58 protein-coding genes and 1 pseudogene (1 of these 59 running past the window's edge) are annotated in these 115,343 nt (G+C 38.5%); 41 read left to right on the top strand and 18 right to left on the bottom strand.

Annotation, left to right across the window (positions count from 1 at the left end; all coding sequences use genetic code 11):
• The 5 genes from F6K06_RS13865 to F6K06_RS13845 all read left to right on the top strand — a co-directional run.
• On the top strand, positions 1-439 hold the end of the coding sequence (locus F6K06_RS13865) for an MFS transporter (RefSeq protein WP_287241646.1). Its footprint begins 956 nt before the window's first position; 439 of the gene's 1,395 nt are visible here — the last part of the coding sequence; the start codon falls outside the window, past its left edge; its stop codon occupies positions 437-439.
• A 101-nt stretch (positions 440-540) separates the two neighbouring features.
• Positions 541-1,887, top strand: a complete 1,347-nt coding sequence (locus tag F6K06_RS13860; RefSeq protein ID WP_240038938.1) for an AAA family ATPase — start codon at positions 541-543, stop codon at positions 1,885-1,887.
• Between the two features lie 5 nt (positions 1,888-1,892).
• Positions 1,893-2,399 (top strand): hypothetical protein, encoded by a 507-nt coding sequence (locus F6K06_RS13855; RefSeq protein WP_287241643.1) that lies wholly within the window; start codon positions 1,893-1,895, stop codon positions 2,397-2,399.
• Between the two features lie 427 nt (positions 2,400-2,826).
• Positions 2,827-3,243 carry a XisH family protein gene (locus F6K06_RS13850; protein ID WP_287241640.1) on the top strand — a complete coding sequence of 139 codons (417 nt, stop codon included), beginning with the start codon at positions 2,827-2,829 and terminating at the stop codon, positions 3,241-3,243.
• A complete protein-coding gene (locus tag F6K06_RS13845) occupies positions 3,231-3,566 on the top strand; it encodes a XisI protein (protein ID WP_287241638.1) in 336 nt (111 codons plus the stop codon). The genes F6K06_RS13850 and F6K06_RS13845 overlap by 13 nt, the downstream gene beginning before the upstream one ends.
• 580 nt (positions 3,567-4,146) lie before the next feature.
• Here the strand turns inward: F6K06_RS13845 and F6K06_RS13840 are convergent.
• Positions 4,147-4,827, bottom strand: a complete 681-nt coding sequence (locus F6K06_RS13840; RefSeq protein WP_124144809.1) for an SH3 domain-containing protein — start codon at positions 4,825-4,827, stop codon at positions 4,147-4,149.
• A 634-nt stretch (positions 4,828-5,461) separates the two neighbouring features.
• Positions 5,462-6,463 carry a phenylalanine--tRNA ligase subunit alpha gene (pheS, locus tag F6K06_RS13835; RefSeq protein WP_124144808.1) on the bottom strand — a complete coding sequence of 334 codons (1,002 nt, stop codon included), beginning with the start codon at positions 6,461-6,463 and terminating at the stop codon, positions 5,462-5,464.
• A 696-nt stretch (positions 6,464-7,159) separates the two neighbouring features.
• Here pheS and surE point away from each other — a divergent pair.
• The 4 genes from surE to F6K06_RS13815 all read left to right on the top strand — a co-directional run bounded on the left by surE (position 7,160) and on the right by F6K06_RS13815 (position 9,412).
• Positions 7,160-7,963 (top strand): 5'/3'-nucleotidase SurE, encoded by an 804-nt coding sequence (gene surE / locus F6K06_RS13830; protein WP_124144807.1) that lies wholly within the window; start codon positions 7,160-7,162, stop codon positions 7,961-7,963.
• A gap of 126 nt (positions 7,964-8,089) precedes the next feature.
• Complete coding sequence (locus F6K06_RS13825; protein WP_124144806.1) at positions 8,090-8,488, top strand: hypothetical protein; 399 nt, start codon at positions 8,090-8,092, stop codon at positions 8,486-8,488.
• A 261-nt stretch (positions 8,489-8,749) separates the two neighbouring features.
• The gene (locus F6K06_RS13820) at positions 8,750-9,088 is read left to right on the top strand and encodes a hypothetical protein (protein WP_124144805.1); all 339 of its coding nucleotides are present in this window, start codon (positions 8,750-8,752) and stop codon (positions 9,086-9,088) included.
• Positions 9,089-9,412 carry a hypothetical protein gene (locus F6K06_RS13815; RefSeq protein WP_124144804.1) on the top strand — a complete coding sequence of 108 codons (324 nt, stop codon included), beginning with the start codon at positions 9,089-9,091 and terminating at the stop codon, positions 9,410-9,412.
• 408 nt (positions 9,413-9,820) lie between these two features.
• Here the strand turns inward: F6K06_RS13815 and F6K06_RS13810 are convergent, their stop codons facing one another.
• Positions 9,821-11,509 carry a glycosyltransferase family 39 protein gene (locus F6K06_RS13810; protein ID WP_287241629.1) on the bottom strand — a complete coding sequence of 563 codons (1,689 nt, stop codon included), beginning with the start codon at positions 11,507-11,509 and terminating at the stop codon, positions 9,821-9,823.
• 981 nt (positions 11,510-12,490) lie between these two features.
• Between F6K06_RS13810 and F6K06_RS13805 the strand changes: the two genes are divergently transcribed.
• Together F6K06_RS13805 and F6K06_RS13800 are read left to right on the top strand one after the other, a co-directional pair.
• Complete coding sequence (locus tag F6K06_RS13805) at positions 12,491-13,954, top strand: hypothetical protein (protein ID WP_124155945.1); 1,464 nt, start codon at positions 12,491-12,493, stop codon at positions 13,952-13,954.
• A 188-nt stretch (positions 13,955-14,142) separates the two neighbouring features.
• A complete protein-coding gene (locus tag F6K06_RS13800) occupies positions 14,143-14,301 on the top strand; it encodes a hypothetical protein (RefSeq protein ID WP_161565208.1) in 159 nt (52 codons plus the stop codon).
• Between the two features lie 163 nt (positions 14,302-14,464).
• Here F6K06_RS13800 and F6K06_RS13795 read toward each other — a convergent pair whose 3' ends face one another.
• The gene (locus F6K06_RS13795; RefSeq protein WP_124144801.1) at positions 14,465-15,775 is read right to left on the bottom strand and encodes a recombinase family protein; all 1,311 of its coding nucleotides are present in this window, start codon (positions 15,773-15,775) and stop codon (positions 14,465-14,467) included.
• Positions 15,776-15,783: 8 nt separating this feature from the next.
• The gene (locus F6K06_RS13790) at positions 15,784-16,143 is read right to left on the bottom strand and encodes a VOC family protein (RefSeq protein WP_124144800.1); all 360 of its coding nucleotides are present in this window, start codon (positions 16,141-16,143) and stop codon (positions 15,784-15,786) included.
• 658 nt (positions 16,144-16,801) lie between these two features.
• Here F6K06_RS13790 and F6K06_RS13785 point away from each other — a divergent pair.
• Both F6K06_RS13785 and F6K06_RS13780 read left to right on the top strand, forming a co-directional pair.
• Positions 16,802-18,274: an aldehyde dehydrogenase family protein gene (locus tag F6K06_RS13785; protein ID WP_287241623.1), complete on the top strand. Its 1,473-nt coding sequence runs from the start codon at positions 16,802-16,804 to the stop codon at positions 18,272-18,274.
• Between the two features lie 312 nt (positions 18,275-18,586).
• Positions 18,587-18,994, top strand: coding sequence for a hypothetical protein (locus tag F6K06_RS13780; protein WP_287241621.1), 408 nt, complete (start codon positions 18,587-18,589; stop codon positions 18,992-18,994).
• On the opposite strand, the gene F6K06_RS13775 is transcribed toward F6K06_RS13780, so the two are convergent.
• Positions 18,991-23,139 carry a CHAT domain-containing protein gene (locus F6K06_RS13775; RefSeq protein ID WP_287308931.1) on the bottom strand — a complete coding sequence of 1,383 codons (4,149 nt, stop codon included), beginning with the start codon at positions 23,137-23,139 and terminating at the stop codon, positions 18,991-18,993. The genes F6K06_RS13780 and F6K06_RS13775 overlap by 4 nt on opposite strands.
• 405 nt (positions 23,140-23,544) lie before the next feature.
• Entirely contained in the window at positions 23,545-23,727 is a 183-nt protein-coding gene (locus F6K06_RS13770) for a hypothetical protein (RefSeq protein ID WP_287241616.1), read from the bottom strand.
• A gap of 25 nt (positions 23,728-23,752) precedes the next feature.
• Here F6K06_RS13770 and F6K06_RS13765 point away from each other — a divergent pair, with 25 nt between their 5' ends.
• Positions 23,753-24,217 carry a Uma2 family endonuclease gene (locus F6K06_RS13765; protein WP_287309013.1) on the top strand — a complete coding sequence of 155 codons (465 nt, stop codon included), beginning with the start codon at positions 23,753-23,755 and terminating at the stop codon, positions 24,215-24,217.
• Between the two features lie 147 nt (positions 24,218-24,364).
• Here F6K06_RS13765 and ppsA read toward each other — a convergent pair whose 3' ends face one another.
• On the bottom strand, positions 24,365-26,902 hold the full coding sequence (gene ppsA / locus F6K06_RS13760) for a phosphoenolpyruvate synthase (protein WP_287241613.1): 2,538 nt from the start codon (positions 26,900-26,902) through the stop codon (positions 24,365-24,367).
• 358 nt (positions 26,903-27,260) lie between these two features.
• Here ppsA and F6K06_RS13755 point away from each other — a divergent pair, with 358 nt between their 5' ends.
• Together F6K06_RS13755 and F6K06_RS13750 are read left to right on the top strand one after the other, a co-directional pair.
• Entirely contained in the window at positions 27,261-27,650 is a 390-nt protein-coding gene (locus tag F6K06_RS13755) for a helix-turn-helix domain-containing protein (protein ID WP_124144794.1), read from the top strand.
• Between the two features lie 228 nt (positions 27,651-27,878).
• Positions 27,879-28,025: a hypothetical protein gene (locus F6K06_RS13750; protein ID WP_287241611.1), complete on the top strand. Its 147-nt coding sequence runs from the start codon at positions 27,879-27,881 to the stop codon at positions 28,023-28,025.
• A 42-nt stretch (positions 28,026-28,067) separates the two neighbouring features.
• Here F6K06_RS13750 and F6K06_RS13745 read toward each other — a convergent pair whose 3' ends face one another.
• Together F6K06_RS13745 and F6K06_RS13740 are read right to left on the bottom strand one after the other, a co-directional pair.
• Positions 28,068-36,968 (bottom strand): hypothetical protein, encoded by an 8,901-nt coding sequence (locus F6K06_RS13745; RefSeq protein WP_287323254.1) that lies wholly within the window; start codon positions 36,966-36,968, stop codon positions 28,068-28,070.
• Between the two features lie 1,425 nt (positions 36,969-38,393).
• Positions 38,394-38,564, bottom strand: a complete 171-nt coding sequence (locus tag F6K06_RS13740; protein ID WP_161564502.1) for a hypothetical protein — start codon at positions 38,562-38,564, stop codon at positions 38,394-38,396.
• Positions 38,565-38,624: 60 nt separating this feature from the next.
• Here F6K06_RS13740 and F6K06_RS13735 point away from each other — a divergent pair, with 60 nt between their 5' ends.
• Positions 38,625-40,997: a CHAT domain-containing protein gene (locus F6K06_RS13735; RefSeq protein ID WP_124144793.1), complete on the top strand. Its 2,373-nt coding sequence runs from the start codon at positions 38,625-38,627 to the stop codon at positions 40,995-40,997.
• A gap of 289 nt (positions 40,998-41,286) precedes the next feature.
• Complete coding sequence (locus F6K06_RS13730) at positions 41,287-42,204, top strand: hypothetical protein (RefSeq protein ID WP_287241607.1); 918 nt, start codon at positions 41,287-41,289, stop codon at positions 42,202-42,204.
• Positions 42,205-42,482: 278 nt separating this feature from the next.
• Here F6K06_RS13730 and F6K06_RS13725 read toward each other — a convergent pair whose 3' ends face one another.
• The 3 genes from F6K06_RS13725 to F6K06_RS13715 all read right to left on the bottom strand — a co-directional run bounded on the left by F6K06_RS13725 (position 42,483) and on the right by F6K06_RS13715 (position 45,053).
• A complete protein-coding gene (locus F6K06_RS13725) occupies positions 42,483-43,181 on the bottom strand; it encodes a lipoate--protein ligase family protein (protein WP_240038937.1) in 699 nt (232 codons plus the stop codon).
• Positions 43,182-43,637: 456 nt separating this feature from the next.
• Positions 43,638-44,531: a transposase gene (locus tag F6K06_RS13720; RefSeq protein ID WP_124155948.1), complete on the bottom strand. Its 894-nt coding sequence runs from the start codon at positions 44,529-44,531 to the stop codon at positions 43,638-43,640.
• Positions 44,532-45,053, bottom strand: coding sequence for a hypothetical protein (locus F6K06_RS13715; protein ID WP_124155949.1), 522 nt, complete (start codon positions 45,051-45,053; stop codon positions 44,532-44,534).
• Between the two features lie 192 nt (positions 45,054-45,245).
• Between F6K06_RS13715 and F6K06_RS13710 the strand changes: the two genes are divergently transcribed.
• The 18 genes from F6K06_RS13710 (at position 45,246) to F6K06_RS13625 (ending at position 101,186) form a co-directional block, all read left to right on the top strand.
• Positions 45,246-45,983 (top strand): 4'-phosphopantetheinyl transferase superfamily protein, encoded by a 738-nt coding sequence (locus tag F6K06_RS13710; RefSeq protein ID WP_124144789.1) that lies wholly within the window; start codon positions 45,246-45,248, stop codon positions 45,981-45,983.
• A gap of 381 nt (positions 45,984-46,364) precedes the next feature.
• Positions 46,365-46,973 (top strand): RNA-guided endonuclease TnpB family protein, encoded by a 609-nt coding sequence (locus F6K06_RS13705; RefSeq protein ID WP_124144788.1) that lies wholly within the window; start codon positions 46,365-46,367, stop codon positions 46,971-46,973.
• 934 nt (positions 46,974-47,907) lie between these two features.
• The gene (locus tag F6K06_RS13700) at positions 47,908-53,616 is read left to right on the top strand and encodes a type I polyketide synthase (RefSeq protein WP_124147872.1); all 5,709 of its coding nucleotides are present in this window, start codon (positions 47,908-47,910) and stop codon (positions 53,614-53,616) included.
• Positions 53,617-53,866: 250 nt separating this feature from the next.
• Positions 53,867-58,885 (top strand): type I polyketide synthase, encoded by a 5,019-nt coding sequence (locus tag F6K06_RS13695; protein WP_287241603.1) that lies wholly within the window; start codon positions 53,867-53,869, stop codon positions 58,883-58,885.
• A gap of 71 nt (positions 58,886-58,956) precedes the next feature.
• Entirely contained in the window at positions 58,957-65,607 is a 6,651-nt protein-coding gene (locus tag F6K06_RS13690) for a type I polyketide synthase (RefSeq protein WP_287241601.1), read from the top strand.
• Positions 65,604-70,349 carry a non-ribosomal peptide synthetase gene (locus F6K06_RS13685; RefSeq protein WP_124155953.1) on the top strand — a complete coding sequence of 1,582 codons (4,746 nt, stop codon included), beginning with the start codon at positions 65,604-65,606 and terminating at the stop codon, positions 70,347-70,349. The genes F6K06_RS13690 and F6K06_RS13685 overlap by 4 nt, the downstream gene beginning before the upstream one ends.
• Positions 70,350-70,433: 84 nt before the next feature.
• The gene (locus F6K06_RS13680) at positions 70,434-74,159 is read left to right on the top strand and encodes a type I polyketide synthase (protein ID WP_124155954.1); all 3,726 of its coding nucleotides are present in this window, start codon (positions 70,434-70,436) and stop codon (positions 74,157-74,159) included.
• Between the two features lie 110 nt (positions 74,160-74,269).
• On the top strand, positions 74,270-74,509 hold the full coding sequence (locus F6K06_RS13675) for an acyl carrier protein (protein ID WP_124155955.1): 240 nt from the start codon (positions 74,270-74,272) through the stop codon (positions 74,507-74,509).
• 41 nt (positions 74,510-74,550) lie between these two features.
• Positions 74,551-75,774, top strand: a complete 1,224-nt coding sequence (locus tag F6K06_RS13670) for a beta-ketoacyl synthase N-terminal-like domain-containing protein (RefSeq protein ID WP_124155956.1) — start codon at positions 74,551-74,553, stop codon at positions 75,772-75,774.
• A 4-nt stretch (positions 75,775-75,778) separates the two neighbouring features.
• A complete protein-coding gene (locus F6K06_RS13665; RefSeq protein WP_287241596.1) occupies positions 75,779-77,038 on the top strand; it encodes a hydroxymethylglutaryl-CoA synthase family protein in 1,260 nt (419 codons plus the stop codon).
• 164 nt (positions 77,039-77,202) lie between these two features.
• Complete coding sequence (locus tag F6K06_RS13660) at positions 77,203-78,645, top strand: phosphopantetheine-binding protein (protein WP_124155958.1); 1,443 nt, start codon at positions 77,203-77,205, stop codon at positions 78,643-78,645.
• 60 nt (positions 78,646-78,705) lie between these two features.
• Positions 78,706-79,473, top strand: a complete 768-nt coding sequence (locus F6K06_RS13655) for an enoyl-CoA hydratase/isomerase (protein WP_124155959.1) — start codon at positions 78,706-78,708, stop codon at positions 79,471-79,473.
• Positions 79,461-87,833 carry a type I polyketide synthase gene (locus F6K06_RS13650; RefSeq protein WP_124155960.1) on the top strand — a complete coding sequence of 2,791 codons (8,373 nt, stop codon included), beginning with the start codon at positions 79,461-79,463 and terminating at the stop codon, positions 87,831-87,833. Before F6K06_RS13655 ends, F6K06_RS13650 begins: the two co-directional genes overlap by 13 nt.
• A 47-nt stretch (positions 87,834-87,880) precedes the next feature.
• A complete protein-coding gene (locus F6K06_RS13645; RefSeq protein WP_287241592.1) occupies positions 87,881-95,614 on the top strand; it encodes a type I polyketide synthase in 7,734 nt (2,577 codons plus the stop codon).
• A gap of 258 nt (positions 95,615-95,872) precedes the next feature.
• Positions 95,873-96,382 (top strand): lipocalin-like domain-containing protein, encoded by a 510-nt coding sequence (locus F6K06_RS13640; RefSeq protein ID WP_287241590.1) that lies wholly within the window; start codon positions 95,873-95,875, stop codon positions 96,380-96,382.
• A gap of 105 nt (positions 96,383-96,487) precedes the next feature.
• Positions 96,488-97,843, top strand: coding sequence for a cytochrome P450 (locus F6K06_RS13635; protein WP_124155962.1), 1,356 nt, complete (start codon positions 96,488-96,490; stop codon positions 97,841-97,843).
• A gap of 191 nt (positions 97,844-98,034) precedes the next feature.
• The gene (locus F6K06_RS13630; RefSeq protein WP_124155963.1) at positions 98,035-99,435 is read left to right on the top strand and encodes a cytochrome P450; all 1,401 of its coding nucleotides are present in this window, start codon (positions 98,035-98,037) and stop codon (positions 99,433-99,435) included.
• Positions 99,436-99,917: 482 nt separating this feature from the next.
• The gene (locus tag F6K06_RS13625; protein ID WP_287308875.1) at positions 99,918-101,186 is read left to right on the top strand and encodes an alcohol acetyltransferase; all 1,269 of its coding nucleotides are present in this window, start codon (positions 99,918-99,920) and stop codon (positions 101,184-101,186) included.
• Between the two features lie 143 nt (positions 101,187-101,329).
• Here the strand turns inward: F6K06_RS13625 and F6K06_RS13620 are convergent, their stop codons facing one another.
• The 4 genes from F6K06_RS13620 to purM form a co-directional block, all read right to left on the bottom strand.
• Entirely contained in the window at positions 101,330-102,298 is a 969-nt protein-coding gene (locus tag F6K06_RS13620; RefSeq protein WP_287276181.1) for an SGNH/GDSL hydrolase family protein, read from the bottom strand.
• Between the two features lie 238 nt (positions 102,299-102,536).
• Positions 102,537-103,820: a linear amide C-N hydrolase gene (locus F6K06_RS13615; protein WP_287241584.1), complete on the bottom strand. Its 1,284-nt coding sequence runs from the start codon at positions 103,818-103,820 to the stop codon at positions 102,537-102,539.
• Between the two features lie 141 nt (positions 103,821-103,961).
• Positions 103,962-105,743, bottom strand: coding sequence for an AarF/ABC1/UbiB kinase family protein (locus F6K06_RS13610; protein WP_287241582.1), 1,782 nt, complete (start codon positions 105,741-105,743; stop codon positions 103,962-103,964).
• Positions 105,744-106,716: 973 nt separating this feature from the next.
• Positions 106,717-107,712, bottom strand: a complete 996-nt coding sequence (gene purM, locus F6K06_RS13605; RefSeq protein ID WP_287241659.1) for a phosphoribosylformylglycinamidine cyclo-ligase — start codon at positions 107,710-107,712, stop codon at positions 106,717-106,719.
• Between the two features lie 588 nt (positions 107,713-108,300).
• On the opposite strand from purM, the gene F6K06_RS13600 reads away from it, so the two are divergent.
• The 5 genes from F6K06_RS13600 to F6K06_RS13580 all read left to right on the top strand — a co-directional run bounded on the left by F6K06_RS13600 (position 108,301) and on the right by F6K06_RS13580 (position 114,938).
• Positions 108,301-108,681 (top strand): hypothetical protein, encoded by a 381-nt coding sequence (locus F6K06_RS13600; RefSeq protein WP_124155967.1) that lies wholly within the window; start codon positions 108,301-108,303, stop codon positions 108,679-108,681.
• A gap of 114 nt (positions 108,682-108,795) precedes the next feature.
• Complete coding sequence (locus tag F6K06_RS13595; protein ID WP_287241579.1) at positions 108,796-109,830, top strand: septal ring lytic transglycosylase RlpA family protein; 1,035 nt, start codon at positions 108,796-108,798, stop codon at positions 109,828-109,830.
• Positions 109,831-110,559: 729 nt separating this feature from the next.
• The gene (locus tag F6K06_RS13590) at positions 110,560-112,125 is read left to right on the top strand and encodes a bifunctional pantoate--beta-alanine ligase/(d)CMP kinase (protein WP_124144777.1); all 1,566 of its coding nucleotides are present in this window, start codon (positions 110,560-110,562) and stop codon (positions 112,123-112,125) included.
• A 226-nt stretch (positions 112,126-112,351) separates the two neighbouring features.
• Positions 112,352-113,386, top strand: coding sequence for a polysaccharide deacetylase family protein (locus F6K06_RS13585; RefSeq protein WP_124144776.1), 1,035 nt, complete (start codon positions 112,352-112,354; stop codon positions 113,384-113,386).
• Between the two features lie 304 nt (positions 113,387-113,690).
• Complete coding sequence (locus F6K06_RS13580) at positions 113,691-114,938, top strand: FtsX-like permease family protein (protein ID WP_124144775.1); 1,248 nt, start codon at positions 113,691-113,693, stop codon at positions 114,936-114,938.
• 279 nt (positions 114,939-115,217) lie between these two features.
• Here the strand turns inward: F6K06_RS13580 and F6K06_RS13575 are convergent.
• A pseudogene (locus F6K06_RS13575) lies at positions 115,218-115,343 on the bottom strand (IS701 family transposase); the annotation flags it as partial.

Below are 115,343 nucleotides of genomic sequence, written 5' to 3'. Positions count from 1 at the left end.
TCAGGGTGGGTTATTTTTTATTCAACCTGGACAGGTTGGTTTATTGTATTTTTTGGCAATAATGGCTGGTTTTGGAGTGTCAATTGCTTATTTAGTTCCTTGGTCAATGATTCCTGATGTTATTGATTTGGATGAGTTAAATACTGGGCAAAGAAGGGAGGGAATTTTTTATTCTTTTATGGTTTTTTTGCAGAAGGTAGGGTTAGCTATTGGATTGTTTTTGGTAGGGGTAGCTTTGGATATTGCTGGGTTTATTGAAAGTGTTCCTGGGGAGACTCGACCTATTCAACCGGAGTCTGCTCTTTTGGCAATTCGGGTGGCAATTGGTCCGTTGCCTACTGTGTTTTTAATTGTTGGATTATTATTGGCTTATTTATATCCTATTACGCGGGAAGTACATGATGAAATATTGTTGAAGTTGAGGGAAAGAGGGGAGTAGGGGAGTAGGGGAGTAGGGGAGTAAGGGAGTGGGGGAGTAGGGGAGTGGTAAAAATAAGAATAATTAATGCTAAATAGGATGCCAATTATCAAAAAAATGATTTGGCTGATGCTAATTACTTAATAATTGAAGTGCTACCTAAGTATAGCATCACTTTTAGTAATTGGTATAATAAGAAGGTGTTAGGTTTTATGTTAAAACAAGTAACTTTGGAAAATTGGAAAAGTTTCCGCCATGCTGAGTTATATATTGACCCTTTAACAGTTTTAATTGGTACTAATGCTAGTGGAAAATCTAATGTTGTTGATGCTTTGGATTTTTTGAATAGTATTATGCAAGGTACTTCAGTAGAAGCGGTATTAACAGGCGATCGCTTTACTTCAGGTATTAGAGGTGGGGTTGAATGGGCAGTTAGAAAACCTGAAACAAAATTTAGTTTTCAAGTATTAGTAGATGGCGAAAATGAAGCGGGTGATTATCTTTATAAAATTACTATAGAAACTCAACCTACTATACAGGTAATATATGAATCTTTAACTTTGATTGATAGTCAAAAACTCTCAGATAGTAATTCATTTCAGCAACTTTCTTTTATCCCCTCAACTGTGGTACCAGACGGGGTAAAGTATAAGCTTTTTGAAGCAGATAAAGAATATATTGAAAAAATTTATCCCACTCCTAATCCTTGGTTGGATCGTTTTACAACACAGATTCCTTTCTATGAATTTGATAATGTTCATCAAATTATGCTTGCCGAAAGTATAGTACCAAATCTTCTCAAAAAGATTTTTATTTTAAATCCCATACCTTCCCAAATGCGGGATTATTCACCCCTATCAAAAAAATTAGAAAGAGATGGTTCTAATATTGCCGGAGTTTTAGCAGCATTACCCAAAAAACAGAAAGCTGAAGTAGAAGAATATTTATTAAAATATCTGGCACAATTACCAGAAGGAGATATGCGAAAAATTTGGGCTGAAACTGTAGGAAGACTAGGTCGCGATGCCATGCTTTACTGTGAAGAAATCTGGCATCCTAATCAACAACCAATGATAGTTGATGCTTGTGGAATGTCAGATGGAACTTTACGATTTTTGGCAATTTTAACAGCTATGTTAACTCAGCCAGAAAAAAGTTTAATTGTTATAGAAGAAGTAGATAATGGTTTACATCCTTCTCGTGCTGGATTACTTTTACAAATGTTAAGAGAAATTGGTGAGGAGCGCCAAATTGATGTTTTAGTTACAACCCATAATTCTGCTTTATTAGATGAACTAACTCCAAAATTTATTCCTTTTGTAATGGTGGCTTATCGAGATAAACAAACTGGAGAAAGTCAGTTAATTCCTTTAGAGAATATTGAAGATTTACCGAAGTTAATGGCATCAGGAACTTTAGGGAAAATTGCCAGTAAGGGTTTAATTGAGAAGAGTCTCAAAGCAGATTAGAGAGTATGAAAAAAGTGCTAATTATTGATACTTCAATTCTCTGTGTTTATTTAGGTGTGCCTGGGAAAGAAACTTGTGGTTCTGAAGGTAATAAATGGGATAAGGTTAAAGTCTATGAAATTTTGGAAAAAGAGGAGAAAGCAAAGACTATTTTTGTTTTACCTTTAGCCACAATTATTGAAACAGGTAATCATATTGCTCAAGCAAATAGTAAGCGTTATGAAATAGCTAAAGAGTTAGGAAATTTGATGAAACTAACTGCAGATAATCAAACTCCTTGGGCAGCATTTATAGAACAGTCAAAGTTATGGGATGCAGAAAATTTGAAGGATTTAGCTGATGAATTTCCGAATTTTGCTAGTCGAGGATTTGCATTAGGAGATGCTACAATTAAACGGGTTGCTGATTATTATGCTAAGTCAGGATTTGATGTAGAAATTTTGACTGGTGATAAATGTTTAAAATCTTATGAACCTCCAAAACCTGAACTTACTCCTCGACGCAGAAAATAGAAAAAATAAAGCAGCAATATTTATATTTTTTGTAGATTAATTAGATTTAATTTTTAGCAATAAGCACTATGAAATTATCGTCGATCTAATATTATGTTCGGTTAAATATTTATAATAAAAAACTGGCACTTTGTAGGTTTGCTTGAAGCACGTTAGCGAAGCTTATCCGGAGGATAAACCCAACAATAATATTGGTATTGCTTAATCAAAGAATAAATTTTTTTTGGAATAGGTAAATCTCATATTTAATACTTCTAACTTGTTTTTTCTCCAAGCTTACAATTCATCCCACAAATATACAACTCCATCATATTGTATGTGTTGGGTTGCGCGTTGGCGGAGCCTAGCGGCAGCTATATCGCTTAATTTAACCTACTGTATTATAATAGTTGAAAAAGTTGGTTTAAAGATTCAGGAGTAAGGATGAATGCCAGCTAAAGACTTTTATCACGATATAGTAAAAAATGCCTTGATTAAGGATGGATGGACGATTACTAATGACCCCTATATTTTGAGTATTGGAAAAAGAGATTTGTTTGTTGATTTGGGAGTGGACAAATTACTTTCTGCTGAGAAGGGATTGAAAAAAATTGCTGTGGAGATTAAAAGCTTTACCAGTTTATCGCGAGTTAATGACTTAGAAAAAGCATTAGGTCAATATATTTTATACTACGATATTATACAAGATATTGAACCGGAGCGGTTACTATATTTAGCGATTACAGAAAGTATTTTTGAGGAGTTTTTTACTGAACCTATTGGTCAAATATTATTAAAAAATCAAAGGCTGAGTTTAATAACTTTTGATGCAAAACAGGAGGTTATTTGTCAATGGATATCATAAATAATTATCATCAAATTATTACTAAAATTTTGGGAGAATATTCTAGATTACCCTATGCTCACGGTAACTTAGAACGAAAGTTTATTGTTGGTGAAGACCACAAAAATTATTTATTATTAACAGTAGGATATTTAAAAGGAAAAAGAGTTCATGGTTGTGTAGTTCACTTGGAAATTATTAATGAGAAAATTTGGATTCACGAAGATGGATTAGAAGATGGAATTGCGTTAGATTTAGTTATGGCAGGTATTCCTAAAAATAAAATTGTATTAGGTTTTCATCCGCCAGAAGTTCGACATTTGACAGAATTTGCAGTGAATTAATGGTATAAGTAAGAAAGAAGGAAGGAGGAAGAAGGAAGAAGTGAAGAGGGAAGAAGGCTTTAGTTATCTAGAACAGAAGACTTAAAAGTCCAAAAAAACTTAAATTTTTTGTAGATATTCACTCTTGGGTTTACACAAACGATACTAGCGGACATGATATAAAATTAACTGGAACCGCTATTTTTCAGCATTCTTTTTTCACCCTTGGTACAACAGGCAATGAAGAAATAAACCTTTGAATATTTTTACTGAAGCAATGGATGCTTTTTGTACAGCTATTTCTCTCCATTTTTTTTTGATTAGTTGATATAACAATACTGATGTCTTTGCCTCTGAATAAAGATAATTTGGGTTATAGTCATTTAACTTTAGATTGAGACAAAGCTTTCTTGCTATGAGGGAGTTTCAGACGAAAAAACGTCTCATCTTTAAGTTAAACTACTATATATTGAAGCTCAAAAGTTGTGCAATGTAATGTCCCGATAATCAGCGATCAAAAAACCTTTTCCCTTTGAAGCTTTCTTTCCCTACTCCCCCACTCCCCTACTCCCCTACTCCCCTGCTCCCCCACTCCCTCCACCTAGTCACACTCAACTAAATTACCAGCAGAAACAAACCCAGACAAAGGAGAAGTAATTTCTACCCACTTACGTTTTTCTCCATTTCGGTCGGGAATTAAACGATAATTTTCCACAAGGGTAAGCTGACTATTAACAGGAACTTTTCCTTTATATTCGGATCGTCTAGTAGCATTTGTCCGTACTGCTAAACCGCGTGGTGCTTTTTTACTATCAATTTGACGACATAAATTTCGATCTACTTGTGATGTGGACTCATTAGGAGATGGTGTTTCTGTGGGCAAATTATCAACAGAAGTATTTTGATCGGAAGGTTCCGTTGGAGTTTCTGTAGCTACTTCAGAACATTCTATTAAATTATTTTCATTGCCTGGAAAACCTCTAGAAACAAACCCTGAAATAGGAGCAGTAATTTCTACCCAAGTACGACCTGCTGGACCTCTAATATTGCGATAACCTTCTATTAATTTCACTTGTTGATTTGCATCTACGGTGCCTACTGTGGGAGAATTTGGGGTCGGTCTTTTTTGAACGATTAAACCTTGTTCGTCATTAACTTGACGACATAAACTAGCAGTTTCTTGAGATGTTTGAGCTATTTTCATGGTTGTAGCGATCGCTCTTTTGGGAACACCGAGGGCGATCGTTAGTATTAATGTTAGCAATGCCACTGGTTGATGCATATTTATTTTTTAAGTCAAAAGTAATTTCAAACTTAGTAGGTTGGGTGGAGGAACGTTAGCGCTAGCTTATCCGTTAGGATAAACCCAACATATATAGGATATAGAAGCCATTTGGTATCTATTTAAGAAGTTACAAGTTCAATACCCATCTGGGTTTTATGATTCTGGCAGTCATTTTTCATAATTTTTCGGTTTCCTGAACCCTTATAGTTGTTAGGCCCCTTAAAACGGCTTTCCTGAAGCCTTTGTATTTCAATAAAAGATACGGTTAGGGGTTCTATAGAACTTACGCAGGTACGTTACTAACGCCTCATCCTACAGCACCTGGTGCATTAGGTGTAGAATCGACCATTATTTCAGTAGTGAACTGACACATATTCAATGGTGCGTTACACTGTCGCTAACACACCCTACTGGACTGACACGCCTAAAAATATAGGTTGGGTTTCACTGCCGTTCAACCCAACAAAACTTTACTACTGTTGGGTTTATCCATTAGGATAAGCTGGCGCTAACGTTACTCAACCCAACCTACACCTATTGCACTATTTTAGATGTGTCAGTCTACTAACCAATAGCTGAAAGCTGAGTGCTGTTTGCAGAGCATTCCGGTACGGAAAATGCTGATAGCTATTTAAAACTGCTGCAAAAAACGTAAGTCGCTGGCATAAACTCGCCGAATATCATCTATCTGATGCAACACCATGGCAAATCTTTCTACACCGAAACCAGCGGCAAAACCTGTATATTTCTCCGAATCATAACCTACTGCTTCCAATACGTTGGGGTCTACCATCCCACAACCTAATACTTCTAACCATTTACCATTCCACTGCAAATCTACTTCTGCTGAGGGTTCGGTGAATGGGAAATAGCTGGCACGGAAACGAATGGGTAGGTCTCCGAACATTTGTCTGAGGAATTCTTTGATGGTTCCTTTGAGGTCTGAAAATCTTAGTCCTTCGTCTACTGCTAATAGTTCGAGTTGATGGAATACTGCTGCGTGGGTAGCGTCTACTGTGTCACGTCGATAAACACGACCGGGTGCTATGACTCGGATGGGGGGTTCGTGGTTTTTCATGTAACGGATCTGGACTGAGGAGGTATGGGTCCGCATTAAGTTACCGTCTGGTAGGTAGAAGGTGTCTTGCATATCTCTGGCAGGGTGGTCTGGTGGTGTGTTTAAGGCTTCAAAGTTGTAGTAGTCGGTTTCCATTTCTGGACCTGTGGCCACTGTGTAGCCTAAGCCAATGAATATGTCTAGGGCACGGTCTATGAGGTTGTTGAGGGGATGGATTTTTCCTTGGGGACGATATACTCCTGGCATGGATACATCTAGGGTTTCGGCTTGGAGTTTGGCTGCTATTTCTGCTGTTTTGAGGTTTGTCCGCTTTTGGTCTAGGTTGCTCTGGATGGCTTGTTTGACTTGGTTGGCGATCGCTCCTACTTTTGGTCGTTCTTCTGGGCTGAGTTTACCCATGGCTCCGAGGATTTTGGATACTTGGCCTTTTTTGCCTAGATAGTTAATTCTTAGTTCTTCTAGTTTTTCTAGGTTTTCTGTTGTGGCGATCGCTTCTGTTGCTGTTTGGCGTAGTTCTGTTAGTTGGGTTTCTATTTCTGTTAGTTGGGTTGTCATAGTTTGTTATTTTTTTTGTGCTTTACTATTTTGTTATTTTTTTTGTGCTTTTCTATATAAAATCTTTTTTAGTTGAATAAAAAGTCATGCGTAGGGGCGAGTCAATCCTAATGTAACTATTCTATCTAATTTTTTGTTACAGTTCAACTCAATTTTTGAGTCGGCCGGGCTTTTTTTGGGTGCTCCTCGGGATGTAGTTGATCGAGTTGTTAGCGATAGTATGGTTTGTTATTTTTTTTGTGCTTTTAACTGTAGAGTCTTTTTTGGTTGAATAAATTGTCATGTGTATAGGCGAACTACTCCCAATACTATTATTCTATCTGATTTTTTGTCAAAGTTCAACCCGATTTTTCACTCCGCCGGGTTTTTATTGGAGTGCTGCTCAGGATGAAGTTTGTCAAGGCGTTAACCGTAGTTGTGCTGGAGTAGGTGGTGTATTTCAATCCCTAGGGATTTGGTTTGGGAAAGAGTTCCGATATAGAAGCCCCACACAGCAATGGTTTCAGACCCCCAATATACAAGCCTATTTTGATTAATTCGTCAATAAGGCAAAAGATAGAGAAGGAAAAATCTTGCGTTGTCTAAGTTTTAAGCTTTTTATCTGTCCACGCCCTTTGCCTCGACTGCTATAGAATTGTGTTTGGCGATTGAATAGTTCTTGCTTCAATCTTTTTTATTTTTCAAAAATCAATCCAAATGAAACTTTTAATTAGTAACGACGATGGCATTTTTGCAGAAGGTATCCGGAGTTTGGCTAATGCTTTAGCAGCGGTAGGCCATGAAGTTTTTGTAGTTTGTCCTGACAAAGAACGTTCAGCCACAGGTCATGGTTTAACATTACATCAACCTATTCGGGCAGAAATAGTCAAGTCAATTTTTGATGACACCGTCACAGCTTGGACTTGCTCTGGTACTCCTGCCGACTGTGTAAAACTAGCCTTATTTGCCTTACTAGAAACCCAGCCAGATTTAGTATTAGCAGGAATTAATCATGGTCCCAACTTAGGAACAGATATTTTATATTCCGGAACAGTTTCTGCTGCCATGGAAGGAGTTGTTCAAAACATTCCTAGTATTGCGTTTAGTCTTGGTAGTTATACTTCTAGAAATTTTGAAGTTGCTGTAAATTTTGCTCAAGATTTGGTGAAGAAAATTGAAAATGAACCTTTAGCTAATGTAATGTTGCTAAATGTAAATATTCCAGCAGTTAAAGAAACAGAAATAGCAGGAGTACAAATTACCCGTCAAGGAATTCGTCGCTATATAGATATATTTGAAAAACGGGTCGATCCACGAGGCAAAACTTATTATTGGTTAGCTGGAGAGGTACAGGAAGATGTGGAAGAAACCAACGACCGCTCCTCAGTAGAAAAGTTATCAACAGATGTCCAAGCAATGCGTGAAAAATATATTACGATTACCCCCTTGCAATACAATTTTACCTATGGTAAACAACTAGGCTATCTCCAAAAATGGAAGATTGATAATTTTCGTGAATAGTTAACTTTTATGCAGTAGAAATTAAGGCTAAACTATAAAAGAATAGGCAAGATAATCAAAATTGCAGATCAAAAAAACTCATCTAGGTGAGTAGTGAAAAATTTCGTTTATTGAATAAAAATAAGTATGAGCGCTCCCACATCTAAGAGTCATTCTGTTACCTGCCCAATTTGTAATCGCTCCAGTGCCACACGACCACTAGAAGTATTTAATGGGCTATTTACTTGTCCATATTGTCATTCTCATCTGGTAATTAGTTGGAGTGGCCATTATGTCAGAGACCCCCTCGCTCTCCAACAGCTAGATATTGGACAAATGCTGAGAAGGCAAAGTAGACCTTTGGCAAGATTACGTCGCGATTTGAGCAGGCAGTATTTACCTATAGTTGTGGCGATCGGGAGTGTCATATTGTTTGGAGGGGCGATCGCTTCTCTAAGTAAGTTTGATTTTAAATTGGGTATATTTGATGGAGTATTAGAGTGGGTGCAAGAAAAAGAACTGTTGAATAATCAAAACAGTCAGTAGTTATTGAAGAAGGAAGAAGAAAGAAGAAAGAAGGAAGAAGGAAGAAGGTTTAATTGCTTATGGATAGTCAACGACCTGAAACTTCGTGTCTTATAACCCAAAGACTTTTCAGCAGCCCAGTTGACCAATAAATAAGGTGAATAGTTTCCCCTTTTAAGCTATCCCTGATTAGGAACTCCTAAAATCATTTTCTGATAGGCAGTGGGGACTAACCCCATAATTAAGGACTAAATAAAGTTAATTTTAGAAATTAATATACTCATGTTAGAAGAAAATGAAATTGTATATGAAATTTTACAGGAAAAAGATTTAGAACAAACTATTAATTGTTTAGTTGATGTATTTCCTAGTTCAGAACCTATGTTCAGGTCGCTTAAAGTAACTTCTAGTGACTTTTATCCCTTTGCTGAGACAATTTGCGAAAAAGCTGTGGCAGAAGGATTATCTCATATTGCTAAAAATTCTGTTACTTCAGAAGTAGCAGGGTTTATTATTTCAGATAATTTATCAAGTGAGTTCTATGAAGAAATAAGCAAAAATATTCCTCAAAAATTTGAGATTTTTTCTCAAGTTTTAAAAGAACTACATCGGAAGTATTAGATGGAAAAAAAAGTCGTTAATGGCAAGATATTTCGTATCGGTTTATTGGGGTATAGAGAAAAGTATAGAGGCAAAAAGATTGGCAATAAATTAGTTGAAAATAATCTCAATATTACAACTCAAGCAGGATTTTCCACCGCAATAGTAGAAGCTAGTGGAAAGATATCGCAGCACATTTGTCGGAAATATGGATTTGAGGATAGAGCTTCTCTAGATTATCAGACTTTTGAATATAAAGGAGTTAAAGTATTTGAGGGAATAAAAGAGCATGAAAGTTGTATTTTAATGGAAAAAGTTTTCGGCGTTGGTGAAGCGCGTGTATGAAATTAATCTTAATTATTTAGGAGTAAACCCACCCCTAACCCCTGCCAGGAGGGGAAGTCAGGAGTCGTATGGGAATGGCTTCAATACCATTTTTCATGTCGGAAATCATCTTTTTTGTCAAAGGGAATATCCTGCACGTGTCTTTTTATTCCTCTTACTATTCGTAACATTCTTTTTTCACGGTTGGTATCATCCCTCTTTTTACCAACGTCAAGTTTTCTAATAGATACGGGGGGGGGGGGAATAAATAATAATTTTATCTTTTTATTTTGGGTTTAATTCCTCACTGTCAACGGGGGTGTTTACAATTGGTTTAAATTTGAGTCCCCATCCATTTATTCTTCCTTCTTCCTTCTTCCCTCTTCCTTATTCCCTATTCCCTCTTCCTTCTTCTAATTTTTTGAACTTTCAATTTTTGCTTTCTCTGGTGACTAATGCCCACCCTTTGACAGTATTCAAAACTTTCAGATTTTCTAGGGTAAGGTTATTCAAATTTGATGCTTGAACTAATAGATATGGTTGAGACTGACTTTGCCATTGTTGTTGAATTTTTTGTGGCCCGACACGTTTGATGAGGCGATCGCTATAAAAATTTAAAGAGGGACGGTCTTTTGTATCGAAGGAATAAACTATCTGACCGGGGGGTGTATATTTCTGAATCATTTCTCCGACTGGTTTGACTGGATAGTTTTCTTGTAGTTCCCAGATCCAATGAGGGGAATTAACAAACAGTAGGAGTGAAAGATATGTTCCCCAAATCAAGATTGACAAAAACTGACGGTCTTGTTGGTTTAATAATATGGTTGCTATTGTCATTGTCAGTGCAATAGTTGCTGAGATTAACCGTAAGTACAAATCTAGTTTTGTCTGATTTTCCTCTCCCAGATGAAAAATACCGCTGAAGTCAAGCCAAGCAACCCAAGCTAGTAAGGCGAGCAGTGCAAAAATGGCTACTACTAGACGGTGATAAATAGTAGGGATACCTTTAGGATGTTTTTTACTCTCACCTTGAGTATGAAGATATTGATAAGCTGGAAACCGAATGTATCCCAAATCTACTGGAAATTGATGCCAAATTTCTGTCAGATAAGTACCGACTGCTAGAGCAAAAGCGGGATAAATAGGTAGTACATACCAGGGAAGTTTGGTATTCATTAACGAAATAGCTAATAAATATATTCCGCTCCAGACCAAGACTAATTTTCCCCAACTGAGATTCCGATTTTTCCAACTCAGATATAATCCGGGAAACCAGAAAAGTTGCCAGGGGAAAGTATACTCTAAAATTTCCAATAAGTAATACCAAATAGGTCCATCGTGACTGCCTACAGGTTGCCAAATACGTTTGAGAGATTGATGGAAAAAGTTGGCATGGAAAAATTCTATTCCGTAATGGAAAAATTGAGCTGTGTACCACAGAAATACTGGGAGCATCCCTAGTAAGATACCGCCCCAAAAATATTTACAATGCAATAGTCGGGGAGTATCCCATAAGAGGAAGAAAAAAGCGATCGCTCCTAATAGTAATCCTAAAATTATTCCTTTTGTGAGGGAAAGTAGGGCAAAACTCAGACCAATAGCTAGAGAATAACGGAGGTTACGACGCGATCGTAAAACGCACCAAATCATTAGTAGAAAAAAACAAAGCACTGCCCCATCTAACATTGCTAAACGTCCATGTCGCACGACTGGCAATAAAGTTAAGTAGACCAAAGCAGAGAAAATGGCGGGAGTGCGGGGGCGAAATAATTCTCTAGCAATACTATACATTAAGGGTACAGAGAATGCTGTGAATAAAGCAGGGAATAAACGGGCAGTTAGTTCAGTTACTCCGGCGATATTGTAGACAAAAGCGATCGACCAATGTACTAATGGTGGTTTATTCAAATAGGGAGTATTATTGATAGTTGGATAAAGCCAATTCCAATTTTTTCTGGTTATTTCTCTAGCTACTTGAGCGACTATTCCTTCATCCCAATCTCGCAAAGGTAATGTGTGTAAATTAGTAGAAAATAGTAACAATGCTGCTAATAATAAGCTGGCAATTATAAGTAAATCTATATGGGTATTTTTGTTGGTGAAGATTTTGTTAAACATTTATTCAATTCAAAAGTCAATTTGTAAGTATGATTATTATTTTCAAAGCTTAACGCTGATTTTGTTAAACATTTATTCAATTCAAAAGTCAATTTGTAAGTATGACTATTATTTTCAAAGCTTAACGCTGATAATGATATAGCAATCTAATTTGAGTTGTGAGATATTGTAGATTTTAGGGGATAGGAAATAGGGAAAAGGGAATAAATGTCTAGGAAAAAAGTATTAAAAATGATTTTGTGAGGAAGTTATACAACTCTAACTTATGCTAAATAAAGGGCAAGTTTATTTTCTGGAGATATCTATTTTAGGGAATAGGGAGTAGGGACCTTGTATGTAACGTCTCTACAGAGTAGGGAGAAATTATCAATTCTTTACCCCTACTGCCTACTCCCTATGCGTGGAGTAGATGTCTAATTATCATTACATTTAAGCAACGCCATCTTTTTAGTCCAAGAGACATCTCCTATAAAGTATTTTAATTGCCCCTATTATCCGTAACATTATTTTTTCAAATTGGTATAATAGAAAATCTGTATTAGGATGAAATAATTTTCAATTACTGTATAATCGGATTTTATATAAATCCCCATCCATTTTTTCTTCCTTCTTCCTTCCTTTCTCATCCTTCCTTCTTACCGAAAAATTCAGGTATAAAGCCTCTCCATTCATAGAGAAAAAAGTGGTCGTTAGCGCAGCTTCTCGAAGGGTGGGATGGCGAGGAAACCTGCGCCATATCCAATCGACCAAGAGAAGAAAAAAAATCCTTTTAGCCAATCCTCTTCTTTATAAGAAGAGGTAATTATTAATTATCATTTTCTTTGTGGGTTTAATACCCCACCGTCTACACGGTGTTCAAAATTACTTGGGGTGAGAATCCCCATGTAATTTTCCTCCTGTCTCCTGTCTCCTGTCTCCTGTCTCCTTCTTCAATAATTGTTAATTATTGAATTCTTCCTTCTTAAAATCAATCAAATTAATATGAACTTACCTGTAATTTTAGATATTGCCATTGGTTTAATTTTTATTTATCTTATTTTTAGTTTACTAGCTAGTGAAATCCAGTCAATTTTGACAATAATTTTGCAATGGCGAGCCACTCATTTAAAAAAATCAATTGAAGAGTTAATTGCTGGTGAACCCTATATCAGTAAAAATAATTCTAAATCTAGTACAGAAATTGAAAAAGTGCAAAAACTAGCTAATTCTCTATATCAAAATCAATTAATTAAAAATCTTAACTATAGTGGTAGCAAAGGTCCATTAGAAAGAGGATTTCGGAGAATAATTCAGATGCTTGGTAATTTAAGTCGAGCTGTGACTGGAATTAATAATGTTTTTGATGCAGAAAAAACTGCTCCTTCTTATATTCCGTCAGATACATTTGCTGCTAGCTTAATTGATACTTTGAAACTTCAAGAATTAATGCAAATGATTAGTGAGGATAAATTAAGAGATTTTACCGATAATATTTTGGTAAATATCAAGAAAATATTAGAAAATTTGAAGATAGAAGATAGCAGTAAGCAGAAAAAGATTCAGGCTGAATTTGAGGATTTGCATCAAGATTTGAATCAAAACATTCAGGATTATCAAAATAATTTTGCTAATCTTGATTTAACATTAAATAGAACTTTAAATAAGCTAGATTTATACACAGAAAAATCTCTAGAATATTTACCAGATGTAGCTCATCAAGAATTTATTAGCCAAATAAATTTAGTCAAACAAGTATTAACAAATACCCATGAAAGAAAAGTTTTAGTAACTGAAATGGAACCAAGCGCCTCTAATTTATTGAAGTTTTTGAGAGAGGTAATGGAAATGGGAAAAGCTGTGCAAGCAGATTTGCAAAGTAATAAGGGGAAAATCAATCAAAAAGCTATTGAAATGATTGAATTATTGCCTGAATCTTTACAAAAAAGTTTATATATTTTAGCCAAACAAGCGACAACAAAAATTTCAGCAACAGGTAATGCTTTATATCAGTTTCAGAAAGAAATTGAGAGATGGTTTGATAGTGGAATGGAAAGAGCGACTGGTGTTTATCAGCGTAATGCTAGAGGAGTTGCTTTTTTGATTGGTATTACTATTGCTATAGTTGCTAATATTGATACATTAAATATGATTGATAATTTATCAAAAGATTCTTTGATGCGGGCGACAATTAATAGTTATTCCCAGGAATTAATCAATAATAATTCTAATCCAAGTGAGTTAGAAATAGGGGATATTCAAAATCAGGTAAATGCAGCATTAGATAATTTAGAATTACCTATTGGTTGGGGTCAAAAACAAACAAATAACACCTCAGTGAGTCAATCAATTACTTATTTAGAAGGATTAAAAAAAATATTGGGTTGGCTAATTAGTGGCATAGCTATTTCTATGGGGGGGAATTTCTGGTTTAATTTATTAAAAAAGATTTATAGTGTTAAAAAATGAATTATTGAGGAGACAGGAGACAGGAGACAGGAGTCAGGAGGGAAGAAAGAAGAAGAAAGGTAAGCATTCAGCCATCAGCTATTGCTTTTAATTTTAGATGAAAACTTTATTAATTGAGTCAGAATTTATACTTACTATACAAAACTGGCTAAAACAGTCTATAGAACCCATTTGGTATCTTCATAAATATGCGCGTTTTTTTAGCTAGGAGTCAGGAGAAAACCCACCCCCAACCCCTCCCAGGAGGGGAAGACAGGAGACAGGAGGTAAGAGGGAAGAGGGAAGATGTGGGGAGAAATAATACAAAAAATTCAACACTTCTTTTTCATATTTTTCCTCAAAATTGATGCGATAAAAGACTTGACTACCATAATTATATAGATCTCAAATGGGTCCTATATTCATTAAAACCCCCTTTATGGTATTACGACTCAGGCAACGCCAAATTTTTTTTCTTCCTTCTTCCTTCTTCTTTCTTCCTTCTTACTCCTTCCTTCTGCCATAACACAACTAAAAAATAAAAATAACTTGTAAGTGCCAATCTAAATCTTGACGAATAATTTCAATTCTACTAATAAATTCGCGTAAGTAAAATCTCCTTTCTGACTCTGACAAATCCCACCAAAATTGGGTTATGCAAACCGCTTTGGCAGTTTCTAATAAATTGACTGGCGGTAACTGGTTAAATTGACTTTGTAATTGAGAAATTTCTGTTCTAATTTTGTAAGTACGTAGTTCAGCAGTTTCTTGGTCAAGAATGCCATTCTCCGTGAGATTTGGTAGTTGAAAAAGAATATCTTGCTTATCAGAAATATCCTGTTTAATTTTACTTTTAATTCCATCCATATTTGGCATTTCTAAAGCAGCGATCGCCGATGCTAAATCTCGACAAATTATTTCTATAGTTTGTCCTAATACTTCTTGATAAGCTAAAGCTTTACATTTGGGTTTGCGGGAGCAACTTTTGGGACGCAAATATAGATATTCTTTCTCTTTGCGAAAAGTAGTAACTTTTGCCGTAATCATTGGAGACTGACATTCTGTGCAGACAACTAAACCTGCCAGAGAGTGGGGAGCGCTGGCAGTACGCGGTGGCATTCGGCGGTTGCGTCGGAGCAAACGTTCGACTTGAGCAGATTCTTCTCTAGAAATTATGGGAAGATGAGTATTAGAGATGACTTCATTATTTTGATATTGTAAGTCACCGCGATAAACGGGGTTAGTTAACCAACGTCGCCCAGTGGTAACAGAGATTTTCTTGCCGTATTTTTTCTGAATATGGCGCACAGCACCACGCAAGGAAGCAAACAGAAGGAAGTTTTCAAAGAAGTCTTTGACAACGGGGGCAGCACTTCTGTCCAGGGTGTAACGGTCTTTGCCTCGGCGATATCCGTAAGGTGCTTTACCTGGTGGGGGTATTGCTTTGATGCGGTTGCGAGCGTGGGCAGTGCGAATTTTGCGACTATGTTGATTTTGGCGAATTTGGTTGAGGAGTCTGAGTAGGTCTATTTTCCTTGGTGAGTTATTGCTTGGTGAGTTGGGGTTGATATTGATATCTGAGTCGAGGGGAATAATTTGGATATTGAGAGATTGGAGTTTTGTAAGGCGATCGCATACTTCTTCTACAGAGTCTCCTAATTCTTCAAGTTTACGAATTAAGAGATAATTAACTGCTTGAGTTTGGCAGTCGAGTAGGAGTTGTTGGAGTTGTTGGCGATCGCCTAAGTCGTGATAAATGCGGTCAACTTCCCACCCCCAAGTTATGGGGTCTGGGGCAGTTTCAAACAGGGGGTTTGTATATGAATAGGCAATAATTTTCACAGGTTATCTTATTGTTGACTTAATTCTATAATATTACCGTCGGGGTCTTGGGTAAATAGGGCAGGGCGACCAGAAGCACTCATTTTAATTGGGCAATTATTGGCTAATAGTTGTGATTTTGCAGCATCTATATCAACCACAGAAAATGCTAAATGTCGGTTTCTACCTAATTTTTCTGAGTTAACTAGATCGGGTATTATTTCCGATACTATCAGATGAATTTGGAAGTTGCCAACTTGATACCAAGTACCGGGAAAATTAAGGGAGCGGTCTACTTTTGGGAGTTTGAGAATTTGACCATAGAAATGTTCGGCTTTTTCGAGGTTTGAAACTAATAGAGCAGCATGGAGAGATTGAGTGATTTGCATAGTTTATATTATTAATAAATGGTTGGTTATTTATTAGACATCTCCAGAAAAGAGAGAGTAGGGAGTAGGGGAAAATAATTGATAGTTTCTGTGCGATAATTGATTTTATTTTTGATTATTGGAGATGTGTATTAATTGTTACATCTATATAATACACTTATTTAATTGAGAGAGCAAATCTATTTACTGATAGTGGAATAGATATGTTAGTCTAAGCAAAGGACGCGGATATATCAAAAGCTTAAAACTCAAACAACGCCTATTTTTTCCTTCTTCCTTCTTCCTTTGCATAAGTTCTAACAATGTTGATAACTTGCCGATCCCAATTACAGCACTTTTGAGGATAGTGAGGTACAGTTATAAAACTATTTATTTCTGTATTCCCTGTTCCCTGTTCCCTGTTCCCTGTTCCCTAGAGCAATAAACTTTGTACCTCATCAACTAGATAACTGCTGTAAGTAGAAATGAGATATTACTACTATTTTTTGAGGTTGTTGGTAGGACTTGCCGACGCACAAAAATGCTGTCTGTACGGACTCTAATCATCATTTAGTGCAAAAAAGCCTCCTAGTATTCTTAAAAATATCTAAAGTTTTTTAGACAAAAGACTACTAAGAGGTAAAAAGGTTATATTTACAACAAAGCGAGGGAGAAATTTATGGTAACAGCTACAAGACCAGAACAAAAAGCGAAAATTGGCCCCACTAAACTCCTAATTAATAACGAGTGGGTAGAAAGTGCCTCTGGCAAACGGTTTGAAACCATTAACCCTACAACAGGAGAAGTTATTTGTGACGTTGCGGAAGCAGATGCACCTGATGTAGACAAAGCCGTAATAGCAGCTCGCAAAGCGTTTACCAGTGGTGACTGGCCAAAAATGTCCGCTACCAAACGAGGGGAACTTCTATACAAGTTAGCAGATTTGATGGAAGAAAATATAGAAGAGCTGGCAAGACTGGAAACCCTAGATAATGGTAAACCACTCAGTGACTCCCTCAATACAGACTTACGTTTAGCGATCGCCTGTTATCGCTATTATGCTGGTTGGGCAGATAAAGTTCAAGGCAAAACTATCCCTATCAATGGTTCCTACTTTTGCTACACCCGCCACGAACCAGTGGGAGTAGTCGGTCAAATCATTCCTTGGAACTTCCCTCTATTGATGCAAGCCTGGAAACTTGCCCCAGCATTAGCAACAGGTAACACATTAGTAATGAAAACAGCCGAACAAACACCATTGTCAGCCTTCCGAGTCGGCGAGTTGGCGATCAAAGCGGGTTTTCCTCCTGGTGTAATAAATATTTTGTCTGGTTATGGCCCAACTGCTGGTGCTGCCATTTCCCACCATCACGATATTGATAAAGTTGCTTTCACTGGTTCCACAGAAGTAGGTCATTTAATCATGGAAGCAGCTGCTAAGAGTAACTTAAAACGGGTAACTTTGGAACTCGGTGGCAAGAGTCCGAATATTGTGTTTGCGGATGCAGATATGGATGCTGCCATTGAAGGCGCTCATCACGGTTTATTTTTTAACCAAGGTCAGTGTTGCAATGCGGGTTCTCGTTTATTTGTGGAAGAGAAATGTTATGACGAGTTTGTTGCTAAGAGTGTGGAACGGGCAAAACGTCGGATGGTGGGCGACCCATTTGCCACTAGAACTGAACAGGGACCCCAGGTAGATGAAGAACAGTTTAATAAGGTGATGAGCTATATTGAGTCTGGTCAACAGGATGGTGCCCAGATGTTATGTGGTGGAGCAAGAGTTGGCGATCGCGGTTATTTTATTGCACCCACTGTATTTGCTGATGTGCAAGATGGGATGAAAATTGCCCGAGAAGAGATTTTTGGTCCGGTGATGAGCATCATTAAGTTTAAGGATATTGATGAACTGGTGCAAAGGGCGAATGATACGATGTATGGTTTAGCTGCTGGAGTGTGGACGCGAGATGTAGGTAAGGCTCATGCTGTAGCTCATAGTGTTCGTGCGGGTACAGTTTGGATAAATTGTTATCATGTGTTTGATGCTGCTGCACCCTTTGGTGGTTTTAAGCAGTCTGGTATTGGTCGGGAGTTGGGAGAGTATGGTTTACAGCAGTATACAGAGACTAAGACTGTGACTGTGAAGATGTAGTTGGCGATTAATTACTTACTAGATTACTCCAAAAAAAAGTAGGGGCGTTCCATGGAACGTCCCTATAAGAATATTTGTTGTTCTATCCTGACGGAACAAAAAATTGATTAGATGCTTTGGCTAATCAGGTTTTTGAGGACTATTAACTTTGACTTGTTGATGAGATATATTTATTTATTGTCCATCATTTGTTAGTAAATGGATATTACATTTCTTTGTATTATTACATATTTCATCAATGCTTAGTTTAACCATTCTCAGCAACTTGATATAAATTGTTAATAGTTGACTAACTAACTAGAGGAATATTCTATGACTACTGTTACATCTGAAGAAATTACTCAGTCTCGTTCTGCATTGTCAGATGATCAAGCAAGTCATGCTCTTAAGGTCATTGAAGAATGTGAGGGCAACCTGGAGGATGCTTTTGAAGTTTTAATGATTGAATCTGAATCTGAGGAAGGAGTAAAAGGGCTAGAGTTTAGCCTCTCTCTAGAACAGTTAGCTTTGAAGTGTCGCGATGTTATTTGTGAACAAGAATTTCGAGAAGAAATTTTAGACGGATTTTCCCGTGAATTATTGAATGGACTTGTGCCAGTCGTCTCAGCAGAGCTAACATTGATGGGAAATTTACCAGCAGCATTAGCAATTCCGGTTGTTATGTTTGTAATTAAGCGAGGCATCAAAAGTTTTTGTAAATCCTATGAACCTAAATCCTAGAGTCCGATAGTTGTGAATGCAGCCCAGTATTTAGGGTCAGCAAAAGGATAAGGAGCGCGAGTGCGAAATTTTGAATAATAGTTGATGTATGCTTCTGCTTTTCTTTGTCTTCTTCCTTGATAAATGTAAGGTTTGAGTTTTTCAAGTTCTTCCTTTGCCTCTTCACAGCTCAATCCAGCCAGCCATTTTTGAGCTTGATTGAGAGCTTTAGCCACATCTGCTGGCTTCAAATAAGGAAAGTTTTTCAGGATTTGATAAAACTTAATCATCAAGAAAGCCGTGGATAAAGCCCGAATATTCCACAGGGATACAACTACACGAGAAACGCCAGCTACCATTAGGCTTCGTGATAAACCGTTTACCCCATCGCCAGTTATTCTACCTTTTCCAGTTTCACAGGCACTCAGAACTAAAAGTTCAGCCTGTAGAGCTGGTTTGTGTGGTTGCCCAAACATCTGTATAATTTCTTCATTCGTGAGGACTCCATTATCATCTTCACAGGGAGCTAAGGCGATTACACCTAACGGTCTGATAGGATCTACTTTTCCATGTGTTGAGAAATGAATCAGTCGTGCTTGAGGCATTTGCGCTATAATGTTAACCTTAGTGGCTTGAGTTCCAATGATAGCTTGAGTTTTGAGAAGAGAAGCAATTATCTTGGCTTCAGCTTTAGCTGCGGGTAGTTCCTTTAGTTTCTTAGGTTTTTCACCAAGTTTTTCCGCAAGTGAAGGCATTGTTGGATTTCCCACAACAAGTGCATTGATAGAAGTTTCTAATATTTCTTTCTTTGGTTGATGAGTTAAATCCAATACTTGGATAGAGGGAGCAGTTAGAATTGTGTGTTTTTGAATTAGGAAGTCTCCTTCTTCGTCTTGCAGTGCTGAAAATGGAATTAGAAATAGACAGTCTTGGGGAATAAAGATAAGTGGAGCATTAGGGTCATCTGGTAGAAATTGACCAATTGATTCAATGAGGATTTGATAGAGTTGGCGTAAGTGTGGATAGAAGCATTTATTGTCTACTATGAACGGTGGCTTAAAGTCAGTGATATTTTCATCCTTAATACCGATAGAGGCAAGAGCTTTAGAAACCAGTTGCTTCAAAGATATATTGTTTTTATCTTCCAAAAGTTCTATTGAATTAAATTCAATTTGCCCAGTAGGTTTAACAATCCAAATCAAAATTTTTGATTCTCGAAGTTGCGATTCTAAGTCATCAATAATTGCATATTCAACAAGTGTAGCTTTTTGTTCTTGAGCAATTTGTTTAATTTGTTTTAGTGTGGGTGAATTTGCAGCAATTGATTGAAGAATTGATTTAGAATTAGATGTTGAAGCAGACCGCGTGGCTAAAATATCGGCAAAGGCTCTGGTTCTAGACTTTTCATAAATGACTAATGCTTCTTCTTCATAACCCAATGAAATTAAAAATTTGAGTGCTTTTTTGAAAAAGGGCTGTCCTTGATCTAAGGCTTGAATCTTATCCAAATCTTCCACTAATCTAGTTCGCCAAGTTTCAAGTCTATCAGCAAACCCAGATGTCATCTCCAGCGAACGTTTTTTGTTGTCTTCAAAAGATTTTTGAGCATCAATTTTTTCGAGCAAGTTTTTTTCATCTTTAAGAGCAAAAATAGATGTTAATCGTTGGGTTATATCTGTGTAATATCCTTTAAATAATTTTTTTTCTATACTAGATAGGGTCTGATCATTTTCAATCAGTTCCATCATTCTTTTTTCTATAGCATCTAGATATTTAATCTCGATCTCAGAGTCATTATTATTCACATAAATTTTTAACTGAGAAAAAATAAGTTCTAATTCTTGTAAAGCTTCTTCCTGTTGACTAAAAACTTCCCTTCCTCTGTCAAAGAGAACATTTGTCTCTTGATTTAATTCAATTATCTGGCTGTCAAGTTCCTGAATAATGGATAGTAAGGCCGAAACAGGTTCTTGTATTCCCTGGCCAATTCTCCTAGCTGATGTATTTATCCTATGAAGATTATTCTCTAATCTGTCTCGCAAAGAATTTTGAGAATTGGCAAAAAATGTTATGGCTTCGATTAGTTCAGCTTGACGCTGTGCCGAACCTATCTCTATCTGAGTCCTGAGAAGTTGAAATTCTAGTTCTTGATTGCCTCTTCGTACATTTACAGTAACTGGAGTTTCAGGTGTACCTCGAAGTCGTTCAGTCACTTGCTGTTCATCCATGCCCTGAGTTATTTTTCTGTCAATTTTCACAATTACATCTTGGGGCATGATTCCAGTTAAATCGGTTGGTTGACCTTTTTCAACACTAGCAACAACAATCTCTTTAGTTGTCCCACTTTGTTCTACGGAGATGCCGATGACTCCTACACTACCATTGACTATTTGCTGGAAAAGGTTGTAACCATTTTCCATGATTCCATATATCTCTGTATCAGAGGTTAGTGACTTCGCAAGTTTAGCAGTTTGTTGTCTCAAAAGTCGGCTTGCAGATTCCTCTGGACCCAAAATGCGTAGGATTTCCAGTCCATACTCTAAATTGTTTAATAGCTTATCATAGTTCCCAAGGTTAAAGTTGCAAACAGTGAGATCAATAAGGGGTAACGCTGAATTTATCACAACAGGATCTTCTTCTGGTTTTTGTGTCTGCTGCTGTAGTTGATAGAAGGAAATTACTTGATCGAGCACTTGGACAGCCTGCTCCCATCTCGATTGCTCTACCAGTTCGTAACCCAAGTTTTTTAATTCCTGTATAGCAAACGGGCTAAAAGTTCCAGTAGTAATGAAAGAAGGAAGTTGCCATGAAGCTATCAAGCTCTCACCTTGGGTTTGAAATGCCCTATTTTCCCTCCACCAGATTCCTGCTAATGTTCCTCCACTAGAAACTGCTCTGAAAAATCCCCTGCCTTTTTCTCCTTTTTGGTGGGCTTGCCAAGTAAAATCTAACCGATTTCCTTGCACAGTTCCTACAATTGTTCCACCCTTGCCTCCAGTATAAGTTCCCCTAACCTGTTGCCCATTCTGCTGCAACTTGATCTCTCCAAAAGAACTGTTGTCTGTATCCCATTGTCCGTTAAAGCTCGATGCCAGAAAAGCTTTAAGTTTTTCTACAGGAGGACTTGTCGGAATTTCTCCTGTTAGCTGTGCCTCATAGGTACTTTGCTCTGCATCTGAAAAATACTCATCTGCACCAGCAGGAAACTGAATTCCAGAAGCTTTAATCTCTCCTGAAATTCGGTTTCCTTCAACAGAAAAGGTTAGTATGGCATTTTCAATTAAAACTGACCTATCCAAGTCTGGAGAAGATTCGTCTGCTCCTAGAGTATAGGTAGTTTGGCGCATAGCTTTGCTAGGACTGAGTTCTAGGCGAACCTGACCGTTGTTTGCCTGAATTTGAATATTCGGAGTTTCTTGTCCAGCTTCCTGAGAAGTTAAAAAAATCCATCCATTCGTACCATATAAGTCTGGCTCAATTACAAGACTAATTGAAAAAGGGCTTTGAGATCCTGGAGCCGTCTCTTGAATAAATAGAGTACCAGGAAGAGAGCTAAAAACTCCTCTGTCTGTTTTTCCCTCTAGAAATATTTTGAATTCACTTGGAGTCTTGATCCCCTCAATTTCTTTTTCTATCAAATCATCATTAATGCAAAGAGCTTCTAGTTCTGTCTCTAAATCACCAATAATCTCATCTATCTCGGTTTCCTCAAGATTTTCAGAGCTTGGTACTGGTTCAGGTTTCTGAGTTGCTCTACCCTTAGTAAGGGATTGGGAAATTCTGGCAATCTGTTGAGGAGAACCTGAATTAGTGTATACGACATCTAAAATTAGGTTTTCCTGATTGATGCGGATTGTTCCATCGATTGAGATAGTGCTATTATCATCGGAAGCCTGTTCCCCTTGAAATTCAAAATTGCTACCAACTTTTGTATATGTCCCATATCTGGGAGAGTCAAATTGGGAAAACTGGGGAGTAAAGGTGAATTTTCCATTGTCAGAAAATGTCCATCCAGCTCCTTGAAATATTCTCTGGATGCGCTCTGTTCCAAAGGAAACCCCCCTCAAGATCTCAATTTGCGGTTCATCTCTACCTGTTAGCTCAAGCAGTTGTTCAGCTTGGGCTTCCGTAGCTCCTATGAACTGAGATTCCTCACTGGGTGTCATAAAATTACCGTCCATATTCATTACCGTCCTCTCGTGATTATTAATTATGATCGCAGACTGAGGTAACAGTCAGGTTGATAGTGACCTATTTCAATTTATAAGCGAAGCGTTCGCGGAGCGTGGCGTTAGCCGTATCGCTCAAATTACTGAAGATGATGCCATGGGTTGGTTTGAACATTGTGGTTTATTCATATGAAAACTGCTGTAAGCAACGCCCAAAAAGATAGTCTTAAAGCATTGGGAGCAGTGGAATATTGAACATTAGAATCTATTTCAATATTTAGCATCTTCTGCTAAAATACAAATCAACCTATCATCATATAATTGCTGAGGAAATATGTCGGATGTCACCATCAAAGATTTAGAAATAGTACAAGCCCTATTCAACGAAGCTGGTTTAGATTATCAATTAGAATTAGAAGATGGAAAAATATCAATTATATCATGTCCGTTTATATCGTTTGTGTAAACCCAAGGGTGAATATCTACAGGAAATGATGGTTTTTTCTTGCGAGGGTAGCCTTCTTTCCTCTTCCCTCTTTCTTCTTCCTTCTTCCTTCTTCCTTCTTCCTTACCTTTGCTATACAAGACCGATGCTACCGGACATGATATTATGGGGCCGTCAGATATCGTTTCGAGCGAAGTAGGAGTTCGCTTAATTTCTTCTCTTTATGCTTGGATAAACCCCCGTCGTCTGGGGCGGGTATTCGACTATGCTGGTGGTTTTATCTTACCCGATAGCAATCTCAAAGCACCAGATGTTTCTTTTGTCAAAGCCGATCGCTTACCACGAAGCATCCGCTATTTTGCAGAAATGGTACCCGATCTAGCAGTGGAAATCAAGTCTCAAAGCGATAGAGTTGCCTCTCTGAAAAAGAAACTCCTAAAATATATTGAATTGGGGGTGCAAGTCGCAATATTAATCGATCCTGATGAAGAAACAGTAATAATTTATCGCCCCACAGGAGAACCCATTGAATTTACAGGGGATGATATATTGAGCATTCCCGAACTATTCCCTGGTTGGAAAATATCAATTTCCGAGCTTTGGCCGCCCGTCTTTGATGAGGAAGAATAGATTTCAGTTATCAGTTATCAGTTATCAGTTATCAGTAAAAAGAGACAATATCGCTCCTTTTTACTACATAGAATCATAGAATCTATGTAGTAAAAAGGAGCGATCGCTAGTTTCTACACAAAAATAGAAATCATCAACAACCTCAAACTATTTCGCCCTCGCCACATCCATAATATCATCCATCACGGAACCAGACTCCTCCATCTTGCCAATATCCAACAGAGTCTTCAACAATGAATCGGGATTTAAACTCAATGAGTCAATACCTTCTTCAACTAAGAACCTGGCAAACTCTGGATAATCACTTGGTGCTTGACCGCAAATACCAATCTTGCGGTCGTATTTCTTAGCTGCTTTAATGGCAATTTTCACCATCCGACGTACTGCTTCATTCCGTTCGTCAAAAATATGCGCCACTAATGCCGAATCTCGGTCTAAACCTAATGTTAACTGAGTCAAGTCATTTGAACCGATAGAAAAACCATCAAACACTTGAGCAAACTCATCAGCAAAAATCACATTACTGGGCAACTCGCACATCACATACACTTGCAACCCATTCTCGCCCCGTTTCAAACCGTTTTTCTCCATCTCCGCTAACACCTTACGACCTTCATCAGGAGTCCGACAGAAAGGAATCATTGGAATCACATTAGTCAATCCCATTTCATCCCGTACCCGCTTCAATGCTTTACACTCTAAAGCATAAGCATCGCGATATTTGGGATCGTAGTAACGAGACGCACCTCGCCAACCAATCATGGGGTTTTCTTCCCCAGGTTCAAATTGACGACCACCTAATAGGTTCGCATATTCATTACTCTTGAAATCGCTCATTCGCACCACTACAGGATTAGGATAAAAAGCAGCAGCGATCGTACCTACACCTTGCGCCAATTTATCCACAAAGAAATCAGGTTTATATTCGTACAATGCAGTCAAATTACCAATTTCCCGTTTCACTAACGGATCTTCCAACTCATCATAGTGAATTAAAGCTAATGGGTGAGCTTTAATATGATTGGCAATAATAAATTCCAACCGTGCTAACCCCACACCATCGCAAGGAATAGAAGACAGACCAAAAGCTTCCTCTGGGTTGCCAACGTTCATTAAAATCTTGGTGCGAGTCTTAGGCAAGTCACCCAACAAAGTTTCCTGTACCTCAAAAGGCACCATACCCTCATAAACCTTGCCCTCTTCACCCTCAGCACAAGAAACAGTTACTTCCTGACCAGTCATCAACACTTTAGTAGCATCACCACAACCAACTATTGCTGGAATACCCATCTCCCGCGCAATAATAGCAGCATGGCAAGTGCGTCCCCCTTGGTTGGTAACTATAGCGCTAGCCTTTTTCATAATAGGTTCCCAGTCTGGGTCGGTTTTGTTAGTCACCAAAACTTCCCCTGGCATGAACTCGTCAATTTTATGCACGTCAAGAATAACACGAGCTTCACCTTGCCCAATCATTTCTCCCACGGCGCGACCGCGAACTAATACATCACTGCTACCTTTAAGTTTGAAGTTACGGAGAATGCTGCCAGATTTTTGAGATTGTACTGTTTCTGGACGTGCTTGCACGATGAACAGTTCGCCAGTGAGACCATCTTTTGCCCATTCAATATCCATTGGGGTGTAATGGTCGCGCACTTCAGAATAATGTTCTTCAATAATACAGGCCCATTTTGCCAGTTGCAAGATTTCTTCGTCATTGATGCAATATTTTTCCCGTTCGGAAACTGGCACTGGCACGTTTTTGGTAAGTTTGGAACCGCCGATGTCATAAATCATCTTCAGTTCTTTTGTACCCAGGCGTTTTTCTAGTATGGGGCGGAAGTCTTCTTTAAGGGTGGGTTTGAAAACAAAGTATTCGTCTGGGTTGACTGCACCTTGCACTACGTTTTCACCTAAACCGTAAGCTGCTGTTACCAGGGCAGCATTTTTGAATCCGGTTTCGGTATCGATGGAAAACATGACACCGGAGGAGGCGAGGTCTGAACGTACCATTTTTTGCACGCCCACTGATAAAGCAATGTCGAAGTGGTCGAAACCTTTGATGGTGCGGTAGGAAATGGCGCGGTCTGTGAATATGGAGGCGAAACATTTATGGCAAGCTTCTAATACTGCTTCATCACCGTAAATGTTGAGGTAGGTTTCCTGTTGTCCGGCAAAACTCGCATCTGGTAGATCTTCAGCAGTTGCGCTGGAGCGTACTGCTACGTCAACTTCTTTGGTGTAGCGTTCGCACTCTTGTTTGGAGTTGCCTTCTAGTTTGTCACAATATTCAGCAGAAGTGCCGTAGCGGTCGCACATTTGGTGATATGCTGTGACGATGGCTGTTTCTAATTCTTCTGGAAATGGGGTGTCGAGGATGAGGGTGCGAGCTTGTTTGCCTCGTTGCCGTAAATTCCTGACATCTTCTACATCTAGGTCAGCAAATAGTTCTCGCAGTTTTTTCTCTAATCCAGCTTTTTGGATGAAATACCGATATGCGTAAGCAGTGGTGGCGAATCCATTGGGAACGTTTACACCTTTGGGAGTTAATTGCTGAATCATTTCTCCCAGGGATGCGTTTTTTCCTCCCACTAATGGAATATCTGCAATTCCTACTTCTTCAAACCATAGGACAAAAGCTGTTACATCTACTTTTTTTGGGCTTTTTTGACCTAATAGGTTCACCATAATTTTCTCCTCCAATGTTTTATTTATGCCGTGTTGCGAGGCAGGATTTATTTATTTAGTTTTGTTTCTTTTTTTTTCACAATGTTAAATATAATGATTGATTTGTGGGATGTTAAGAAAAACAAACTTATCGATCCCTAACTTTTAAACTCCATAATTAAGGTGGATTATTTCTACATAGATTCTAGTTTTTTAGCTAGAGGAGGATTTTTGACCTCCATCTACATCCTAATACTTTCTACTGTAATTGCAATATAGGGTCGGAAAAAATCTTTAGTTACAAAAAGTAAAAAATTTTGTTTTTTCAGTGGTAAAGGTTATTATTAAAGAAAAATAAAGTTTTAAGAGTTAGAAGAAAATGAAAGTTAAAAATAACAATGTTAAATCGGATGTTAAAATGAGGGATATATTGTGTTTAAACAACAATTGTCCAATTCAGTTTGTATTAAGAATATTGGGTAGTAAGTGGTCGGTATTGATTTTGCAACAGTTGTTGAGTGGCGATCGCCGGACTCACGAATTATTAGAAGCACTGCCAGGAATTAGCTCAAAAACACTGACGTTAAGACTCAGAGAGTTAGAAAAGTATGGTTTGTTAGCAAGGCAGGTATTTCCGGAAGTGCCTCCCCATGTTGAATATTCTTTGACGGATAAAGGGTTAGAAGTGCAACCAGTTATGATAGCTCTCCAGCGGTTAGGGGAGCAATGGTTAGGAGAAAAAAATAGTAGTTGTTCGATGGAGATGTGAGCAAGACTGAGATTTTGTGGGTGTGAGTTGAGTGTATAATTTAGTGGTGAGTAAAGTTATCAAAAATTTGTCAGTTTGTAGTATAATTTTAGCCCGCCAGGTAGATATTTCATGGGCTAGAGCAATACTACAAGCAAAAAGTTTTTGTTTAGCTGGCGCACAACTGCGTTAACGCTACGCAACAGGTCAAGCGCAGCATGATATCAAATCCAGTTAAACAGCCATAGAATGGTTAAGTTAGGAGGAGTCAACCCACCCCTAACCCCTCCCAGGAGGGGAAGTCAGGAGTCAGGAGTCAGGAGGAGAGAGAATTACAAAGATGAGCGTAGTTATGACTATTGGATAATTTTTTTATGTCCAATAAAACGGATTTGATATGACCTAAGTCCTGAGTCCAGAATTCTCCGAGAATGTCAATTAAATCGGTGCTATATCATTCGTATCTATGGCTGCTAAAACTGGATCTTGACTATCACGCTCGGCAGTTTCAATAGTCCTTGAACCTGTTGTGATATCATCCTCAATCATATTATTATCAGATGTAGTTAACTCTTGAACTTCAATTTCAGGGATAGAAGCTAACTCATTTCCAGCAAGTAGAAACTCATCTGTATCGTCTGAGGGTGAGTCAGACCCACCATTAAGTAGTTCGTCATCTGTTTCTGTAGATACTTCTTCACCAGTTAGAGTATCAGTTTTCTCTTCCTTGGGTTCGTTGGAAGCGATCGCTTCGTCCCCTGCCACAATTTCATCAACTTCAGAAGTAGTATCTTTCTGTTGCGCCACAATTTCATCAACTTCAGAAGTAGTATCTTTCTGTTGCGCCACAATTTCATCAACTTCAGAAGTAGTATCTTTCTGTTGCGCCACAATTTCATCAACTTCAGAAGTAGTATCTTTCTGTTGCGCCACAATTTCATCAACTTCAGAAGTAATATCCTCCTGTTGTGCCACAGTTTCATCAACTTCAGAAGTAATATCCTCCTGTTGCGCCACAGTTTCATCAACTTCAGAAGTAATATCCTCCTGTTGTGCCACAGTTTCATCAACTTCAGAAGTAATATCCTCCTGTTGCGCCACAGTTTCATCAACTTCTGTAGACTGAGTAACTTCTACTTCCTCCTCATTAGTTTCCAATTCTGCCTCATCGCTGCCACTAAAAGGGAAGAAATGAAAACCAGTTAACTCATCAACTTTCACACCCTCCACAAAAGCAAGTTGTTCCCCACTATCCAAAACACTAATCACAGTATTATCATTCGACTCTGTTTCCTCAGCTATTTCCAACTCCTCAAAAGTCAAATCTATTAACTCAAAGAAATCATCATCCACTTGGAAATTATAAATCGAATCATAACCTGCACCTTGCTGCAAGACAAATGTATCGCTACCACTGCCTCCATGTAACTCATCATCACCTTCCCCACCATCGAGAATATTATCACCCTCATTACCATGTAAGGAGTCGTTACCCTCACCACCTTCTAACAAGTCATTACCCGCACCAGCACTTAACTCATCATCGCCTTCACCACCAATAATGTAATCATCTCCTTCCTCACCTTCAATAACATCATCACCCTCTTCACCATCAAGCAAGTCGTTGCCTCCATTACCATTAATACTGTCGTTTCCTGTACCACCGTAAGCTTGGTCATCTCCTTCACCTGCTGTGATTTCATCATCTCCTTCACCACCTTCAATATAGTCGTGACCAACTCCAGCATCTAAAGTATCATCACCTTCATCACCATAAAGTTGGTCTTCGCCTTTTCCTGCTGTAAGTTCGTCATCTCCTTCACCACCTTCTAGGTTGTCATCACCATCTCCAGCATCTAAAGTATCATTACCTTCCTCTCCAGAAAGTAAGTCGTTTCCTGTACCTCCCTCTAGTTGGTCATCATCATCCCCTCCATAAAGGTTGTCGTTACCCTCTTCTCCAGAAAGGATGTCTTTGCCTTCTTGACCATATAGTTGGTCGTTTCCTTCACCACCGTCTAATTCGTCATCGCCCTCACCTCCTTCAAGATAGTCGTTACCGGTACCTCCTTTCAGGGTATCGTTACCTTCTTGACCGTAAAGTTGGTCTTCGTCTGCTCCACCGTCTAATTCGTCATCGCCCTCACCACCTTCGAGTAGGTCATCTCCTTCTTTACCTAATAATAAGTCTGCTTCTTCTCCTCCTTCGAGTATGTCTTCCCCTTCTCCTCCATCTAAATAATCTCGACCAGACTGACCTAACAGATGGTCGTCTCCTGCTTCACCTTTGAGTCGGTCGTCTCCTTCTCCTCCATCTAGGTAGTCTTCTCCTTCTCCTCCATCTAGGCGATCGCCTCCTTCTTCTCCATACATGAAGTCGTCGTCTGCTCCACCGTCGAGTATGTCTTGACCTGTTCCTCCTTCCAGGATGTCGTCTCCTTCCCGACCGTAAATGCGGTCGTTGTCTTCGTTGCCTAATAGTTTGTCGTTGCCTGCTCCTCCGTCTAGATAGTCGCGACCTGTGTTTCCTTTGATTTCGTCGTCTCCTTCTTCTCCGTAGAGGCGGTCTTTGCCTTCGTTACCTTCGAGTGTGTCGTTTCCTGCTTCTCCATTGAGGTAGTCGTCTCCTTCTTCTCCATAAAGGCGATCGTCGTTGCCTCCTCCCCAGAGGTTGTCGTTGCCTTCTCCTCCTTTGAGTAGGTCTTTGTCTATTTGCCCGAATAGTTCGTCGTTTCCTGCACCACCTTCGAGGGTATCTTTGTCAAAACCACCTTTGAGGAGGTCGTTGCCTTCTCCTCCAGAGAGGTTATCGTTTCCTTGGTTGCCGTAGATGCGGTCGTTACCTTCTCCTCCGTCTAGTTGGTCGTTGCCTGATCGTCCTTCTAATAGGTCGTCATCACTTCCTCCATTGAGGTTGTCTTGACCTCCCATTCCGTATAGTTGGTCGTCTCCTGCTTCTCCTTGGAGGTTGTCGTCTCCGTCTCCTCCGTCTAGTTGGTCGTTTCCGGTTCCACCTTTGAGGTTATCGTTACCTGTTTCTCCTTCTAGGTTGTCGTTGCCTTCTCCTCCGTCTAGTTGGTCGTCTCCTGTTCCACCTTTGAGGTTGTCGTTGCCTGCTCCTCCAGAAAGGGTGTCTTTACCTGTTTCTCCTTCTAGGTTGTCGTTGCCTTCTCCTCCGTCTAGTTGGTCGTGGTCTTTGCCGCCTTTGAGGAGGTCGTTACCTGCTTGACCTTCTAAGGTGTCGTTGCCGTCTTGACCGTAGAGGCGGTCTTCTCCTTCTCCTCCATCTATGAGGTCGTTTCCCCTTTTGGCTTTGAGTAGATCGTCTCCTCCTAAACCACTGAGGATATTGTTTTGTGCGTCGCCAATGAGTAGGTCTTCGTATTCTGAACCTTCGAGGTTTTCGATGTTGGTGAGGGTGTCTTTTTTGGCGTCTCCTGCCCAACCTTTACCGTCAAAGAGACTGACGTGAACTCGACTTTCGGAGGTGAAGTAGGAGGCGGTGTCGTTGTCGTTGCCTCCGTCTAGTTTGTCTGGGTCTTTGCCTCCCACAATGAAGTCGTTACCGTCTTCGCCTTTGATGTCGTCTGTTCCTGATTCGCCGAAGATGATGTCTTCTCCATCCCGTGCTTCTACAATGTCGTTACCTGTTCCGCTGTGGATGATGTTGTCTACTTCGTCTCCTGTAATGGTGTCGTTGAAGTCGGAACCGATGACGTTTTCTGTGTTTAATATTTGGTCTGTGCCTCCGAAGCCGTCGTTGGCTTGGTTTTCTTCAAGGTTGACGTTTACCTTGTCTGGGTCTCGGCGGTAGGAGGCGGTGTCGTTGTCGTTGCCTCCGTCTAGTTGGTCGTCTCCGGCGTTACCTACCATTATGTCATCACCTGCAAGACCTTCGATGCGGTTATCTTTTTCGTTGCCGATGAGAACGTCATTGAATTCTGAACCGATGATATTTTCGAGGTTTTTGAGAGTATCTATGGTGCCAAAACCGTCTTGAGCTGTGCCTTTTTCGATGGTAAAGTCTGGTTCGGTATCGGTGGGGATGGGTTTGTCGGTGACTATGGTTGTATGTTGATAGCCACCTGGGTTTTCGTAGTCTTGTTGTTCGTTGATATTGACTACTACTCCATTGGGTGAGTTGTCGTAACTGACTGTATCGTTGTCATCACCACCGTCGATGAGATCGTTACCTTGTTCTCCTTTGAGGAGGTCGTTGTCTGTTTGTCCGTAAAGTTCGTCGTCTCCTGCACCACCTTTGACGTCATCATCTCCTGCTTCGGCGGTGACTATGTTGGCGTCATCATCGCCTGTGATGTTATCGTTGAATTCTGAACCGACAACGTTTTCGATATTAAATATTTGGTCGGTGGCATCGAAGCCATCGGTAGCTGTGTTAGTGGCGAGGTTGACTTCTACTGCGTTGGGGTCGCGTAGGTAGCTGACTACATCTGTGCCTGCTCCACCGTCGAAGTTGTCGTTGCCTGCGTTGCCGATAACTAGGTCGTTGCCTGTTAAGGCGTTAATTTCGTTATCTTTTTCGTTGCCAATGAGAACATCGTCTGATTCTGAACCGATGATATTTTCTAGGTTGGTAAGGATGTCTGTTGTGCCAAAGCCGTCAGATGCTGTGCCTGCTTCAATGGTGAAGTTGGGTTCTAAGTCTATGGGGTTGGCATCGGAGGTGTCGTTGCTGTAGGTGTTTGTTTCATCGATATTTACGACTACGGCGTTGGGGGAGTTGTCGTAGTTGACTGTATCAATATCATTGCCACCATCAATAATGTCGTTACCTTGTTCTCCTGTGAGGAGGTCGTTACCAGTTTGGCCGTTCAGGTTGTCATCTCCTGCACCACCTTTAACGTTGTCTGCACCAGTGCCTGCGGTGACAATATTTGCTTCTTCATCCCCTGTAATGTTATCGTCGAATTCTGAACCGACAACGTTTTCGATGTTAAATATTTGGTCTGTGTTGCCGAAGCCATCGGTAGCTGTATTGGTTGCGAGGTTGACTTCTACTGCATTGGGGTCGCGTCGATAGCTGACTGCATCGTTGCCTTCTCCACCATCGAGGTTATCATTGCCTGCGTTACCAATAACAACGTCATTGCCTGAGTTGCCGTCAATGTCGTTATCTTTTTCGTTACCAATGAGAATGTCATCAAAACCTGAACCAATAATATTTTCTAGATTTCCAGAAACATCAATAGTTTCCTCAATGACTGTATTTATTGTTTCATCATAGGTTGCTCTAGTAGCAGTAAAATTAAAGCTATCTTCAGTACCAAACCCATCTTGAGCTGTGGCTGCGTCGATATTAAAGTTGCCTTCTAAGTCATCTATTGGGCCTGAGTTTTGATAACCTTGTGTCTCATCAATATTAACAACAACTGCATCGGGAGAGCTTTCATAACTTACAACATCAACATCTTCACCGCCACTAATTCTATCGTTACCCGCTTCTCCCTTGAGCAGGTCGTTGCCAGCATCTCCTAATATTTCATCATCACCCGTACCGCCGTCTAGTTCATCCTCTCCTGTACCCCCACTAATATTGTCGTTACCAGCACCACCATAAACTTGATCGTCACCCTCATCACCGAGAATAATATCGTTGCCAGCTTGGGAGTCATTGCTGTCTCCATAAAGTTCGTCATTGTCAGCACCACCATCTATAAAGTCGTCTCCAGCGCCGCCATCAATATTATCTATTCCTGCTTGACCAGACAGTTCATCATCCCCTTCACCGCCAGAAACATTATCGTTACCCTCTCCAGCATTAACAACATCTTGACCACTACCACCAGAGAGATTATCGTTTCCAGCTCGACCTAATATTCTGTCATCTCCACTATCTCCGTTGATGACATCATCTGCTTCACCACCAGATAAAACATCATCTCCTTCACCACCAGAAAATTCTACGGATATGGCAATATTTTCAACATCAATTTTGTCATCAAGTTTGCCACCATTAGCCTGAATATTATTCACTTCAGTGTAATCTTGAGAATAGCCAATAGCATTAACAGTTATTGTGTCATTGTTTGGATTCCCTGAACCCTTGAGAATAAATATCTCACCATCGTCAGTGGTATTGATAAATAACCGTAATTCCGCCCGTGGCCCCATATTTAATTCTAGAGTGCCACCACTAAAGGTTTCAGGACCTTCATTGGCTAATATGGGCTCGTGGTCAGGACAAGTTTCAATGCCAAATTCGGCTAGGGTAGTTCTGGCAAAATCTCCTTCCCATTTCTTACCAAAGGGAGGCCAGCCAACTCGAGCGTAATATCCGAGAAACGCATCTAATTGACCACCTATATCAAATAAGCAACCTGGGTGGGAGTCAAAAATAGCTTTGAATTCAGAGCCACGAATTTTACCGTCACTTATTCCTAAATCGTCACCAGATTCTCCTAAGTCTTCTAAGTCAACACTGATAGTTGCTTCAATACCACCGTTAACTTCGGCTTTGGCAATAACGACATCCAGACCTACTCCTGCTTTGAGCAGACCGCTGACTTCTAATTCTGGTAAATCTTCTGTGCCATTTCGATTATCACTAAAGAAAAAGCCATCAAAAATTTTCTCTATTTCATCAGATTCATATCCAGTGTCAGCCCACTGTTTTATTCCTTCAGAATCATATCCAAATCCTAGATTTAGTTTTGCTCCTATTTCACCTCCAAAAGATACGGCAATCGGACCTACAATAGGAAACGAACCGTCTATACCAAAGGAGAAATCAAATTCGGGAACTTTAAATTCAAAAAAGTCTACATTTTGCCCAGTCAATAATCCAATTGCTGAAGTGGGATTATCTAAAATTGGGAATGACAGAAATTTATCAATAGAGTCTTTGTTACTGAAGAATTCTGTTTGAGCTTGAAATTGACCAGAGCTTCCTGGATTTTTTTCTTCTAGTTGAGCTAGGGTTGCGTTAAATTCTTGTTCTAGCTCTGCGAGAGATTTCTTCGGTGCTGAAAGGGTTGCCTCTGCAATAGAAGTACCGGAAGTTATATCAAAGTCACCTAGACTAACATCACCAATATTAATTCCTACTTCGCCTGCATCTTTATCAGCTATATTAGACAATACGTTAATAAAATTAATAGCATCCAATGCCAAAGTAACATTTTTAATAGTTGGGTCATTAGAAAATTGATTAGCTAAACCGAGTAAGTTATGCTCATCACCTCCTAAGTTTAATGGTTTTAAAATGTCTATTGGTTCTTTGAGAAAATTTGTGGCTGCTTGAATGGGTTCAGTAATTACTTGAATTGGTTCAACAATTGGTTTGACAAAATCGCTGAGAAAGGAACCTAAAAATATATTTGTGTCATCAAAACTAACTTGAGGAATGGCATTATTTTCAGCAAAATTCCAACTAATATTCAAATCTGTACCAACTTTTGGTAGTGCTGCTGAGTCGCCAAGTTTTGAGACGATATTTAATTTTATATCAGCAGAAGCATTTGGTTCAGCATTAATATTAAATAAAGTTCCGCCTATTTCAGATAATGTTAATTTACCGTCTGAATTTGGGTCTGTTACATCTACAGAATAATCTGCATTTAGCTGACTTCCTTTATCTGTAATATCAACTAACAAAAATCCCATTTCACCTTCTGCTTTTAAGCCTGGTAATGAAGCATTCAGACCAATATCTAATTCTTTATCTGGAGAAGTATCCAGGAATAACCCATCATCTGATGTATAACCAAAACCTAAATTAAAGTCAATGCCTAAATCTACTTTTGCTTTCCCATCAGTTATTAATCCTAACCCTGGCAAACCAATGTCAGAAGCTAAGGAAGTTTCTAAAGATTTCTCTTGATTAAAATCAATATTAAAAGTGAAACCATTGGCAATATTACCAATATTAATGTCTTGTCCTAATAAGTCTTCTAGCCCTTCTTCAATTAATTGTTTTGGTTGTTCTAATACGTTGCTTAATAACCCTGCTAATGGGTCAACTAATTTGGTTTCTAGTTCTGAGAGAATATCTTCTAGCAAATTTTCTCCAGCTACACCTAGTTGATTAATTCCATCTTCTATTGCGTCTTGAAGTACCTCTGTAATTTCTGCTCCACTGGGTGGATCTAGTAGTGCATTCAGAATATTTTTGGGAATAGATTCCGGGATGTCTTCAATCTTATTTATACTAGGAATTGCATCAAGGAAAGCTTCACGAATTATATTCAGAGGTTCATCCAAAACTTCAGCCAATAACCCACTAAACTGACTTCGTAATTCTTGGCTAAATTCAGTTATTGCTATTTCTAATACTGCATCAACTGTGGGAATTTCTCCTTTAAATATTTCCGGATTTAAAGATGTTAAAAATTCTGAAATAGCTGTAGCTAGTACATCAGAAACAGCTTTATCGCTGTTAATTTCAGACTTCAATTTAGGAATTATTTCGTCTTCAAATTTTTCAGGAATGGCTGTAATATCTATCCCTGATTTCAGCACATCAAGCTGCTTTAGTGCATCAAACAGAACTTGTTTTACTTGGTCTGAAGATAAATTTACTAAGTCTTCTAACTGTTCTAATTGAGCTAAAATATCGTTGTTGAGGTCATTGAGAAATTTGGCTGCTTGGTCTGTAGATTTTTGCAATTCGTCGCCCAGTAGAGGCAATTTTGTAAATATTTGATTGTCAATTGCTGCTTGAATAACTGTTAAATATTCTTTTAAACCACTGGTTACTCCTTCTACTACCGTTTTAGCATCTTTAAGACCATCTAGAATGTCATTTATTGCCCCACTAACTGTGTCGAGAAGTTCCTTTACATTCTGTTCAATTTGGATTTGCTGTCCATCTATATTAACAAGTGCAGTATCATCCTCTGTTTTTAATGCTTGTAATTCTTGTTCGTTTAATTCTACACCTTGCACTAACTGAGCAAAAATATCTCCTTCATCTCCAGAAGTATCAACCTGATTAATTTCATAATCCACAAAATGCCCAACTTCTTCTAATAAAAGATTGGCGATCGCCTCCCCATTTCCCACATTCTGACTAATATATTCTGCTGCTAAATAAATAGTGTTATTCGCTCCGGCAAAAGCACCATTCGCTCCATTAATCTCTGCTGCGGAGCGAATATCAATTTTTGGCAACCATTCTAAATTTTCTCCTTCCCATTTCCTTCGCAAATCTTCTACTTTTTCTCGCTCAAATTGATTACCAAAAGCTACTTCAAATATTGGTAATAAACTGCCATCTGTAGCAATTACTTTCAAGCTTTCTTCTAAACTTAATAATCCTAAATTCAAAGCAGACATTTCAGACTCATCTAAAAGCTGAGTCCCTATTATTATATTATTCATGTTATTCTCCTTAGCCCTGCATCCAGAGCCGCTAGTTCTAAGGAGTCACCCTAATTATTTGTTTAGTACCAAATACAATTTATTACTCAACTACTAGCCTATGCTAAATCATCTCACCTAAAATTCGGTACTTTTTTAGGTAGCTCCCTGATTTTTACTGATAAATGTTATTTTTAGATTAGCATTATTTATCCGTATTGTTGCTATTATTATTTTAATTTTTATATAGTTTTATATAGAAAATTCTGATTTTTTGTAATAATTAGTTACTAACTGTTACTAATTATTAGTCAATAATTATTTATACAGATATTTTATATCAAATCCGCTCGGGTTCGGTATAAAAAAAAATTTCATCTTCATCCAAGAGCAAATGTTTCGCGCATTCTCTTCCCTCCTGACTCGGTCCTCCTGACTCGGTCCTCCTAGATTAACTATCTAATTACACCGATGCTACCGGATTTGATATTAGATAGTTTGTGTCATTTCAGTTAGCCTCCTCTGGAGGAACTGCGTTTTTTATGTAGCGTAGCAAAACAGTGATCAATTAACGAACAAAAGTCAAACTTCTAGTATTCAGAAAAAGAAAGAAGGGACAAAAAAAAATCAAACTCTACAATACAAATATTTAAAGATATACAACTCAGAGATTGAATGTATCAGGAAATAGGGTAGTAAGAATAAGACACAACTATACTGTCTATTTTTCAACATAACCGATCAGTCTGAATACCTATAAACTACTCTCTCATACTTATTTCTATCCCTGGACTCCTTCCCATTTTTATCTGAATGTAGATCCATAATCTCTTAATAATTAATTTGACAAATAGTCTCTCAAATTATCCGATACCAACTCTACAGCAAAACTTATCGATATTTAAATTGTTCTGACAAAAAAGCTTTCTAGTTTTTAAGGATATAAAAAAATGATGGTTTAACCTTCCGGAGTTACAACAATAATTGAGAATGTTAGTATTGTATAAATCGAAAAAAGGTTCTTGAATAGCCTCAAACAAATAATGTTTCGGTAAATCGAAATAAATTCACTTGAGATAAAGCAGGTCAAAAAGAAACTTTTTACTGATAATATTGTCTAGATACACAGTAGATGAATGTGTAATCCGGTCAGCTTACCCATATTCATCGTTGGTACATTGTTGCCCAATTACTGCCATTGCAGATTTTCTAAATTGGCCATTCAACCGAATCAATACTTAAATCTATATTTTAGTGCTGATGATCAAATTATCCGGAAAGTACTCCTGAATTAGTTAATAGGTGGTTGAAGAGGAGATTTAAAGAGCAGGCCTCAGAAATCTGAGACTAACATAGATGAAGAGGCAAAAAAAATGAGTGTTATCTATTAGTAACTTAGACTGCTTAGTTACTAATAGATAACACTTCAACTAGACGTGCAAATTGCTAGTTCTGATAATCATAACCAGCACTACTTTGAGCTTTTTTATACCAACACCTTAAGGTTGCTACATCAGGGAAACCCAACACTCCTGCACAGAGAAAGTTTCCCAAATCTAAAATCCAAAATGGTAGAACACCAAATCCACAGTCGTCATTTCTTTCCCATTTATTCATAATCAAAAGCAAAGATCGGGAGTTTTGGCGGAGTAAATTCAGCAGAAGGATAAAAAATAAGTGACACAGGAATTTCATATTTCAATTACTCCCCTGGGAGAAGACGAATACTTTGTTCGGACAGAAAAAGTACCTATTGGTGGGTTAGTGGCTGAAGAAATTGTCGAATGGCCTATAGAACAATGGTTAGCCCAAGCACGTCACCTATTTCGCGATCCATTACTCGATCTCCTAGAAGGAAAGTCCAACACTCAGGTAGTTATCCCTAGTCAGGTTGTGGCCAGGTCTGGGGAAGTGGTAAGTCCAAATTTAGTAGCATTAGGCCAAGAAATGTATCAAGAGCTATTCAAAGACACCCTGAGAGATAGCTGGAGTTGCGCTCAAGGAATAGCTCATAATCGAGGAGAGGTATTACAGTTACGTCTGGGGACTAAAGACAGACGTATATCCAGTTTGCCTTGGGAGGTACTCCATGCAGGCGATCGCCCCCTTGCTACTGGTACTGATGTAATGTTCTCTCGCTATCAACCTAATACTTGCTTACCTAAACAAACCCGGACACGAACTCCAGAAGAACCATTAAAAATCTTAATGGCGATCGCTGCTCCTAGCGATAAAGATAGTCTGCAACTAGAAAAAGAATATGAGGCGTTGCAACAAGAACTACAAAGAAATAGTGGAGAAATTCAAATCCACCTGGATATTCTCAGGCAACCTGGACGAGAACAACTTACTCAACGTTTAGAGCAAGGTAAATATCAGGTTTTCCACTATGCAGGTCATAGCAACTGGGGTATTTCTGGTGGTGAAATATCTCTAGTCAGCAATATAACAGGGTTAACAGAAAGTCTCAGTGGTCGAGACTTAGCAGGGTTGTTAGTTAATAATGGTATTCAGATGGCGGTTTTCAATTCATGTCGAGGCGCTTACAACCACTTAGTTAACCCCACTGATGATGAAGTAACTCTCAACTTAGCAGAAGCGCTAGTTAAACGTGGTATTCCGGGAGTGCTAGCAATGGCAGAACGCATTCCAGATGAGGTTTCCCTAAGTTTGACACGACTTTTTTATCGAAATCTCAATCAAGGTTATCCAATAGACTTAAGTTTGAGTCGGGCACGACAAGGATTGATTTCTGCTTACGGTTCACATGAACTTTATTGGGCATTACCTGTTGTCTACCTACATTCAGAGTTTGATGGTTGTCTGATTCAAAAAACCAGCAACTTGACCAATAAAATTGTTGAACCTTTTGAGGAATTTGTTGAAGAAAAAATTGCATCACCAGAGTCGCCAGAAGATTCAACTGGTGTAAAACCAAATATCGATTTAGAGAATATGGAGGAATTTCCTAGTGAACCTCAAACAGATAATCTTAATTGGCAGAATACCAATAATCAAGCTCAAGTAAAGACTCTCCAAGAGTTATTGCAAGAAAGAGAAATAAGAGAACAACTCAGTAATCAAAGCTATGAAAAACAAGAAGAAATAGTAACACAAGTTCAGTCAGTATTAACTACACAAAATATTCATAAAAAGTCTCATAATTTTTCCTGGAAAAAAATATTAGTATCTGCAGCATCATTAGTAATGTTAACTTTTGGTACTAATACAATTACTTTCAATAGACTGTCACAAGTGAATTCTCAATTGCTTCCTAAAGCCCCAGACCCAGGGATTAATTATGACTATAATAGGGTTCGACTTGTTAATGTTAATGAAAAAAATAGTAGCATCCAAGAAGCACAGATACTGGCAATTAGACAGTTTAAGCAAAATGATATTCTGGCTGGCAAAATGGTTGTAGAAATATTACTAGAAAGAGGAGAATTAGCAAAAGCAGGAGAAGCGATCGCTGCTGTGCCTACTCAACTCAACGACCATCCAGAAATTAATTTTCTTAAAGGTCGATTAGTTTGGGAAATCTTCCAAGATGGAAATCAAAATAACCTGATAGATGAAGCTATAAGTTATTGGGAAAAGGCTGCTGACAAAAGTCCAGAAAAAATTCAATATCAAAATGCTTTAGGCTTTGCTTATTACACTAAAGGAGATATGGAAAAAGCTTATGGAGCTTGGTTAAAAGTATTGCATTTGTCAGGAGAAATTACTCCAGAAATGGAAAAAGTTCGTCCTGTTTATAATAATGACCGAAGATATTTATCTGTCAAGAAAAGAGAAGCTATGAATGCTTATGCTGGTCTGGGATTAATCATGCTAAAATCAGCTCAAAATTTACAAAAAACTCCTGATCGAGCTTTAAAATATGTTAGTAAAGTTATGAGAGAAGCTGGCAAAGAGTTTCATATCCAACAATTGCAAAAAAGTTGGTTGTGGTCTCCCATGGCTCGTCAAGATTGGGGTTTATTATTGAGACTTCGATATCACAAACAGCCAGTTCAACAGAATAAGCAGTTTGAAGATATTGCTTAGTAGTAGATTAAAATTAGATATACTAACGGTTTATTTTTAAATTGGCTAATGACTAATTTAAAAAAGAGTCGGAATACAAGAGTGAGCAGCTGGAAAAATAATAAAGGAGGAGGTAGGAGAAAGGGAGAATTCAAATTTCTATCCACTCCTTGCTTCTCTACTTGAAAACTTCTTTAGGCATTCTCAAAAAAAGTAGAGTATTAAGCAGGCAAAAGAGTCAGATAATTTTTATTTTTTACTCCCTTCTAACTTCTACCACCGAAGGTTGATAATTATCAAAGACATCAAAATGACACAAAATTCTGAAAAAACTATCATTTTTTTTAACTCAGTTCCCGGTAGAATAGTTTCACATCTAATTGCTGTTTTATTCACTCTAAGTGGTGTTTGGTTATTTCAAAATCGACCAATACTTTCTTCAAAAACTATATCTATAACTCCCGATCCAATTAACCTGGAAAGATATGATAAAGAGCAACCAATTAATTATAGTGCCAATACTGTAGAAGCAGACAAACAACTAGCTATTGAACAATTTAATAAAAATGATATTCAAGCTGGAAAAAAAGCTGTAGAGTCTTTATTAAATAGAGGTGCTTTTAGAGAGGCAAAAGCAGCACTTAAGATTGTGTTAAAAGCAGGTAATAATGAGCAAAATGTTGACTCATACATACTTTTTTTACAAGGTCGATTAATTTGGGAATTAGCCCAATATGGAAATAGAAATTATACTGTAGATGAAGCTATATATTACTGGGAAAAAGCCGTCGCTCAACTCCCTGATTCTATTCCATATCAGAATGCTATAGGTTTTGCTTACTATACCAAAGGAGACCTGAAAAAAGCTTATGATTCTTGGTTAAAAGTATTAAAATTATCAGGAGAAATTGCACCAGAAACACAAATACTGCGTAACATTTCAATTGAGGCTTTACCAACTCCAGAAGTTGAACAAAAAGATGCTATTAATGCCTATGCAGGTATTGGATTAGTAATGATGAAATCTGCTCAAACTTATCAAGGAAATGAGCAAAGAGAACGCTGGTTGAGAGCTTTACAATATCGGACAAAAGTAATGAAAGAAGCTGCAATAGAATATCATATTCCCCAACTTAGACAAAACTGGTTATGGTCACGAGAAGCACTACGAGATTGGGATTTTCTCATGAGAACAGATTGGAATATATTGCAGAAACGAACTAATTAGGTTTTGCTGAAAAAGTCTTTTGGAAAGGGTAGGAGTCAGGAGTCAGTCCTCAGGAGTCGGGACGAATGGGAATTATAGAACCCATTTGGTATCTATTTAAAAATAGAGGGTGAGATGGGGAGGTCAGGAGATAAAGAAAGATTTGGCAATGGCTGAAGATAGGACATTTTTTTATACCGAGATTAAGCGGATTTGATATCACAATCATTAGACCTCTCCAAAAATCAAATTCCCTTCTGCCTTCTGCCTTCCCTCTACATATTAATAACTAGCTTCACCTAAACAGAAAAACTCTTAATTTCTATCCATTCTCTCTCAGATAAAGGTTCTGTAATTAGCTGAATTTTAAAACATTTCATAGCTGCTCTAACTAATGCTTCAATAATCCGATTAATCATAACTTCTCTCCTATCGACGGCAGATAAAACAGATGTAAAAATATCAAAAACTCCAGGAGAAGGTTGAGAGTTAAAAACATAACTAAAAAATTCAACATCAGGCGTTAAAATCATAGAACCATGTTGTAATATTGCCCTACCCTTTCTCAATTGGGCACTACCGATTAATTTTCCACCATTAGGTAATATTAAATCTGCACCAGTAGAAGTGCCAAAACAGTTAGGGTTGTGGATATAACCTCTTCCCGCACTGCCATAAACTAAGTCCACACCGAGCGATCGCCACCCCACTATTAAAAATTCACAAATAGCCTGATAAGACTCAATACGACTGCCAGGAAAACCAGAAGTTATAACACTATAAGTTAAATCTCCCTGATGCAAAACCGCCCTGCCACCAGTAGGACGATGGACAATATCTATCGGTTTGCCTTGCCAAGTCAGATTTTGCCAATATTCAGGATAACGTCGTTGATGATAACCCAGAGAAATGGCCACAGGTTGCCAGGTGTAAAAGCGGAGAGTTGGTGGAATATTTCCTTGCAGATGTTGGTGTAGCAACCATTCATCTATTGCCATTTGTAACTTGCCGGTTGTCGTTAGTAAGGGAATAAGTCGCCAAAACATCATGGAAGAAGGAAGAAGGAATAAGGAATAAGGAAAAATCTGGCGTTGTCTGAGTTTTAAGCTTTTGATATGTCAAATACAATAAAGGCGACTGCTATATTTCAGCGGATCAGTCTGCTGACCTGTTTTATTTCCATTTCCGAGTTTTCTAGCTTTAACTTTAGGTATTACAAGACAGTTATTAATAATTCTCTGAAGTAATTTTTGTGGCCTCATTTCTTTGAATACATATAATATCATGTTCGTTTAATAGCATGATAAAAAACTTTCTTCTCCTCTTCCCTCTTTTTTCCTCCCGACTTCTGACTCGGTCCTCCTCCGTCGTTATTTATCAGTATTCAACCGCACATGATATAAGTACATTTTTTTTACTATACTTATCATCTGGACAGTAAAAAGTTTTTTTCTTCATAAAACAGTTGGTTTCATGTGACAAAATGCTCCAGATTCGACTGTCTGGTGAATGGCGATCGAGCATTTAAGAATTTTGTCACTCAGTAGACCCGACCTACTTTTGGCTAAAATCTTCTTCCTATGTTCGGCGAGTGTCAGTAGAACTATCTGTTCACTCGGATAACCATTGGATGGTAGAGTACGAAACCAACCGGGGAAGTCTTTCCATATGATCATGGGCATCTCTAAACTCAGCAGTTGTAAAACAGCTAGTGCAATAGTGTTGATCAGTACAAACCGCTCCATTGCTTCAACTTTTCTTTTAACCTGTTGCTGATGTTTCTTCGGATATCGACTGAGAATTAAGTCTTTCGGCCACCCCTGAGTCGGGGTGATATCTTTCATCCAAAACTGATAGCTAAAACCAGACAAGAGTTGAATCAAGTTACGGAAAGTGACTTCAATCTGAAAACGCCAACTGTAAGCGGTTAAAATTTCGGTTGCAGATAGAGTGACATCAGTTGAAAGCAGAATTATTTGTTTGCCCTCCGGCCACACAGCCAATACAAAGCGCACTCTTTGAAGGGGACAATCCCAATGTAAATCTATACAACGCCATCTGAGAGACACCATCTGACCGTAAAGTAGTAGAGTTTCTGTAGTGAAGGAATCTTTCTCATCAAACAATTTCCGTAACTTGACTGATTCACCCCAGACGCGAGGTCTACCACGACTGCGTTTGAGCGGTGGTGTTGGTAAAGCATGTTTGCCGACTGCATTGATTCGGACTCTGGTAATTAACTGTAGCTTGTGCTTCCTAAACTCTTCAATCAAATTTTTAGAAGCAAAGTAAGCATCAAGGATGATATAGCTACCAGCATGGATAAGTTCTACGCACAAAGTAGACATTCAATCTACTATTGTAGTTTGATCATCCTCAGTCGTCTTGATACCATCTGGCAATCCCAAAGTCACAGGAACTGCTTTCAAACAAGAGCCTGCTTTTAAGAGTATGGTAATGACCCCAAAGTAATGGCCTCGTATCCACTCTGGCTTCGTTACATTTTCTGATTCATTATGCAGTTTTTTCACACCAGGCATTTTTTTTCCTTCCTTACCGACTTTAATACCATCACCTACATAAACTGGTTGACCTCTGAGAAGATGGACTTTTGGGTGAGTGATTAACCATTTGTGCCACATGGTGGATAATTTTTGGACACTAATCCCCTTTGAATGAAACCAGTGTAAAGCTTGAGTGTAGTAATTTTGTGTTAGTCCTACAGCGTTGAGATCGCTGGTAACTGCACGATGTTGGCTACATAAAAGAATTCCCCAAATCAGGATCACAAACCATTCATAAGTGGCATCGCGACTAAACACTGGACGTAAGTCGATCAATATTTGCTCTATCCGACGTATTATGTGCATAATAGAGATTAGCTGGTCAAATTTAAGAATCATTAACCAGTATGCACCATTCCCCGACTTTTAGTGGGGAATGTTTTTTCTACTGAGAACTTTGTACTGTCCAGTTATCATATCAAATTATTTTTGCAACCCATAAAAATCCTTTAGAAACCTTCCATATTTCCAGTAAAATATCTGATCAATCTGTAATCAATGTTTTTTTCACATCTACCTCTAGGTCAAAAATTAGAATTATCACCAAATCATGTTCATATTTGGAGTAAAAATCTAAAATCACCTCCATCTGAAATTGAAGAATTATCAAAAATCTTATCCTCAGACGAAATAGATAGAGCCAAAAAATTTTATTTTGAACGAGATAAAAATCGTTTTATTATTGCCAGAGGAACACTCAGAAAAATCCTTAGCTGTTACTTAAATATTGAACCTAAAAAATTACAATTTACTTATAGTGAACGAGGCAAACCCTACTTACCAGATACCTCTATATTATTTAATTTATCTCACTCTCAAGATTTAGCTTTATATGCTATTACCACAGTTAATTTAATTGGTATTGACTTAGAATATATTCGCCCAATGAATGATGCTGAAGCCTTGGCAAAACGTTTCTTTACTTCCCAAGAATACAACCTTATTAGTCAGCTTCCTCCTCAACAGCAACAAGAAATTTTCTTCAAAATATGGACTTGTAAAGAAGCCTATTTAAAAGCTACTGGAGATGGGTTAGCAGGAGGATTGGAAAAAGTCGAAGTTTGTTTAAAACCAGAACAACCAATACAGTTTATTAGTATTAATGGAGATTTTCAAGAAGCTTCCCGTTGGTATTTACATCAGTTTATTCCTGAATCTAATTACATTGCTGCTGTAGTAGTGGCAGGGACAAATCAAAACTTGAGTTTTTGGCAGACACATAGAATTGGGTATTGAAGCTATGTTTAAAGACTGCACTCGCAGGTGGATATAATCTAGAAGGAAGTCAAGCCAATGTACAATGTTTGACGCGCTTTAATTTTACTGATAGCTATCGCTTATACGACTTCATGTTATCAAGGTAAAATTATCAAAAAATCCCGTGCTCAAAACTATACTTGTAGATTAACACAAGGCAGGGCGAAAAGATAAAAGATATAGCAAAATTTTGGTAGTGCATCCCTACCAAAATTTTGATTATGGTCAATTAAGCGGACATGATATTAGGAATTCAGTGAGTAGCCAAAACTTTCAGCTAAGTTGCAACTCACTTCTCCTAAAAAATTTTCCTGATGATATATTTTCCACCGAGAAAATTAAACATAGCTTTCTCTAACTATAAACTGCTTAATATTAATTTTATATGCTTTAAGGTATTTATCGTTATCTTGGAAGCGTTGCTTTAAAAAAGTGTCTGGTCAACCTAAATTCAAGAAAAAAGGTAAAGATGATAGCTTTACTTTAGATGGTTCAATTACAGTCGGTTTTAATCAGATTAAATTACCAAGAATTGGATGGGTGAAAACTTACGAAATATTGCCAGATAATATTACTCCTAAGTCTGTAACTATTAGCCGAAAAGCCGACCGTTGGTTCATCAGTTTCAATTCTAGAGAGAAAGAAACTCAAATTACTGAGAAATCAGTAGATGTAGTTGGTGTTGATTTAGGTATAAAATCTCTAGCTACTTTATCCACTGGTGAAGTTTTTGAAGGGGCTAAATCAAAAAGGAGGTTAGAAGCTAAACTCTCACGACTTCAATACCTTAACAGACATAAAACCAAGTTTTCCAATAACTGGAAAAAAGCACAGCTAAAAATAGCGAGGCTACATACAAAGGTAGCTGATATCAGGAAAGATACATTACTTGAAGAAGGAGACAGGAGACAGGAGACAGGAGACAGGAGACAGGAGGAAAATTACATGGGGATTCGCTCCCCCAAGTAATGCGTGAACACCCCCGTTGACGGTGGGGTATTAAACCCACAAAGAAAATGATCAATATTGATTAGCATTGCCATAGGACACCAAGATACGATATGCTGCGGGTATTCTGTTAACATCTTGATCAACTTCCTTAGACTTAGACTAGGATTAGGCTTTACCGATCTCTAATGGTAGAGATTTTTTGTGCCATGCTCGGTTACTTATGATAGTATTTTTGTCTTTTGTCCAACAAACCATAAATTTACGATCAAAGGTTTGAATTTTAAAACATTAATGATAGAATCTGATTGTTGTTAACAACCGTACATAAAATTCCTAGACTCATAAACATAAAATAGTGGCCTAGAGGTGTAAGTACCAAACAGGTGATTTTGGATCAAAAAACGACAAAGGAAAGAGTTTGATGTCAACCCAAATATACGTAACAAAAAAATCTGTTCAGGTAGCTAAAGATCAAAAGTCAAAAACCAGATCAAAAGACTATATAAAAAGTCTACAGAACAAACACTATACATTTAATGTCCTAATAGCCATAGGCATAATAGCCATAGGCAAACTAATAGCAATATCTTTACTATTATCGTGGCATCCGATAACTAGTGTAGAAATAGGAATACTAATAGGAATGTGTGGATTAAGTATGTTGGACATGAGCATCGGAGTGGACAACTACTATTCAATACCAGTGAAACAATCAGATAAATCTTAGCAATATATAGAATGGCTGTATGGAGGTTCAATCTTTAAAAGATAATGGATGCAAGTACATCCTCACCTGTCACTTCATTGTGGAACTATCGCTAACCAAGTATTTCTGAAACAAAAACAAAATAAAATAAAATTATCCCCGAGAAATTCTTACAGAATAATACATCTGTAGAAATAAAATTGTTATCCGAACGAAATAATCAAAATTAATCAAAGTAAGTAAAACATGCACAGTTCTCAAATCGCTATTATAGGTATCGCTTGTAGACTTCCCGGTTCCAAGGACTACAACGAGTATTGGCAAAATCTGGAACAAGGCATAAATAGTATCAGTGAAATTCCTGCCGAAAGATGGGATGTAGAAAAATATTACTCTCCTCATCCTGAAAGACCCCATAAAACAATTAGTAAATGGGCAGGATTAACAGAAGGTATAGACCAGTTTGATGCCCAGTTCTTCGAAATATCTCCCAGAGAAGCAGAAAAAATAGACCCACAACATAGAATTATGTTGGAATTGAGCTGGTCTTGTATAGAAGATGCAGGTTACTCACCATCTGAACTTTCAGGAAAAGACATAGGTGTTTTTATAGGGGCGTGTAACTATGACTCTATTCTGTTGATGAACCAAAATCAAGATAATGTAGAGGGTCATAGTGGGACAGGAACTTGGACTTGTATGATTCCCAACCGTATATCTTCATTTTTTAACTTCCACGGTCCAAGTATTCCTATAGATACAGCTTGCTCGAGTTCCCTAGTGGCTGTTCATTACGCACTCAAATCCCTGAAAGAATCAGAATGTGAGATGGCATTAGTAGGTGGGATTAGTGTATTATTCACCTCAACAACATACATCCAGATGAGTCAATTGGGGATGTTATCGCCTACTGGACAATGTAGAACATTTAGTAGTGATGCTGATGGTTATGTGAGGGGAGAAGGAGCAGGAGTAGTTTTATTAAAACCTCTAGCCAAAGCCAGAAAAGATGGCGATCGGATTTATGGTGTGATTCAAGGGAGTGCTATTAACCACGGAGGTAAGGCGAGGACGATCACATCTCCCAATGTCTACTCTCAAGCTCAAGTAATTCGATCGGCCTATACTAACGCCAATGTTTCCCCGAATACAGTATCTTATATAGAATCCCATGGTACAGGCACACCATTGGGAGACCCCATAGAAATTAATGCCTTGAAGAGAGCCTACAAACAACTTTATAGTCAGTATGGAGTAGAAAAAACAGAGAAACCCTACTGTGGTATAGGAGCAGTAAAAAGTAATATAGGGCATTTGGAAGGAGCGGCAGGAATTGCTGGATTAATCAAAGTATTATTAGCAATGAAGTACAAAAAACTGCCAAAAATTGTCAATTTCAAAGGATTAAATCCACGGATAAATATTAAAGATACTCCTTTCTATCTCATAGAGGAAAATCAAGAATGGAAACGATTAAAGAATGAATCGGGTGAAGAGATTCCTAGACGTGCAGGTTTAAGTTCTTTTGGTATTGGTGGCGTCAATGCTCATATCGTTTTTGAAGAACCAGAAGAGGTTAAAGTTGAAAAAAATGATAATCTGGAGCCTCCCCAAAAGATTTTAACTCTCTCAGCACAGACAGAAATAGCACTGCAGGAATTAGCAAAAAAATATCAAGGTTATTTAGAATCAAAAACTGAATTATCGCTACAAAATATATGCTTCACTGCTAATACAGGGAGAACACATTTTGAAGAAAGGGTGGCGATAGTAGCCGAGTCAAAGAGCGATTTACAGGAAAAATTAGCAGATTTTCTTCAAGGTAATGACACAAATGGAGTGTTCAGAGGAAAGGTAGCAAGTCAGGAGAAGGAGATTGCTTTTCTGTTTACTGGGCAGGGTTCTCAATATGTAGATATGGGACGACAACTATATGAGACTCAAGCAACATTTCGGAAAATTCTAGACCAATGCGATGAAATTCTAAAAGAATATCTAGAAGTACCTCTATTAGAAGTTCTTTATTCTAAGTCAAGTTCTTCTTTATTAGACCAAACAGCTTATACCCAACCTGCTTTATTTTCAATAGAATACGCCCTAGCTAAGTTATGGGAATCTTGGGGGATTAAACCTAATGTGGCGCTAGGCCACAGTGTGGGAGAATATGTAGCCGCAACAGTAGCAGGAGTATTCAGTTTAGAAGATGGTCTGAAATTAATCGCCATGCGGGGCAAGTTGATGCAGCAGTTACCCTCCGGTGGTGAAATGGTATCTTTGTTAGCATCAGAATCTCAAGTAATAGAAGCTATAGGCGAGTATAGTTCTAAAGTGGCAATAGCAGCAATTAATGGACCAGAAAGTATCGTAATTTCTGGTGAAAGGGAAGCGATAACAGCCATTTGTAGTAAATTAAAATCTCAAAGAGTAAAATCCAAAAAATTACAGGTATCCCATGCTTTTCATTCCCCATTAATGGAGCCAATGTTGGCGGAGTTTGCAGCAGTAGCTCAGGAAGTAACTTATAGTCAACCTCGAATATCACTCATTTCTAATGTAACGGGAGAAAAAATAGGTGCAGAAATTGCTACTCCTGAATATTGGGTGGGTCATGTCCGAGAACCAGTAAGATTTGCTCAGAGTATGAAAACCCTAAATGAGCAAGGATATCAATTATTCCTGGAAATTGGACCGAAGCCAATATTACTGGGAATGGGAAGTCGATGTGTACCAGAAGAGAGTAGTGGTATGTGGTTACCATCCCTACGTCCCGGGGGAAATGATTGGCAACAGATACTCTCAAGTTTAGGACAGTTATATGTACAGGGTGCTAAGGTAGATTGGTTAGGTTTTGAGGGAGATTATTCTCATCAGAAAGTAGAATTGCCAACTTATCCATTTCAGCGAGAAAGATATTGGGTAGATGCTCCGAAAAATCAACAGCAAAATACTACTAATCAAAGTTCAAATTTAATTTTTGAACTAATTAATCGAGGTGATGCAGAAGAGTTAATTCAAGAACTAAATTTATCTGAAGAATTAACAGAAGAGGAACAAAAATTATTACCTAAGTTGTTAAATATTTTAACGACTAGGCATCAAAAAAATCTCCAAAATCAACGGGATATAGTTGGTGATTATTATGATGAGTTAGCTTCTTTTATGGATGAAGAAGCAATTTTGAACTATATTCCTTTGCCAGGAATTATCAAAGGATTTTCCTGGGTTTTATTTGCTAAGTTGAAAAGCGAACAGAAATATCATAAATTAGCATCAACTGCCCAGAAAGAAATTAGAAATATAGGTTGGCAGAAAGTAGATTTTGATTCTTGTCAGAAAGTTCTGGATATTGGTTGTGGTCATGGAACCGACTTAATGACTTTAGGTGAAAAGTATAATCATTTAAACCTTTGTGGCTATACAATATCAGATAGGCAAGTAGAATTAGGAAACAAAAAAATTAGTGAATTAAACCTACAAGATAGGGCAAAAATTGTTAATGGAGATAGTTCTCAGGATGAGTTTCCAGATAATTACGATTTGATATATGGATTTGAAGTGATTTGTCATATCAAAAAGAAAAAGGAACTATTTTTAAACATCAAAAATCACTTAAAAGATAGGGGTAATTTCGTCATGTCAGACTTTATCTCTAACGCTTCATTTGATATTGATTATGATGCTCACTCGTCTTATCTGATAACTCAAAAAGAATGGCTATATTTACTATCAGAAAGTCAGATCAAAATTCTACGTTATGTAGATATTAGCAAGGAGATTGCTAATGGTTTAGACGATCCTAATTTTCCAGAGAATCTCGACTATGTATGTAAGAAAAGTAATTTAAACGAAAATGCGAGAGTAGGGTTGCAATCTTATGACAATTTATACAAAATGTTGCGTAAGGGACTAGTCAGTTATGTAGTAATGACAGCTCAAAAACAAGAGTCATTGTCAGTAGATGAAATTTATAAGTGGAACCAAGAAATTCTCCAAAATCCACTACATTACTCCGATGTTTCATTACAACAACTTTTCTATGGAGTGGAATGGAAAAAAATAAGTCCTCGACAAGAACAGAGAAAACAACTGTCGAAAAATTGGATAATATTCAGCGATAAAGATGGTGTAGGTGAAAGACTGAAAAATATCCTAGAGGAAAGAGGCGATCGCTGTTCGATGGTATTTATAGGAGAAACCTATAAGCAAAAAGACACAGGAAGTTGGGAGTTAAACCCATCTAGTCCAGCAGATTTTGCCAGTTTTTGCCAAGATGCCAAGGTGACAGTTGGGGAAAGTCTGAAAATAATTCACCTCTGGAGTTTAGAAACTACAACTTCTCAACAACTAACTCAGTCAGCTTTAGAGTCAGCACAAAAGAATGGTTGTGGTAGCGTATTGCATCTAGTCCAAGCTATGGAAAAACACTGGAACTCACCCTCATCTCAACTGTGGTTAATTACCAAAGGTTCCCAGTCCGTGTTGCCTGTAGAAGAAGTAGCAATAGCTCAAACCCCACTATGGGGAATAGGAAAAGTCATATCTCTAGAACATCCTGAACTATGGGGAGGACTACTAGACTTAGACCAGGCATCGTCCACAAATGAAAATGAAGCAGAAACACTACTACAGCTACTAGAAGAAGAGCAAGAAGAAGATCAACTGGCCATCCGTAATGGAGAAATCTATGTAGCTCGTTTAGAAAGAAAACTCTTAGCAGAGTCTCAGCAAATATCTTTCAGTGAGTCAGGAAGTTATTTAATTACTGGGGGAACAGGATCATTAGGATTGAGCATAGCTCAATGGTTAGTAGAGAAGGGATGTAAACATCTAGTATTAACTGGTCGCTCTCAACCATCAGAGCAAGCACAATTGAAGATTAATAGTTTAGAGAAACAAGGAGCAGAAGTAGTTGTAACTCAAGCAGATGTATCTGTTCAAGAAGATATGGAGAGAGTGTTCAAGCAAGTAGAAGAAGGAATACCACCTCTCAAAGGAGTAATTCATGCAGCAGGACTGGTAGGATTGAACCTGCTTCAGGAGATGGAACTTTCTCAACTTGAAGCCATACTCCGTCCAAAAGTAATAGGAGGATGGTTGCTACATCAATTAACCCAGAACCTTGAGCTAGACTTTTTTGTGAATTTCTCCTCCATTGCATCAGTATGGGGTTCAAAAGCTCAAGCTCACTATGCAGCAGCCAACAATTTTCTAGATGGATTAACTTATTATCGACAATCTCTGGGATTACCAACCTATAGCATAAATTGGGGGCCTTGGTCAGGAGGCGGAATGGCAGAAGGAGAGGCCATGAATTGGTTAAACCAAATGGGCGTAAAACCACTAGATCCAGAAAAAGCAATAGCTGCCTTGGAGAAAGTATTAACCAGCAATAACCCTCAAACAGTAGTAGCAGATATAAATTGGGATTTATTTAAAGACCTCTATGAACTAGGAGGTAAACGATCGTTTCTGCAAGAAATTTCACGAGACTCAGAAGCAACAGATGGAGAACAGACTTCCGGACGTAAATCGGAATTGTTAGAACAACTTCATCAAGCTCCAGAAAGTGAACGGAACGAAATACTCATTGAGCAGTTGCAAAATGATGTAGCTAAAATTATCGGATTATCGAAATCTAAACTTCCAGATCCGGAGTTAGGATTCTTTAAAATGGGAATGGATTCCTTGATGGCAGTTGAGCTAAGAAATCTGTTGAGTTCTACTTTTAATTCTTCCATCAGCACAGCTACCTTGTTTGAAAAGTCTAATATCAAAGACTTAGCTGAATACTTGATCGAAGAAATTTTCCCAGAAGGGGAGGAAGAAGAAATTGATGTTCAAGATAGTCAAGAAGTAACTCCTCCCAAACAGATAGAAACAGAATTTGAAGGAGAAGTTGATAGTGCCATTGCCTCAGAATTAGAAGAAATCCAAGCTTTGCTGAAGGAGGACTAGTGGTCTGTCAATTTTGAATTGACGGGTTGAGGTAGATACGGGGACGCGGGGACGCGGAGAGAGGATTGATCCATCATTAGATATCTCCAAAAATCAAAAATAAAATCAATTCTTATCCAGAAATTATCAATTATTCCCCTCCAGGGAGGGGGAGGGGCGAGGGGAGGGTTCCCTGTTCCCAGCTCCGGTGTTCCCTGTTCCCTGTTGCCTCTTTTCTGGAGATGTCTATATATATTGACAGAGGACTAAAATGAACAATACTTCTCAAACAAACCAACAAAACGTCTTATCCAAAGAAGTACTTCAAACATTGAAGGAAATGCGGGGTAAACTCGCAGCAGTAAACAAAGCCAAAACCGAACCGATCGCCATTGTTGGCATGGCCTGTAGATTTCCTGGAGGAGCTAATGACCCATCAAAATACTGGAATTTATTACATGATGGTATAGATGCAATTACGCCAGTTCCTCCTGAACGTTGGGATGTGAGCGCTTATTACGATCCCGATCCAGAAGTTCCTGGGAAATCCTACACTAGACAGGGTGGGTTTATCGATCAAGTTGACCAGTTTGACCCCTTATTTTTTGGTATTTCTCCTAGAGAAGCAGTTAGTTTAGATCCTCAATACAGATTACTTTTGGAAGTAACATGGGAAGCATTAGAAAACTCTGGACAAACATGGGAAAATCTGAAGAATAGTCAGACAAGTGTATTCATGGGCGCATCGACAGATGACTATACTAGCGTCATTCTCCGTGAAGCAAATAGTTACCCTACTCTTGGCATTAATAGAAGTATTGGTGTAGGTCGTATTTCTCATCTCTTAGGTTTGCAAGGATCTAATCTACAGGTAGATACAGCTTGTTCAAGTTCTTTAGTTGCTGCCCATTTAGCGTGTCAGAGTTTGCGTTCAGGAGAATCCAACATAGCATTAGTGGGTGGGGTAAATTTAATATTATCCCCCTTCAGCACTATTGGTCGTTGCCAAGCAAAAGCACTATCCCCTGACGGTCGTTGCAAAACTTTTGATGCTGCGGCTAATGGTTATGGTCAGGCAGAAGGATGTGGTGTCCTAGTTTTGAAGCGTTTGTCTGATGCAATTAGTGATGGGGATGTAATTTCCGCCGTTATTCGAGGAACTGCTGTTAATCACGACGGGCCCAGTAGTGGGATGACAGTTCCCAATAAAATGGCTCAAAAGCAGGTAATTCAACAAGCTCTGACAAATGCTAAGTTAGAACCACATCAAGTTAGCTATTTGGATGCTCACGGTACAGGAACTTCTTTGGGAGACCCAATTGAGATAGAAGCTCTAGCAGAAGTATACAAGAAAAAACGTCCAGTAGATTCCCCTTTAATTGTGGGCTCGGTCAAGACAAATCTTGGACATTTGGAAGCAGCAGCAGGGGTATCATCTTTGATGAAGGTGATTTTAGCCCTTAAGCATCAGGAAATCCCTCCTCATTTACATTTAAAACAACCCAATCCTCTTGTAGATTGGGATAAGTTACCAATAAAAATTCCTACTTCTTTAATGTCTTGGTCTAGCGAGGGAAAACCAAGAATAGGAGCAGTTAGTTCCTTTGGTATGGGTGGTACTAATGCTCATATAATTTTAGAAGAAGCCCCTGTAGAATTTAGAATTCAGAATTCAGAATTTAGAATTAACACAAATGGGGAAAAGGGGCATGATTTAGAGCGTCCGCTGCATTTATTGACTTTATCAGCCAAAACAGAAAAAGCTTTAGCAGATTTAGTCAGTAGTTATCAAAAGCATTTAGAAACATATCCAGATTTGGCAGTAGCAGATGTATGTTACACAGCTAATACAGGAAGGAAACATTTTAAGCATCGACTAGCAGTTATTGCTTCTGACCAAAACGAATTAGCACAAAAGCTACTTGACCAAAAAACAGGAAAGGAAGTAGTTGGACTATGTTGTGGAGAATTTGATAGTGGTAGCGCAAGTTCTAAGCTAGCTTTCCTATTCACAGGTCAAGGTTCCCAATATGTGGATATGGGTAAGCAACTGTATGAAACTCAACCAACCTTCCGTCAGGCTTTAGATCAATGCGACCAAATTTTACAACCCTATCTAGAAGTACCTCTATTAGAAGTTATTTACCCTAAAGATGTACAAAAGTCAACCTCGAATTTGTTAGACCAGACAGCTTATACCCAACCTGCTCTATTTGCCATTGAATATGCTTTGTTCAAATTATGGGAATCTTGGGGAATCAAACCAACTGTAGTCATGGGTCACAGTGTAGGAGAATATGTGGCAGCAACAGTAGCAGGAGTTTTCAGTTTAGAAGATGGTCTGAAATTAATTGCTATGCGGGGACAGTTGATGCAACAGTTACCCTCCGGTGGAGAGATGGTAGCAGTGATGGCCTCAGAATCTGTGGTTACAGAAGTAATAGCAGATTATAGTTCACAAGTGACAATAGCAGCGGTTAATGGACCAGAAAGTATGGTGATTTCTGGAGAGAGTGGAGCGATCGCAACAGTTTGTAGTAAGTTCAAAGCAATAAGAGTTAAGACCAAAAAATTACAAGTTTCCCATGCTTTTCATTCGCCGTTGATGGAGCCAATGTTGGCCGAATTTGCAACAGTAGCTCAGTCAGTCATCTATAATCGGCCGAAAATACCACTGGTATCAAATGTAACTGGTCAAAAAGCAGCAAATGAAGTAACTAAGGCTGAATATTGGGTAAATCATATCCGACAACCAGTAAAGTTTTATCAAAGCATAAAAACATTGCACGAGCAAGGGAATGAACTGTTCTTGGAAATAGGACCGAAACCAATTTTGTTAGGGATGGGACGTAGATGTCTAGCAGGAGATTCAGGAGAATGGTTGCCATCGTTGCGTCCGAAGAAAATCCCCCTCCCGTCCCCCGATCTTCGGGGGAAGACAGAGGATGCTGCGCTTTTGAACGATGAATGGCAGCAAATGTTATTGACTTTAGGAAAGTTGTATGTTAGAGGTATCAAAATAAATTGGTCAGGGTTTGACCAAGGTTATGCTCGTCAGAAAGTAGCATTGCCAACATATCCATTCCAACGACAACGTTACTGGGTAGAAAAAACAGAAAACAAACAGAAACAACAACATCAAAAGTTAGAAAATATTGGTGAGACTCCAATTTTTCAACTACTCACTCAAGGAAACACAGAAACCCTCACTCAACAACTAGAAAGAGCGGTAAATTTTTCACCAGAACAGCTTAAACTTTTACCAGAAATATTAGATGTATTAGCTAAACAACATCAAGAACAATTAACAGCAGTAACTGTAAAAAATTGGTTCTATGAAATTCAATGGAAACCTTTAGCTCAAAGTAACTCAACAACAAACATTCAATTAAGTCATTGGCTGATTTTTGCCGATACTACAGGAGTAGCTGAAAAATTAGCCCAAAAATTACAACAACAGGGTCATGAATATAGCTTAGTTTATAGAGGGGAGAGCTATCAAAAACTAGCAGTAGGAAAATATCAACTAAATCCTAATATTCCCGAAGAATTTGAACAACTGTACCAAGAAATTCAGCAAAATACTCCAACTCCCTCATCAAAGTTAATTCACCTGTGGAGTTTAGACGCTCCTGAATCAAAAGACTTAACCCTGGAGACCCTAGAAAAAACCCAATTATGGGGATGTGGCAGCGTAGTGTATCTGTTACAAACCTTACTCAAAAAGGCAAACACCCCTCAAGTATGGTTAGTAACCCGTGGGTCTCAGTCAGTATTATCCAAAACAGAAAATAATATAACAGGACTAGCAGCATCGCCTCTGTGGGGATTAGGTAGAGCAGTGTCCCTAGAACATCCCCAATTATGGGGAGGATTAGTGGACCTAGACCCACAAGCTCCAGCAGCAGACGAAATAGAAATGCTATGGCAATTATTAGTTAATGAACAAGAAGAAGATCATCTAGCTTTACGGGGAGAAAATACTTATGTAGCTCGTCTGGTAAATCAATCTCCTCCAGAATTTCCTCAACCCCTATCCTTATCATCAGATGGTAGTTACTTAATAACAGGAGGATTAGGAGCGTTAGGACTACATACCGCAGAATGGTTAGTATCTAAGGGAGCTAAAAATATTGTCTTAACTGGGCGTAACGCTCCTTCAGAAAAAATCCAAGAATCAATACAAAAATTAGAACAAACAGGATGCCAGGTCAAGGTTTGGTTAGGGGATATTGCTATAGAAGAAGATATAGCCAAAATTCTGGAGAAGATTCAGACATCAATGCCAAAACTCAAAGGAATAATTCATGCAGCAGGAGTGCTTGATGATGGAACCATACAACAGATGAACTGGGAGCGTTTTGCCAAAGTAATGTCGCCAAAAGTAAGAGGAACTTGGCACTTACATAAATTAACTCAAAATTTGCCATTAGATTTCTTTATCTGTTTCTCCTCAATGGTTTCCCTAATTGGTTCCCCTGGTCAAGGAAATTATGCTGCAGCTAATGCTTTTATGGATGGTTTAGCTGGTTATCGTCGCAGCAGAGGATTATCAGGATTAGCTATTAACTGGGGAGCATGGGCGTCTGGGGGAATGGCTGCTCGTTTAGCAGTGGAGCATCAAAATCGTATTCAGAACAGTGGAATAGGTGAAATAGCTCCCAAAGAAGGAATGTATTCCTTGGACTTACTTTTGGGAAATCAATCTGCTAGGTCACAGGTAGGTGTAATACCAGTAGAGTGGTCGGTATTAGCAGAACATTGGAGTGGTATCACAAAAAGTTCTTTATTACAAGAATTATTAAAAAAGGAAAAGTTGGCAGATAATGATACACTACAGCAGAAAGTAAAAGTAGAAATTTTAGCCAAATTAGAAACGGCCTTAGAAGAGGAACGTCAAGAAATTTTAACCGAACACATTCGAGGGGAAGTAGTTCAAGTACTAGGTTTAAGCTCATCTCAATTACCGGAAATGAATTTAGGGTTTATGGAAATGGGCATGGATTCTTTAATGGCGGTAGAATTAAAAAATCGACTGCAAAATCAACTAGGAACTAACTTACCTGAGACAATAGCGATGGAATACCCAACGATCGCGAAATTGTCCTTACATATAGAGGAATTAATGGCATGGAAGACAACAGAAAATGAGGATACCTCTAATGGCCATAATCAAGCTGATGTATCAGAAATAGATGCTAATGTATTGCCAGTTCTTGAAGATATTTCAGAAGAAGATTTTGAAGCACTAGCAGCTCAACAACTAGAAAAAATTCAGAATATGCTCTAAAATAGGCGAAAGCTAAAAAGATATATATTTTGCTCTATAAGTCAAAAAAATTAGGTTAAGGCTAAAAGTTTATGGAACCGAGTACCAAAAAAGAGCAACTATCATTATCCAAACAAATGTTTTTAGCTTTAAAACAAGCAGAAACTAAGTTGGAGATGATGGAGCGCTCCAGAAGTGAAGCGATCGCCATTATTGGCATAGGGTGTCGATTTCCTGGAAATGCCAACACACCAGAAAGTTTCTGGGAATTGTTATCTAATGGTAAAGACTCTGTTAGAGAGATTCCACAAGAACGTTGGGATATAGATTCTTACTACGACCCAAACCCTGATACTCCAGGGAAAATGTATATCCGTCACGCAGCATTAGTAGAGCAGGTAGATCGGTTCGATCCGCAATTTTTTGGTATCTCCGGCAAAGAAGCACATAGCCTTGACCCACAGCAACGTTTTATTTTAGAAGTAACTTGGGAAGCTTTAGAAAGAGCTGGTATTGATCCCCAGCAATTAGAAAACACTCAGACAGGAGTATTTCTAGGTATCGGTCAAAATGATTATGCTAATTTGGGTTTTAGTCAAGTTGAAAATATTAGCCCTTATGATGCTACAGGAAATGGATTTTGTTTCGCAGCAGGTAGGTTATCTTACTTTTTAGGATTGCAAGGCCCATCAATGGCGATCGATACAGCTTGTTCATCATCTTTGGTAGCTATACATGAAGCTTGTCAGAGTTTACGTCAGGGTGAGTCTAATTTAGCTTTAGCAGGAGGAGTTCAATTAATTCTATCTCCTCAAGTGACAACTGCTCTATCAAAATTAAAGGCTCTATCACCTGATGGCAAGTGTAAAACTTTTGATGCTGCTGCAGATGGTTATGGTAGGGGAGAAGGATGTGGCATTGTCGTACTTAAGCGTTTGTCGGATGCGGTCAAAGATGGGGACAATATCCAGGCTGTAATTCGTGGTTCAGCTATTAATCATGATGGACCGAGTAGTGGACTGACAGTACCTAATAAGCTAGCTCAAGAAAAACTTATTAAGCAAGCTCTCAAAGCAGCCAAAGTAGAACCCGATCAAGTAAGTTATGTGGAAGCTCATGGTACTGGAACTTCTCTGGGAGACCCGATGGAAGTGAGAGCTTTAGCTAGCGTATTTGAGCAAGGACGCAATGGGGAAAATCCATTACACATCGCTTCAGTTAAAACTAATATTGGTCATTTAGAAGCAGCAGCAGGGATAGCAGGTGTGATTAAGGTGGTTCTGCAACTACAATATCAAAAAATTGCTCCTCATTTGCATTTTGTCAATCCGAGCAACTATATTGATTGGGAGAATACCCCTGTAAAAGTACCTACTGAACTCACACCCTGGCAGTCATCAGCAGAGAAAAGAATTGCAGGGGTAAGTTCTTTTGCTATTAGTGGTACCAATGCTCATATTATTTTAGAAGAAGCTTCTAATGAAGTCACAAGTCACAAGTCAGAAGAATCCCCCCTACCCCCCTTTGAAAGGGGGGATGATTTAGTAGAACGTTCGTTGCATTTGTTAACTCTGTCGGCAAAAACAGAAAAAGCTTTAGAAGATTTAGTCAGTAATTATCAAAATTATGTAGAGACGTTTCGCGAAACGTCTCTACAAGGGACATTTCCCGAAACATCCCTACCAGATATTTGTTATACAGCTAATACAGGCAGAGCGCATTTTAATCATCGACTAGCAATTATTGCTTCTGAGCCAAAAGAATTAATAGAAAAACTGGTTGACTGGAACGCTAAGAAAGAAGTAGTAGGAGTATTTTCTGGACAAACAGATGGCGGTAGCAAAAGTCCGAAAATAGCTTTCCTATTCACAGGCCAAGGTTCCCAGTATGTGAATATGGGAAGGCAACTATATGAAACTCAGCTTACTTTCCGTAAAGCTTTAGAGGAATGCGACCAAATTTTACAAGCTTATTTGGAAGTACCTTTATTAGAAGTTATCTACCCTAAAGATGCACAAAAGTCAAGTGTATTAGACCAAACAGCTTATACTCAACCTGCTCTGTTTGCTATAGAGTACGCCCTAGCTAAGTTATGGGAATCTTGGGGGATGAAACCCAATGTAGTGATGGGTCATAGTGTAGGGGAATATGTGGCAGCAACTGTAGCAGGAGTATTCAGTGTCGAAGATGGTCTGAAATTAATCGCCATGCGAGGAAAATTGATGCAGCAGTTACCCTCCGGTGGTGAAATGGTATCTTTGTTAGCATCAGAATCTCAAGTTATAGAAGCTATAGGCGAGTATAGTTCTCAGGTGGCAATAGCAGCAATTAATGGACCGAAAAGTATAGTTATTTCTGGTGAAAGGGAAGGGATAGCAGCCATTTGTAGTAAATTAGAATCTCAAAGAGTAAAAGCCAAAAAATTACAGGTATCCCATGCTTTTCATTCCCCATTAATGGAGCCAATGTTGGCTGAGTTTGCAGCAGTAGCTCAGGAAGTAACTTATAATCAGCCTCGGATATCACTTATTTCTAATGTCACTGGTGAAAAAGTAAGTGCAGAAATCGCTACTCCTGAATATTGGGTGCGTCATGTCCGGCAACCCGTAAAATTTGCTCAGAGTATGAAAACTCTACACGAGCAAGGATATCAGTTGTTCTTGGAAATTGGACCTAAACCGATATTATTGGGGATGGGACGTAGATGTGTATCAGGAGATTCAGGAGTATGGTTGCCCTCGTTACGTCCAGGCAAAATCCCCTTAGAAACGGAGAAGTCAGAGGATACTTCACTTTTGAACAATGACTGGCAACAAATACTTTCAAGTTTAGCACAGTTATATGTACAGGGAGCTAAAGTAGATTGGAGAGGGTTTGACAGAGATTACGTTCGTCAAAAAGTAATCTTGCCAACTTATCCATTTCAGCGAGAAAAGTATTGGATACAAACGACTAATTCTCAAAGTATTTCTGCTAGTAAACTTCATCCTCTAATTAATCGCAAGTTTCAATCTCCATTATCAAAAGATATCTTTTTTGAATCAGAGTTTAGTACCGATGCTCTACCATTTTTAGCAGACCACCAAATATATGAAAAAGTTGTAGTACCTGGTGCCAGTCATATTTCTCTATTGTTAGCAAGTGCCTCATTAACATATTCTGCAACAGGTTGTCAACTGGAGGATATTCTATTTCCCCAAGCATTAGCAATTCCTGAACAAGGAATGCGTAACGTTCAGGTGGCTCTCACCCCACAGGATAGCTTATATTCATTTCAAGTAATTAGTTTTGACAGCTCTGATAGTAATTCTTGGGCAGTCCATGCTACAGGAAAGATTTATCCTACTAATGCTTCGCCAACGCATTCTCTAGAAACCATCGCAGAAATTCAATCCCGTTGTAATCAAAAAATTGAAAGCACAGAAATTTACCAAAGTCTATGGGATAGACAAGTTCAATTACGGCAGAGTTTTAGATGGATACACCAGGTATGGTTAGGAGAAGGAGAAATTCTCTGTCAAATGAAAGTACCTGAAACAATCTTAGATGCTCTTAAGTATCAAATACATCCAGCTCTAATTGACTCATGTTTCCAGTCAGTAGCTGCACTGAACCTCAGTCTTTCTGGTGACCAAAGTGAAACTTTTGTGCCCTTCAGTATTGAAAAGTTTACTTTTTATCAGCGCCCTGAGAATGATTTACTTTGGTGTTATACCCGTGGATTGAAAGAAGGAGCATCAGAAGAAAAACTGCTGAAAGCCGAAATACAATTATTTGACCAAAGTGGAAAATTAGTGGCTGATGTTAGTGGTTTTGAGGGTAGGAAAGCGAACCCCAAAGCATTACTCATGACACTAGATGCAGATTTAAGTGATTGGTATTATGAAATCAACTGGGAACCTCAACCTTTAACAGAAACTGCAAAATCTAGTGAAAATGCTGGTAAATGCTTAGTATTTGCACTTACTGATGAAGATGAATTAGTAGAGTCTATCGGGCAGTCTTTAGAACAAAGAGGACAGAACTATATTTGGGTATCCCCAGGTTCGGAGTATCAGCAATTAAATGCTCAACATTATCAAATTAATCCTACTGTTGCTGAACAATTCTCCAAACTACTCCAAGATAATTCAGATATTCAGGGGATTTTGCACTTATGGAGTCTAAATGAAACTGAAGATTTACAAACAGCTCAAGAACTTGGTTGTGCCACAACTTTACATTTACTGCAAGCTTTAGTTCAAGCTGGATTAAGCAATGTAATACCAATTTGCCTAGTGACTCAAGGGACTCAGAAGATATTCGATGCAGCAGAAGTGGTGCAACCCCAACAAGGAAGTTTATGGGGACTAGGACGTGTTATTAGTTTAGAACACCCAGAATTAAAGTGTTGCCGAATAGACTTAGACCCCACATCAAATTTTGCGGAAATGGTCCCCAGTTTAGTAGATGAACTATTTTCTCAAGATAATGAAGACCAAATAGCAATTCGTCAGGGAGTTCGTTATGTAGCAAGATTAGTACGGCAACAAAAGCAGAAAATTAGCTCAGAGGAAGAATTAGGATTAGAAAATCAACCAGTAGAATTGAAGTTGTCTGAATACGGACTGATAGACAAACTCAACTGGCAAGTAATGGAACGCCGTTCTCCACAAGAGAATGAAGTAGAAATTCAAGTCAAAGCAGCAGGTTTAAACTTCCGAGATGTACTCAACTCTTTGGGATTACTGAAAGAGTATTATGCTGAGGTATTAGGTATTACTGATGTATCTCAACTCAATTTTGGGTTGGAATGTGTAGGCGTTATTGCATCTGTGGGAGAAAATGTTTCTCAGTGGCAGGTGGGAGATGAAGTTATGGCTATAGTTCATAATGGATTTAGTAGTTTTGTTACTACCAGTGCCGCTCTAATTATGGCTAAACCGAAAAATATGAGTTTTACGGAAGCAGCAACTTTACCATTGACTTTTGCTACAGCTTACTATGGACTGCAAAATTTAGCGAAAATTCAGCCAGGAGATAAGGTATTAATTCATGCTGCTGCTGGTGGTGTAGGGCAAGCAGCAGTTCAAATTGCACTGGGTGTAGGAGCAGAAGTATTCGCGACAGCAAGTCCTCCAAAGTGGGAATTTCTCAAGTCTATGGGGATAAAGCACATAATGAATTCCCGTACTTTAGATTTTGCGGATGAAATTATGACTATTACTCAAGGACAAGGTGTAGATATAGTCTTAAATAGTTTGAATGGAGATTTCATTGATAAGAGTTTTGTGGTTTTAGGGAAAAAAGGGCGATTTGTAGAAATTGGCAAAATCGGAATTTGGGATAAACAAAAGGTGATGGAGAAACGCCCAGATGCTGAATACTTGCCTTTTGATATTGGACTGATGATCCAACAACAATCAGGTTTAATGGCAGAATTTTCAGAGGAATTAAATCAGCAGTGTCAGTCAGGAAAACTCAAAGCATTATCTTATAAAGTATTCCCGAATACAGAAGTGAAAGCAGCTTTCCGATATATGCAGCAAGGTAAGCATATAGGAAAAGTGGTAGTTTCTCTGCCAGAAACAGGAGATGAGCAAAAATCTATAAAATCTGAAGCCAGTTATTTGATTACAGGAGGTTTGGGAGCTTTAGGGTTAGAAGTAGCCCAATGGATGGTGAAAGAAGGAGCGAAAAATATAGTATTAACTGGGCGTCGGAACCCGAATGAAAAGGCGCAAAAAGTTATAGAAGAATTAGAAGCAGCAGGTGCATCAGTCAGTGTTTTGTTAGGGGATATTTCAACTAAAGAGTCTCTGATGAAAATCTTAGAAGAAATATCTACATCCTTACCTCCACTGAAAGGAATAATTCATGCTGCCGGGGTTTTGGATGACGGAGTATTGCAAAAAATGACCTGGGAGAAATTTACAAAAGTAATGGCTCCCAAGGTTTCCGGAACTTGGTATTTACATAAACTGACTCAGGATTTACCCTTAGATTTCTTTGTCTGCTTCTCCTCCATGGCTTCAATGTTGGGGAATTTTGGCCAAGGAAACTATGCTGCGGCCAATGGCTTTATGGATGCGATCGCTCACTATCGTCGAGGCCAAGGATTACCAGGATTAAGTATTAACTGGGGAGCATGGGCGACAGCAGGAATGGCTGCTCGTTTGGCCAAGGAACATCAAAACCGAATGCAGAGTAGTGGAGTAATGGCCATCGAAGCCGAACCAGGAATGCAAGCATTAGGTTCATTGTTATCAGGGTATCAAAGCCAAGTAGGGGTGTTCCCTGTTAATTGGTCTGAATTTTTTAGGCAGATGCCTGGATTAGCAAAACTCCGATATTTAGAAGCTTTTACCACAAAATCGGTAGAGCAGAATCAGGACAATCGGATTTTAGAGCAGCTAAATGCAGCTTCAGATGGGGAACAAGAACAGCTATTGACTTCTTATCTCCAAAGCAAAATTGCTCACATTATGGGTATGACAGTTTCTCAAATAGAGTTAGAAAAATCTCTAACTATGATGGGACTTGACTCATTGATGGCTGTGGAATTACGAAATCAGATTCAAACTGAGTTAGGGGCGGATATTCCAGCTACCAGATTTATGGAAGGAATAACTATTCAGCTTCTAGCAACTGAAGTTAAGCAACAACTGATGATTCAAACAGATGAAAATCAAACCCTTGAATCAGAAGATCGAGAGCAACTTGATGGAGATAAAGATAATAATTGGATAGAGGTGGAACTATGAATTTAGTTGAATTTTTACAAGATATCTCTCTCAAAGGGGTAAAGTTATGGTGTGATGGAGAAAAATTGCGTACTGGAGGTGCCAAAGAGGTATTAACTCCTGATGTTATTTCTCAACTGAAGCAATACAAAACTCAAATTTTACAATTATTGCAGGAACAGCCAGATATCCTGCAAGTATACCCTCTATCCTATGGCCAAAAAGGTCTCAGATTTTTATGGGAACTAGCTCCACAAAGCTATACTTACAATTTGTCATTTGCCGTTCGGATTTACTCTCAGGTAGAACTGCCTATTTTACAGCAAACTTTTGAAGTGTTACAGAATCGCCATCCAATGCTGCGCAGCACTTTCCCAAAATTGGGTCAAGAAATGGTTAGACAAATACATCAAAATCAACCATTGGACTTCCTGGAGATTGATGCTTCGAGTTGGAATGAGGATGAGTTGTACAAAAATGTGCTGGAAACTCATCGTCTACCTTTCGCCCTGGAAAGCAAGCCAGTCATGCGAATTAGATGGTTTGCCAATCCAGAAAAAGACCATATCCTATTGTTAACAATACATCATATCGCTTGGGATGGTTGGTCTATGAGTTCTATTGTTAAGGAAATACCAGAAATTTACGAAGCTCAAAAAGCTGGTGTTGACATATCTCTGCCTCAAATAGGTTATTACCAAGATTATGTTAGTTGGCAAAGGAATATATTAATAGGAACTGAAGGAGAGCGTCTCTGGAGTTATTGGCAACAAAAGTTGGCAGGAGATTTGCCAGTCTTGAATTTACTTACAGATAAACCACGCCCACCAATACAAACTTATAACGGTGCTGCTTACCCTTTAAAATTACCTAAAGAACTAACTGAGCAACTCAAAGCATTAGCTCAGGAAGCAGGGGCGACTCTTTACATGGTTCTCTTGGCAGCTTTTCAAATACTTCTATCTCGTTACACCAGTCAAGAAGATATTTTAGTCGGTTCTCCTACTTTTGGTAGGTCTAAACCAGAGTTTGTCCCCATTGTTGGTTACTTTGTCGATCAAGTTGTGATGAGGGGAAATCTTTCCGGAAATCCTGGTTTTAAAGACTTTTTGTCTCAGGTTCGTCAAACTGTTATTGAGGCATTAGCTCATCAAGATTATCCCTTTTCTTTGTTAGTACAGCGATTACAGCTAGAGCAAGATTCCAGTCGTTCCCCTCTATTTCAGGCTTACTTTATCTTCCAAAATTTCCAAGGTGCTCAAAATGTGCAAAAGCTGTTATCAAGCCCGAAAAAAACTGTAGTAAATTGGGGAAAATGGGAAGTAGAACCTTTTGCATTAGCTCAGTATGAAAGTCTGTTCGATTTGACATTAGAAATAATGGAAGAAGACTCATCTATACTGGGATTCCTCAAATACAATACAGATATATTTGAAGAGCAGACTATTGCCAGGATGGCTAGTCATTATCAGACTTTGTTAACAGGAATTGTGAATAATCCCCAGGAAAATGTGGGTCAACTGCCTTTATTAGGGGATGTAGAACAGCAGCAGTTACTAGGGGAATGGAATAACACTGCTACGGAATATCCAGAAGATAAATGTATGCATCAATTGTTTGAAGAAAAAGTCAAACAAAGTCCAGATGCCGTAGCATTGATTTTTGGCGATCAACGATTGACTTATAAAGAGTTGAACGAACGAGCAAATCAATTAGCACACTATCTACAAACTTTGGAAGTCAAAGCAGAAGTGCTAGTAGGTTTATGTATTGATCGTTCAATCGAAATGTTAGTTGGACTTTTGGGGATACTGAAAGCTGGAGGAGGTTATGTCCCCATCGATCCTAGTTATCCCCAACAACGGTTGGCTTATATGTTAGAAGATTCTGCTGTGCCGGTATTACTAACAACAGAATCATTATTAGAAATAATACCAGAACATCAGGCTAAAACCGTATGCTTGGATAGGGATTGGCAAGCGATCGCTTCACATTCTCAGGAAAATCTTGAGAGGGTAATTGCTCCAGAGAATCGAGCTTATGTAATTTATACTTCTGGGTCTACAGGTAAACCCAAAGGAGTTGAAATCAACCATTATTCTCTAGTCAATTTCCTAGTATCCATGAATAGTTATCTAGAATTGACTAACTTGGATACTTTTAATGCCATTACTACCATCTCCTTTGATATTGCAGCATTAGAACTTTATCTACCACTAATAGTAGGAGCATCAGTAGCATTAGTTCCTCGTGAAATAGCCATAGATGGCAACAGACTGTTACCCCAGTTATTAGAATCTGGAGCCACAGTCATGCAGGCAACCCCTGCTACTTGGAAAATGTTGTTAACTGCAGGCTTATCAAATCATAAATTAGACGTGAAATTATTGTCTGGAGGTGAAGCTTTACCTGCTGAATTAGCTCATCAACTACTGGAGATAGGCAAGGAACTATGGAATGTTTATGGCCCGACAGAAGCTACAATTTGGTCAACAATTTACAAGGTAGGCGATCGGCTAAAATCAACAAAAAATAGTCATGTAATTACACCAATTGGTCGTCCCATTGCCAATACCGACATTTATATATTAGATAGCTACCTGCAACAAGTCCCCATTGGGATACCTGGAGAACTACACATTGGTGGAACTGGTTTAGCCCGTGGGTATCTCAACAGACCAGAATTAACCCAAGAGAGATTTATCCCCAACCCTTTTGGGAATTTACAAGCCCAGAATCAAAAGTCAAGAATATATAAAACAGGGGATTTAGCTAGATATTTACCTGACGGCAATATTGAGTACCTGGGTAGAATTGATAACCAAGTCAAGATTCGGGGTTTCCGTATTGAACTGGGAGAAATTGAATCAACACTGACTAAGCACCCAGAAGTACAAGAAGCAGTAGTCATTACTCATCCAGATCGCTTGATTGACAAACCACTCATAGCATACATCGTTCCTAACTTCCGAGGTGAAGACCCACATTCTCGTGAATCTATAAATAAAGCACAGAGCGAGCGACTATTATTGTGGCAGCAACTCAGGAATAAGATATATGAACAAACTATAGTTGATGGAGGTGCAAATTTCAATCCTCTTATTTGGAGAGATAGCTATACGGGCGAGCCATTTCCGGAAGAAGATATGTCTCAATGGTTAGATTACACAATTGAACGAATTATCAGTGGTAAACCCGAGCGTGTGTTGGAAATTGGTTGTGGTACTGGGATGTTGCTATTCAAGATTGCTCCCCACACTTCTAAATATTATGGTATAGATATTTCCGACAAAGCTATTTCCTATATTGAGGAACAATTAAAAACCCTAGAGGGAGATTGGTCTCATGTACAAGTCTACAACCAACCTGCCAATGATCTTAAAGCCTTAGAGAAAGAATCTTTCGATGCTGTAATTCTGAACTCAGTTATCCAGTATTTTCCTAGTATTGAATATTTAGTAGGGGTATTGGAAAATGCAGTCAAATTAGTGGCACAGGGTGGCACGATCTTTATCGGAGATGTGCGGAGTCTACGACTACTAGAAACATTCCATACCGATCTATTATTGAGCCAAGCTACGGACGAGGAAAAAGTAGAAGATTTATGGCAGCGGGTACAAAAAAAATTAAAACAAGAAGAGGAACTGGTAATTGATCCAGAGTTTTTCCAAGCGCTACAGCAGTATTTACCCCAAATTAGTCAAGTAGAGATTCAGCTCAAACGTAGTCGTGCTGATAATGAGATTACCAAGTTCCGGTATGACGTGATTCTTCATATAGAAAAAGAAGTTTTGTCCCCTAGTTGCAGCCCTCAATTTTTGAACTGGCAACAGGAGGAATTGACATTATCATCTGTCCAGCAAATTTTGGCACAAAAACAGCCAGAGATGCTCATAATTAAAGATGTTCCCAATGCACGCCTCCAAACCCAAGTAAAACTCAATCAACTCTTGACAAGAAAAAATGAATTTGTTAAGGTTGAGGAATTACGCAAAGCTTTACCAAAAAACACCCCAGAAAAAGGGATAGAACCTGAAGATTTTTGGAATTTGGATGATGAGTTGGCTTATAAAAGCTACATTACTTGGTCAGCTCTCAATTCCGATTGCTACGATGTTGTCTTTTGGCAAAAATCATCTGCACCAATAAATAATGGATTACCCCTACTACCAACAGAAAATAGGGAGCAAAAACCTTGGACTGTTTACAGCAATAATCCTTTACAGAGTAAATTATCTCAGCAGCTAGTTCCTAAACTACGCACTTTTATGGAACAGGTACTACCTCAGTATATGGTTCCATCAACTTTTGTGTTGTTAGACTCCCTACCATTAACACCCAACGGTAAAGTAGACCGGAAAAAGTTGCCCAACCCCGACATTAATCGTTCTCATACTGAATATGTCGTACCTAAATCTGAAACAGAACAACAGATTGCTAAGGTTTGGCAAGAAGTGCTGAAACTAGAAAAAGTAGGCATTCACGATAATTTTTTTGAAGTAGGCGGAAACTCTTTACTCTTGATACAGGTAAGTGGTAAACTTAAAGAAATATTTAAAATAGAGCTGCAAGTAGTAGAACTTTTAAAATATCCAACTATTTATTATTTGAGTCAGCATATAAAAGGTGAAAGTATTAGTAAAACTGATAGCGAGGAAGCACGAAATATTCGTGATACTAACTTAAAAGAAGGTAAAAGCATGATGAAACAAAGACTTGCACGGAGACAAAAACATCGTTCTCGCTATCAATTCAAAGATTAATTATGCTGATTTATTATTTCATTTTATTTAATTAATTCTCGAACAAAATAGCTAGTTAATTAATGTATTAAAAAATATAAAAAAATGAATCCACAAGATGAAGAAAATTTAATAGACGATTTAGGGATAGCAGTTATTGGTATGTCTGGTCGTTTTCCACAATCTGAAGACACCGATAAATTTTGGCAAAATCTTCAGGATGGCGTTGAATGTATCTCTTTTTTTTCAGAGGAAGAATTACTAGAATCTGGTGTAAAAGCAGAATTACTAAATAATCCTAACTATGTAAAAGCCCGTGCTATGATGTCGGACATTGATATGTTCGATGCAAGTTTCTTTAGTTATAGTCGCAAGGAAGCTGAATGTATAGATCCACAACAACGTTTGTTTCTTGAATGTGCTTGGGAAGCTATAGAAAAAGGTGGTTACGATCCAGATACCTATGAAGGTTTAATAGGAGTTTATGCTGGAAGTGGCATGAACCACTACTTATTGAAGAATCTTTATCCAAGTCTTGATTACGATAATCAATTGAACTCTTATCAATTAATGATTAATAGTGATAAAGACTTCTTGGCAACTCGTGTCGCTTACAAGTTAAATTTAAGAGGACCAGCAGTCAACGTTCAAACTGCTTGTTCAACCTCATTGGTTGCTGTCCATACAGCTTGTCAAAGTTTACTCAATGGTGAATGCGATCTAGCTCTGGCAGGTGGAGTCTCTATCCAACTTCCCCAAAAATCTGGGCACTTATATCGAGAGGGGATGATTTTCTCTCCTGATGGCCACTGTCGAACTTTTGATGCTCAAGCCAAGGGGACAATAACAGGTGATGGTGTGGGGGTCGTACTTCTCAAGCGCCTCAATAACGCGATCGCGGATGGTGATTCTATCCAGGCCATAATCAAGGGATCGGCAATTAATAATGATGGTTCCTTGAAAGTCGGCTACACTGCACCTAGCATAGAAGGTCAAGCAGCAGTTATTGCCGAAGCTCATGCTGTTGCAGGAATAGATCCAGAGACAATTTCATATATAGAGGCTCATGGCACAGGGACAGAGTTGGGAGACCCGGTGGAAATTGCAGCTCTGACTCAAGCTTTTAAGTATAGCACAGAAAAGAAAGGTTTCTGTGCCATTGGTTCCCTAAAAAGTAATATGGGTCATTTAGATGCAGCGGCAGGAGTAGCAGGACTGATAAAAACTGTTTTAGCTCTCAAACATAAATTAATACCACCAACCCTACATTTTGAAGAACCTAACCCTCAAATAGATTTTGTTAATAGTCCTTTATATGTTAATGCCACTCTTTCCGAATGGAAGACTAATGGAACTCCTCGTAGAGCGGGGGTTAGTTCCTTTGGTATTGGAGGCACAAACGCTCATATAATCTTGGAAGAAGCTCCAGAACAAATTAAACAAGAAAATTCTCCAGAGCGTCCAACTAATCTATTAACTCTCTCAGCAAAAACTTCAGAAGCACTGACACAACTGGTAGCAAATTATCAAAATTATATAGAAACTAATCAGGAATTAGAAATTGCAGACATTTGCTACACTGCAAACACAGGACGTAAACATTTCAAGCATCGTCTAGCTACTATTGTAGAAAACCAGCAACAGCTACTAGAAAAACTCAAATCCTACCAACTACAAGAACCAGTAACACAACTATATTCTGGAGAGTCGCCAAATAAGATCGTAAAAACAGCATTCCTATTTACAGGTCAAGGTTCCCAGTATGTAGATATGGGAAGGCAACTGTATGAACAAGCACCCACTTTCCGTCAAGCTTTAGACGAATGTGACCAAATTTTACAACCCTATCTGGAAGTACCTCTATTAGAAATCATATATCCTAAAGATGCACAAAAGTCAACTTCCGATTTATTAGATCAAACAGCTTATACCCAACCTGCCCTATTTGCCCTGGAATATGCTCTATTCAAATTATGGTCTTCATGGGGAGTCAGACCAGATGTAGTGATGGGACACAGTGTAGGAGAATATGTAGCAGCAACAGTAGCAGGAGTATTTAGTTTAGAAGATGGTCTGAAACTAATAGCCATGCGAGGAAAGTTGATGCAAAAGTTACCCTCCGGAGGTGAGATGGTATCAGTAATGGCATCAGAATCTCAAGTAACAGAAGCCATAAAAGAATATAGTTCCCAAGTAACAATAGCAGCAGTTAACGGACCAGAAAGTATAGTAATTTCAGGTGAGAGTGCAGCCATAGCCAAGATTTGTAGTGAATTTGAATCTGTAGGAGTCAAGACCAAAAAACTACAAGTATCTCATGCTTTCCATTCCCCATTGATGGAACCAATGTTAACAGAATTTGGAAGAGTAGCCAAAGAAATCACCTATACCCGACCCAAAATACAACTAATATCAAACGTTACGGGAGAAGAAGTAGATGATGGTATTGCTTCAGCAGAATATTGGGTAAATCATGTACGTCAACCAGTAAAGTTTGTCCAAGGGATGGAAACTTTGCACAAACAAGGTGCTGAAATCTTCCTAGAAATAGGACCAAAACCGATACTGTTAGGTATGGGTCGTGAGTGTCTCATGGGAGAAAAAAAAGTATGGTTGTCCAGTTTACGTTCGGGGAAACCAGACTGGTTACAAATGCTGCAAAGTTTAGGGGAATTGTATGTCCGGGCAATAAAAATTGATTGGTTAGGATTCGATCAGGATTATTCCCGTAATAAGGTAGAGTTACCTACATATCCTTGGCAACGAAAAAGCTATTGGATAAAAGATACTCGTCAACAGACAACTCAAGACAAAAAGAGCATAACATCTGTAGAAAAAGTCAAACTTGATGGAGCAAATATCCAGTCACAGGAAGTACAAAGGGACACAGACCAGATAATATTACAGCAGCCAAAACTAAGGTTATCAGCTCCAGAATCACTAGATGTAGAAAATACTGCGCCAGTTATAGAAGCCAACACGAAAATGAAATTGGCTCAGTTGCCAGTTCAAGGACAACCTGCTGCTGGTGTTGAAGAAAATATAACCAAATTGAGTAGCTTTAATATAGATTTGACTCAAATTAAAGAAACCCTCAAAAAAAGTCTAGCAGAGGCATTGTATACAGATATCAGTGAAATAGAAGAAGACAAAAAGTTTGTAGATTTAGGTTTAGATTCTATTGTTGGAGTAGAATGGATAACTGAAATCAATAAAACTTACAACTTAAATATAAAGGCCACTAAACTATACGACTATCCTACCTTATTAGATTTCGCAAAGTATATCGCTGATACCCTATTAACTCAAGGTAAAAATCTTGATGGGTCGCGATCGCCATCTGCCCAAACTGGAACAACTATCAGTAACCAATCTCTAAAATTAACTGACTCCCAGAACAATTTCTTACAAATCAAAGAAACTTTGAAGCAACAATTAGCGGAAGCCTTGTATGCGGATATCAGTGAAATAGAAGAAGACAAAAAGTTTGTGGATTTAGGTTTAGATTCTATTGTTGGAGTAGAATGGATAACTGAAATCAATAAAACTTACAACTTAAATATAAAAGCTACTAAACTATACGACTACCCTACCTTATTGGATTTCGCCAAACATATTACCCAGGAAATTTATTCTACAGGAGGAAGTAAATTCCCCACAGAGCATAAAGAATCTATTCAAAAAGATTATTTACCTGGAAATTCACAAGCACAAATCAAAGAAAAATTACGCTCAATATTGAGTAGAGTAGCTAATGGAGAATTAACAGTCCAGGAAGGAAATAAAATGATTCAACAAGTCAAGAATCAACAGGACTTACGCAAAATATGAAAATATACGCCACTTGTAGGGATTTAATGCCGTTAACTCCTACTAGATATGGTGACTATGACTAAGTCCTGATCGAGTAAAAATTATGATTTTTCAGGAGAATGAATATTATGAACAAAGAACAAATATTTAATATAATCAAAAAACATACTTGTGAAATAGCACCAGAATTAGAAAGAGTACCTCTATCACCAACTGATAGTCTAAAAAATTTAGGCATTGATTCAGTAAGTAGGGCAGAAATTATAATGATGGTCATGGAAGACTTATCCTTAAATATTCCACGCATAGAATTAGCAGGAGCCAACAATCTAGGAGAACTGGCCGATATATTTGCCAGCAAATTATAAGCAGTGAATCATGGGAATTAACAAAACTAGAGGGCTTATCAATGAGCAACATAGAGATAACAGGTATGGGCATTGTTACTTCCATTGGTCAAGGAATTGCTACTTTTAAAGAAGCTCTGTTATCAGGGAAAACTCAATTTGCTTATTTAAAACAGCCTGGACGTGAAAGCGTCAAACCATTTATTGGTGGCGAAATTCCCGATATTGAAACCAGAACCCTATTTCCTGAGTATAGTGGACTTTTGCGCGCTGCTACTAAGAGCGCCCAAGTAGCAACAGTAGCCGTCGCTGAAGCCTGGCAAGATGCTCAACTCACCTCCAGCCAAGTTAACCCAGAACGAGTAGGATTAGTTGTAGGTGGTTCAAACTTACAACAACGTTATCAGCAAGAAATCTGGCAACGTTATAATTCACGTCAGGAGTTTATACGACCAACTTATGGACTGACGTTTTGGGATACAGATATATTGGGTCTGATTTCCCAGTGTTTTCAGATTCAAGGCGAGGGATATAGTGTAGGAGGAGCTTCCGCTAGTGGAGGAGTTGCTATAATTCATGCTGCCCGTCAAATTTTAATGGGGAATAGTGATATTTGCATTGCCTTGGGAACTTTATCCGATCTATCAGGGTATGAATTACAAGCACTGATGAATTTAGGAGCAATGGGAAGCGAACGTTTCGCCGATCGCCCAGACCTTGCTTGTAGGCCATTTGACCAAGACCATGATGGCTTTATTTATGGAGAAGGTTGTGGAGTAGTTATTTTAGAAAGCACTGACCACGCTCGACAACGGGGCGCTAAATCCCATGGTCAACTTAAGGGTTGGGGATTTGCTTTAGATGGGAACCGTAGTCCTGAACCTTCCCAAAAAGGTGAAGAGCGGGCTATAAATACTGCTTTAGCCATGGCAGACCTTCAACCAGAGAGTATTGATTATGTGAATACCCACGGTACTGGTTCTCCCCTTGGTGACAAAACAGAAGTGGGAGCTTTAAAATCTGCGGGACTTCAGCATTGCCTACTCAACTCAACAAAATCTTTAACTGGACACTGTCTAACTGCTGCTGGTGTAGTGGAAGCGATCGCCACTATATTACAAATGAAATTTGGTTTTTGTCATCCTACCAAAAATTTAGTCAATCCCATTGATACCAGTTTAAATTGGGTGAAAGAAACTTCTGTTCAAGCTGAGATTAAATATGCGATCAGCAACAGCTTTGGTTTTGGGGGAATTAATACAGCTTTATTAATAGCACAGGAGTAGATTTATGCCAAAAGTTGGAATTGAAGCACTAAATGTATATGGGGGTTCAGCTAAAATAGATGTGCGAATGTTGGGGCAAGCACGTCAGTTAGACATGACTCGCTTCGATAATCTGATGATGAAAGAGAAAGCAGTTGCGATGCCTTTTGAAGACCCAGTTTCTTATGCTATTAATGCAGCCAAACCTATTATTGATGGCCTCAGCAATCTGGAAAAGCAACAAATTAAAATGGTGATAACTTGTACTGAATCTGGCATTGATTTTGGCAAGTCTATCAGCACTTATATTCAGGATTATTTGGGGCTAAGTCGTAACTGCCGAATGTTTGAGATTAAGCAAGCTTGCTACGCAACTACAGCAGGTTTACAGATGGCATTCAACTTGATTTTGTCCCAAACCTGTCCAGGGGCTAAAACTTTGGTGATAGGAACTGATATATCCCGGTTTATTGTGACAGAGGGAGGAGAAGCTATCAACGAAGATTGGTATTTTGCCGAATCAAGTAGTGGTGCTGGAGCAGTGGCGATGTTAGTCAGTGATGTTCCTAAAATTTTCCAAGCTGATGTAGGATGTAATGGTTACTATGGCTATGAAGTCATGGACACTTGTAGACCAAACCCCAACTCAGAAGCTGGAGATGCAGACTTATCATTGCTATCTTACCTAGATTGTTGTGAAAATGCCTACCAGCATTATCAAGAACAGGTAGAAGGGGTAGATTATCAAGAAACTTTTGATTACTTGAGCTTTCATACTCCCTTTGGAGGTATGGTTAAAGGCGCTCACAGAAGTATGATGCGTAAGTTCAAAAGAGCAAAACCTGCCGATATAGAAGAGGACTTTCAGAAACGGGTAATGCCAGGATTAGTCTACTGCCAACAGGTAGGGAATATCATGGGAGCGACGGTGTTTTTATCCTTAGCTAGCATGATTGACAATGCAGATTTTAGCAAACCCCGACGAATAGGTATATTCTCTTATGGTTCCGGTTGTTGTTCGGAATTTTATAGTGGAGTTGCCTTTCCACAAGGAAAAGAAATTCAAGATCAACAAAATATTGGATATCACTTAGCCAGTCGCTATTCCTTAAATATGGAAGAATATGAGCAGTTACTGAATTATAGTTCGAGAGTTGCCTTTGGCACTAGAAATGTAACTTTAGATTACGAACTATTCCCTGGTGTGTGGAAACAAATTGAAGGTAAAGGTCGCTTAGTGCTGAAAAGAATCAAGGAATTTCACCGAGAATATGAATGGGTATAGTTTCAATAATTAACAATTAATAATTACCTCTTTTTATAAAGAAGAGGATTGGGTAAAAGTGAATTTTTGATTTGTTTTCCATGAATGGAGAGGGTTTATACCTTTAAAATAACTCAACAAATCAAAAAAAAAAGTTAAATTCAAATACAAAGGAGATAAAACTCATGAGACAAGAAAATTTAGGACAATTAAAAGAAGAGTATCAAAAAAAAGGATACTGTCAAATCAGAGAATTCTTTAATGCTTCCGAAATTAAAAAACTTGAAGAAACATTAGAAACTGCCAAGGAAAAAAGTGAAGTTTCTAAAGAAAAAGTAACATTAAAGATAGGTAAATATGAGAATATTGATACAAAAGACCATGCTTATGATTTAATCAAATATGACTTTGTGTCTTCATTAATAAAAAGTAAGTTGCCTTTTTTGAATGAACTCACGGGCAAAAAAATAATGATCATGCACAATGCCTTTTTTTCTGTTGAACCTAATCAGAAAGGATTAGGATGGCACGTCGGAGTTGGTTCATTTTCATTTACAAAAATGGATGACTTTGGTGCATCAATATGGATTCCTTTAGATGAAATAACTAAAGAATATCGAGGCGGAATGCAATATGTTCCTCTAGATGCTTTTCCGGGGAAATTTCTTTACACTATTCATGATTTACATTTAAGAAATAATATCAAGTGGGATGAATCAAAAGGGGATTTGAATGAATATGTAGCTGGTGCCAATACTATTATGAATAAAATCACAGAAGATGTAATAGATTATACGATTGAAGATGATTATGAAGAAGACCAGTATAAAGTTGGCGATGTACTTTTCTTTAACAAATATGTATTACATCGTTCAGTCCCTTTAAACCCTGGCTTACATAAAATCCGACGTGCTTTTGTGATTCGACTTGTAGATTATGATACTCGGGTAGATGAGGAACGTTTGGGCTTGTTTTCAACATATACTCAATTGCATTCTAGATTCTATAAAACACTACCTCGTTACAATAAAGATAGTGTTTTGGTTATGGTTTCCCGTTCAATTAAGCAGGGGTTAAAATCTCCCTATTTACGAGATATACCTTACGTTCAAAAAACATTATCAGAAAGAATTGCAGATGAATCTGAAAATATTTTGGAAGGTGAAAATACTTTAAGAGCAGATAACTTTGATGTTAATTTGGCTGAACTTAAAGCTAGTCTAAAAGAAAGTTTAGCAGAAGCTTTGTATGCAGATATTAGTGAAATAGAAGAAGACCAAAAATTTGTTGATTTAGGGTTAGATTCTATAGTCGGAGTTGAATGGATAGCAAGCATAAATGCAACTTATAATTTAAACATGAAAGCTACCAAATTATATGATTATCCGACTTTATTAGATTTAGTCCAATATATTAGTAGTGAAATAAAGCCTTCTCAAAATGGCAATAAATTGTCTCAGGGCAATCAAATTACTTCAAAAGAAGCTCCAATAAATCAAGACTTACCTGCACAATCGCAGGAAGACGTAAGACAAAAAATACGCTCAATCCTGAGTCAAGTAGCAAGTAAAAATTTAACTGCTCAAGAGGCAAATCAAATAATTGCCAAAATCAAACAAGGAAAATAACCTAATCCTTTAGTCCCCACAAAAATCAATGAATTTCATCGATAATATAAATTTATAGCTATGGACTACTATCAAACCCTAAAAGTTAATTATCAGCCTGCTGTACAAAGAATTCAGATATATCGACCTGACGCTAACAATAGCATTAATCCCGAACTAGCCCAAGAATTATTGTTAGCTTTACAAGCTGCTGAAGCAGAAGAAACAGTTAAAGTAGTGATTCTAGAAGGACTACCTGATGTGTTTTGTACGGGGATGGATTTTCAAGAAGTAGCAGATGGAAGGGAACTTGATCCAAAACAGAATATGCACAGTTACTACAACATCTTGAAACAGATGTATCAAAGTAGCAAAGTGATTTTATCAAGAGTCCGTGGGAGGGTGCAAGCAGGAGGTGTGGGTTTGGTAGCAGCTAGCGATATAGTTGTTGCGGATCAAACTGCTACCTTCGTTTTATCTGAACTTTTATTTGGCTTGTTACCTGCTTGTGTATTGCCATTTTTGATTCGTCGAGTAGGGTTCCAAAAAGCTCAACGTTTATCACTAACAACTCAACCAATTTCAGCATCAGAGGCTTATAACTGGGGGTTAGTTGATGAATATAATGAGGATACTAATAAGTCAATTAATCAATATATTCGACGTCTAAGATATTTAGAATCATCCGGAGTCAAAGAGTTAAAAGACTTGATGAATAAATTATGGATTATTCAAGAAGAAACTCAAGATTTAGTTGTAAATACGTCTTGTAGTATGATGGTAAAACCTGCTTTTCGCGAAAAAATTAGACTATTTATACAAGAGGGGGTGTTTCCATGGCAAAGTTGAATTTTAATCAGGACTCAGTTAAGGGTAATTCTAAGGCACAACTGGTGGAGTTGGGAAATGGTGTTGTTCAAATCACTATGAATGATGAGGAGAACAGAAATAATTTTTCCCAGGAAATGGTGACAGGATTATTTCAATGTTTTCAAGCAGTTAGAGAGAATAAGAACTATAAAGTAGTTATATTGGCAGGAACTAATAATTACTTTGGCACTGGTGTTAGTGGCGAACAGTTAATGTCAACTTTTCAAACAGAAGATAACTTTTCTGTTGAGAAAATTACTGAGCTATTAACTTTGGCACTAAATTGTCCGATACCTGTTATTGCTGCTATAGAAGGTCACGCATTAGGCGGTGGTTTTGCTATAGGTTTATATGCAGATTTACTTGTGCTGAGTCAAGAAAGTTTTTATGCCAGTAACTTTCTGAAATATGGTTTTATTCCTGGAGCTGGAGCAGTATTTATATTACTTAAAAAGCTAGGGTTAGAACTAGGACAAGAAATGGTGTACACCGCCCGCAATTATCGTGGGAAAGAATTAGAAAAGCGGGGAATTCCTTTTCCAGTTTTACCTAGAAAGGAAGTGCTAAAGTTTGCCAGAAAAATTGCTAATGAAATAGCAGAAAAACCAAGGTTGTCTCTAGTTACTTTAAAGAAATACTTAATTTCAGATATTAGAAAAAAATTACAAGAGGTGCTTCCCAAAGAAGTAGAAATGCAAGAAATAACCTTTAATCAACCTGAGGTGAAAAATTTGATTCTATCAAGTTTTGCAGGAGGTGAAGGTAATAAACAGGAATCATTTGATAAGAAGCAGAGTCAGTTAACAGAAGAAGAAAATATCTTATATCAATTACAGTCTGGTAATATTTCCTTAGAAAATGCAGAAACGCTACTTCTAGAAATGACTGAAGAAAAAATACCAGAAACAGTTCAGGATGTAAAAGCGATCGCTCCTGAAAATTATGATGAGTTATTATCTGAGGAATTGTTATCTTTGGTAAGTGCTGGAGAAATATCTTTAGAAGCAGCAGAAAATTTATTATTAGAAGTAGTAGAACCAGAAGAGAACACAGAAAAATTATTAAATCAGTTACAATCAGGTGAGATTTCTTTGGAGAATGTAGAGTCAATTCTGTTAGGTTTAGATGAGGGAAAATCGCCAGCTAAAACGACAACTCAAAAAAAAATAGATAACTATGAAAATAAATCGGTAAATACGGATAATTATGATGACTTATTATCTGAAGAATTATTGTCTTTGGTAAGCTCAGGAGAAATATCTTTAGAAGCAGCAGAAAATTTATTATTAGAATTAGAAGTAGTCAAACCAGAAGATCATACAGAAAAATTATTAAATCAGTTACAATCAGGTGATATTTCCTTGGAGAATGTAGAATCAATTCTGTTAGGTTTGGATGAGGGAAAATCGCCAGCTAAAACGACAACTCAAAAAAAAATAGATAACTATGAAAATAAATCGGTAAATCCTGATAATTCAGAAGAATTGTTATCATTGTTAAGCTCAGGAAAAATCTCATTAGACGCAGCAGAAAATTTATTATTAGAAGTAGCACCAGAAATTAAAACAGATGTTAGTGAAGGGCTTAACTCTGGTAACAATGATATAGCGAACACAGATATAGCAATTATTGGAATCTCATGTCGATATCCAGGAGCAAATAACTGGCAAGAATTTTGGGAAAATTTAAAGAATGGAGTTGATAGTGTAACAGATCCACCTCCTGGAAGATGGGAAGAAAAGAATTGGTATAATCCAGATCCAGAGAATCCAGGTACTGCCTATTCAAAGTGCGCTGGTTTTTTAGAGGAAATTGATAAATTTGACCCCTTATTTTTTAAAATTTCTCCCGAAGAAGCTCAGTTTGTCGAGCCTCAACAAAGAATATTTTTAGAAGAAGCTTACCATGCTATAGAGGATGCTGGATATGCTACTGATTCTCTCAAAGGTGAAAAGTGTGGAGTATTTGTGGGAGCATCAACAGGTGATTATCTCAAGTTATTGTCAATTGCTGGATTAGAGACTCATCGGTTTGTACTAACAGGAAATATTCTGTCTCTTGTACCAGCAAGAATTGCCTACTTCCTTGACTTGAAAGGGCCAGTAGCAACTATTGATACCTCTTGTTCGTCCTCATTAGTCGCTATTCATCAAGCTTGTGAAAGTATACAGAGAGGGGAAAGCGAAATGGCGATCGCTGGAGGTATTTCTATTTGTGCAACAGCAGACTTCCAAATAGCCTCAAGTCAGTTTCAAATGATATCCCCTGATGGACGTTGTAAAACTTTTGATGCTTCAGCGTCAGGTACAACTTGGAGCGAAGGTTGTGGCGTTATCTTGTTAAAAAGCTATAGTCAAGCAGTTCAAGACAACGATCTTATTTATGGAGTTATCAAAGGAACGGGGGTAAATTATGATGGTAATACTAACGGAATTAGTGCCCCTAGCAGTCAATCTCAAGCTAGTTTAGAAGCAGCAGTTTATCAGAAGTTTGGCATTAATCCAGAAACTATTAGTTATGTAGAAGCTCATGGTACGGCAACACCTCTGGGAGATCCAATAGAAGTAGAAGCTTTAACAGAAGCCTTTTCTAAGTGGACGAAGAAGAAGCATTTTTGTGCGATCGGCTCGGTCAAAAGTAATATTGGCCATGCCTCAACTGCTGCTGGAGTTTCTGGTTTGATCAAGACGATTTTGTGTCTCAAAAACCAAAAATTAGTACCGTCGTTACATTTTGAGCAACCAAACCCACATATTGACTTTGAAAATAGCCCTTTTTATGTTAATACAGAATTAAAAGATTGGGAAGTTTCAGCAGGAGAACCAAGGAAAGCCGCAGTTAGTTCTTTTGGTTTTAGCGGTACTAATGCTCATATTGTTATAGAAGAAGCTCCTAGTGAAGTCAGAAGTCAGAAGTCAAAAGTCAGAAGTGAAGAATATTTAGAACGTTCTCTGCATTTGTTAACTTTATCGGCGAAAACAGAAAATTCTCTAAAAGATTTAGTCAGTAGTTATCAAAGTTATTTAGAAACTAATGTAGAGACGTTTCGCGAAACCTCCCTACATGATATATGTTATACAGCTGCTACAGGTAGAACCCATTTTAATCATCGACTAGGAGCGATCGCATCCGAACCTCAAGAATTAATAGAGAAACTGCTAGAGTGGAAAACTCAGTCAGAATTAGTAGGAGTATTTTCAGGCGAGACAAATAAGCAAAGTCAGAAAATAGCATTCCTATTTACAGGTCAAGGCTCCCAGTATACAAATATGGGAAGGCAACTGTATGAACAAGCACCGACTTTCCGTCAAGGTTTAGACGAATGCGACCAAATTTTACAACCCTATCTGGAAGTACCTCTATTAGAAGTTATTTATCCTCAAGATACACAACAGTCAACTGCCGATTTATTAGATCAAACAGCTTATACACAACCAGCACTATTTGCCATAGAATATGCTCTCTTTAAATTATGGCAATCATGGGGAGTGAAACCAGATGTAGTAATGGGGCATAGTGTAGGAGAATATGTAGCAGCAACAGTAGCAGGAGTATTAAGTCTGGAAGATGGTCTAAAATTAATAGCTATGCGGGGTAAGTTGATGCAACAGTTACCCTCTGGTGGTGAGATGGTATCGGTAATGGCATCAGAATCTCAGGTAATGGAAGCTATCAAAGAATATAGTTCCCAAGTAACAATAGCAGCAGTTAACGGACCGAAAAGTATAGTAATTTCCGGAGAGGGTGGAGCGATCGCTAAGATTTGTAGTGAATTGGAAGCAGCGAAAGTGAAGACTAAAAAACTACAAGTATCCCATGCTTTCCATTCCCCATTGATGGAACCAATGTTAACAGAATTTGCAGCAGTAGCCAAAGAAATTACCTATAATAAACCGCAAATACCAATAATATCAAATGTCACTGGTACTGAAGTAGGTACAGAAATAACTACTGCTCAATATTGGGTAGATCATGTTCTGCAACCAGTAAAATTTGCCCAGAGTATGAAAACTCTAGAAGAGCAAGGATATCAAACCTTCCTGGAAATCGGACCAAAACCAATATTGTTGGGCATGGGCAGACGATGTGTAACAGAAGATGTAGGAGAATGGTTGCCATCATTGCGTCCGGGAGTAGATGAATGGGAACAAATACTATCAAGTCTGGGACAATTGTATGTCAAAGGAGTAAAAATAGATTGGTTAGGATTTGACTCAGACTATAGTCGTCAGAAAGTGGCATTGCCGACTTATCCATTCCAACGAGAAAGATGTTGGATAGAAACCAACAACAAGTTCAACTTCTCGCCTCAACAACAGTTTTCCAAAGGCCAAAACTTCCATCCACTACTAGGTCAAAAGCTAAATTGTGCCAGCGAACAACAAATATTTGCATCACAAATAGGGGAAAATTCACCCAACTATTTGAGTTACTATCGAATATTTGATCGAGCATTATTTCCGGCAACAGGCTACCTAGAAATAGCAATGGCAGCAGGAAATCGCCAATTAAAAACACCCCAAATAGTAATAGAAGATTTAAGCATCAGTAAGGGATGGACACTACCACCAGGAGAATTAACAAATGCCCAAACCATTCTGACTCCACTAGACAATCAAAGCTACCAATTCCAAATATTTTCTCAACAACAAAATCAAGAGGAACAGAAATGGAAACTCCATGCTACAGGAAAAATCCGAACTGCTCAAACAGATACAACTCCTACTAAAGTAGATTTAGAAAAATATAAAGCTGAGTGTAGTCAATCAATAGAAGTTGAACAACATTATCAACAATGTCAGAAATTAGGGATTGATTATGGCAGCAATTTCCAAGGTATCTACGAGTTATGGTATGGAGAAAACCAAGCATTAGCTCAGATTAAATTACCCCAAGAATTGATAGCACAAACAATTGATTATCAGTTCCATCCCGCATTATTAGATGCAGCTTTGCAGATAATTGTTCATGCACTGCCAGAAGTAGACAGCGATCTAACCTATCTGACAGTCGGGATAGAACAGTTCAAAATATATGGTAGTCCTGGGCTTTCCTTGTATGCTTGCGCATCGGCGATCGCTGTAGTGGAAAGTGAAAAAAGTTTAACCGCTCAAGTGACGCTAGTGACTCCAGAAGGAGAAATTATTGCCACAGTCGAAGGTTTACAAGTCAAACTGGCGAATCAACAGACTATACTAGGAACAGAAGTAGAAATCAGTAATTGGTTGTATGAAGTAGAATGGAGATCCAAAGGTCTTTTGGGCAGATTGCTACCACCTGCTTTCTTGCTCGATCCCGTAGAAGTTTCCCAAAAATTAACTCCTAGCTTTAAAGAATTAGTAAGCCAGGTAGATAATACTCAGACCTCAGAAATAGAAAGGAACCTGGAAGAATTAAGCGTAGATTATATAGTGCAAGCTTTGCTATCAATGGATTGGTCTTATAAGCCAACAGAGAGCTTTGACTTGGAGGCCGTAGTTCAACGTTTAGGTATAGTTCCGAGTCAGCGACGATTATTTGGGCGTCTGCTACAAATCTTAGAAGAAGTAGGAATACTTAAGTACGACCAACAGCAATGGCAGGTACAACAAACCCTAGAAAAAGTCAACCCTAGCGAACAAAGCCAGAGTTTACTGAATCAATATCCAGAAGCAGAAGCAGCATTAACACTCTTAAACCGTTGTGCATCTCAACTCCGTGGAGTCCTCAAAGGAGCAATAAATCCCCTAGAACTGGTGTTTCCGAAAGGGGATTTGACGGCAGCTACCCAAGTCTATCAAGACTCAATTGTAGCCAAGGTGATGAACACGATAGTACAAAAAACCATCGCTCAAACTATTGAGGATTTACCCCCTAGCAGAGGGATTCGGGTGTTGGAAATTGGAGCGGGAACAGGAGAAACTACAAGTTATATTCTGCCCCATCTAAATCCTAATCAAACAGAATATATATTCACTGATATTGATGGCATACTTACCAGACAAGCTCAACAGAAATTCCAGGATTATAAATTCCTAGACTATCAAACCTTAGATATAGAGGTAGAGCCAAGTAGTCAAGGATTTGCATCTCATCAATATGATGTAATTATTGCAGCCAATGTTCTTTATGCTACAACCAGTATAAAGCAGACATTATCCCATGTCCGACAACTGTTAGCACCAGGGGGAACATTGGTATTGTATGAAAGAACAACTCGCTCTCGATTTTTGGATTTAATTTTTGGATTATTAGAAGGATGGTGGAAATTCAGCGATGATGAATTGCGGGCGGACTATCCTCTCTTGAGTCGTCAGCAGTGGCAACAGGTTTTGAGTGAAACAGGTTTTACTCAAGTCGTTACTCTCCCAGAAGTTGAGGAGATGCCAGAAGTGTTTGCTCAACAAGGAGTTATCGTTGCTAAAGCTCCTCCAACAACTTTAGACTCAACATCATCGACACAGAAGAGCTGGTTGATACTGGCAGATAAACAGGGAGTTGCTCAACAGCTAGCTAGTCACCTGCGATCATCAGGAGATGCTTGTACATTAGTATTTGCTGGAGAGAACTATCAACAGCTTGCCCCGGAAGAATTTACGATCGCTCCTCATCATCCAGAAGAATTTGAGAAACTGATAGAAACTGTAGCTACCAAATCCCCATCCTTACTGGGGGTAGTACAATGTTGGACAACCGAAGCAGGGGTGGGTAGAAACATAAGCGCTGAGGAATTAGGACATTTATCGAAGCTAGGCTGTGGTACTACCTTATCTTTGGTACAAGCTTTAGTCAAAGCCAAGTTATCTGAGTCGCCCCGGTTATGGTTAGTAACGAATGGTTCTCAAGCAGTACCGTCAAATAATTCAGTCATACCAGGAGTAGCCCAATCTTCATTGTGGGGTATGGGGAAAGTAATTAGCCTAGAACATCCCGAACTCAAGTGCGCGTGTATAGATTTAGACTCACAGGAGACGATAGAGACTCAAGCTGAGGAACTATTCGAGGAAATTTGGGCGGAGGATAAGGAAGATCGGGTAGCATGGCGTGGGGATGAGCGTTATGTGGCTCGATTGGTGGCTAGTCATCATCAGCAAGCAGTGACAGCACAAGAAGCTGATGCTACTACTACTCAAAAGTCTTTGCGTTTCCGGGAGGATGCTACCTACTTAATTACAGAAGGTATTAGCAGTTTAGGGTTATTGGTGGCTCGTTGGATGGTAGATAAAGGAGCCAAGCATCTGGTGTTGCTAGGAAACTGTTCGCCAGATGGTACTAACAGTCAAACAATAACTGAGTTAGAAAAAGCTGGAGCTTCGGTTGTAGCTGAAAAAGTTGATGTGTCCGATATGGAATCGATCGCTAGAGTGCTACACAACATTAAGGACTCAAATATACCGCTAGCAGGAGTAATCCATTCCGCAGGAATATTGCCCGATGGAATGCTACAAGATCGGGTTTTGTCTGACTTTGAAGAAGCGATCGCATCAAAAGTTAAAGGTGCTTGGCATTTGCATCAATTGACTCAAAATCAGCAGCTAGACTTTTTTGTAATGTTTTCTTCAGTTGCATCTCTGTTGGGTTCACCAAATCAAGGAAATTATGCTGTAGCTAATGGGTTTCTAGATGGTTTAGCTCATTATCGTCGGGGTATGGGATTGCCAGGATTGAGCATTCATTGGGGAACTGTTGCTCAAGGTGGAGAAAGTGTTAGTTTACAGCAGCAGGGAATAGCAGCAATATCTCCAACTCAGGCGCTAGAGTCTCTAGAGCTACTGATGAGTGGTTCAGATATAGAAGTAGGGGTGCTACCAATTGAGTGGTCTGCTTGGCAGGAAAGAGTAGCCCAATGGCCTTTCTTGGCAGATTGGCAGGAAACAACTCAAACTACTTCTGAAATATATAAGTCAGAATTTCTGGCAAAATTGGAGGCAACAGCACCCAATGAGCGTCGCTCGTTATTAGTGGCTCATGTTCGACGTCAATTTGCTCTAGTGTCAGGAATTAAAAATCCTGAATCTATTTCATTAGAAACAGGATTTTTTGACCTAGGAATGGATTCTTTGACTTCTGTTGAGTTGAGGAATAAGTTGCAGATAAGTTTAGATTGTTCTCTGCCATCTTCTCTAGCTTTTGATTATCCTAATATTCAGTCACTAACTGATTACTTGGAAGAAACAATACTTCTGCCATCAGAGGCTCCTGGTTCTGAGTCAGAAACACCAGAGGCAAGATTGGAGAAGGATTCCTTGGAGCTAGAGTATTCAGAAAGTCTATTTTCTGAAGTTAATCAGCTTTCTGAAGATGAAATTGATCTGGCGGTTGATGACGCTATAGATGAATTAGATCGACTTTTAGAATGAGTTAGTTAATATCAAATTTGTAATCATAAAGTATAGGAGGAATAAAGATGGAACTTAACTCACCCGAAAAACTCTCAAATGAGCAACGTTTACTACTAAAACTCAAACAAGCAACTGCAAAAATTCAAGCACTTCAAGCAGCAACTACAGAACCAATAGCTATTGTTGGTATGAGTTGTCGTTTTCCCGGAGGTGCATCTACTCCACAAGCTTTCTGGGATGTTTTACAAAATGGAGTAGATACGATCGCTGAGGTCCCAAAAGAGCGATGGCATCTTGATGATTATTACGATCCCGATCCAGAAACTCCAGGCAAAATGTACAGTCGTTATGGAGGATTTATCAATGGAGTACAAGAGTTTGATGCCAATTTTTTTGGTATTTCCCCTAAAGAAACCACTAATTTAGACCCCCAACATAGATTACTCTTAGAAGTCACTTGGGAAGCTCTAGAGAATTCAGGAAATAATCCGCAACAACTTAAAGGGAGTCAAACGGGCGTATTTGTTGGTATTTGTACCAATGACTATACTTCTCGTATATTCAGTCAAGGTCTAGAAAAAATTGATGCTTATATGAGTTCAGGTAACTCCCACAGTACAGCATCAGGGCGAATTTCCTATACTCTGGGGCTAGTCGGACCTAATTTAGTAGTAGATACATCCTGCTCTTCTTCATTAGTAAGTATTCATTTAGCCTGTTCGAGTTTAAGAAATAAAGAGTGTAATCTAGCTCTAGCAGGAGGGGTGAATTTATTGCTATCTCCAGAGCTTAGTGTTGCTCTGTCTCAAGGTCGTATGTTATCGGTAGATGGTAAGTGCAAAACCTTTGATGCTTCAGCAAACGGTTATGTCCGTGGAGACGGATGTGGGATTATTGTATTGAAGCGCCTCAGTGATGCAGTTGCCAATAAGGATAATATTCTGGCAGTAATTCGTGGCAGTGCTATTAATCAAGACGGCCCCAGTAGTGGTTTGACAGTACCTAATGGTCCTTCTCAAGTAGCTGTTATCCGTCAAGCTATGGCTAATGGAGGAATAGATGCAGCAGATATTAGTTATATTGAAGCTCATGGAACTGGAACTTCCTTGGGAGATCCGATAGAAGCTGAAGCTTTAGGAACAGTTTTTGGCAAAACCCATTCTCAAGAGCAGCCTTTAATTATTGGTTCAGCCAAGACTAATATTGGTCACACCGAGGGAGCAGCAGGAGTTGCAGGTTTGATGAAATTAGTCCTGCAATTGCAACATCAACAAATAGCACCGTCACTGCATTTTAATGAGCCTAATCCTTATATTAATTGGTCTCAATTACCTGTACAAGTATCGACGAATCTTACGCCTTGGGAAACTAATGGCAAAAGTCGCATCGCTGGCGTAAGTTCCTTTGGTTTTAGTGGAACTAATGCTCATATAATCTTAGAAGAAGCTCCCGAAGAATTTAGAATTAAGAATTCAGAATTTAGAATTGAGGATGGAACTGAACGTGCAGTTCATATCTTGACTCTTTCAGCTAAAAGTGAAACAGCTCTTAGTGAGTTAGTCAATAGTTATCAAAATTATCTAACAATTCATCCCGAATTAGGGGTAGCTGATATCTCCTATACAGCTAATATAGGACGTGCCCAGTTCCAACACAGACTAGCAGTTATTGCACACAACCAACAAGAATTAATAGAAAAATTCCGAGAATACCAGAAAGGAGAGGAAGTAACCGGAATTTACTCAGGAGAACTGACAAATAATACTACAGAGTCTAAAATCGCTTTCCTCTTCACAGGACAAGGTTCCCAATATGTGAACATGGGAAGGCAATTGTATGAACAAGCCCCCATTTTTAGTGAAGCAATTCACCAATGTGAAGAAATTCTGAGTAGTGTCGAAACTTTCCAGGAAAAGTCCTTACGAGACATTCTCTATTCTGAAACTACAGATAATTCTGGTTCATCTCTACTAGATCAAACAGCGTATACCCAACCAGTGCTATTTGCTATAGAATATGCCCTATTTAAACTCTGGGAGTCATGGGGAATTAAACCAGATGTGGTCATGGGTCATAGCGTGGGCGAATATGTGGCAGCAACTGTAGCCGGAGTATTTAGTTTAGAAGATGGCTTGAAACTTATTGCCACTAGAGGAAGGTTAATGCAGAAATTACCTGCTGGTGGTGAGATGGTTTCCGTTATGGCTTCAGAGTCTCAAGTTCTGGAAACATTGAAAGCGACGTCTCTGGAAGAAAAAGTAGCCATAGCAGCTATGAATGGACCCCAAAGCATAGTAATTTCTGGGGAGTCTGAATCAGTAAGAGCGATCGCAACTAAGCTCGAATCAGCCGGAATCAAAACCAAACAACTACAGGTATCCCATGCTTTCCATTCACCATTGATGGAACCGATGTTAGCAGAGTTTGAAACTGTAGCGAATCAAATTACCTACAATCAACCAAGGATATCAATTATATCAAATCTCACGGGAACCAAAGCAGACAATAGTATAACTACAGCTCAATATTGGGTGAGTCATGTACGGCAACCAGTAAAGTTTGCCCAGGGTATGAAAGAGTTAAGCGAGCAAGGCTACGAAACTTTCTTAGAAATCGGACCAAAACCAATTTTGTTGGGAATGGGAAGGCAATGTTTACCAGAAGTAGGTGTATGGTTGCCATCGTTGCGTCCAGGAGTTGATGAATGGCAACAGCTCCTTTCCAGTTTAGGACAGTTATACGTACAGGGAGTCAAAGTAGATTGGTTAGGATTTGATCGTGACTATAACCGAGAGAAAGTGCTATTGCCTACCTATCCATTCCAAAGAGAAAAATATTGGATAGAAATTAACAATGGCTATCAACAAAAACTGTCTTTGTCAAAATATTTGCACCCGTTACTAGGAGAAAAAGTTGACTTAGCAGGAATAGATGAGCAATATCGTTTTCAATCATACCTAAGCCCTGAATCTCCAGACTACCTTAAGGATCACCAAGTATTTGAGCAAGTGCTATTTCCAGGTACAGGGTACTTAGAATTAGCAATGGCAGCAGGAAAAAATATCTTCAGTTCTCAAGACCAAGTAGTAGTATCTGATGTGGTGATAGCGCGAGGATTAATCTTACCAGAAACAGAAATCAAGAAAGTACAAACGGTAGTCAGTTCTTTAGAAGACAATACTTATAAGTTCGAGGTATTTAGTGCATCAGAATCTGAGAATCAACAGACTTTAGAATGGAGGTTGCACAGTGAAGGAAAAATCTACCCAGAGCCAATTGCCAAGGATAAAGAAACCATAGACTTAGAACAATATCAAAAAGATTGTACTCAAGTAATAGAGGTAGAAGAACATTATGAAAAATGTAAGTCTTTAGGTTTAGACTACGGCAATTGTTTCCAAGGACTAAAACAGTTGTGGAAAGGTAAAGGCAAAGTTCTAGGCGAAATAGTTTTACCGGACGAATTAATCGAAAACGTAACAGATTATCAGCTACATCCAGCCCTATTAGATGTAGCCCTACAAATTACAGGTTATGCTCTAGCTCAATCAGACACAGACGATCAAACCTATCTGCCATTAGGGATAGACAAATTGAGAGTATATCGTCGGACAATAAGTAAAGTATGGGCGATAGGACAAGTACAAGAAAACAGCTTAACAGCAAACATTTTCTTAGTAGATAACCAGGGAACGGTATTAGCCAAGCTAGAAGGATTCAAGGTAATGGCAACCACTGCCGATGTACTCTTGAAAAGTATGCAGCCAGATATCAGTCATTGGTATTATAAAGTTGACTGGCAAGCTCAAGAGTTACCACCAACGAACCCATCAACAGCAAGCAGCAAATGGTTAATCTTGGCAGAAGATACTCAACTAATAGAAGCACTACAAAACAAAGAGCAAGAGTGCATTCAAGTATCGCCAGGAGAGACATATAAGCAATTAAGTCCACAGCACTATCAAATCAATCCCAATAACGAGGAAGAATTTCAACAACTGCTGGCTGAAAATTCAGGAATTACAGGAGTTGTACATTTCTGGGGAGTGCAGAAATCAGAAAACAAAGAAAACTTAGAATTAGATAAAATTCAAGAAAATATTTGTGCGTCTGCACTGCATTTGGTACACGCAATTCTCGAAAGTAATAGCGAGACAACACCACAGTTGTGGTTGGTAACGCAAGGAACTCAGAGTGTTAACAAAGACTCGGAAGTAATTAATCCTGAGTATGGAAGTTTATGGGGATTCGGCGGAATAGTTGCCATAGAACACATAGACCTAAAGTGTAAACGTTTCGACTGCGATCCAGAAGCCAATATTGAGCAAAACCTAGACTCCTTAGTAGCTGAACTATTATCAGAAAATATCGAAGACCAAATAGCGATACGTCAGGGAAATCGTTATGTGGCCAGATTAGGACGAAAACCACAGCAACAAACAATGAGTGCCCCTGGGCAACCAGTGCAATTAAAACTGCCAGAATACGGACTGATAGACAACCTCGGCTGGCAGCCAATGCAGCGTCCTGTTCCTGAAGTTAACGAAGTAGAAATTGAGGTAGCAGCAGTAGGACTAAACTTCCGAGACGTACTCAATGCTTTAGGATTGCTCAAAGACTACTATGCCGAACACCTGGGCATTACCAGTGCCCAACAACTCACCTTTGGTTTGGAATGTACGGGCACAATCTCTGCTGTGGGAGCAGAAGTCTCACGGTGGCAAGTAGGGGACGAAGTAATAGTAAATATGCTCCATGATGGTTTCAGTAGTTTCATTACTGTTCCTGCTGAGGCTGAGTATCTCATGGCTAAACCGAAACAAATGAGTTTCAGTGAAGCAGCAACCTTACCTCTGACATTTTCCACAGCTTACTATGGATTGCAGCAGTTAGCCAAAATTAAACCTGGCGATCGAGTATTAATTCATGCAGCAGCAGGAGGAGTAGGGCAGGCCGCAGTACAAATAGCTCAACAGGCGGGAGCAGAAGTATTCGCTACTGCTAGTCCTCCTAAGTGGGAATTTCTCAAATCCCTGGGAATCAAACATATTATGAACTCCCGCACCCTAGATTTTGCTGACCAAATCATGGAGATTACTGAAGGAAAGGGAGTTGATGTAGTCCTCAATAGTCTCAATGGAGATTACATTCCCAAAAATTTGGAAGTATTATCTCCTCAAGGAAGATTTGTGGAAATTGGCAAAATCGGGATTTGGGAGCCACAGCAAGTTCAAGAAAAACGACCAGATGTCAGCTATTTCGCTTTTGATTTAGGACAAGTATCCCACGAACAACCAGAGGCAATGGTTCAGGTGTCAGAGGGATTAACCCACAAATGGAACCAAGGAGAACTTGTTGCCTTACCTCACAAAGTATTTTCTAGTACACAAATTACAGAAGCCTTCCAGTATATGCAGCAAGCCAAAAATATAGGGAAGGTAGTCATAGAAATGCCACAACTTTCTATTGATTCTAAGTCTATCCAAGCTGAAGGAAGTTATTTGGTTACAGGTGGATTAGGAGCATTAGGATTAGAATTAGCCAAATGGATGGTAACACAGGGGGCAAAACATCTAGTTTTGAGCGGACGTCGCACTCCTAATGAAAACGCCCAAAAAGTCATTGAGGACTTAGAAACAGCCGGAGCTTCTGTGAGTGTGTTATTAGGAGATATTTCCCGTCAAGAGGATGTCGCCCAAACTTTAGAGACAATATCAACGTCATTACCTCCACTGAAAGGGGTGATTCATGCAGCAGGGGTGTTGGATGACGGATTAGTTCAAAATCTGACTTGGCAGCGGTTTACTAAAGTGATGGCTCCCAAGGTGCAGGGAACTTGGAATTTGCATCAACTGACTAAAGATTTACCCTTAGATTTCTTTGTTTGTTTTTCCTCCATGGCTGCTATTCTAGGCGCTCCCGGCCAAGCCAATTATTCTGCAGCTAATTCTTTCATGGATGCCTTAGTTCACTATCGTCGAGGTCTGGGATTACCAGGATTGAGTATCAACTGGGGAGGTTGGGGATCTGTAGGGATGACAGCTCGTTTAGATACTGTGAATCAAAAACGACTGGAGAGTAGTGGGGTGACTCTCATAGAAACAGACAGGGGAATGCAGGCATTGGAGTCATTGTTATCTGACTCAGAGAGTCAAGTAGCAGTATTGCCCGTTAATTGGTCAAAATTCCTTAAGGCACTACCACGGGATCAAAAGACAATATTTATTGAGAATTTGATTTCCACTGAGTCATCATCAAGTAAAAAATCGGCATTTAGAGAACAATTAGAATCAGCAGCAATTGCAGAACGTCAGGAGTTATTAACCAATCACGTTCGCTCTTTGATAGCTAAAACCTTAGGTTGGTCAGATCCACAAAAGATAGCAATGCACGAACCTTTTATTGACTTAGGATTAGATTCTTTGATGACAGTAGAATTGAAAAATAGGTTGGAGTCAAGTTTAGAGACAAATTTGATTTCTACATTATTATTTGACTATCCTACTCTGAAGGCGTTGGTAGAGTATTTACCTGATGTAATTCCTCTGGAATTTTCTGTAACAGATAGCTCAGATAAAGAAGATAATAACTTGTCTGGTGAGGAAATTGATTTTAAAGCTGAAGTAATTGTAGACCCGACAATTGTTATTAGTACTACAGTTAAGCAGAATATTGTGGAACCTCAGAATATTTTCTTAACAGGAGCGACAGGTTTTATTGGAACTTATTTGCTTGATGAGTTATTGCAAACAACTTCAGCAAATATATACTGTCTAATTCGGGCTAATGATATTGATTCAGCTAAACAGAAACTCAAAGATAAACTAGAATCTTATTGGCTCTGGGATGAGGAGAAATTTGGCTCTAGAGTTATCCCTGTAGTGGGAGATTTATCTAGTAAATTGTTCGGACTACCAACAGAAGAGTTTAACTTACTTGCCAACCAGATTGATGTTATTTATCATAGTGGAGCTTGGACTAATCATCTTTACCCCTACAGTATACTCAAGCCTACTAATGTTATAGGAACTCAAGAAGTTTTAAGATTGGCTGGTCAAACTCATGTCAAACCTGTGCATTTTATGTCTACTTATATAGTTTTACTATCATCCACTAACGAGCAAGGTACAGCCATTCTTGAATCTGAACCTTTGAGTGATGAAGCTAATAATTTGACAAATGGTTACTTCCAAAGTAAATGGGTAGCGGAAAAGTTAGTAGCGGCAGCGAGGGATTTAGGAATTCCTACTTCTATATATCGCTTAACGACGATAACAGCAGATGCTAACAGTGGTGCTAGTAGGATTGATGATATAGTTTGTCGCTATGTTATGGGTTGCATTGAATTGGGAATGGTGCCAATTTTAGAAGGTAAATTAGAGAACTGGGTTCCTATCAATGAAACAACTAAAGCAGTTGTTCACTTGTCTCAGCAAGAGGCATCTTTGGACAAAACATTTAATTTAGTTAATCCGAAATCCACATCTTGGAACAATGTATTTGATTTTATTTGTTCTTTAGTTCCTTCTGTGAAAAGAGTTTCATCGAGTGATTGGCAGATAGCCTTATCAAATCATCCCGAAAACTCAGTGTATCCTTACTTTTTTGGAGTGCAGGCTGGAACTGGCAAATTGACAGAAAAAGAGTCAGACATTCTTTCAGGAGTTACTATTGACGACCGCAATACTAAGAATGGGTTGATGGGCAGTGAAATTGCCTTTAGCTCTATAGACAAAGAATACCTAGAAAAAATGCTTTCTTATTTGAACAAAAGTGGCTTTATAAACTTACCTTCTTAAAGCTAACTTAGAAAAAAAGCTACTTCTTCATTAATTGATAATGGATAATGAATAATGGATAATTACCTCTGGTTTTCTCCTTAAAAGGAGAGACAATAAAGCCGAATTGATTAATTATCAATTATCCATTATCCATTGGTAAAAATGTAGATTGTTTTTGAATTTTCACAATTGCTATATGATATAATATGAGCAAGTATTCAACTAAATGTGCATAATAGGCATACTCTAAAAAAAACCAATAATTAGGGAATAAAAATGACACAAGGAACAGAAATGACAGATAGTATAGTCTCCAAAGATGCTTTTGTCGGAACATGGAAACTTGTCGAAGTGAAATCTGTAGATAACCAACAAAAAGTTAGTTATCCCTACGGCCAAAATCCTATAGGCTACACCATATATACTCAGGATGGATATATATCATCCTCAATTATAATGAGAAATCGCCTGGGTTTGGGATTACCTATACAAGAAATATTTAATATGGCGTATGGTGGAAAAGCAAAAATAACAAATTTATTTAAATATCTCAGAGCAACTGTTAGATATATTCAGGCAGGGAACAAGTATGCTAGTTATATTTGTAAATATGAAATTAGAGATAATAAACTTATTTACCATATTGAAGTTAGTCTAGTTCCAGATTTTATTGGTACAGACCTAGAAATGGCTTTTGAGATTTCAGAAGATACACTTGTAATAACTAGACTATATGGGGATAATAAGGATAATAGCGTTATCGCTAGTTGGCAACGTGTTTCCTAAGAAGAACTGGGTGACAAGGAAATTGAGTCTTTCTTCTTAGGAGAAAGACTCTAATAAATATTAGATAGTAACAATTAACATATTTCTTGTAAAGGAAGCAAAACGATGAAAAAACTGCCAGACGGTCCCAAAACTCCCAAACTTTTGCAGCAACTTCATTGGTTAGGCGATCCCATAGGTTATATGGAAGCAGCTGCTCGACAGCCGTATCGGGATATTTTCCAGGCAGAGCCAGTTGGTTTGGGCGAGTCTCCCTTGTTCGTTAGTCACCCCCAAGCATTGCAGCAGATTTTTACAGATCCGAAGAGTTTTACAGCTCCTGGAGAACTCAACAAGATTTTGACTCCTTTTCTAGGGGATTACTCAATGATAACTCTATCAGGAAGTAGGCATCGGCGTCGGCGTCAGATGGTGATGCCTTCCTTTCATAACGATCGCATGCTCTTCTACAGTCAACTAATCTGTAACCATGCATCTTTGGCACTCGGCCAATTGAAAATTGGTCAAAGGTTTTCGGCTTATACCTCCATGCGAGAGATTTCCCGACGAGTAATCTTAGATGCTATATTTGGCCTTGATCGAGGAGAACGAGCTGAACTTCTCAGGCAAGGTGTGAAGAATCTATCGGAGATTTTTGATTCTCCCTTAAATTACACCTGGATGTTTTTCCCGATACTGCGAAAGGATATTGGTCCTTTGAGTTCCTGGGGATACTTTTGTCGCCAAAGGCAGCAAGTTGACGAAATTATCTATGCTGAAATTAGAGAACGACGCTCTTCACCAGACCCCAGTCGCAAAGATATCCTCTCCCTATTGATATCAGCCCGAGATGAAACAGGTCAGCCCATGAGTGATGTCGAGTTAAGGGATCAATTAATGCATCTACTAACTGCCGGGACTGAAACTGTAACAACGGCAATGACTTGGGGACTGTACTGGATTCATCATCTGCCGGAAGTTAGGGAAAAGCTATTGGCGGAAATGGATACTTTGGAGGAAAACTCCGATCCAATGAGCATTGTTAAATTGCCTTATTTGACTGCTGTTTGCAATGAAGCACTGCGCATTTATCCCATAGCAATGACTTTGTTACCACGGCAAGTGCAAGAGCCAGTTGAACTATTGGGCTATTCTTTACCCCCTGGAAAAGTGTTGATTGTCTGTGTTTATCTCACTCACCACCGTGAGGATTTATATCCCGAACCGAAGCAGTTTAAGCCCGAGCGCTTTTTAGAACGTAAATACTCTAGCTATGAGTTTCTGCCTTTTGGTGGTGGAAGCCGTCGCTGTATTGGCGATGCCTTTGGCATGTATGAAATGAAGTTGGTTTTGGCAACTATTCTATCAAAATATAAACTAGAACTGGCCGAACAGAAACCCGTTAAACCCGAGCGCCGAGGTACTAATATCACCCCTGCTGGGGGAGTGAAAATGATAATGAAAGGTGAGCGATTGGCCTAAGGAACACTTCAGTCTGTCTCTAGTATAGAGACTCCCACAAAACGATAGATCGATCCTGCCATACTTACTATAGTATCCTAAATACCCTAAAATAAGATGTGATAAGCGATAGGCTCAAAGCAAGACATTGCCAAAATTGTGTTTCAGTAGTAACAATTAATAATATATTTCTTAATAAAGGAAGTAAAACTATGACAAAACTGCCACAGGGTCCTAAAAGTCCCAAGTTTTTGCAGCAACTCCATTCATTAGCCGATCCCATAGGTTATATGGAAACAGCTGCCCGACAGCCATATCGGGATATTTTTCCAGCAGATTGTGTTGGTTTAACTCTTGCTCATGGTTTGGAGGAGTCTCCCCTGTTCGTCAGTAACCCCCAAGCATTGCAGAAGATTTTTACGGATCGTAAGCGATTTACAGCTCCCGGAGACCTGAACACGATTACACGTCCTTTTTTTGGAGACACTGGACTGACAACTGTGTCAGGACGTCGCCACCAGCGTATGCGGCAGATGGTAATGCCTCCCTTTCATGGTGCTCGCATGCGCTTCTACGGTAAACTAATCTGCAACCATGCATCTTTGGCGATGGATGAATTAACAGTTGGTCAAGGATTTACTGCTGGTAGCACTATGCAAGATATATCCCGAGAAGTAATTTTAGAGGCGGTCTTTGGCATTAAGCAAGAAGAACGATTAGAAACCCTCAAGCAAGCTTTGAAGAACATATCGGAGATGTTTAATTCTCCTTTAAATGCCCTCTCAATAATTTTACCCATAATGCAAAAGGATCTTGGTCCGCTGAGTCCCTGGGGATACTTTTGTCGCCAAATGCAGCAAGTTGATGAAATTATCTACTCGGAAATCAGAGAACGACGCTCCTCACCAGATCCTAATCGCACAGATATCCTCTCCCTATTGATAGAAGCTCGGGATGAAGAAGGTCAACCCCTGACTGATGTCGAATTAAGGGATCAGTTAAGAACTTTAATGAGCGCAGGTCTAGACACTACCGCAACAGCAATGACTTGGGCGCTGTACTGGATTCATCATATGCCGGAAGTTACCGAAAAGCTATTGGCAGAACTGGAGACTTTAGAGGAAAACCCCGAACCGACGAGCATTGTTAAATTACCTTATTTGACTGCGGTCTGTAATGAAACCCTGCGCATGTGTCCCTCACTAATAACTTTGTTTGCACGGGTTGTGCAAGAGCCAGTAGAACTATTGGGCTATTGTTTGCCCCCTGGAAAAGTCTTGATTCCCTGTGTTTATATCACTCACCAGCGGGAGGATTTATATCCCGAACCGAAACAGTTTAAGCCAGAGCGCTTTTTAGAACGTAAATACTCTAGCTATGAGTTTCTGCCTTTTGGCGGTGGGACTCGTATGTGTATTGGCGACGCCTTTGCCATATATGAAATGAAGTTGGTCTTGGCAACTATTCTATCAAAATATAAACTAGAACTGGCCGATCGCAGACCTGTTAAACCTAAGGTTCGAGGTATCACTCTCTTGCCGACTGGAGGTGTGAAAATGATCATGAAAGGTCAGCGATCGTGTCAAGCAAAACCTCTGGCTGCTACTTTATAGAACCCCTAAGCGTATTTATTTTTTTATACATTGTAAGGGTGGGGAGTATTTTTAATTTTTTCTTCCCACTAGAACTCAATGACTCAAAAAATCTAATCCTGAGTAAAGGTGCCAAATGGATTATATAGAAGTCATAACAGCTTGAAATTTTCTATCTCGTGAGTTTTGGGATAGTGAGACAAAGTTAATCAATTATATCATATCTGTTAGCATTGGTATTATATAGAGAATGCAAGGAAGAAGAAAGAAGCTTTAAGATAAGGAAAAACCTTATATGACCGCAGATATTTCCCTAAACTTTTACACAAACCATACTAACGGAGATCATATTAATTGTATATTAGTCGGCATCATTGATTAATGCTACAAATAACTTTTGGCACACTCCAAATCATCCCAAACAGAATATGTAATTAATTTTGTGTAGGTGTTTATTGATGATTGATAATAGAAAACTCTGTGAACCAGAGCAAGCCTTGGAAATGCTCAATCGCATTACTAATGCATCAAATAATGTGGTGGTGAGCGGGTGCATATTGGGAACCCTGAGTGAAGAAATTGTCAGACAGGCGCTGGATCTTATTCAAGAGCGTCACCCTCGGCTTAATTCTCGGATCGTTGGTGATTTGGATAACCTTCGTTTTGAAACTGGTGCAAAAAAAATTCCTTTGCGAGTTGTGGATAAGTACCATGAGGAACAATGGCAAGAAATAGTTCTAGAAGAATCAAACACCAAAATTGAGAGTAGTGAAGTGTTGTTGCGAGGTGTACTTATTCAAGAACAGGATTTTAGTGAAAACAGTACTAGCCATCTGATTATCACAATAGATCACGCCATCTCGGATGGTTTATCAAGCATTCAGTTATATTCAGAGATCTTGAGCTACTGCTCGAAAATTGCCTCTGGCGAGCGACTCGTTCCAGTGTCTAGCTTACCAGCGCTTCCATCTATAAATGAATTACTTCCCCCATCAACCAAAGGGTTTAGGCGTAATATCAATATCCTTTTGTATTTGCTGCGACTTCAGTTCAAACTGCTTTGGCACCGACCCAAAAAATTGGGGATTAAAAAGTCTGTACCTCTTGATTCACTACGTTCTGGTAATGTTTATAGAAACTTAGATGCCAACTTTACTCAAAAGTTGGTTAATCGTTGTCGCCAAGAAAAGACAACAGTACAAGGTGCTTTATGCGCAGCAATGATGTTTGCCGCAGCGAGAAAAATCAGGCCAGACCAGAAAACGCCAATGTCTTGTCGGAGTATTGTTAATATACGCAAATACTTGAAACCAGTAATCGGCAATGAACACATGGGGATATTGGCTTGTGGTGTAGATTCATTTCACACTTTAAGCACAAGTACATCCTTTTGGGAATTAGCTCGGGATGTGATCCAGCAGCTAAAAGTTGGTTTAAAGGACAATGGTATATTCATTGAGATGTTGCTTATGAGGAAGTTTACTGAGGTTCTTCTGTCTAGCCCTAGTCAACCCAATCTAACAGTGGCAGTCTCTAATATTGGTAGAGTAAACATTCCCAAAGCTTACGGTCAATTTGAACTCTCAGAAATAAGTGTCGTTGCCTCACAGCCTACACTTAGGGGGTGTTTTTTTGCTTCTGTTGCAACCTTTGAGGGGAAAATGTTTTTGCATTTCCCCTTTTCTGTGCCTTTACTTAGCCAGGAAACAATGGAGGCTCTTGTAGATAACGCTCTGTCCTATCTAGATGATGCTAGCAAGGGAAAAATATAACGCTAGAGAAGTTAAAATTGACTTATACATATGCCTCTAATTTATTAATTAAATCACAATCCTGATTATAAATACTTAGGACTTGCCGAAACGGTACAAAAATGGATATTTCATGAACCAATAACAGTGGATGGCTCGGGTACTCATTGCTGGTTCTTAACGAAGATTGCCATATCTTCCCCAATAATTTGATGCACACGAGCAGTAGGATGAATTTCATCCCAAAAATAGTACTCATCAGGTAATGAACAGGCAGGCTCAATTGGAGATGTAGGTTGACAAGGATAGTTTAAGTTAGTCAAAGTATATTGGTCTGGCTTGGAACGGATTTGATCGCTAATTGCAATATGATCGTACAGTACAATTTCAGCACCTAATTCTTCAGTAAGCATCTCTAGTTTCTGGGGCAGAAGCTCGTTAACCAACTTTGTAAATAGAACTGCTTCATCAGTATTATCAAATTCTATGATATGAGGTACAATACCAATATCAGAAGAATTAACAACCATAAACTTATTGGCACCCAATGCTGCTAAATTGGATAGGCTCTGTCCAATATTATTCACAGTTTGGACTGATAGTTCTTCAACAGTTCCAGGCAAGTCAAAGTCAACATATTCCAAAAGATCATTGGCGGAGATAAAGATAAAGTACAAAGCATTTCTATCAGCAACTTGACCCGATAGCTCTGCGGTGAATTGCTCAATTTGGCCAAAGGCTCCCGTATCTTGGAAATCATCTAACCAAGCATTGTAGTTTCCATTGCCGCTCTTGGCACCCACAACTGCGTAATCGGTTAAACCAACTTGGAGATTCTGAGACAACACTTCGACAGTTGTGAGACCATTGGTCGCGCGTCCTTCAGAATCATAAATTCCTAAAGCTGGGTCAGCTGGCAAGATAAATGAACCAGGCACACCTGCATCAACAGCCTGAGTCGAAATTTCAAATGATGCCCCGTTATCTGAATAGCTATCTCCGAAGGCGTAAATGTGGGAAACTGAGCCAAATTTAGCAGCATAAGCATCAGGAGTTTTGACTACAATGCCCATTAACATAATCATACTAACAATCGTGATTGTCAGTACATTGAAGCTAAGTCGTTTAAACATAAGAATTTTTTTGTCCTCTACAAACTTTTGACATTTCAGAAGATATACTTGTACTAACTGTATCATCTGTAGGGAATACCTTTTGCATTACTTGGCAACGTGTTTCCTAGGATTTTTCCAGAGAATGTTCATTGGCTCAAGTGGTGACAAGTTAGCTAAAAGCGAGGGTGCTAAAATCGCACCCTCAGCCAAATTACAAGATTGAGAATACCAATAAACTATTGGTTCCCTTGTTTAGTTATTTAGGACTTATCAAGCAGGAGTTATTAAGAGTGCAAGAGATATCCCAGGAGAAGGGATCTTCTTGCTCGACGAACAATTCTGACACATTACCTGACAAGAAAGGATTATTAATAGAGTCAAGATTACTCACAACTCCTTTTTCAGCCAGCTTGTTGATATTAGCCCAGACAACACTCGGATTCTCGGTGAATTCAAAAAAGTAGGTGGCATCTGGATCATTACTTACATTTTCATTCGTCGGAATACTTTGGTTCGCAAGAGTCCGCCATTGCGTGGTACCTATGCCGAAACCATCTAGACCAATAGGGTCAGAGACGTTGCGGATGATGCCAAGCGCTGCAGCTAATTCACTCCGCCGCTCCTGATCTTTATTGAGGATGAAGCCCGATGCTTTCGATGCCAACTTTTTCTCTTCTGCCAACCGAAGACCCATTTTATCCAAGTAATAACTAGCCCGGATAAACCGGTCTGATGGACTGCTGGTACCTGGCAGAAATAACCCAATTGTACCTTCCAAATTTGCGTAGAGGCTATTCCAATAGCTATTGATGGCAAGCTGTTCCTCGAAGGTTGGGTCATTGGTCAGCACATTGTATTTTGCAGAAGTATTCTCATCATCTGTTTTTTTATGATGGACAATCATCTCACCACCAAGGTATTCAATGATCGCTGAATCCCCAGTTCTATCCGAGAGCGCCATGTGAAGTGCAAAGTTCGCGTCTCCCATCGTCCCGCCGTGTCCATCCGGAAGTAATAGAATAGGTGTCGGTATGGAGCCAGGTCTTAGGGTTGAGGAGCTTGAGGCGAGCTCATTAAGGGTGGTTGTGACGATTTTGAAGGATTTTTTTTCCAGTTCTTCGACTGCCTCTGCAACGTTTGCATAATTATCAAGGACATATTGACCCCAGCCTCCAACGGACAAGGTTGGATCGCATGGTCTAATATCACCGTAGTCCGTCTCCGCCAAAAATAGGAGATTGGCAACGAGACCCTGATCATTTATGCCGTCAACAGTGGCGATGTCATAGCTCGAGGTAATGATACTGCCATATTTTGACTTCCATCCAATTGAGTTTGGACCAGCCCCACCTGTGCGGTCTATGCCCGCCGGAAAGAACCAGAGCTCAGCCTCGGGGTCATGAAACCAGTCCATACTGCGGGCAGTAATTGGTCCTAAACTACCTTGGTAGACTAACCGACTACAAGCCTGAGCCGCTGGCATCACTACCATCGACAGGATTGTAATGAGCACAACAAATACAGTTGCTAGCTTCTTCATAAAATTATACTTCTTCGTCATTAAGTTAAATGCTGCTTAATGTCTTGGATTATTTACCCATGACAGTAAAACCATAACATACTCATTCCCACTTAAATCAATATTTTATTGTTATCTAATTAATAAAATTAATAAACTTTTCTAATTACCAAACTCCTTACGCTCCAGGATATTTACACAAGCTAATAAAACCCTGAAAGTTAATCCCCCAACAATCAATATCCCTACCCACTCCAAATATGGTATGTATGGCAACTGTCTCACAACTTCATCAACAACTTCAACATTAATAGGTTGAATGATCTCAAAATATTGCTGATAGAGGAAGACATACAATGTTCCGAACCCACCTATCAGCAATATAGATGACAAACTACGCAAAATTGTTGCCAATGTTAGAGCAGACCTATTAACTGTTAACTCAAAAGCTATAGTTCGCTGTCGTAGTTGAGGCAAAATTATATCGTTATACTGATTAAAAGTATCCGATAACTGCTGAAGCGACGCCCTAATATTATTAGGACGCAGACTATTAATTAAAGCACGGCGATCGGCTTCCTTATTGTACTTTTTGAGGATCTTGAACGTATTTAGTTCTGGCAAGAGATATTGCAGTGAGCCATCTAATGCAAAGAAAGACCTACTAATTTTCAGAAGTGTCCAATTAGCTGGTATTCCGTTCTCAAAGGTTACTTGATTAACTTCTTGGGTAGCCCCACCCAAGGACTTTTCCCGATATGATAACCCCTTGAGTTCAGATTTAGCTGACCAAGAATCAAATCCACGAGCCATATCAACCCTGACTCTAGGAATGTTTGCTTTCGGAACATCTATACACAACCGGATATAATAATCAGAAGCTTTAGGAAAATCTCCCTCTGAGAGAGCATTTATATAATTAAAATAAATTCTTCTGAATTCTGCGTCCAGAGTTCCCGTACTTCCCATATCAATTAATACAAACTTGCTTTTGCGTAATAAAATTATATTACCTGGGTGTAAGTCTCCATGATAAAGATTATCTTCAAAGATTTGTCGTAATAAAGATAGGAACAGCTTTTCACCAACTTCTTTGGAGTCTACATCGTTTTCGTCATCCCACTGCCTTGCTCTCTGGCGATCGCTTAGTAAGATCTTAATGTAGTCAGACATCAAAACACCGTCTATAAATTCCATCACCAAAACTCTACGTTTACAATATTTCTGATATACTGTTGGAACATATATTTTATGGAGTTTGAGGTTTTTTTTCATGCGACGACCATTAGCAGCTTCATAACGAAAATCCAACTCTTCCTTAAAAGTTTTTTCCAGTTCTACTACAAACTGCTCCCAACGGAAATAAGGAGCAACATTGAAAGATACCAACAAATTAACAAAAATCTTAATTACATCTAAATCTCGCTTGAAAGCATCTGCCAAACCAGGACGCTGAATTTTAACTACTACAGAAATTTTCTTTTTCTTTTTCAACAGAACTGCTCTATGAATTTGAGCAATAGAGGCAGCTGCTAGAGGTTCTTCATCAAAACTCTCAAATATTTTTTCTATAGGAGCACCTAATTCTGATTCAATAGTTGAGCGTGCTATGTGAAAAGGAAACCCAAGAGCTTCATATTGTAGACTTCGTAATTCGTCACATACTTCCTGGGGAAAAAGGTCTGTTCGTAGCGCGAGTATCTGACCTGCTTTTACCCAAAAACCACCAAATTCTTCAAAGATTTCTCGTAACTGAGTGGCTGTTTTTTGCACATCTGCCTTACCAGTAAACTTGCGATATTGTATTCTTGCAAAATAAACTAGGAATCTCCAAATAACATAGAGAGTTGATAAGCGACGGGTCTCCAGATTCTCTACCACCTTTACTTTTTTACGCTTTTTTTTCTCAACTATAGGGGTAGGAATATACTTCTTCTTTATCATATTTTCAACTAGACCAATAAATTATTTATTAATTGTGTACTTTACTATTTCACTGTTAATTTTTTTTTGTTTACTTTTGATTTAAGTCTAGAAAATTACTCATAATTTATATTGAAAATACTCATAGTTTTAAACCTATAAAAATCATTGAACACACATTTTTCCAGCGATAGGACTATAGAAAAATTACACCTTTAAAATAAGATTTTTAAGAATTACTCTTAGAATGATTAATATTCATTTAATTAACTAGATCGTGAAAACTATTTAATAATTTTGGAAAAGTTGCTAGATATCAGATATTGTATGCAACAGCGATCGCTCACCAATTTGCCATTTCATACTTATTTACTTAGATATTAAATCAAGGAAATTTTTATCCCACATTCCGCACCACAAAATGTAGCAACCGAAGAAGGAGTCAGGAGGCAGGAGACAGCAATTCTGAAGAAAATCATAGGTGTCACGATCAAGTACACGATCAAGCAAGTATTTATACTTAATTATTTACTCGGAATTTGATCGACTAAAAAAGTAATTGAGATGATTTGCATAGTATAAATACTTAACCAAGCTACAGATTGATATACTACTGTTAATGTTACAAGTTGACGTGCGGAATGTGTGTTTTATTCAAATAAATCATCATAAACCATCGTAATTTTAGCCTACTAAGATTAAATATTGCGGTCGCAATATTCAAGTCTGATTTTAATTATGCTTATCTTCATCATTCAATCACAAAATTAACTCTTTGTGTCAATTTATATTATGTCAACATAATTGTAATTCCTTACTTAATTTTATCTTTTTTGCATAAACAACTTAGATATCTTTCGTTGATTTAGGTGATTTAAAATTATAAATGTGACGACAATAACAAAGATTGATAATTGAATAAATTACTTTAGCGATAGCCTACTCCCTCATCAAAAAAATTATCCCTAATTTTTGCTCAATCCATTATCAAAAACTAATTAACTTCACCTAGAAAATAAGCTTTGATTCCCTGAGAAGCAAACCAATTAATCGTTATTTCTGCCTGATTTGGCGACACTAAAACCACAAAACCAATCCCCATATTAAAAGTATTAAACATCGCTTCTTCTTTAACATTTCCAACTTCAGATATCCACTTAAAAATAGGAGGAATATCCCAACTATTTCTATCAATATTAATAGACATTCCTTCTGGCAAACAACGAGGTAAATTTTCTGGTAAACCGCCACCTGTAATATGAGCCATACCATGAATATCTAAACCCGCTTTTTGCCCTGCTAAAATTGGCTTAACATAAATTTTTGTTGGGGTTAATAGCGCCTCTCCTAAACTTTTCTGATTCAAAAAATCTGGACAATCTTGTAGAGAAATATTGTACTCGTCAATAATCTTTCTAACTAAACTAAAACCATTACTATGAACACCACTACTTTCCAACCCGATCGCCACATCCCCTACTTTTACCTGAGACCCGTCCAAAATTAAACTTTTTTCCACAATTCCCACACAAAAACCAGCTAAGTCATACTCACCAGGTGGATAAAAACCAGGCATTTCAGCAGTCTCTCCTCCAATTAAAGCACACCCTGCTAAACGACATCCTTCAGCAATACCAGAAACCACTTCAGTTAACTGTTGATGATTCAATTTTCCTGTTGCTAAATAATCCAAAAAAAATAGAGGTTCCGCCCCCGATGTCAACACATCATTAACACACATAGCAACCAAATCAATACCAACAGTATGATGACAATTAAGAGTATTTGCCAGTTTTAATTTTGTGCCCACACCATCAGTACCAGAAACCAAAACAGGTTCTTTGTAACCACTTGGCAAAGCAAATAATCCACTAAACCCACCTAATGCTCCTAAAACTTCTGGTCGGTGGGTACTAATAACCATATTGCGGATATTATCTACAAATTCACGACCCGCTTCAACATCAACACCAGCTTGTTTATAATCCATCATGTCTTAGGCCAAAACTTTGATTGTGCGCTAGACAACAAGAAATTAAGAAACCCATTTTTGCAGATTCTCAATCTTGCAAAGGCAATTTCATCAATCCCTAGTGCAGGACGGCGGAAATAACTGACCAGTTACAAAATCTTAAAAGCCTTACCAATCAATGCTTTTGAATTTTGATTTTTGATTTTTAACTTCCGCGTAGCGACACTAGCTTTGTCAGGATGTCTAGCCTTTAGAAGTTTACCATCAGTCTTGTATCTATAAAATTAACCAAATTTTTTTTCTAATTTGATTCCCAATCTTAAAAGTTTGTGATACTCTATTGCAGTCTCTTAATAATACTTAAACATCGAAGACTAACCACAAATCTAATCAAAGCGCTCAAATCGCTTAAATGGTTAGTCCAGCCTACTTAGCAATAAGTAAACGTTATTTTGGTCACAATACGTCAGAATGCGTGGCCAGTTCTGACCTCTATTGTTTGGCATTAAACAGGTAAAGAGATTTGAAAAACCAGTGTGTCGAACTTAACAAGCCAAAATAACCAGGCGAGGCCAACTTTACACTTTTTGTAGGAGGGACGCAAAAATGTCCAACTCAACTAATTATGTATTCGTGCTTGACGCGAGTAAAAAACCATTAACACCATGCAAACCTGGCATGGCAATGCTGACGAATCAACCCCTAATGGTAACAGCAATGGGACATGGTTGCAGGCAGATGGTACAGATGGACAAATATGGTTTTCCCCGCAAGGGTTATCAGGCTAAAAAACCTGTACCAGGTTGGAAAACTGGAGATATGATCAATGTCGTCAAAGGCAAAAACATTGGATTAAAGGGAGTCAGGATTAAAACTGTCAGAAGTAAAGGTAATTTTGACATCCGACATGGGGATAAAATCTTGTCTGTATCTCGAAATCATATCCAACCCATTCACAGACGAGATGGATACAATTACTCGTTTTGAGTAGATTTTTTCTAAGAGTTTGGGTTATCCGGAATAGTCTTAGCTGGACTATGCCCAGATAAGTTCAACTCAATGGGTGCTTCTTAAAAAAAATAGCTTAAAAAAAATAGGTTTATGAAGTACAAAATTTGGACTTTTCTGACTACTTTCTTGATATTTTCTAGTGTAGGTGTAGATTACTCTTATGCTGATACTCTTCAAGAAGACAAAATTTATCAAAAGAACGAACCAACAGATAGAAGCTTAGAAATAAATGATAACTTACAGAAAACTGTTGCCAATAGACAGGCAAATGTGTTCAAAGTTGGAGAATACCAGTTAAACACAAGACAAGGGAAGGAGACTGTCACTGAAATTATGGCCCATGAATTAACTGGTCGTCAAGCTGCAACTCTCTATGTTCGTAATATTCCAGTTCTTACTTTTCTTGACTCTCAGGATAAGAAGGCAAATAATAGTCCAGAGTCTAACTCAGACTCTTCGGTGAAAGTAGCTACTATTCAATCTTCTAATTCAAACCAACAAAAAGATCCTGTGTGGCGAGCATCAATAGTTGCCTCCCAACTAAATCAGCTTATGCAGGAAAACCCTAATCTGGATATTACAGCTAAGTGGGACACAGATACTGAAAGCTACATGATTCTGGTTAATGACCAAAAATTAGTAGAAATAGATAAGCAAACTATTCTGCCAGATACTACTAACGATTTAGCCACAGATACCCTACAAGCAACTAACCGTCTCAGACGACAAGTTAATAATGCCCCTCCTTTAAAAGAAATAGCGGGTCAACCAAAACCAAAACCACAGCCAGAACCACAAAAAATAGCTGTTAGGCCTATTACTTTCCAAGATCAAGGTTGGGCTTCTTGGTACGGCCCTGGATTTCATGGTAACTTAAGTGCCAGTGGCGAACGTTACAATCAATATGCAATGACAGCAGCCCATAAAACTCTGCCTTTTGGGACAAAGGTACGAGTGACTAATCTCAATAATGGTAGTTCAGTCGTTGTCAGGATTAACGATCGAGGCCCATTTATTCCAGGCAGAGTTATTGATTTATCTACTGCGGCTGCTCGTATTTTAGGTATGATTCAGAGTGGGGTTGCTCCTGTAAAGGTTGAGGTGATTGATTCTCGTGGATCTTAATTTTGGCATTTATCTCAACGTTGGTTGAAGACCCACGCTCTCCCGAAGGGGAGCGTCGGGATGTTTGCGTAGCATTCCGGAGGAAAAACCAATCAATTTTGCGGTATATGCCAATAGTGTGTTATAATTAAAGTTTTGCTGCTGGGCTAGCAGTGTCAGTCTGTAGAGCGACCGTAAGACCGAAAAGAGGCTTGACCTTGGAGGCTGGTGCATTGAAGCAGAAAGACCTAATCAGCGATGGTTAGGAATCCCGCGCTGTCTCCTAGAGCAGCGTCGGGAGGATGTCAATGAATGTTTCACTCTACATCATTACAGGAGTAGTAACTCTAATAGTTTCGTGAGAGTGTCTATATAAATAGTTTGGGGGAAAAGTCTATCTTTTCCTCCTTTTTCTATTATATATAGAGGAAGAAGTAAGAAGTAAGAAGGAAGAGGGAAGAAGGAAGAAGTAATAGGGAAAATATTGCTTTGTCTGAGTTTTAAGCTTTTGAACTGTCCGCATCTTTTGCTTCAATTGCTATAAGATTTGTTAGTAGGGAACAGGAAATAAAATATACTTAATAAACTTGAGTATAGCAATGGTAAGCATTCAGCTATTAGCATCATTTCCTACGGAATGCTACGCAAACGTAATTTTGAATTCTCCTTCTAGGATAATAACTTAATAGCTGAGTGCTGAGTGCTGAGTGCTGAATGCTTACCAATTATCAATAATTATTTTTATAAAAAATGCGTCTATTTACTACTACTGCAGCTTTGCAATGCTACTTAAATTTTTTGAAAAATGATCTACAAAAATCTCCACATACTGTTGGTTTAGTACCAACAATGGGAGCTTTACACAAAGGACATTTAAGTTTAATTAAACGTGCTAGAGAAGAGAATAAAATTACTGTTGTGACTATTTTTGTTAATCCTTTACAGTTTTCTCCTAGTGAAGATTTCCAACAATATCCTCGGCAGTTAGAAGCAGATAAAAAACTATGCGAACAAGAAGGTGTAGATATTATTTTTGCTCCCACCCCTGAAACGATGAATATGGAAAATGAGCTGTCTACTAATGCTCAAAATTCTACAACTACAGTTGTTCCTCCATCTAGCATGACATCAATTATGTGTAGTCTTTCTAGACCTGCTTTTTTTCAAGGAATTGCGACTATTGTAACTAAATTATTGAGTTTAGTTCAGCCCAATAATGCTTATTTTGGGCAAAAAGATGCTCAACAATTAGCAATTATTCAAAGGTTGGTAAAAGACCTCAGTTTGTCCGTTAATATTATTTCTTGTCCAATAGTTCGTGAATCTTCAGGATTAGCTATTAGCTCTCGCAATCAATATTTAACTATCGAACAAAAACAGCAAGCTTCCATATTATATAGTTCTCTTTGTCATGGTAGAAAAGTATTTTTAGAAAATCTAAATGCAGCAAATATTGTAGAAAAAATTAAAAATGCTGTGCAGGAACAATTGGCAACTTTACCATTTATAAAACTAGAGTATGTAGAAATAGTCAATCCAGAAAGTTTACAACCTTTAGAAAATATTCAGGATATAGGTTTATTAGCGATCGCTGCTCATATTGGTTCTTGCCGTTTAATAGATAATATTCTCTTGAGAAACCGCAAACCAATAATTGCCATTGACGGTCCTGCTGGAGCTGGCAAATCAACAGTAACCAAATTAGTCGCACAAAAATTAGGACTTTTGTACTTGGACACAGGGGCAATGTATCGAGCCGTAACATGGATGGTATTACAAGCTGGCATCCCAGTAGAAGATGAACCCCAAATAGCAGAGTTAGTCAGTCAATGTCAGATTAGTTTTAATGGCCCTGAAAACAACCATGTCATTATTAATGGCCAGGATGTTACAGAAGCAATTCGGAGCAGAGAAGTTACAAATCATGTTTCAGCTATTGCAGCTCAGGCAACTGTCAGGTATTTTATGGTAGAACAACAACAAAAATTTGGAACAAAAGGAGGAATAGTAGCAGAAGGACGAGATATTGGTACTCATGTATTTCCCAATGCTGAACTAAAGATTTTTTTAACAGCTTCTGCTGAAGAGCGATCGCGACGACGACTGCTAGAGTTACAACAAAAAGGTCAAACTAATATCAGCTTAGAACAAGTAAAAAAAGATATTATTCAACGAGACCAAAAAGATGCTAACCGGAAAATTTCTCCCTTACGAAAAGCTCTAGATGCTATAGAAATTAGCACCGATGGTTTAAGCATAGCGGAAGTTACTCAAAAAATTGTAGATATTTACAGACAAAAAAATCCACAACTATAGTTCATTTAATCCGGAAAATACTTAGTAGATTAAGATTATTTAGATGAAACTTAGGAGGAGAATCAAGTATTTTATTTTCTCAATAAAAGTATTTTTAATAATAGCTATTATTCCAGAATAACAATAATAGTTAAACCGCCTAAAAATTCATGTTTTTTAACTTGACAAAATTCTTGACAAAATTACTGAATAATTTCAGAAAATCACAAAGGTGTGTAGGAGAAATATGACAAACTTAGGTTCACTATCCAGACAAGGGAAATCTTTAGCAACAGTGATAGCTGCTAGTGGAAGTTTCTTAATCGGAATGTTATTGCCCATGGAAATATGGACAAATCAACAAACAAATACAAAAGCAACTACAGTAAAAACAGCAACAAATACAAATACAGTAAAAACAGCAACAAGTACAAAGACAATCAATCAATCGGTAAATAGCAAAGAAACTCCATTAGAAATAATTAAAATTAGTTCTGTTGTTGCCAAAAAAATTAATAATACTAAACAAAAACTGAGGGAATTAGAATTAAAAACCTTTAACTTTAGTGTCCCTAAAAGATTCCAAAGTCAAACAGTTAAAAATATTACTCTCAATAGCAAACAGAAAGTTATTTCCTTAACCTTTGACGACGGTCCGTGGAACAAAACTACAGAACAAATATTAGATATTCTCAAAAAGCATAATATTCGGGCAACTTTTTTCGTAGTCGGCCAACATTTAAACGTACGTCAAGAAATAGGCAAAAAAATTGTAGAAGAAGGTCACGTTATTGCTAACCACACATGGAACCACCCTTCTAAAAAGAGTAAAATGAGTCCAGACCTGATCAAAAGTGAAATTGGACGTACAGCAGACCTGATATACAAAATCACAGGCAGGACAACCAATCTATTTCGTCCACCTGGTGGTGTCCTAGTGAATGGTTTAGCCGACTACGCCAAAGAACGGAAACACACCGTAGTCTTATGGTCTGCTGATTCCGTAGACTGGTATTACAGGTCAGCTAAAGAAATTACTAAAAAAGTTTTGAATAAAGCTAGCAATGGTGGAATTGTCTTACTACATGATGGTGGTGGCCCAAGAGGTCACGTTGTTGAAGCTCTACCCAATATTATTGCTGGCTTGAAAAAACAAGGTTATGAATTTGTGACCATACCAGAATTACTAACCATTAAAGATAGAGAGCTACATCAAGAAGAATTAGCAAAACAAAGAGAAATTAAAAAGCAAGAAACAAAGGCAGAAGGAAACAAGGAATAAACAATGAGATATTAAATCCAACGACCAAAGAGAAAGATTTGATCTTTGATTTTCTACTTACTACTTCTCTCAACCGAAGGTGGATCGAAATACTTTTACCGTATTTAGTTGTGAGTTTTGTATAAAACTTCAGAGCAGAGCAGATTGATATTGTTATAGCAAAGGACGAGTTAGTTAGGACATAGATTGATGATGAACTGTAAGACAGAGAAATACTTTTCTCACTGTTGCCTGTTGCCTGTTGCCTGTTGCCTGCTATATATTGTTGGTAAACCTATCTATTAGTACTTTTGACTAAAACAAGATGGCTTCTATAGCTCGCAAAAATTTATTAGAAGATATTCCTCGGTTTATAGTAGCCCAAGCAGGGATATTATTTGCAGTCAGCTTAGTGACAATTCAAACAGGCATATTAAATGGGTTTGCTCGTTCCACAACCCTACTAATAGATAAATCCAACGCAGATATTTGGATCGCCTCTAATGAAATGGTCAACTTCGAGCTGACAGACCCCTTACTTTACGGTCAATTGAATCAAGCCAAAACTATAGAAGGTGTCCAACGAGCAGAAGCTTTGATTTTAGGATCAGTCAGATGGCGGCCTCAGAATGGAGAAATGAGTCCATTAATGGTGGTGGGATTTAACCCAGATGGACAACTGTTTAACCCAGGAAAAGTCATTGAGGGTAACGTCAGGGACCTGAAACAGCCATTCTCTGTGATGGCCGACCAAAGTAGGCTATCTAGCATGCTTGCAGAAGGAGTAGGAACAATGGCGATCGCAGGTTCCCTACCAGCAAAATTAGTCGCAGTTACCAAAGGTACTCAGTCAATTGTATCAAGTACCTTATTATTTACATCCCTAGAAAACGCTAACACATATATTAGTGCAGGTATTAACGCCGAAGTTAACTGCAAAGTTGTAGGAGCAGGAAATCTTCAATGTACAAAAGTAGTAGAAAAAAAAGACCCCACTCAAAAGTTGGAAGAAACACCAGCACCAAAAAATTTAGAAGTAGCAGATCCGATCGCTTATATATTAGTCAAAGCTAAACCAGGTGAAGATTTACAAGTATTAAAACAAAAAATAGAAGAGGCGATGCCAGCTACCAATGCTTACACTAAAAATGAACTATCTGAGAAAACCAGATTTTTTTGGTTGGCACGAACAAATATTGGTTTAGTTTTGGGAATGGGTGCAGTAGTAGGTGTAATTGTGGGCATAGTAGTGGTCGCCCAAATTTTGTATTCATCTGTGTCTGACCACCTGAAGGAATTTGGTACTCTCAAGGCCATGGGTGCATCTGATCAAGAATTGTATGCAGTAATTGTGGAGCAGGCAATTTGGATGGCAGTTTTAGGTTATCTCCCTGGAATGTTGGTATGTTTAGGATTGAGTACTTGGGTGGCAAGCAAAGGAATTATTATTTTGATTACACCTTTGTCTGCACTTGGAGTGCTAGGTATAACTGTTTTTATGTGTGTCGGGTCAGCTTTCTTTGCCATTCAAAAAGTAACTCGTATCGATCCTGCAATTGTATTTAAAGCTTAGAAATAAACAATTTCAGTTGTTGATCGCAAGTTGGTTTGAAGAAGGTTATAGGTGTTAGGGTTTAGGTTTAGTAGTCCTGGTCGCGTAATGGTATATGGGAGTGAACAACGCCTATTGACATACTCCCCGACCTAAAGGTGCGGGGATTCTCACAAACAAGTGATTCTTTGCTCATCGACACAACTTACGATCGGCAAGTTGCCCATCATTAGCAGAGGCCGTTATCTCCCAAAGCGTTCCCTATTACCAATATAGGTTGAACTATGCCCTACGGTACCTTTCTTCAACATGATCTATTTTAGTTTTGTTGTCACTATCTGGATCATAAATACGGTAATCTATTATCCAAAATTGTTCATTTTGTGGATTAAAATAGATACAATTAACTATTCCTATGCCCCGAAT

It is taken from the genome of Okeania sp. SIO1H4 (genome assembly GCF_010672695.1).
Classification (GTDB): domain Bacteria; phylum Cyanobacteriota; class Cyanobacteriia; order Cyanobacteriales; family Microcoleaceae; genus Okeania; species Okeania hirsuta.
This window is presented reverse-complemented; position numbering and strand designations above follow the sequence as displayed.

What these genes read in the sequence shown, in the direction of transcription:
- F6K06_RS13855 (WP_287241643.1), top strand. Translation starts at nt 1,893, where the DNA reads ATGAAAAAAGTGCTAATTATTGATACTTCAATTCTCTGTGTTTATTTA.
- F6K06_RS13850 (WP_287241640.1), top strand. Translation starts at nt 2,827, where the DNA reads ATGCCAGCTAAAGACTTTTATCACGATATAGTAAAAAATGCCTTGATT.
- F6K06_RS13845 (WP_287241638.1), top strand. Translation starts at nt 3,231, where the DNA reads ATGGATATCATAAATAATTATCATCAAATTATTACTAAAATTTTGGGA.
- F6K06_RS13840 (WP_124144809.1), bottom strand. Translation starts at nt 4,827, where the DNA reads ATGCATCAACCAGTGGCATTGCTAACATTAATACTAACGATCGCCCTC.
- pheS (WP_124144808.1), bottom strand. Translation starts at nt 6,463, where the DNA reads ATGACAACCCAACTAACAGAAATAGAAACCCAACTAACAGAACTACGC.
- surE (WP_124144807.1), top strand. Translation starts at nt 7,160, where the DNA reads ATGAAACTTTTAATTAGTAACGACGATGGCATTTTTGCAGAAGGTATC.
- F6K06_RS13825 (WP_124144806.1), top strand. Translation starts at nt 8,090, where the DNA reads ATGAGCGCTCCCACATCTAAGAGTCATTCTGTTACCTGCCCAATTTGT.
- F6K06_RS13820 (WP_124144805.1), top strand. Translation starts at nt 8,750, where the DNA reads ATGTTAGAAGAAAATGAAATTGTATATGAAATTTTACAGGAAAAAGAT.
- F6K06_RS13815 (WP_124144804.1), top strand. Translation starts at nt 9,089, where the DNA reads ATGGAAAAAAAAGTCGTTAATGGCAAGATATTTCGTATCGGTTTATTG.
- F6K06_RS13810 (WP_287241629.1), bottom strand. Translation starts at nt 11,509, where the DNA reads ATGTTTAACAAAATCTTCACCAACAAAAATACCCATATAGATTTACTT.
- F6K06_RS13805 (WP_124155945.1), top strand. Translation starts at nt 12,491, where the DNA reads ATGAACTTACCTGTAATTTTAGATATTGCCATTGGTTTAATTTTTATT.
- F6K06_RS13800 (WP_161565208.1), top strand. Translation starts at nt 14,143, where the DNA reads ATGCGCGTTTTTTTAGCTAGGAGTCAGGAGAAAACCCACCCCCAACCC.
- F6K06_RS13790 (WP_124144800.1), bottom strand. Translation starts at nt 16,143, where the DNA reads ATGCAAATCACTCAATCTCTCCATGCTGCTCTATTAGTTTCAAACCTC.
- F6K06_RS13785 (WP_287241623.1), top strand. Translation starts at nt 16,802, where the DNA reads ATGGTAACAGCTACAAGACCAGAACAAAAAGCGAAAATTGGCCCCACT.
- F6K06_RS13780 (WP_287241621.1), top strand. Translation starts at nt 18,587, where the DNA reads ATGACTACTGTTACATCTGAAGAAATTACTCAGTCTCGTTCTGCATTG.
- F6K06_RS13775 (WP_287308931.1), bottom strand. Translation starts at nt 23,139, where the DNA reads ATGACACCCAGTGAGGAATCTCAGTTCATAGGAGCTACGGAAGCCCAA.
- F6K06_RS13765 (WP_287309013.1), top strand. Translation starts at nt 23,753, where the DNA reads ATGGGGCCGTCAGATATCGTTTCGAGCGAAGTAGGAGTTCGCTTAATT.
- ppsA (WP_287241613.1), bottom strand. Translation starts at nt 26,902, where the DNA reads ATGGTGAACCTATTAGGTCAAAAAAGCCCAAAAAAAGTAGATGTAACA.
- F6K06_RS13755 (WP_124144794.1), top strand. Translation starts at nt 27,261, where the DNA reads ATGAAAGTTAAAAATAACAATGTTAAATCGGATGTTAAAATGAGGGAT.
- F6K06_RS13750 (WP_287241611.1), top strand. Translation starts at nt 27,879, where the DNA reads ATGGTTAAGTTAGGAGGAGTCAACCCACCCCTAACCCCTCCCAGGAGG.
- F6K06_RS13745 (WP_287323254.1), bottom strand. Translation starts at nt 36,968, where the DNA reads ATGAATAATATAATAATAGGGACTCAGCTTTTAGATGAGTCTGAAATG.
- F6K06_RS13740 (WP_161564502.1), bottom strand. Translation starts at nt 38,564, where the DNA reads ATGAATAAATGGGAAAGAAATGACGACTGTGGATTTGGTGTTCTACCA.
- F6K06_RS13730 (WP_287241607.1), top strand. Translation starts at nt 41,287, where the DNA reads ATGACACAAAATTCTGAAAAAACTATCATTTTTTTTAACTCAGTTCCC.
- F6K06_RS13725 (WP_240038937.1), bottom strand. Translation starts at nt 43,181, where the DNA reads ATGGCAATAGATGAATGGTTGCTACACCAACATCTGCAAGGAAATATT.
- F6K06_RS13720 (WP_124155948.1), bottom strand. Translation starts at nt 44,531, where the DNA reads ATGTCTACTTTGTGCGTAGAACTTATCCATGCTGGTAGCTATATCATC.
- F6K06_RS13715 (WP_124155949.1), bottom strand. Translation starts at nt 45,053, where the DNA reads ATGCACATAATACGTCGGATAGAGCAAATATTGATCGACTTACGTCCA.
- F6K06_RS13710 (WP_124144789.1), top strand. Translation starts at nt 45,246, where the DNA reads ATGTTTTTTTCACATCTACCTCTAGGTCAAAAATTAGAATTATCACCA.
- F6K06_RS13700 (WP_124147872.1), top strand. Translation starts at nt 47,908, where the DNA reads ATGCACAGTTCTCAAATCGCTATTATAGGTATCGCTTGTAGACTTCCC.
- F6K06_RS13695 (WP_287241603.1), top strand. Translation starts at nt 53,867, where the DNA reads ATGAACAATACTTCTCAAACAAACCAACAAAACGTCTTATCCAAAGAA.
- F6K06_RS13690 (WP_287241601.1), top strand. Translation starts at nt 58,957, where the DNA reads ATGGAACCGAGTACCAAAAAAGAGCAACTATCATTATCCAAACAAATG.
- F6K06_RS13685 (WP_124155953.1), top strand. Translation starts at nt 65,604, where the DNA reads ATGAATTTAGTTGAATTTTTACAAGATATCTCTCTCAAAGGGGTAAAG.
- F6K06_RS13680 (WP_124155954.1), top strand. Translation starts at nt 70,434, where the DNA reads ATGAATCCACAAGATGAAGAAAATTTAATAGACGATTTAGGGATAGCA.
- F6K06_RS13675 (WP_124155955.1), top strand. Translation starts at nt 74,270, where the DNA reads ATGAACAAAGAACAAATATTTAATATAATCAAAAAACATACTTGTGAA.
- F6K06_RS13670 (WP_124155956.1), top strand. Translation starts at nt 74,551, where the DNA reads ATGAGCAACATAGAGATAACAGGTATGGGCATTGTTACTTCCATTGGT.
- F6K06_RS13665 (WP_287241596.1), top strand. Translation starts at nt 75,779, where the DNA reads ATGCCAAAAGTTGGAATTGAAGCACTAAATGTATATGGGGGTTCAGCT.
- F6K06_RS13660 (WP_124155958.1), top strand. Translation starts at nt 77,203, where the DNA reads ATGAGACAAGAAAATTTAGGACAATTAAAAGAAGAGTATCAAAAAAAA.
- F6K06_RS13655 (WP_124155959.1), top strand. Translation starts at nt 78,706, where the DNA reads ATGGACTACTATCAAACCCTAAAAGTTAATTATCAGCCTGCTGTACAA.
- F6K06_RS13650 (WP_124155960.1), top strand. Translation starts at nt 79,461, where the DNA reads ATGGCAAAGTTGAATTTTAATCAGGACTCAGTTAAGGGTAATTCTAAG.
- F6K06_RS13645 (WP_287241592.1), top strand. Translation starts at nt 87,881, where the DNA reads ATGGAACTTAACTCACCCGAAAAACTCTCAAATGAGCAACGTTTACTA.
- F6K06_RS13640 (WP_287241590.1), top strand. Translation starts at nt 95,873, where the DNA reads ATGACACAAGGAACAGAAATGACAGATAGTATAGTCTCCAAAGATGCT.
- F6K06_RS13635 (WP_124155962.1), top strand. Translation starts at nt 96,488, where the DNA reads ATGAAAAAACTGCCAGACGGTCCCAAAACTCCCAAACTTTTGCAGCAA.
- F6K06_RS13630 (WP_124155963.1), top strand. Translation starts at nt 98,035, where the DNA reads ATGACAAAACTGCCACAGGGTCCTAAAAGTCCCAAGTTTTTGCAGCAA.
- F6K06_RS13625 (WP_287308875.1), top strand. Translation starts at nt 99,918, where the DNA reads ATGCTCAATCGCATTACTAATGCATCAAATAATGTGGTGGTGAGCGGG.
- F6K06_RS13620 (WP_287276181.1), bottom strand. Translation starts at nt 102,298, where the DNA reads ATGTTTAAACGACTTAGCTTCAATGTACTGACAATCACGATTGTTAGT.
- F6K06_RS13615 (WP_287241584.1), bottom strand. Translation starts at nt 103,820, where the DNA reads ATGAAGAAGCTAGCAACTGTATTTGTTGTGCTCATTACAATCCTGTCG.
- F6K06_RS13610 (WP_287241582.1), bottom strand. Translation starts at nt 105,743, where the DNA reads ATGATAAAGAAGAAGTATATTCCTACCCCTATAGTTGAGAAAAAAAAG.
- purM (WP_287241659.1), bottom strand. Translation starts at nt 107,712, where the DNA reads ATGGATTATAAACAAGCTGGTGTTGATGTTGAAGCGGGTCGTGAATTT.
- F6K06_RS13600 (WP_124155967.1), top strand. Translation starts at nt 108,301, where the DNA reads ATGTCCAACTCAACTAATTATGTATTCGTGCTTGACGCGAGTAAAAAA.
- F6K06_RS13595 (WP_287241579.1), top strand. Translation starts at nt 108,796, where the DNA reads ATGAAGTACAAAATTTGGACTTTTCTGACTACTTTCTTGATATTTTCT.
- F6K06_RS13590 (WP_124144777.1), top strand. Translation starts at nt 110,560, where the DNA reads ATGCGTCTATTTACTACTACTGCAGCTTTGCAATGCTACTTAAATTTT.
- F6K06_RS13585 (WP_124144776.1), top strand. Translation starts at nt 112,352, where the DNA reads ATGACAAACTTAGGTTCACTATCCAGACAAGGGAAATCTTTAGCAACA.
- F6K06_RS13580 (WP_124144775.1), top strand. Translation starts at nt 113,691, where the DNA reads ATGGCTTCTATAGCTCGCAAAAATTTATTAGAAGATATTCCTCGGTTT.